The 115,343-nt window shown below is 44.8% G+C and carries 78 protein-coding genes, 1 pseudogene and 5 riboswitches (1 of these 84 running past the window's edge); of the genes and pseudogenes, 38 read left to right on the top strand and 41 right to left on the bottom strand.

What is annotated here, in order from left to right:
- The 8 genes from Q0110_RS07985 to trpS form a co-directional block, all read right to left on the bottom strand.
- A protein-coding gene (locus Q0110_RS07985; RefSeq protein ID WP_297905420.1) for a TonB-dependent receptor crosses the window boundary here: on the bottom strand, window positions 1-2,018 show its 5' portion. It extends 745 nt beyond the left edge of the window; the window shows 2,018 of its 2,763 coding nt (coding positions 1-2,018); the start codon lies at window positions 2,016-2,018; its stop codon lies off the left edge, out of view.
- 68 nt (window positions 2,019-2,086) lie between these two features.
- Window positions 2,087-3,124 (bottom strand): DUF4249 domain-containing protein, encoded by a 1,038-nt coding sequence (locus tag Q0110_RS07980; RefSeq protein WP_297905417.1) that lies wholly within the window; start codon window positions 3,122-3,124, stop codon window positions 2,087-2,089.
- 3 nt (window positions 3,125-3,127) lie between these two features.
- Window positions 3,128-5,791, bottom strand: a complete 2,664-nt coding sequence (locus Q0110_RS07975; RefSeq protein ID WP_297905414.1) for a TonB-dependent receptor — start codon at window positions 5,789-5,791, stop codon at window positions 3,128-3,130.
- A gap of 14 nt (window positions 5,792-5,805) precedes the next feature.
- Window positions 5,806-6,648, bottom strand: coding sequence for a FecR domain-containing protein (locus Q0110_RS07970; RefSeq protein ID WP_297905411.1), 843 nt, complete (start codon window positions 6,646-6,648; stop codon window positions 5,806-5,808).
- 15 nt (window positions 6,649-6,663) lie between these two features.
- Entirely contained in the window at window positions 6,664-6,837 is a 174-nt protein-coding gene (locus Q0110_RS07965) for a hypothetical protein (RefSeq protein WP_297905408.1), read from the bottom strand.
- Between the two features lie 34 nt (window positions 6,838-6,871).
- Complete coding sequence (locus tag Q0110_RS07960) at window positions 6,872-7,690, bottom strand: porin family protein (protein ID WP_297905406.1); 819 nt, start codon at window positions 7,688-7,690, stop codon at window positions 6,872-6,874.
- An 86-nt stretch (window positions 7,691-7,776) separates the two neighbouring features.
- Entirely contained in the window at window positions 7,777-8,289 is a 513-nt protein-coding gene (locus Q0110_RS07955; protein ID WP_297905462.1) for an RNA polymerase sigma-70 factor, read from the bottom strand.
- A 149-nt stretch (window positions 8,290-8,438) separates the two neighbouring features.
- A complete protein-coding gene (trpS, locus tag Q0110_RS07950; RefSeq protein ID WP_297905403.1) occupies window positions 8,439-9,491 on the bottom strand; it encodes a tryptophan--tRNA ligase in 1,053 nt (350 codons plus the stop codon).
- A gap of 283 nt (window positions 9,492-9,774) precedes the next feature.
- Here trpS and Q0110_RS07945 point away from each other — a divergent pair, with 283 nt between their 5' ends.
- Window positions 9,775-10,713, top strand: a complete 939-nt coding sequence (locus tag Q0110_RS07945) for a DMT family transporter (RefSeq protein WP_297905400.1) — start codon at window positions 9,775-9,777, stop codon at window positions 10,711-10,713.
- Window positions 10,714-10,722: 9 nt separating this feature from the next.
- On the opposite strand, the gene Q0110_RS07940 is transcribed toward Q0110_RS07945, so the two are convergent.
- The gene (locus tag Q0110_RS07940) at window positions 10,723-11,718 is read right to left on the bottom strand and encodes a Fic family protein (protein WP_297905459.1); all 996 of its coding nucleotides are present in this window, start codon (window positions 11,716-11,718) and stop codon (window positions 10,723-10,725) included.
- 335 nt (window positions 11,719-12,053) lie between these two features.
- On the opposite strand from Q0110_RS07940, the gene Q0110_RS07935 reads away from it, so the two are divergent.
- Window positions 12,054-12,197: a hypothetical protein gene (locus Q0110_RS07935; RefSeq protein WP_297905397.1), complete on the top strand. Its 144-nt coding sequence runs from the start codon at window positions 12,054-12,056 to the stop codon at window positions 12,195-12,197.
- Window positions 12,198-12,312: 115 nt separating this feature from the next.
- Complete coding sequence (locus Q0110_RS07930; RefSeq protein ID WP_297905394.1) at window positions 12,313-13,467, top strand: DUF4221 domain-containing protein; 1,155 nt, start codon at window positions 12,313-12,315, stop codon at window positions 13,465-13,467.
- 78 nt (window positions 13,468-13,545) lie between these two features.
- On the opposite strand, the pseudogene Q0110_RS07925 reads toward Q0110_RS07930, so the two are convergent.
- Window positions 13,546-13,872, bottom strand: a pseudogene (locus tag Q0110_RS07925) (ATP-binding protein); the annotation flags it as partial.
- Between the two features lie 715 nt (window positions 13,873-14,587).
- On the opposite strand from Q0110_RS07925, the gene Q0110_RS07920 reads away from it, so the two are divergent.
- Window positions 14,588-16,570: a discoidin domain-containing protein gene (locus Q0110_RS07920; RefSeq protein ID WP_297905392.1), complete on the top strand. Its 1,983-nt coding sequence runs from the start codon at window positions 14,588-14,590 to the stop codon at window positions 16,568-16,570.
- A gap of 238 nt (window positions 16,571-16,808) precedes the next feature.
- On the opposite strand, the gene Q0110_RS07915 is transcribed toward Q0110_RS07920, so the two are convergent.
- Window positions 16,809-17,810: a helix-turn-helix domain-containing protein gene (locus tag Q0110_RS07915; RefSeq protein WP_297905389.1), complete on the bottom strand. Its 1,002-nt coding sequence runs from the start codon at window positions 17,808-17,810 to the stop codon at window positions 16,809-16,811.
- A 192-nt stretch (window positions 17,811-18,002) separates the two neighbouring features.
- Between Q0110_RS07915 and Q0110_RS07910 the strand changes: the two genes are divergently transcribed.
- The 13 genes from Q0110_RS07910 (at window position 18,003) to Q0110_RS07850 (ending at window position 36,444) form a co-directional block, all read left to right on the top strand.
- Window positions 18,003-18,221, top strand: coding sequence for an NVEALA domain-containing protein (locus Q0110_RS07910; RefSeq protein ID WP_087342028.1), 219 nt, complete (start codon window positions 18,003-18,005; stop codon window positions 18,219-18,221).
- A gap of 8 nt (window positions 18,222-18,229) precedes the next feature.
- The gene (locus tag Q0110_RS07905) at window positions 18,230-19,279 is read left to right on the top strand and encodes a TolB-like 6-bladed beta-propeller domain-containing protein (protein WP_234078569.1); all 1,050 of its coding nucleotides are present in this window, start codon (window positions 18,230-18,232) and stop codon (window positions 19,277-19,279) included.
- A 12-nt stretch (window positions 19,280-19,291) separates the two neighbouring features.
- Complete coding sequence (locus Q0110_RS07900; protein ID WP_234078571.1) at window positions 19,292-20,146, top strand: DUF1573 domain-containing protein; 855 nt, start codon at window positions 19,292-19,294, stop codon at window positions 20,144-20,146.
- A 206-nt stretch (window positions 20,147-20,352) separates the two neighbouring features.
- Window positions 20,353-20,583: an NVEALA domain-containing protein gene (locus Q0110_RS07895; RefSeq protein ID WP_234078573.1), complete on the top strand. Its 231-nt coding sequence runs from the start codon at window positions 20,353-20,355 to the stop codon at window positions 20,581-20,583.
- Window positions 20,584-20,770: 187 nt separating this feature from the next.
- On the top strand, window positions 20,771-21,823 hold the full coding sequence (locus tag Q0110_RS07890; RefSeq protein WP_122380174.1) for a BF3164 family lipoprotein: 1,053 nt from the start codon (window positions 20,771-20,773) through the stop codon (window positions 21,821-21,823).
- A gap of 95 nt (window positions 21,824-21,918) precedes the next feature.
- Window positions 21,919-22,791, top strand: a complete 873-nt coding sequence (lepB, locus tag Q0110_RS07885) for a signal peptidase I (protein ID WP_297905374.1) — start codon at window positions 21,919-21,921, stop codon at window positions 22,789-22,791.
- Window positions 22,784-24,193, top strand: a complete 1,410-nt coding sequence (locus Q0110_RS07880; protein ID WP_297905371.1) for a transglutaminase domain-containing protein — start codon at window positions 22,784-22,786, stop codon at window positions 24,191-24,193. The genes lepB and Q0110_RS07880 overlap by 8 nt, the downstream gene beginning before the upstream one ends.
- 2 nt (window positions 24,194-24,195) lie before the next feature.
- Complete coding sequence (locus tag Q0110_RS07875) at window positions 24,196-26,004, top strand: O-antigen ligase family protein (RefSeq protein ID WP_297905368.1); 1,809 nt, start codon at window positions 24,196-24,198, stop codon at window positions 26,002-26,004.
- Between the two features lie 100 nt (window positions 26,005-26,104).
- Window positions 26,105-27,172, top strand: a complete 1,068-nt coding sequence (locus Q0110_RS07870; protein ID WP_297905365.1) for an efflux RND transporter periplasmic adaptor subunit — start codon at window positions 26,105-26,107, stop codon at window positions 27,170-27,172.
- A 19-nt stretch (window positions 27,173-27,191) separates the two neighbouring features.
- On the top strand, window positions 27,192-30,335 hold the full coding sequence (locus tag Q0110_RS07865; protein WP_297905362.1) for an efflux RND transporter permease subunit: 3,144 nt from the start codon (window positions 27,192-27,194) through the stop codon (window positions 30,333-30,335).
- Entirely contained in the window at window positions 30,332-31,825 is a 1,494-nt protein-coding gene (locus Q0110_RS07860; protein ID WP_297905359.1) for a TolC family protein, read from the top strand. The genes Q0110_RS07865 and Q0110_RS07860 overlap by 4 nt, the downstream gene beginning before the upstream one ends.
- Window positions 31,815-35,045 carry an efflux RND transporter permease subunit gene (locus Q0110_RS07855; protein ID WP_297905456.1) on the top strand — a complete coding sequence of 1,077 codons (3,231 nt, stop codon included), beginning with the start codon at window positions 31,815-31,817 and terminating at the stop codon, window positions 35,043-35,045. The genes Q0110_RS07860 and Q0110_RS07855 overlap by 11 nt, the downstream gene beginning before the upstream one ends.
- A 52-nt stretch (window positions 35,046-35,097) precedes the next feature.
- Complete coding sequence (locus Q0110_RS07850; protein ID WP_297905356.1) at window positions 35,098-36,444, top strand: family 10 glycosylhydrolase; 1,347 nt, start codon at window positions 35,098-35,100, stop codon at window positions 36,442-36,444.
- Here Q0110_RS07850 and Q0110_RS07845 read toward each other — a convergent pair.
- The gene (locus tag Q0110_RS07845) at window positions 36,437-36,679 is read right to left on the bottom strand and encodes a hypothetical protein (RefSeq protein ID WP_297905353.1); all 243 of its coding nucleotides are present in this window, start codon (window positions 36,677-36,679) and stop codon (window positions 36,437-36,439) included. The two genes, Q0110_RS07850 and Q0110_RS07845, sit on opposite strands and share 8 nt — an antisense overlap.
- A 154-nt stretch (window positions 36,680-36,833) precedes the next feature.
- Here Q0110_RS07845 and Q0110_RS07840 point away from each other — a divergent pair, with 154 nt between their 5' ends.
- A complete protein-coding gene (locus Q0110_RS07840; protein WP_297905350.1) occupies window positions 36,834-37,268 on the top strand; it encodes a DUF6078 family protein in 435 nt (144 codons plus the stop codon).
- 195 nt (window positions 37,269-37,463) lie between these two features.
- Here the strand turns inward: Q0110_RS07840 and Q0110_RS07835 are convergent, their stop codons facing one another.
- A complete protein-coding gene (locus Q0110_RS07835; RefSeq protein WP_297905346.1) occupies window positions 37,464-39,182 on the bottom strand; it encodes an ATP-binding protein in 1,719 nt (572 codons plus the stop codon).
- Window positions 39,183-39,497: 315 nt separating this feature from the next.
- Between Q0110_RS07835 and carB the strand changes: the two genes are divergently transcribed.
- From carB to Q0110_RS07820, 3 genes are all read left to right on the top strand, one after another.
- Window positions 39,498-42,716: a carbamoyl-phosphate synthase (glutamine-hydrolyzing) large subunit gene (gene carB / locus Q0110_RS07830; protein WP_297905343.1), complete on the top strand. Its 3,219-nt coding sequence runs from the start codon at window positions 39,498-39,500 to the stop codon at window positions 42,714-42,716.
- A gap of 76 nt (window positions 42,717-42,792) precedes the next feature.
- Window positions 42,793-44,856 (top strand): transcriptional regulator, encoded by a 2,064-nt coding sequence (locus Q0110_RS07825; RefSeq protein WP_297905340.1) that lies wholly within the window; start codon window positions 42,793-42,795, stop codon window positions 44,854-44,856.
- Window positions 44,857-45,059: 203 nt separating this feature from the next.
- Entirely contained in the window at window positions 45,060-46,436 is a 1,377-nt protein-coding gene (locus tag Q0110_RS07820) for an FAD/NAD(P)-binding oxidoreductase (RefSeq protein ID WP_297905337.1), read from the top strand.
- A 137-nt stretch (window positions 46,437-46,573) separates the two neighbouring features.
- Here the strand turns inward: Q0110_RS07820 and Q0110_RS07815 are convergent, their stop codons facing one another.
- The 8 genes from Q0110_RS07815 to accC all read right to left on the bottom strand — a co-directional run bounded on the left by Q0110_RS07815 (window position 46,574) and on the right by accC (window position 57,454).
- Window positions 46,574-47,692: an ABC transporter substrate-binding protein gene (locus tag Q0110_RS07815; protein WP_297905335.1), complete on the bottom strand. Its 1,119-nt coding sequence runs from the start codon at window positions 47,690-47,692 to the stop codon at window positions 46,574-46,576.
- Window positions 47,692-49,056, bottom strand: a complete 1,365-nt coding sequence (locus tag Q0110_RS07810; RefSeq protein WP_297905332.1) for a DUF5074 domain-containing protein — start codon at window positions 49,054-49,056, stop codon at window positions 47,692-47,694. The genes Q0110_RS07815 and Q0110_RS07810 overlap by 1 nt, the downstream gene beginning before the upstream one ends.
- A 17-nt stretch (window positions 49,057-49,073) precedes the next feature.
- Window positions 49,074-51,080, bottom strand: a complete 2,007-nt coding sequence (locus Q0110_RS07805) for a TonB-dependent receptor (RefSeq protein ID WP_297905329.1) — start codon at window positions 51,078-51,080, stop codon at window positions 49,074-49,076.
- A gap of 37 nt (window positions 51,081-51,117) precedes the next feature.
- A riboswitch (cobalamin riboswitch) is annotated at window positions 51,118-51,321 on the bottom strand.
- Between the two features lie 106 nt (window positions 51,322-51,427).
- A complete protein-coding gene (locus Q0110_RS07800) occupies window positions 51,428-53,110 on the bottom strand; it encodes a putative transporter (protein WP_297905326.1) in 1,683 nt (560 codons plus the stop codon).
- Window positions 53,111-53,244: 134 nt separating this feature from the next.
- Entirely contained in the window at window positions 53,245-53,457 is a 213-nt protein-coding gene (locus tag Q0110_RS07795) for a hypothetical protein (RefSeq protein WP_297905323.1), read from the bottom strand.
- A 61-nt stretch (window positions 53,458-53,518) separates the two neighbouring features.
- Window positions 53,519-53,720: riboswitch (cobalamin riboswitch) on the bottom strand.
- 160 nt (window positions 53,721-53,880) lie between these two features.
- Window positions 53,881-55,413 (bottom strand): acyl-CoA carboxylase subunit beta, encoded by a 1,533-nt coding sequence (locus tag Q0110_RS07790; protein WP_297905321.1) that lies wholly within the window; start codon window positions 55,411-55,413, stop codon window positions 53,881-53,883.
- Window positions 55,406-55,930, bottom strand: coding sequence for an acetyl-CoA carboxylase biotin carboxyl carrier protein subunit (locus Q0110_RS07785; protein ID WP_297905318.1), 525 nt, complete (start codon window positions 55,928-55,930; stop codon window positions 55,406-55,408). Before Q0110_RS07785 ends, Q0110_RS07790 begins: the two co-directional genes overlap by 8 nt.
- Before the next feature lie 12 nt (window positions 55,931-55,942).
- Window positions 55,943-57,454, bottom strand: coding sequence for an acetyl-CoA carboxylase biotin carboxylase subunit (gene accC, locus Q0110_RS07780; protein ID WP_297905453.1), 1,512 nt, complete (start codon window positions 57,452-57,454; stop codon window positions 55,943-55,945).
- 85 nt (window positions 57,455-57,539) lie between these two features.
- A riboswitch (cobalamin riboswitch) is annotated at window positions 57,540-57,741 on the bottom strand.
- 556 nt (window positions 57,742-58,297) lie between these two features.
- Here accC and Q0110_RS07775 point away from each other — a divergent pair.
- From Q0110_RS07775 to Q0110_RS07755, 5 genes are all read left to right on the top strand, one after another.
- Window positions 58,298-59,095 (top strand): TerB family tellurite resistance protein, encoded by a 798-nt coding sequence (locus Q0110_RS07775; RefSeq protein WP_297905450.1) that lies wholly within the window; start codon window positions 58,298-58,300, stop codon window positions 59,093-59,095.
- A gap of 437 nt (window positions 59,096-59,532) precedes the next feature.
- A complete protein-coding gene (locus Q0110_RS07770; RefSeq protein WP_297905315.1) occupies window positions 59,533-62,940 on the top strand; it encodes a SusC/RagA family TonB-linked outer membrane protein in 3,408 nt (1,135 codons plus the stop codon).
- A 33-nt stretch (window positions 62,941-62,973) separates the two neighbouring features.
- The gene (locus Q0110_RS07765) at window positions 62,974-64,581 is read left to right on the top strand and encodes a SusD/RagB family nutrient-binding outer membrane lipoprotein (RefSeq protein ID WP_297905312.1); all 1,608 of its coding nucleotides are present in this window, start codon (window positions 62,974-62,976) and stop codon (window positions 64,579-64,581) included.
- A gap of 196 nt (window positions 64,582-64,777) precedes the next feature.
- Window positions 64,778-64,975, top strand: a riboswitch (cobalamin riboswitch).
- Between the two features lie 112 nt (window positions 64,976-65,087).
- A complete protein-coding gene (locus tag Q0110_RS07760) occupies window positions 65,088-67,151 on the top strand; it encodes a TonB-dependent receptor (protein ID WP_297905309.1) in 2,064 nt (687 codons plus the stop codon).
- A 22-nt stretch (window positions 67,152-67,173) separates the two neighbouring features.
- A complete protein-coding gene (locus Q0110_RS07755) occupies window positions 67,174-68,271 on the top strand; it encodes a sirohydrochlorin cobaltochelatase (RefSeq protein ID WP_297905304.1) in 1,098 nt (365 codons plus the stop codon).
- Window positions 68,272-68,482: 211 nt separating this feature from the next.
- Here Q0110_RS07755 and Q0110_RS07750 read toward each other — a convergent pair whose 3' ends face one another.
- Both Q0110_RS07750 and Q0110_RS07745 read right to left on the bottom strand, forming a co-directional pair.
- Entirely contained in the window at window positions 68,483-69,412 is a 930-nt protein-coding gene (locus Q0110_RS07750; protein WP_297905301.1) for a sirohydrochlorin cobaltochelatase, read from the bottom strand.
- Window positions 69,413-69,452: 40 nt separating this feature from the next.
- A complete protein-coding gene (locus Q0110_RS07745) occupies window positions 69,453-71,636 on the bottom strand; it encodes a TonB-dependent receptor (RefSeq protein WP_297905298.1) in 2,184 nt (727 codons plus the stop codon).
- 48 nt (window positions 71,637-71,684) lie between these two features.
- Window positions 71,685-71,887: riboswitch (cobalamin riboswitch) on the bottom strand.
- A gap of 265 nt (window positions 71,888-72,152) precedes the next feature.
- On the opposite strand from Q0110_RS07745, the gene Q0110_RS07740 reads away from it, so the two are divergent.
- The 4 genes from Q0110_RS07740 to fldA all read left to right on the top strand — a co-directional run bounded on the left by Q0110_RS07740 (window position 72,153) and on the right by fldA (window position 77,168).
- Window positions 72,153-74,360, top strand: coding sequence for an anaerobic ribonucleoside triphosphate reductase (locus Q0110_RS07740; RefSeq protein WP_297905296.1), 2,208 nt, complete (start codon window positions 72,153-72,155; stop codon window positions 74,358-74,360).
- A gap of 27 nt (window positions 74,361-74,387) precedes the next feature.
- Window positions 74,388-74,888 carry an anaerobic ribonucleoside-triphosphate reductase activating protein gene (gene nrdG / locus Q0110_RS07735; RefSeq protein ID WP_297905294.1) on the top strand — a complete coding sequence of 167 codons (501 nt, stop codon included), beginning with the start codon at window positions 74,388-74,390 and terminating at the stop codon, window positions 74,886-74,888.
- A 316-nt stretch (window positions 74,889-75,204) separates the two neighbouring features.
- Window positions 75,205-76,542: a threonine/serine exporter family protein gene (locus Q0110_RS07730; protein WP_297905291.1), complete on the top strand. Its 1,338-nt coding sequence runs from the start codon at window positions 75,205-75,207 to the stop codon at window positions 76,540-76,542.
- A gap of 116 nt (window positions 76,543-76,658) precedes the next feature.
- Window positions 76,659-77,168, top strand: a complete 510-nt coding sequence (gene fldA, locus Q0110_RS07725; RefSeq protein WP_297905288.1) for a flavodoxin FldA — start codon at window positions 76,659-76,661, stop codon at window positions 77,166-77,168.
- 143 nt (window positions 77,169-77,311) lie between these two features.
- Here fldA and Q0110_RS07720 read toward each other — a convergent pair whose 3' ends face one another.
- Genes Q0110_RS07720 through Q0110_RS07705 form a run of 4 tightly spaced genes read right to left on the bottom strand, consistent with a single transcriptional unit; the run spans window position 77,312 to window position 83,130 of the window.
- A complete protein-coding gene (locus tag Q0110_RS07720) occupies window positions 77,312-78,430 on the bottom strand; it encodes a PepSY-associated TM helix domain-containing protein (RefSeq protein ID WP_297905285.1) in 1,119 nt (372 codons plus the stop codon).
- Window positions 78,427-79,257, bottom strand: a complete 831-nt coding sequence (locus tag Q0110_RS07715; RefSeq protein ID WP_297905282.1) for an alpha/beta hydrolase-fold protein — start codon at window positions 79,255-79,257, stop codon at window positions 78,427-78,429. Before Q0110_RS07715 ends, Q0110_RS07720 begins: the two co-directional genes overlap by 4 nt.
- A 9-nt stretch (window positions 79,258-79,266) precedes the next feature.
- Window positions 79,267-80,688, bottom strand: a complete 1,422-nt coding sequence (locus tag Q0110_RS07710) for a DUF4374 domain-containing protein (protein WP_297905280.1) — start codon at window positions 80,686-80,688, stop codon at window positions 79,267-79,269.
- A gap of 60 nt (window positions 80,689-80,748) precedes the next feature.
- Window positions 80,749-83,130: a TonB-dependent receptor gene (locus Q0110_RS07705; protein ID WP_297905278.1), complete on the bottom strand. Its 2,382-nt coding sequence runs from the start codon at window positions 83,128-83,130 to the stop codon at window positions 80,749-80,751.
- A 298-nt stretch (window positions 83,131-83,428) separates the two neighbouring features.
- On the opposite strand from Q0110_RS07705, the gene Q0110_RS07700 reads away from it, so the two are divergent.
- Window positions 83,429-84,421 carry a sugar phosphate isomerase/epimerase gene (locus Q0110_RS07700; RefSeq protein ID WP_297905276.1) on the top strand — a complete coding sequence of 331 codons (993 nt, stop codon included), beginning with the start codon at window positions 83,429-83,431 and terminating at the stop codon, window positions 84,419-84,421.
- A 176-nt stretch (window positions 84,422-84,597) separates the two neighbouring features.
- On the opposite strand, the gene Q0110_RS07695 is transcribed toward Q0110_RS07700, so the two are convergent.
- The 10 genes from Q0110_RS07695 to pflB all read right to left on the bottom strand — a co-directional run bounded on the left by Q0110_RS07695 (window position 84,598) and on the right by pflB (window position 96,145).
- A complete protein-coding gene (locus Q0110_RS07695; RefSeq protein ID WP_297905274.1) occupies window positions 84,598-86,907 on the bottom strand; it encodes a TonB-dependent receptor in 2,310 nt (769 codons plus the stop codon).
- Between the two features lie 184 nt (window positions 86,908-87,091).
- The gene (locus Q0110_RS07690) at window positions 87,092-87,442 is read right to left on the bottom strand and encodes a hypothetical protein (RefSeq protein WP_297905271.1); all 351 of its coding nucleotides are present in this window, start codon (window positions 87,440-87,442) and stop codon (window positions 87,092-87,094) included.
- Between the two features lie 87 nt (window positions 87,443-87,529).
- Window positions 87,530-89,083, bottom strand: coding sequence for an alkyl hydroperoxide reductase subunit F (ahpF, locus tag Q0110_RS07685; RefSeq protein ID WP_297905268.1), 1,554 nt, complete (start codon window positions 89,081-89,083; stop codon window positions 87,530-87,532).
- 112 nt (window positions 89,084-89,195) lie between these two features.
- Window positions 89,196-89,762 carry an alkyl hydroperoxide reductase subunit C gene (gene ahpC, locus Q0110_RS07680; protein WP_297905265.1) on the bottom strand — a complete coding sequence of 189 codons (567 nt, stop codon included), beginning with the start codon at window positions 89,760-89,762 and terminating at the stop codon, window positions 89,196-89,198.
- Window positions 89,763-89,983: 221 nt separating this feature from the next.
- Window positions 89,984-91,264, bottom strand: a complete 1,281-nt coding sequence (gene eno / locus Q0110_RS07675) for a phosphopyruvate hydratase (RefSeq protein WP_297905262.1) — start codon at window positions 91,262-91,264, stop codon at window positions 89,984-89,986.
- A gap of 110 nt (window positions 91,265-91,374) precedes the next feature.
- On the bottom strand, window positions 91,375-91,743 hold the full coding sequence (locus Q0110_RS07670) for a thioesterase family protein (protein ID WP_297905260.1): 369 nt from the start codon (window positions 91,741-91,743) through the stop codon (window positions 91,375-91,377).
- Between the two features lie 35 nt (window positions 91,744-91,778).
- On the bottom strand, window positions 91,779-92,357 hold the full coding sequence (locus tag Q0110_RS07665; protein ID WP_297905257.1) for a Crp/Fnr family transcriptional regulator: 579 nt from the start codon (window positions 92,355-92,357) through the stop codon (window positions 91,779-91,781).
- A gap of 220 nt (window positions 92,358-92,577) precedes the next feature.
- Entirely contained in the window at window positions 92,578-93,063 is a 486-nt protein-coding gene (locus Q0110_RS07660; RefSeq protein WP_297905254.1) for a hypothetical protein, read from the bottom strand.
- Between the two features lie 121 nt (window positions 93,064-93,184).
- Complete coding sequence (gene pflA / locus Q0110_RS07655) at window positions 93,185-93,904, bottom strand: pyruvate formate-lyase-activating protein (protein WP_297905251.1); 720 nt, start codon at window positions 93,902-93,904, stop codon at window positions 93,185-93,187.
- Window positions 93,905-96,145, bottom strand: a complete 2,241-nt coding sequence (gene pflB, locus Q0110_RS07650; protein ID WP_297905248.1) for a formate C-acetyltransferase — start codon at window positions 96,143-96,145, stop codon at window positions 93,905-93,907.
- Window positions 96,146-96,445: 300 nt separating this feature from the next.
- Here pflB and Q0110_RS07645 point away from each other — a divergent pair, with 300 nt between their 5' ends.
- The 7 genes from Q0110_RS07645 (at window position 96,446) to Q0110_RS07615 (ending at window position 107,690) form a co-directional block, all read left to right on the top strand.
- Window positions 96,446-97,297, top strand: coding sequence for a hypothetical protein (locus Q0110_RS07645; protein ID WP_297905245.1), 852 nt, complete (start codon window positions 96,446-96,448; stop codon window positions 97,295-97,297).
- 108 nt (window positions 97,298-97,405) lie between these two features.
- Window positions 97,406-99,742, top strand: a complete 2,337-nt coding sequence (locus Q0110_RS07640) for a GH92 family glycosyl hydrolase (protein WP_297905242.1) — start codon at window positions 97,406-97,408, stop codon at window positions 99,740-99,742.
- Window positions 99,743-100,035: 293 nt separating this feature from the next.
- Complete coding sequence (locus Q0110_RS07635; RefSeq protein ID WP_297905239.1) at window positions 100,036-102,525, top strand: outer membrane beta-barrel family protein; 2,490 nt, start codon at window positions 100,036-100,038, stop codon at window positions 102,523-102,525.
- Between the two features lie 81 nt (window positions 102,526-102,606).
- Window positions 102,607-103,593 carry a GSCFA domain-containing protein gene (locus Q0110_RS07630; protein ID WP_297905236.1) on the top strand — a complete coding sequence of 329 codons (987 nt, stop codon included), beginning with the start codon at window positions 102,607-102,609 and terminating at the stop codon, window positions 103,591-103,593.
- A 4-nt stretch (window positions 103,594-103,597) separates the two neighbouring features.
- Complete coding sequence (locus Q0110_RS07625) at window positions 103,598-106,063, top strand: bifunctional UDP-N-acetylmuramoyl-tripeptide:D-alanyl-D-alanine ligase/alanine racemase (RefSeq protein ID WP_297905233.1); 2,466 nt, start codon at window positions 103,598-103,600, stop codon at window positions 106,061-106,063.
- Between the two features lie 136 nt (window positions 106,064-106,199).
- Window positions 106,200-107,057 carry an SDR family oxidoreductase gene (locus Q0110_RS07620; RefSeq protein ID WP_297905230.1) on the top strand — a complete coding sequence of 286 codons (858 nt, stop codon included), beginning with the start codon at window positions 106,200-106,202 and terminating at the stop codon, window positions 107,055-107,057.
- A 30-nt stretch (window positions 107,058-107,087) separates the two neighbouring features.
- Window positions 107,088-107,690 (top strand): L-threonylcarbamoyladenylate synthase, encoded by a 603-nt coding sequence (locus Q0110_RS07615; RefSeq protein WP_297905227.1) that lies wholly within the window; start codon window positions 107,088-107,090, stop codon window positions 107,688-107,690.
- Here Q0110_RS07615 and Q0110_RS07610 read toward each other — a convergent pair.
- The 4 genes from Q0110_RS07610 to Q0110_RS07595 form a co-directional block, all read right to left on the bottom strand.
- On the bottom strand, window positions 107,669-109,570 hold the full coding sequence (locus Q0110_RS07610; protein WP_297905221.1) for a glycoside hydrolase family 2 TIM barrel-domain containing protein: 1,902 nt from the start codon (window positions 109,568-109,570) through the stop codon (window positions 107,669-107,671). The two genes, Q0110_RS07615 and Q0110_RS07610, sit on opposite strands and share 22 nt — an antisense overlap.
- Window positions 109,571-109,657: 87 nt before the next feature.
- A complete protein-coding gene (locus Q0110_RS07605; protein WP_297905218.1) occupies window positions 109,658-110,302 on the bottom strand; it encodes a hypothetical protein in 645 nt (214 codons plus the stop codon).
- A gap of 115 nt (window positions 110,303-110,417) precedes the next feature.
- Window positions 110,418-112,070: a SusD/RagB family nutrient-binding outer membrane lipoprotein gene (locus Q0110_RS07600; RefSeq protein ID WP_297905216.1), complete on the bottom strand. Its 1,653-nt coding sequence runs from the start codon at window positions 112,068-112,070 to the stop codon at window positions 110,418-110,420.
- Between the two features lie 18 nt (window positions 112,071-112,088).
- Complete coding sequence (locus tag Q0110_RS07595; protein WP_297905213.1) at window positions 112,089-115,124, bottom strand: SusC/RagA family TonB-linked outer membrane protein; 3,036 nt, start codon at window positions 115,122-115,124, stop codon at window positions 112,089-112,091.
- Window positions 115,125-115,343 lie beyond the last annotated feature (219 nt).

Below are 115,343 nucleotides of genomic sequence, written 5' to 3'. Positions count from 1 at the left end.
CGCATGAGACTATAATAGAAACCGGCAGAGACCTGATCGCTGATCAAAGGTTTCAATTTACGGGTAACAGGCATCCACGCATCCGTAGGCAAATTTATATAACTATTGCCCAACAAATGGATATATTGCCCCATACGGGCGTATGAGGCCTTAAAGCTAAGATCGTCACGTAGCAACCATCTTAAGGAAGCGCGAAGCTCCAATAAGGTATACGTCTTCCGCTCTACATTGAACAGGCTGAATCGAAGCCCCGCATTCAAACGCAAGCTAGGCAAAACATTCCAATCATCCTCTCCGAAGACAGCCGCTTCACGGGCCCATAACAAATCATTCGTATATACTTTCCCTATATTGGAAAGCTCCAGTATACCGGAGCCAGTAGCCTTCACCTCATTATACTCCGGACGGAAACGGTGTATCAAGAAATCCCCTCCAAAACGAATCATGTGCGATGTAGAAGGTGTATAATCAAAAGAGGAACGGATACCCATATCCAGGATAGAGGTAAAACTGCTCGTTTCCGAGGAAGAAGAGAGGTAATCATCTTCTCCCTCCGTGCCATAGCTATATTCTTTTGAACTCCGCACATTCGAGCGATACCGAGAGAAGCCCCCGGAAACCCGTCCGAACAAACGGTTATTAAAGACATAAGTCCAGCCTAGGATTCCCATCAAATTACCCCAACGCAGTGAAGAATAAGTACCATCCGTATAACGAGTTTGCTCTTCTTTCGTAGAGAAACTCGTTTCACCTCCTTTTAATACATCGTTCCCGTTATATAAACTGAAAAACATCCGGCTACGATCGCTGAAACGATGATTAAGCTTTAAATTCAAGTCGTGGAAAGCGTAACGAAGATTGATCCGGCTACCATTCTTTTTCTGAACTCTGTTTACGATCGCTATCGCCGGGGCAGAGAGCACATCCAGCCATGAGCGTCTAAGCGCTACTTGAAAGGCCGTGCGATCCTTGATGATAGGGCCTTCCAAGCTCAGGTTGCCGGAGATCAACCCGATCGTGGCGCTTCCATGATACTCTTTCATATTACCCTCCTTGGTATGGACATCTACCACAGACGAGAGCCGCCCGCCATATCTCGCCGGGAATCCCGCCTTAAAAAAATCCATACCGCGGATCGCTTCCGGATTGAAAGCGGAAAATAATCCTCCGACATGATTGATCTGGTACACCGGGTTGCCATCTATCAAAAACAGATTGCCATCTTGATCACCACCACGGACATATAAACCGGCCAGTCCCTCCGTTCCACTGGCTACTCCCGGAGTTAATTGCAAAGTTTTCACGATATCGGACTCGCCAAACAGGGTCGGTGTCGCTTTGATCGTCTTTTGATTAAACTCCATCGCCCCCATCAAGGTGTTATTCACAGACAAACGATTTTGCTCCGAGGCGGTAATCACCACTTCCCCCAGACGAGCGTTCGGACACAACTCGATATCCAATATAGTGTCTCTATCCAACCCCGGAAAATAAAAAGAACACCCCTTATAACCAATATAAGAAACGTGCAAGCGGATATCTCCCGGTGGAAGTGTCAAGCTGAAAAAGCCATAACTATTCGTTGCCGCACCTTTCCGGTCGGCAACCTCATAAACAGAGGCTCCGATCAGAGACTCGGAGGACGCTTGGTCTCTCACAAAGCCACTGATCGTTACCTGTCTCTGTCTACGCTTCAGAATCACGATCTTTCCACTCACCTTATACTCGATCGGATACGGCCCGAACAAACGGGCCAAACAATCCGTCAAAGCCTCATCTTTCACTTGGAAATCGATCTTCGGAAGCTCTTTCAACAAAGAAGACTCATACGAGAAGGTCACACCCACCTGCTTTTCGATCTCCGACAAGACCTCCGGAAACGAGGCCCTCTCCATACGCAACGTAACACGGAGATCATCCCTCGTCTCGGAAGATTGGGCTAAAAGTTCCGGCACAGGCATAAAAATCATCCAGCTCAAAACAGCGATAAGCCATTTATCCATCCACTCTGTCATCATTCTACTTCATTGAATTCACTTATAAGACAAGATCTTCCCAAAATACCCCTATCGAAGAAAAAGGGTTATTACCAAAAAGATCTATATCCGTACCAAGGATCCCAATAGGGAGGTATCGTATCCTTTGGCATCGTGATACGTAATTTGTCCTCTTGATATCCCGCGACAATCCCAAAACCGTTCTCTACGTTCGAGTAGGTATCAGCAGGCTCTATCAGCGCTCCGAAATTCGCGTCGCCGATCGTGATGGAATATCCCCTCATAATCTTCATATACCGATAATAATCCTCGGAGATAGATAACAGACGTACATCATAATGAACCACCTTAGAAAGAGTATCGCTCTCATACGAGTACTCCACCGGAGAAATGGAAACCTCAACCGCATCCGTATTGATCAGATCCTTCCCGGTGAACACCCCCATACAATAGCGCCCATCCATCTGGCTCGTAATAGGGCTGCCACCAAAAGACTGGAAAATCGGATCCTCGTAATTTAAGCTAAAGCCGGAATAATACCAATTGTACCCACCTAAACTCTGGAAAGAGGTGGCTATCCAAGTGCTATCCCCCTTCCGGAATTCCATGAGCTGCTCTACGACCAAGCGATAATAACAATCCAGCTCAAAATCGATTTTAACAGAGAAACGCATATGTTCATCATAGTAAGAAGAGGATCGATAAGACAAGGTATCCACCTCATAAATCCGGGCCTCATGAGGAACATAGGTTTCCCCGGATACCGGTTCATATCCATCAGCCTCTACCTCTACACGCACACGATCTCCTTGTTTCACGAAACAACCGGGCAAGACATACTGCCCCGATAAATTCACGGAATCCCCCGGAACATCATCATTACGCATAAAACCCTGAAACTCATCATTGATATAGACACGTACTTCTGCGCCGGGCAACTCGAAATCGGGTATGCTATCCATAATAAACCAAGTTTTCGATATATGCGCACGTACTTCCTTCCCGGGACTTACCGATGCGTTCAGCACGATCCGGTCTGGCTGATCCTCCAAATCGATCTCCACGTCCCGGACACAAGAGAACATCAATAATCCCAATACTAGCGGAATAAGTAAATATCTTCCCATAAACTAAAATTTATAAGTATAAGAAACCGACGGCATACAATAGAACAATATCGTCTCCTGCAACACCGCTTCATATCGCCGGCCCTCATTTTGGTACACCACGACCTCCGTCATAAAAGGATTCGGCTTCAAATACGTATTGTATATACTTATGTTCCAAATCCCCATCCGTCCTTTCTTTTTATATCGATAAAAATTCACGCCCAGATCCAAACGATGATAAGGAGACAATTGATAATTATTACGGCTACTCAAGCCGGAGTTCATCGGCCTGTATAAATCTACCCCGGCATATCCGTTCTCCTTTTGGTAGGTCGGAGACAGGTATTTATATTCCGGCAAGCTGATATGGTTTCCCGAGGCGAACACCCAAGAGCCTGTCAGCTCCACCTTTCGGGATAATTTACGGGAAACGACAACATTCACCTTATGGCGGTTGTCGAAGCGAAACGGGAAATGTCGCCCTTTATTCACGGAACCATCCGGAAACCAGCGGTCCGACCAAGAAAGCGTATACCCAACCCATCCGGTTGTCTTCCCGGTTGTCTTTTGTGCCATAAACTCCACGCCATAGGTCTTGCCTTTCCCCAAGCCAACCCGGTCTTCCCAACCGGAGAAACGCGTCTCGACCGGCCAATGGTCCTTATAATCGATCAGGTTATTCAACCGTTTATAATACCCCTCAATCGAGAAATCATACATTCGCCTCAAATTATAATAAAGTCCGGCGGTAATCTGATGCGAGCTCATCGGAGGCACTTTTTCCGTCACCGGCACCCAGATATCCGTAGGCTGGTTCACATAAGTATTCGACAATAAATGGACATATTGATTCATCTTGCTGTAGGATACCTTCACCGAAAAATCCGGCCGGAATAAATAACGTGCCGACAGGCGGGGCTGAAAAGAATGGTAGATCTCGTTCTCTACATGAAACAAGGTATACCGTAATCCGGCATTCACCCGCAAGCGATCCGTGAGCCGCATCTCATCCTCGGCAAACAAAGAGAACTCATGGCCTTTTATCAAGGAATAATCATACAAAAGCCTATACGTAGGATCCACCACCGAATCATTCACCCAAGAGCGTTGCTGGCTATTCTCCGGGCGAAAATTATGAAACAAGTAATCCGTGCCCATCCGTATCCGGTGATTCATCGAAGGACTGTAATCCACGGACATACGCACACTCAAGTCTTCCATTTCCGATTTATAACGGCTATCCCGCTTAATCGACCGCAGCCCTTCCTTATTGCCATCGATCTCGTACCCATTCGCCTCTTGCCGGATATGCGAGCGAAAACGGCTGTAGCCCACCATCAGGTTACCAAACAGTTTTTGCCCGAACACGTAGTTCCATCCAGCGGAACCGATCAAGTTTCCCCAACGCCAGAGAAACATATTATCCGAATTCTCATCTTTCTCCTTGCTTCCCTGCCGAAAAGCGTCTTGCCCCATATAAAAGCTAAAATAGGCCCGGCTACGATCCGAGAAAGAGTGGTTCACCTTCGCGTTTATATCAAAAAAATGATACCCGAAACTCTCCTTGGTATCACTGTTCTTATTAACGATCGCCAAGGCTGGCGCCGTTATCAAATCCAGCCATGTACGACGTACCGAGACATTAAACGAGGAGCGGTCCTTAACGATCGGCCCCTCCAGATTCGCCCGCACGGAAAGCAAACCCACGGATATATTCCCGTGATACTCCTGCCGGTTTCCATCATTCATACGTACATCCACAACCGACGAGAGCCTTCCACCGTATTCTGCCGGAAAGCTCCCTTTATAAAACCGGGTATTCTTTATCGCGTCTGGATTGAACGCCGAGAAGAACCCCAACAGATGATTCACATGATAGACCGGATTTCCATCCAGCAGATATAAATTCTCATCGGCCCCACCCCCACGCACATACAAGCCGGTCATCCCCTCGGTACCTACCGCCACACCCGGCAATTGCTGCAAGGTCTTTACCAGATCGGCCTCCCCCAGCAAGGCGGGCATCGATTTCACCCGCTCGGCAGGCATATCAATCACCCCCGTACGGCTACTCAATATCTCGTAGCGAGGCCGGGTCCCCCGAATAACGACCTCACCTAACGAGGCCAACGACCTCAGCGGAAAGTCGATCATCGTATCCCTTTGCAAATCGATCTCTATCTCCATCGCCTTAAAGCCCACGTACGAGGCCCTGAGACAAACCTTTCCAGGCGGAAGTATCAAGCTGTAGAAACCATAATTATTAGACATCGTCCCTCCCCTCGAATTCTTCTCTAAGACCGAAGCCCCCAACAAACTCTCATACGAGGCCGAATCCCTAACGAACCCGCTGATCGTATACTGACGAGGCTGTCGCTTCAAGATGATATATCGCCCCGTAACCCGGTAGATAACCGGCAATGAGGAAAACAAACGCTTCAAGCAGTACGACAAGGACTCATCCCGGGCCGACAGAGAAACCTCGGGCAATTCTTTCAGCAGAGAGGACTCATACGAGAAAAACAATCCGGTTTGCTTCTCAAGCTCCATCAAGACATCCAACAGGGGAACTTGCCGCATATCCAACGTAACCGTCGGCGTAGGTTCCGGCATCTGCGCATACAGACATCCCGCCCAACCGGGAAGCAAAAGAATCCCTATCAGCCATACAACAATAGATCTCATAAAATGATCCGATTTTATTTCTTTGATGTGGAAACCAAACGCACGTCTAATGTCTGATTAACGACCTGCAATATATCCTCCAAGGGCAGGTCGTTAAAAGTAGCGGTCAATTTCACTCCCTCATTCTTTGCTTGGTTCGTAATCTCGACTTGATAATAATCGCTCAAATCCTCGATCACCTTATCCAGCGGTGTCTCCTTAAAACGAAGTTGCCCTGTCCTCCAAGCCAATTTATTCACATCGTCTTCTTCGGTTACCGTTATCTCCTTGTTCTCCGAAGAATACCGCGCCGACATTCCTGCGGTAAGTATCACATTTTCTTTCTCCACTCCGGCGGTAAAAGATACTTTACCGGTAACCACATTGACTTCCGTAACAGTGGGTTTCTCGTCTATCTGAAAACTAGTGCCCAGTACCGTAACTTCTGTTTGGCTCGTTCTCACAGAGAAAGGGCGTGCCTCATTCCTCGTCACTTGGAAAAAGGCCTTTCCATTCATCTCCACGGCACGCCTCTCTTTATCATATCTCTTCGCGTCATACCGGACCCAAGAATCACCGGCCAGAGCGACCAAGGTACTATCCGGAAGGTAAATATCTTTCGTTTGTCCGGGAGCGGTAGTAATCGCCACCCAATCCGGGGCGTTTCTCTCCACCGTAAACCAAGTACCCAACCCAACGAGCATCAGCACGACCGCCGCCGCCCCGAACCAATACCGGCGCAACGAGACCTTCCGGCTAATCGCACGCTCAGAAGCGAACTTCCGCCATGCTTTATCCGCGTCAAGGCTTCCTTCCCGATAGTGTCTCGCTACGAAACGGATGCGTTGTTCTAAATCCTTGTCATACTCGTTGTCCATTCTATTCCTTATTTTTTAGTAAGTCCTTCCGGTTTCATACCACTGGAAACCGACATTCGGGGCCTGCCCTTTCCGCAAAGGAACTCCCACACTCATACTGGGAGAGATCCTAGACGATACGCAAGATGAGACAATCATCATCAATACCGCGAATATAAACACCCACTTTATACAAACCATCGCTTTCATCCTATTTTCTCTTTAATTTCATCCTATTTTCTTTTTAAAATGTGTATCCCAAGGTAAAACTAGCCGTATGATAGTTCAGGCCTATGTTATAAGCATATCCCTTGTATTGCTTATTTATACCCAGATCATAGCCTACCTTAAAAGCGACCCGTTTCACCTCTATACCAGCCTCTATGGTAGCCCCCCAGTCAAAACGAGGCGCCACCGCATATCCTTGACCGGGATTAAACGGGTTCCATGAGATCTCCTTATTGTAAGGCAGCTTTCCTTTTAAAGAATAATCACTTTCCTCATACGTCACCTTTCCTCCCAGGCCAACCGCCAAATAGGGACCGACCGCCAAATGCAGTCGAACATCCTTACTTACCTGCCAATCGAAACGGGCCAAGATCGGTAATTGGATATATTCACGATGTTCCTTCTGGCTACGATACCTTATACCTTCCACATCAAAATCCTTAATTCCATAGGTATCATAATAAAAACCCGTAGAACCATAACCATTACCATAATAGCCATAACCGTATCCCCACAGATTCAAGTAATCACTGGAAACGGGATAGAGAAATATACTCGTACCTTCCCGTCCCCCATATGGGCTCTCACTAGTCCCATAAATCTCACTGTAAGAAGACAGCCCCTTCCCCCGTCGTACATAATACAAACCGGATTGAAGCGAGAACCATCCCGATCCGAATGTATAAGAGACCGCGGCCCCAGCCTTAAAGCCTACCTTAGCCACATCTCCCTTATACTTTGTCACGTTCATACCGGCTTCCGGCGTGATCCTCCATTGAGCCAAAGCCGGGAACACACACGTCATCAACACTACAAATCCTACTAATTTCCTCATATATATTCTCTATACCGTGATGAAATAAATAATCTTTATATCTAAGACAGGGAAAGATGAAAAACCCCCATTCCTCTCTATAAAAATTATCCGAAAAAGAACATATAAATACGGATCGCGGTCTCTCGCAAAGCTTTCAAAGCCTTACTCATCTGGTTTTCGACCGTTTTTACCGACAGATTCAACTCCTCGGCAATCTCTTGGTATTTCAAGCCGTCTCGTTTGGATAACAAGAAAATCTTTTTCCGTTCAGGGGGGAGATGATCAATCGCTTCCCACAGGCGGGCATCACGTTCCGATCGCCGGATATCTTCCTCTTCCGAGGTATCTTCCACATCGGGCAATTGCTCGGTAGCCTCAGCGTTTACGGGTTGCAAGGTAAATGAAAGGGAGCGGTTCCTCACCGCTTGGTACAAATAGGCTTTCAGGTTCCCGATCGTATTACCGGCCCGGTTCTTATCCCATACATCCGCGAAAGCCTGTTGCACGATATCCTCGGCATCTTCTACCTGATCGATATAACGAAGCGCAAATAAGCACAAGGGCTTATATAAACTCTTGAAATGATGTTCAAACTCTTGGGTGGTAATAGCAGCCATACGTTCGTTATCTGTAACTATTCGGCGCAAAGTAACAACCTTTTCTTTTTAACAAATCGCTTTTCAGGTTCTTTATAATGGTTTTAATAAAAAGAAAGCGTTTAAGGAGTTATCCCTAAACGCTTTTTCTTATTTTTAATTAATAAGCATCAATATGAACGGAAACCGATAATCCGGCGTACCTCATTTAAAGTCTTGGAAGCGCTCTCACGGGCTTTCTCCGCCCCCATACGAGCTACCTTATCCAGATATTCCGTATTGGCGGCCATATCCAAGATACGCTCGCGGATCGGCGCGCAGAACTTATTGATATCCTCGGCCAATTGCTTTTTCATATCACCGTAACGGATCTCGCAATTGTTATATTTCTCATTGAAGAAATCATAGGTCTCTTTCTCGGAGACGATTTCCATCATCGTAAACAAATTGGCGATCGGCTCAGGCTTCACGCTATTCGGCTCCGTCGGTCCCGAATCGGATACCGCTTTCATTACCTTTTTCCGGATCGTCTTCTCATCATCCACCAAGTAGATCGCGTTACCTTCGCTCTTACCCATCTTGCCGGAGCCATCCAAGCCCGGTACTTTCACGGACTTATCGCCTAAATGAAACGAGGCCGGTTCCGGGAAGAAATCTACGCCATAGGTAGAATTGAAACGGCGGGCGAAACGGCGGGCCATTTCCATATTCTGCTCCTGATCCTTACCTACAGGAACCTTCAATGCCTTATGGATAATAATATCGGCAGCCATCAAGGTCGGGTAAGTCAACAAACCAGCGCTTACGCTATGTTTATTACCCTCATTAAATATCTCTTTCTCTACATCGCCCTCACATCCTTCCCGGCTGATATGCAATTGCTGGCGGGCCTTATCCTTAAACGACGCCGTACGCATCAACTCGCCGATACCGGCGTTCATATTCAAGTACAGATACAACTCTACCACCTCCGGGACATCACTCTGAACATAAATAGTAGCTTTTTCCGGATCGATGCCACAAGCCAAGTATTCCGAGAGGATCGTCTTTACGCTATTTCGTATATTGTCGGGATGCGGGTGAGTAGTCAACGAATGCCAATCAGCGATAAAGAAGAAGCAATTATACTCATCTTGCATCTGCAAGAAACTCTTCACCGCACCAAAGTAATTGCCTAGATGCAGATTACCCGTTGGCCTGATTCCACTTACTACAGTTTCCATGTCTTGTTATTTTTAGTTTTCAAGTGACGGCAAAGATAGTAATATTCTTACAATATACACACATACGATATGCCACAGTTCCTCCCGGATTCCTCTTATATGCGGCAGGATATATCTTTACGATCCATCCACCATGAGTCGCCGCGTTACCTACTTGGCGGTAGTCTCGTGGCTGGAGGCCTATTTTTTCACATTTTTAGTCAGCGAATTATTAAAATGATAACGCATAAACGTAAAATATTTATCATGAATGTACTACTTTTGCGCGCTAATATTTATAATCATGAACGTAAAAATAAAAGGATATGTCCTAGGGGCTATCGCCGCCGCGACTTATGGTATGAACCCTTTGTTCGCTCTCCCTTTGTATAAGGCCGGCATGAATCCGGATTCAGTGCTGTTTTTCAGGTATTTATTCGCCATCCCGGTGTTGGCCATCATGATCAAGGCGAGAGGCCGGAACTTCAAGTTGAACTCCAAGGAAATAATTCCGTTAATTATCATGGGGTTGTTGGTATCTTTCTCTTCCTTGGCGTTATTCTTGAGCTATAATTATATGGAAGCGGGTATCGCCTCGACTTTGCTGTTTGTCTACCCGATTTTAGTAGCGTTGATCATGGCGTTTGTCTTCAAGGAGAAATTAACGCTGCAAACCGTTTTTTGTATTTTACTGGCATTAGGCGGTATCGGCTTGCTTTATAAAAGCGGCGACGGAACGACACTTAGCTTAACCGGTATCTTGTTGGTCATGGCTTCCGCTCTTTCTTACGCTATTTATATCGTAGGGGCGAATCGTCCGTTGTTGAAGAATATCGCTACGTTGAAACTTACGTTCTACGTCTTGCTTTTCGGGATGACCTTATTTCTTGTCCGCGTGGATTTCGGCAGGAACCTCCTTGTTGTCCATGATTGGTATTTATGGGGTAACCTGATCGCTTTAGCCATATTCCCGACCGCGATCTCTTTTCTTTGTACGACATTGGCGGTTCAATATATCGGTTCAACCCCGACCGCTATTCTCGGTGCCCTGGAGCCGTTGACCGCCGTATTCTTTGGAGTGACTGTCTTCGGTGAATCATTGACGTTGCGATTGTGTTGCGGGATCATCATGATCATCCTTGCCGTCACCCTCATTATCGCGGGAAGCAACGTAACAAGCCATCTAGTCCGTTTCCGAAAGCTTTTCCCAAGGCTTCCGCTTAAGAAAAAGAACGCTAAATAGCCTGTAGCCTCATGATAGTATCACCCAACGTCCCGATTTGTTGCTACCTTCACGTTTTAAGTAACCAGCATCACGAAGTTCTTTGATCTTCTTTTCAATAGAACGGCGGGTAACAGCGAGAGTAGCAGCAATTTCATCAAGAGTGACGTTGGGGTTACATTGGATCTGTTCAATGATTTGTCCCGAATTTATCCCGAACTTATCCCGAATTTTATCCCGAACTTCGCTTTCTTCAGTTTGAATGATCGGAATCCCCTGATGTTCTTTTAGAGTATCCAAGATCTCCTGAAGCATAAAATCTATGAATGGACCGGAATCTGCCGCTACGGAACTGGCTTGTATCGCATCGTAATAGGCTTCTTGATTGGCATAAACCATATTTTCTACAGGTAAGTACTCAAAAAGGGGATGGAGCCGTCCCAAAATAAGTGATTGCCAAAGACGACCTGTACGCCCATTCCCATCACTGAAGGGATGAATAAACTCAAATTCGTAATGGAAGACGCAGCTACGGATGAGTAAATGATCCTTAGCTTGCTTGAGCCATTCAAATAAATCCTCTATAAGTTTTGGCACTCTATCCGCAGGAGGGGCCATGTGAACCAAACCTTTTTCCGAGAATACGCCAACTCCACCGCTACGGAATTTTCCGGCATCATTGGTGAGCGCCATCATCATTGTGCCATGCGCTTTCAGTAAGTCTTTCACGTTGAACGGGTTTAAACCGCTATAAAGTTCATATGTCTTTATGGCGTTCTTTACTTCTTGAATCTGGCGCAAAGAAGCTACTACGGTTTTACCGTCGATGATGTCTTTCACCTCATCTTCCGACAACGTATTACCTTCTATGGCCAACGAGCTGTGAATCGTTCTCACCCGGTTGGCTTTTCGCAATCTCAGCTTGTCGCTTTGTTCCAAACAAATCGCGTATCGCTCAATCTGCGCGGATATTTCCGCAATCAGATTGATGGCATTTGCTGAAACCGTGAATGGTGGTACATACATCATACTCATGAGATTTTCGCAAATATAACGAAAAAGCTTCTCAAGCAACGCTCATTTTATAAAAAGCACATCTTAATAAAAGAAATCAGATTACTTTAGTCATTATTCGATGGCTATTCTACGGGGTTATCGCAAATCTATGATAAATTCGTAAATTCATTTGTTACAATCAATTATTTTTCCTATGTTTGCGATAAACAATATGTATCAAGCCATGATCACCAAGTTCTCAACATGCTTATTGTTCCTTGCTTTGCTCCTGAATAGTTGCCAACGAAGGAACCAACCCGAGATAATAGAGGAGAAGCAGGTTTATCAACCCACCTCTCCCCAATATGAACCGGAATACGATCACCCCTTTATATGCGCTTCACAAAAACAATCAAGAGCAACCGACTGGTCTTCGTTCTTTCTTGGAGAACCCGAACGGGCTATTTATGGGAGTCTTTCAGAAAGGTTCTCCCGCCCAAAAGACCTGATCAAATTCTTAGACGATCCTAAAGTGTTCGAGAGGGATTATGTAATGATCGTGGCAAGACCCTGATTGGATACGATTCACCAAAAATTCTATGTGACAGATAATACAATAAACGAATGAAACTACAACCATTTTCCCTATTCCTATCACTCTTGCTCTTTATCCTCTCTTCTTGTGAGCAAGCAGAGAAAAGTAAGTCTTATCAATTAGTAAGATCCGATCAGACCTTGACTTTCACCTTGGATGATAAGACAAAAAACGTAACCCCTTTCTTATCGTACTATCGTGATAAAAAGGGAAAGGAATATATTGTGTTACAATCTTACTCCATGCAGTCCCGTAGCAACAAATTCTATTTTTATGATAAGGATAGCCAGGAACTAGCGTTCAAGATAGAACCGGAGATCGAGGGTTCGAATGGAGTAGGTCGTATATTAGGATGCTATATACAGGATTGGGACAGCCTATATCTCACCAGCCTGTTCGAACCAGAGATCATACGCATCAATAAGGATTGCCAAATACAAGAAAAAATAAATTATGAGGAAGCAAACGATGGCACGATACTTTACAATAATTGTTTCCTTAGTTTCAGGGCCGCCACCCTGATAGGGAGGGATCTATATATCTATTCAGACCCCAACCGTTTGATAGAGAAAGATTATGTATCCGCTACTATCAATCTCGACACGAAAGAGATCAGAGCATTACCTTTTGTTTATCCGGACTATCCCGGCTCTTCGGTTAAATTGAAACGATACGGGCTAGAGGGTAACTACAGCCGTTCTTTTGATGGGCAGCGGTTTGTATACTCTTTCATTTACGATGAATCTGTCTATGTGGCGAATATCACGCATGACTCCATCCGCAAGGTATCCGTGAAAAGCGAGTATATCGACCAAGTGCAATTGCCAGACGAGCTAACTGCCCAAGCGATCGATTTCTGTCAAAACGCGATGTATGGAGACTTGATATACGATCCTTACCGAGAAGTATTTTACCGGATCGCTTATCCATCCACCACGATCGAGAAAGGGGTAAGAGCTATGGAACTTATAGAATATGGACGAAAGACCTTTTCAATCATAATCCTTGACAAAGAGTTAAACAAGCAAGGAGAGACTCTTTTTCCTGATTACACGTACAATTCAAGACAATTATTAGTTTTGCCCGATGGCCTTTACATATGTAACAGCCATTTCATGAACCCCGATTTCAACGACGATATATTAAGTTTTGTTCGTTTCGATCTAGTTTCTCGATATGACTAGAGATAAAGACACACTGTATACCAGCATATTACAGCAAACACAAACAAGCCTTATTCCAGTAGATTTCCTGATAGATATTCAATAGATAAAGCCAAACATCCATAAAGGGATCATATTGTGGAAAGCATACTCTATGTCATCTTTCACCACATACCCATCTGCCGCTTGTTTAATCTGTTGTCGCGTCTTATTCTTTCCCCCAATCTCAAAGGTTCGGCCATCTATCTCAAAGTCTGAAATCGCGGAAGAAGTAACGAAGCATACGACTCGCATCCAAGATAGAAAAACCGTCTCACGCACGGAACCGATATCCGGTACCTGCTCCGACAACGCATAAGCCAGATTCGTATTATTCAGATAGATTTTCTCTACTTTCTCCAATAATTTCAACACACGACTTCTGTCGAAGTATGCTCTAATTGAGTTCTAAAGGCACGAAATAAGGTCTCCATATCGATTCATGTTTAAAGAACAAATATACAAAATTGCACGATGCGATGTGCAATTTTGTATGAAGATCGCACATCGCATCGTGCAATTGCCTTTATATAGATTGCCCTGTATGTTAACGTCTTTAGTTGACTACTTCGCATCCTATTTATAATGCAGGTGACTGGTTTACAACTTAGCAATAAAAAGGTAGACCATGTTCTATCCTATTGATGAACGAGGTTTATCCGGACAAAAATAATCAACATTGTTTGCACAAATTCATTCAACTCACGATATAAATAGGTGACCTTAGATTGGCAATCCTAAGAGCAATACTGATTTGGCTAAGTTATATATACTGACTTGCCCGACACAGTATATATTACTTAGCCAAGTCAGTACTACTGCCGATAGCAAGCTCATCGCACAAATAAACCATCAAATGAACGTTGAGCTGGAGAATTTACTCTCCCGAAACGATCTTTAGTGAATATCCTTTACCCCGAGCACTCTCTATCACCAAACCCGGAATAGGAGACAAACCCTCATTTTTTGCCTGTCAGCTAAAAGTCAGCTAAAACAATTGGCCATGAAAAGGAATAAACTTATGTTTGTGAAAAATTAAATACGATATGAAACGAGCAATCTATTAAAACACCGTCCTTCGCAAAAAGAACAAATAAAACGAATGAAACTCTTTTGGATCACGCTACTTATATATAGTTTAGTCTCTTGTCATAATTTCAAAGAAGACAGACAACTCTCATTCGCTCTTGAAAGAGCAGGCGAAAACCGCCGTGAATTAGAACAGGTATTGGAACATTACAAAAATGATTCCTTGAAATACCGTGCAGCTTGCTTTCTTATTAAGAATATGCCCGGGCATTATTCTTATTGTGGGAAAATCACCAACACATATAATAAACAGATTGACTCTATAATACTTCAAACACAAAAAGAGGGGCGTTATCATGATACACCTTATCTTGCCAATCGTATTGATAGAACCTCTAAAATCTACGAGAACACCTCATTCCCGATACAAGAAGACATTCGTATAATTACAGCTGATTTTCTTATTCAAAATATCGAGCAGGCTTTCCACCTATGGGAAGATGCCCCTTGGAGCCGACATTTAAATTTTGATGACTTCTGTGAATACCTATTGCCCTACTCTATCGGAACCATGGATGTACTGGAGGATTGGAGGACTGGCATGTATCAACAAATAGATTCTACGACATTAACAGAACTCAACGATTTCAGCTATTCTTCCGATATGCAAAACTCAGCATTTTGGGCTTGTAAGCATATCAATCAGTTTTTAGAGAAGAAATTAGTTCCTGAAAACTCGGTATATTCCATTCCGTTCATAGCAAAAACCTCCACTAGGAGCATGATATCATTCGGCACTTGTAATCAATTCTCGTTAATAGCGTTAGCTATGATGAGAAGCATAGGAATTCCCGTCATGCTAGATTTCACACCACAATGGCCTTTCCGCTCGATGGGGCATTATTGGAATGTACTTTTAGATAATACAGGAAAGAATCTAGCGTTTGGAGGATGCGAGACAAAAACAGATCCGGATATACTGCATAAACCTAGCCAGAAGATGGCCAAAGTGTATAGGCGAACATACGCTATTAATCAAGATCTCGTAAAGCTGAATACAACCGAAGAGGTCGTGCCCGACCTCTTCCGGAATATTTTCATGAAAGATGTTACCACCGAATACATGAAAACTTGTGATATCATGATTCCAACACAAAGAAAACGAAACCATAAACATGCCTACCTAGCCGTTTTCGACAATCAGAAATGGGTACCTATATGTTACGGTACACAAAAAGGAAAAGTTTGTTACTTCAATGAAATAGGAAAAGATATTGCCTATCTCCCACTTTATTATGACAATCAAGGTATTCATCCTATCACAGATCCATTCATACTTGATTCACGAGGTAGAATAAAATATCTACATGCAGATACCAGTAAACGAAAGAAAGTTATATTATCTAGGAAATACTATCTCGCAAAACATATTTTCGATTATGCAAAAACTCTCACCGGAGGACATTTTGAAGCTTCCAATAATCCGGATTTCTCCGATCCTGATACAATACATACGATTTCTCATTGGTTATTGTCCGCAGATTCTTTCGAGATAAAACCTCAAAAAACATATCGCTATTGGCGCTATGTATCAGCAAAAAACAAGGGTTGTAATCTAGCCGAACTCGCTTTCTACTCAGACAAGGAGGAAAAAGAATTAACCGGCACAATCATTGGAACAAATGCCTCGGTTCGTTACGATACTATGCCAATGGATAAATCCAAAGTATTTGACAAAGATATCCTAACTTACTATGAAGCCCCTTCTACGGTTGATTATCCATGGGTAGGCTTGGACTTTAACAAACCGGTATCTATCAATAAGATCATTTATACGCCAAGAAACGACGATAATAACATCTGCGCAAGTGATCTATATGAGCTATTCTATTGGGAATATAACCATTGGATGTCATTAGGCCAACAAAGAGCTATTGAATCAAAGCTAACCTATACAAATGTACCAGACAATGCTCTCTTGTTGTTAAAAGACTTAACCAAAGGGGAAGAAGAACGCATATTCACATATGAAAATGACAAACAAGTTTGGTGGTAATCTTTATTATTCCATGAGAACCATATTAAATTAATTACAACAAGTAAACAATTTCAATCTCATCCATAAACGACTGATAATCAACATATAAAAATATCATTATATTTTCCAAAAAACTCGTACGTGTTTTTACTAAAAGTCGTACGTGTTTCTAAAAATTCACGTACGTGTTTTTTAGAAGACTAAGTCGAGAAGAATATAAACATTCAAAAAAATACACTAACCCACCTTGTAAAACCTACCCACCACACTTCAGCACATAGCCATGCCCCCGAGCACTCTCAATCACCAGATCCGGAATAGGAGACAAATCCTCTTTAAGCCTTTTAGCCGTAGCGGTAAGAGCGTCTTTGGACACACTTCCATCCGGCCAGATTTCTTCTTTCAGCCGATTAGACTCAATGAAATATCCTTTATGTTCTAATAAAATACAAAACAGTTTCAGCCGTTGATTCGCTAACTCTATGCGATGCCCATGATAATGCAATACGCCATGTGTTTCATCGAACAAGATATCTTCTGTTATTTGTATTATCTCTTTAGGTGCTTCTTGTAGCGGTAAGATATTTATCCTTGGTCTTTTCCATGTCAAGACAATCGCGATAACCCAGAGAATAACCATTGCCAGAATCCAAAATATATTTCGCAAAAACACTTCACCTACTATATAAAGGAAAGGAAATTGAACAAACGCTTGTAAAACGATCGTCCGATTCGCTCCAAAAACAATTTCTTTTAATGGTATGAAAGATCGATAAAAGAAAGTATCTGAAGAGCTACATTCCGTCTTGTCTATAAAGGTATAACAAGTTACGGTCTGAGCCGAAATCGCATGTTCATACAAAGATGCACGAAAAGCGCTATCCAGTAAGGTTACTTGAATCGGATTCTCCATGGACAAATAATGTTGGAGGCAAAAATCAGACTTCTCCTGTGAAGACATCCTCCGTGCCACCTCCTTATTATTCTTCATATGTATAATCGTATCGGCAGTCTTGATTGTAATGCTATCTCGTTCCAATTGATTAGCGCCTGAATAGGAAAAACAAAAAGCATCACCTAAATCTTTTATCCGCCTATTTGTATCATCTTGAACTGCCTGCTGAAATAAAGTTTGAGACTCTTCTTGTAATTCATACTTTACATTGTGGTATGATTTATAAAAAGACAACAAGCAAAGCATCGTCATCAGAACAAAGACACTCCACTTCCAATAAAATTTCCAATTTTGCTTTTCCATTATTATTTTTCGTTGAAACTACAAAGATACATTTTCCATCCCTTTCTACGAATAAATTCATTCAACTCGCAAGATGAATAGATGACTATAGGTAGACTAATGGCTTATTTTTCAACTGTCAGCTAAAAGTCATCTAAAAAGATAGGCTATCTAAATACCAAGTCGTACGTTTGTAATAAAATTAGAAACGACATGAAACAAATTACTTTCAAGAAAGCTTTCGCTATCATTTTCATTTGTGCCTTGTGTGCTTCGTATTTTCTTTTGAAAGAAGGAAAACAAAATTTCACAGATCTTACTTTTTCTAATATTGAAGCGCTAGCTTCCGGTGAAAGTGGATCCGGAGCCTGTTTTGGGGCTGGTTCTCTATCATGTAATGGAGGATATTACAAATATATATACAACCGTTAAAATAAAACATGAGCTACTACGTATACATAGTTCTATTAATAGGTAGTCTGGTATCCTGTTCGGAATCCTCACGGCACTTCCCCCGCTACGAGGATTTTCCCGATGAAAAGGCATTAAATGCGCAGGTTATCCACCTAGATACCGCCTTGTTCCGCTATCCATTCCGGATAGCGGTCAAGGATGGTATCGCTATTATCATGGACTTGCACAACGTAGATTATTTCTTCCATGCCTTCTCTTACCCCGAATGGGAATATATGACATCGTTTGGCAAACGAGGCGAGGGACCCGAAGAAATGGTATCGGCAGATTGCTTCCGGTTTATCTCCAAGGATTCTATCTGGACGCTTGATGCGAACAAAATGCGAACAACCCGGTGGAAGATTGAACAAAATATGAACAACATCATCCCCGTAGAAACGATCGATATGGACAAGCGGCTGGTTAGGGCATTGGACTTTTACCCGATGGAATCGGGCTTTTTAGTATCTGACTATCTCGGCGAATATAGACAAAAGTGGACAGACCGAGAAGGGAAATGGATTCACTCCACTAACCAGATCCCAACCGAAAATAATTATGAAGACATCGCACGCCCGGCATTGGCGCAAGCGTGGCGAAGCTTCTTCGACTATAATCCCCCAAAAGGCATCTTGGTCATGGCAACCCAACTAGGAGAGGCATTAGAAATATACAACTTCACAGATACTACACAAACCGTACGATACGGACCTAATGGAGAACCTCAATTCGCAATCTCACGATCGGAGGGAATTCCAACCGGCATCATGGGATTCAGCGATGTCCATATCACAGACCATTTCATTTACGCCGTATTCCATGGTCGTAGCTTCAAAGATATCGAACAAGCCTACCTACGAGGGGAAGAGATGGAGGATGGAGGACGATATATCTATGTATTCGACCTCAAAGGGAACCCCGTCCGGAAATATGTGCTCGACCATGCCATTTACGGTATCGACGTAGATGAGGATACAGGGACGATCCTTGCCACGGATGTAAACAGCAACGATCCGATTCTTTCATTTAAAATATAACGACAAAATATCATGAAATACTTAAATCTAATCATACTATTATTATTCCTTCCAGCTTGCCAAGACAAGAAAAAAGACGAGATCAAGCATTTGGTATCCGAATGGCAAGGAAAAGAGATACGATTTCCGCAAAACATGGTCTTTACACGGTTTGCAACCGATACGGTAGACTTCACCCTGCCAAAATCACCCCACAAGGTGCTGGTTTTCGTGGATTCCATAGGATGTACCAGTTGCAAACTCCAACTGCACCGATGGAAAGAACTGATTCAATACACCGACTCCATTACCCAAGGAACGGTTCCATTCCTGTTTTTCTTCCAGTCCGATGATAAGAAAGAAATACGGTATCTATTGAAAAAAGACAATTTCGACAAACCTATCTGTCTGGATCAATCCGACAAGCTGAACGAACTAAATCATTTCCCGGCCGATGGCAGATTTCAAACCTTCCTATTGGATAAGGACAATAAGGTCGTAGTGATAGGAAATCCTATCCACAACCCGAATATCCGGGAGCTATACCTAAAAGAGATCACCGGAAAACAACCCGCTTCACAAATACAAACCACCGTGAAAGTGGAAGAGGCATCCATACAGCTAGGAACTATCCAAATGGGAGAAAGCAAAGAAGCTGTTTTCCGATTAACAAACACAGGAAACAACCCGTTAGTCATACTAGACGCGGCTACAACTTGCGGCTGTGCCCGCCCATCTTTTGACAAACATCCCGCCAAGTCGGGTGAGACCCTTCAAGTAAGAGCCATCATGACACCGAAAGACAAAGGAGTCTTTGACGAGACGATTACCGTGAAATGCAATACGAATCAACTGATAAAATTAAACATTCGGGGGATGGCTCAATAAATAAAAGAGAAGGGAGAGCTTGCCGGATATATTGGAACGATCACAAGCAAGCCTCCCACCCCACTTTTACTCATGAAGCAGAAAGGAGGTGACACAAAAGTAGTAAATTAAATTGAAAGAGGGATTCGAGAATATCCTTATCTTGCAGAAGAATAGTAAGCAAGAGATTAAATTCTTAAAAACATAAACTATAAAAAAGAAATATCATGAGAAAAAAGATTTTAGGAATAGCCGTAATGGCAGTCGTAGCAGTAGCTGCGGCATGGAACATCAACCAGAGTGAAAACGACATCAAGCTTTCTGACCTAACGCTTGACAATGTGGAGGCATTGGCTAGCGGGGAAGGAGGAAGCGGATATTGCAGTTACTCTGGGGGAGGATGTATTATCAAATATTCCGATGGGACATCCACTTACATACCGGGACGTTGGAACTAAAATTTAATCAAAGGAGGGTGTGCCAAAACGAAAAAAATCACAATGGAATACAGTCGGTAAATCAATGGAATGCAGATGTTTTCTCATTGATTTTTAATTTGTATTTCATAGACTCTAGGTATCTTGAGCAAGAAGAAAATATGTTCAATCCCTTAATTTGGCATGCCCTCCTTAAAAAATCAGTATCATGAAGAAATACATTATCTTACATCTTTCACTCATCCTATTAGGATTCATCGCTTGTACCGATGATCAAAAACAAGATGACAAAAACATAACTTTCCAGAGAAGTGATTTCAAAGTCCGAAAATCACTATCCGGAAAAACTATTGAATTTGACAGTCTTATTTTACGACCTTCACAAATCCAATTATTCGACTCCTTCCTAGTTACTTGCAATCAAGGGGCGGAAAAACAATTCCACATCTTCAACCTCAATACGGCACATAAGGAAGGAGAATGTATTCCTGTAGGACAAGGGCCTAAAGAGATGATGACACCATGTTTCGTCAATCGGAACGATTCCGTAGTCATTTTTGATATGATGACCTCTACGATTTTCACTTACTCTATCCCGGAATTTACCAGTGGAAAAGAACCGGAATACGCCAGCCGTATCTCCCTAGATACAAAACCGCTATGGAGCAATATTCGAAGCTTGGGCAACGGGTTCTTAGGCGTATCCTATCAAGAGACGAGTCCTGGATTCCTTTTTGATCAAACAGGTAAGAAAACGATGGATTTCGGTACTTATCCTAAAACTGAGCAGGAGTATACTCCTGCCGAATTAATCAATGCGTTTCGGGCAGACCTAACCACCAACCGAAAAGAGAAGGTTGCAATCACTCACTACTTCACTGATTTAATTTGCATCTATAACGTGAACGGGACCTTGGAAAAACAATTACGGGGACCGGATCATTTCGCATCTGTTTTCAAAGAATTTAGGGATGGAGACATTATCGGAAGTAAAGCGAGCCCGCAAACTTATAGAGACGCTTTTTATAGCCCTGTAAACGTGGGGAATAGTTTATTTGTTCTTTATAATGGAAAAATGGTGACAGAGCCTAATTACAATATATTATGCAAAGAATTATTTGTAATCGGATGGGACGGTAGCCTTGAATGCCATTACACATTAGACCAAGGAGTCTCCTCCATCGCTGTAGACAATCAAAAACGGAAGATCTATGGTATCAGTGATGATCCGGAATATCATATCGTAGTGTTCGACTATTGATGACTGATATCCAAAGAATTTGGATTTAGGAAATGAGGCATAAACATAAAAGAATGGGAATAGAAAAACGTATATACAAAACAACTATAAATCAGATGTTACGATATCTGACACTTATACTTTATGGGGTATTTGGTATTGGTTGCATATACGCATTCTTCCTCATCTTCTGTTTCAGCACGTTCAAAATCCCTTCCGATTCCATGGAGCCTCAACTCCAAACCGGAGATCAAGTATTAGTAAACAAATGGATAGCCGGACCTAGGCTATTCAATATTTTCGCATCTATGAAAGGGAAGCAGGTAGATATATACAGGGTACCCGGAGCCGGGCAAATCAAACGGAATGATATTCTCGTATTCAACTACCCGCATCCCTATTCATGGGAGCGGATCGAAATGCACATCATGCAATATTATATCAAACGCTGCCTCGGGTTACCGGGAGACTCCATCCGGATCGAACAGGGATTCTACCGAAACAACCATACGAAAGAGCCTTTGGGGAATGTGGAAAGTCAAGCGAACCTATCCAGACAAAAAGCGGATCGGATGCCGGACGGTGTCTACCGTTGTTTCCCTTTTGATTCTACATTCAATTGGAACGTTCATGATTTCGGTCCTCTGTATATTCCCCGAAGAGGTGATAGAATCACCGTGAATCAAACGAATTATAAGCTATACAAACAAATGATCGAGTGGGAATCAAAAGATTCTATATCATGGAAAGAGAATAAGGCTTATAGGGGGAACGAAATCATAGAGCACTATCAATTCCAAAACAACTATTACTTCGTGGCGGGAGATAAAACCGAAAACTCCCGAGACTCGCGATATCTCGGGCTTATACCGGAGGACTTCATCGTGGGTATCGCTTGGAAAGTGTGGAAATCCAAAGATCCTTACACGGGAAAATATAGGAAAGGTCGTTTTTGGAAAAATATCCGTAACAACAAGAGCCATGAATAAAATCATTATATTTATAGTATGCACGATATGCCTGCTTTCTTGCGACCTCCCCTCTAGCCCGGAAGAAAAAAGGCTGGAATATGCCTTGCGGCAAGCCGGCGATAACCGGAAGGAGTTGGAATACGTTATTGAATACTATAAAAAAGACTCCTTGAAAAAAGAAGCCGCTTGTTTTCTTATACGTAACATGATTTATCATTTTGGGTATGACAAACGAGACAAAGTACCGGATATCACATACATATCCGCAGCCTACTTGATCGACAATATCGAGCTGGCTTTCCGGGTATGGCCCAAACCCTGGAATCAAAATGTCAATTTCGACAACTTTTGCAGATACATTCTCCCCTACCGGAGTTTATACGAACGTCCCTCCGGCTTACGAGAGGAAGTAATGAAAACATACCTGCCATCCTTGGATAGTTCGCAGATCACCAACACGTATGACGCGGTAATGATGCTGCAAAAGAAATTGAAAGCAAAAGTAGCCTATCAAGAGACGGTGCCTGCCTATTACCCTACGATGGAAGAAATCCATGAGACCGGACTGGGGCGCTGCGACGGAATGGCCATGTATGGCGTGAATATGATGCGTGCGGTCGGTATCCCTGCCGTACCGGAACACGCCATCTGGACTCGAAGAAACGGTGAACACTATTGGTGCGCCTTTTTAAATGATGATGGAAAATTCTTACCTTTCGCCCCGGAAAATGAGGGGCCGGACTCTTTAATTTATAATCTTACAAGGCCATTTCTAACCCCCGCCAAGATATACAGATACGGATTTGCTCCTTTTGAGCCGGTAATTCTCGAATCATCCGATGAATACCGGACTTTCCTAAAGAACCCTTTATTAACCGCTGTCACGGAGCAATATTTACCTCCTGTCACTGATATACAGACAATTTGCGACTTCCCCGTGAAATCGGAGAAAGCACCTATTTACCTTTGTACCTACAATTATAAAAACTGGCGACCTTTCGCCCTAAGTGAACGGATCGGGAAACAGTGCGCATTTTCCAAGATCGTAGGTGATGACGTATTCATCATCGCAGAGTATGACAAAGACACGCATGGATTCTTACGCTTCATCACATATCCATTTCATGTGAGTGCCAACGGTATTATCACTAAAATAAAACCGGACTCCACTCACTTCGAATCGATCTTCATCAATTCGGATAACGCTCATCAACAAAAAGTCCCCCATACACTCTGTTATTGGGAACAAGAGCAACAATGTTTTAAAACCGGACATTTCCCGATGGATACATTGCCAGAGGGTATCATTATTCGCGACATCCCCAAAGGCAGCTTATTAAAAGGCATGATATCTTGGCCGGGTAAAGCCGCGGAAGATCGTATTTTCTTAATCGACAACGACACGATAAAAAGATATTAAACATGAAAGATCTACCTTTTTTCGGAACATACGCATTATTGGGGGTTCTTTTATTAGGTAGCCCCCTTATAGACTCGGGGCAGCTATTCTCTAGCCTAACAGCGCAGAAAGTCTTTTGGATTCAGCTCATCGCACTTTTCCTCGCTATTACATTCTTATTATCGTTACTTTTTCACAATGGTCGAATCTTCTATGCATGGACTTGGATAGATACCCTGCCAATCGTATGCTTTGTCTGGATCCTCCTAGCCTATCCTTATTCCATAGACCCGGAGCCGGAAAAAATTCTATTTATCGAGCAGGTTATTGTCTTATGGTATGTTTTTAGGTACATAACGCACAGGTTTCCGGTTCTCAATGGATATTATCTATCCATCTTCCTATCCATTGGACTTATTGAAGCGATATGGGGCTTCCGGCAATTACAGGATTGGGAGTATTCGAATCATTCTTTATTCCGTTTAACCGGCTCTTTCTTCAACCCGGGGCCTTATTCCGGATATTTAGCGGTAACGCTACCGATCGCTTTGGGAATCTCGCTGAAACAACCCAAACGGAATATCTTATATTATTTCTCTACGGTATGTGTACTGGCAATAATCATAGTTCTTCCGGCCGGAATGAGCCGGTCAGCATGGATAGCGGCTCTTGGCGCTTGCCTTTGGGTGTACGCTATGTACCGAATGGACTGGAAGCGGATCAAACAAAGAATAAGACAGCATAAAAGGTTTTACATAATAGGTGGTATTCTTGGATGTGTTTTGCTCTCAGGAAGTAGCACATTCCTTTACACCTTAAAAAAAGATTCTGCGGACGGAAGGTTCCTGATGTGGAAGATCACGGCAAAAGCGATACAGAAACAACCGATTACAGGTACCGGCCTAGGTGGGTTCCCTGCCGCTTACGCAGAGACACAAGCGGAATACATGGCTTCGGGAAAGGCTACCGAACAGGAGAAGTGGGTCGCAGGATGTCCGGAATATGCTTTCAACGAATATCTACAGATTGGATTGGAACAGGGAGTCGTAGGGCTGGCTCTATTTACCGCATGGCTGGGACTTCTATTCTATAAAGGAATAAAGAATAAGAGGTATGCTTGTTGCGGGGGATTGATGTCGCTAGCTATATTCGCTTTCTCTTCCTATCCATTACAATTGCCGGAGTTCTGGATCGTATTGATATTCCTAGGGGCAATGAGCGTAACGCCGGACAAGGATGAGATCCATGAGAACCAAGCCGAATCTAATGGCCATAGATGGGGCAAACGCATATTTCTTATGGGAATCGCTATCCTTGGAATAGGTTTGTTCTGGATGCAAAAAGATTATTATAGGGCTTATCAAAAATGGAGCAAGGCGCAAATGTTTTACAAGAATAAAGCTTACGAAGCGGCCTTGGAAGTATATGAACCTTTGTATCCATTATTGAAGCATAAACCGGAATTCCTTTTCGAGGCCGCTCAATGCCTAAACAAGACCGGACGATACGAGAAAGCGAATGAATATCTGGAAAGAGCTGTCTTATTAAGCTCCGATCCCATGCTTTATTACGTAATGGCTAAAAATGAGCAGTGTTTAGGTAAATACCGACAAGCGGAAAAGCACCTGTTACATGCCATTGATATTTTACCGGAACGTATCTATCCGTATTATCTGTTAATGAATCTTTATATGGAACCATCTTATTTTCAACCTGCAAAATTGAAAATGGCGATTGATTCCATATTAACTAAGAAACCCAAAGTGGAAAGTTCCGCTATTAAAGAAATGAAAGAGAAAGCACGAAGTATGTTAAACAACACATCAATATGAATGCAATATCCTTATTTTTATGGCAATTACGACTATATCGTAATAATAAATACTTATATTTGCGAATGACAAATTGTACAAACCGATCAATCTTACGAGTATGAAGTACTATAAATTGTTGACCTTTACACTTTTATTCTGTTTAAGCGCATGCGACGGAGAAAAGAAGGATACAGATGCCACACAGGATTCCGTAGAAACCGTATTGCCGGATGAGGCAAACGAAGTCACGATCATGACCTTGAAGCAAACGGAGTTTAATCATGAATTGATCAGTAATGGTAAATTATCCGCTCGTAAGATGGTGGACTTGCGATTTGAATCGGCAGAGCCGATCGCTCGCATTTACGTGAAGAATGGAGACCGGGTAAGTAAAGGGCAAAAAATAGCGGAACTCTCCACGTTCCGGCTCATGAACAAAACAGCGCAAGCCAAAGACGCCTTGGAGAAAGCGAAACTTGAATTAAAAGATGTATTGATCGGCCAAGGATATATGCTGGAAGACTCAGCGAAAGTCCCGCCGGCGACGCTCAACCTGGCACGAGTAAAAAGTGGATATGATCTGGCGCTCGCCCAATATCAACTTGCGCAATACGAGGAACAGAACGCGACGTTAATAGCACCTTTCGATGGCATTATCGCAAACCTTTTCGCCAAACAAGAGAACGTGGCGTCTACGACGGACGTATTCTGCACCGTCATCGATCCTCATAGCCTGGAGGCCTCTTTCACCGTATTGGAAAGTGAGTTACCGCTCATCCAAAACGGAGATAAAGTGGAAGTGACCCCTTTCACTACCACTAGCCTAAAAACAGAAGGACGTATATCCGAGATCAATCCGGTTGTGGATGAGAACGGGATGGTACAGGTAAAAGCGGCGGTAACCAGCAAGGGTAAATTATTCGAAGGCATGAATGTACGGGTTAGCGTACAACGTTCGCTTGGGAAGCAATTGGTCGTACCTAAAACTGCCGTGGTATTACGTTCCGGAAAACAAGTCATATTTACTTTAGTGGATGAACACGCTTACTGGAACTATGTGCGTACTGGACTGGAAAACGCAGATAGTTACACCCTCTTGGAAGGATTGAAAGAAGGTGATGTCGTGATTACAAGCGGCAATATTAATCTGGCGCATGAGTCACCGGTCAAGGTAATTGAAAATTGAGAATTGAAAATTAGTTGATATGGTTCGTTTCCTGCTACAACGTCCGATAGCGGTATTGATGGCTTTTACGGCTTGCTTTATCGTGGGGTTGGTGACTTATTTCACCATACCGGTATCTTTATTGCCTGATATCGCCATACCTGAGATTACCGTTCAGGTCTCCGGACAAAACACGTCTGCCCGGGAATTGGAAAATACTGTCGTGAAACCGATTCGTTTGCAATTGATGCAAGTGGCAGGATTACGGGATATTCATAGCGAGACTCGTGATGGAGCGGGTATTATTCGTCTCAGCTTTGACTTTGGCACGAACACGGATCTTGCCTTTATAGAAGTCAATGAGAAAATAGACGCTGCCATGAATTACCTGCCCCGCGAAGTGGAACGTCCGCGGGTAGTCAAGGCGAGCGCTACGGACATTCCGGTGTTTTGCCTCAATCTCACACTCAAGACAATTGAGAATGGAGAAATGAAAATTGAAAATTCACAATCCACTTCCCCTAATTCTCAATCTTCAATTCTCCATTCTCAATTAGAAAGCGATGCCGCTTTCCTCGATCTTTGCCAATTTGCGGAAACAGTAATCAAACGAAGGATCGAGCAATTACCGGAAGTCGCAATGGTGGATATCACGGGTATATTAGGACGGCAATTACAGATCGTACCGGATATGAAGCTTTTGGAAATGGCTGATATCACATTAAATGATTTGGAATCGGCCTTGTCTGCCAACAATATTGAGCCGGGAAGCATGACCGTACGGGACGGCTATTATGAGTACAATATCAAATTCTCTACCTTATTACGTACACCGGAAGACGTACAAAACATTTACATCCGGAAAAATGACCGTATCTTCCAGATAAAAGATCTGGCAAAAGTAGCTGTCGTACCGGAAAAAGAGACCGGTTTATCGCTAGCCAACGGGAAAAGAGCCGTTACATTAGCCGTTATCAAGCAAGCGGACGAGAATATGGACAATATGAAAGAGGCGCTCGCCGAGGTGACCGATTATTTTGAGTCTATCTACCCGGATATTGAATTTACGATCACAAGAAACCAGACCGAGTTATTGGATTATACGATTTCCAACCTCAAACAGAACCTATCGTTAGGTTTCCTATTTATCTGCATCGTGGCGATCCTTTTCCTTGGAGACGTAAAAAGCCCTGCGGTAATCGGATTAAGTATGGTGGTCAGTATCGTTATCTGTTTCTTGTTTTTCTACCTTTTCAATATGTCCTTAAATATCATTTCCCTATCCGGCTTGATTCTGGCATTGGGTATGATGATAGACAGTTCCATCATCGTGACCGAGAACATCATGCAATACCGGACGAAAGGAGACAGTCTGGAAGAGGCTTGCATTAAAGGAACCACCGAGGTTATTACGCCTATGCTCAGCTCTACGCTCACTACGATCGCCGTATTCGTACCTTTGGTATTTATGAGTGGTATAGCGGGAGCGATTTTCTTCGATCAGGCGTTTGCCGTTACGGTCGGTTTAATGGTCTCTTATTTCACCGGGATCATGTTACTGCCTGTACTTTACAAATTAGTCTACAGCGTACCGGAGATCAAGCATTCCTTTTTCAACCTGAAAATAAACAATTTGATCAAGGAGCATACGCTGGACCGGTTCTATGACGAAGGTGTTGATTTCATATTCAGGCATAAGAGCACCAGCCTATTGTTCGTAGCCGTCACCATCCCCCTTTGCGCGATCCTATTCTATATGATCCCTAAAAGCCGGATGCCGGAAATCGATCAGAATGAGTTAATCGCACATGTTGAATGGAACGAGAACATTCATATTGATGAAAATAGAAAGAGAGTCACAGAGTTATTTGGCGAGGCCGACCGGTTAGGCGCACAACACACGGCCTATATCGGACAGCAACAATTCCTGCTTAACCGAGACCGGGAATTATCCATCTCGGAGGTAGAACTTTACTTCAAGACGGAAAAGACCGACGCTATCGCTCCTTTACAACAAGAAATCTCCGCTTGGATAAAACGAAATTATCCGGCAGCCGTATTATCGTTCTCTCCACCGGAGACCGTGTTCGAGAAACTGTTCGTGACCGGCGAGGCCGATATCGTAGCCGAGTTCTATGCCCGTAATAAAGAACAAGCCCCGGATGCCCCGACTTTGCAAAAACTAGAGAAAACACTAGCGAGTAAGACCGGTATCGCTCCCGTTGGCGTAGCTTTCGAGAATCAATTAAACATATCCATAGACCATCAGAAACTATTGCTTTATAATATCTCTTACGAAGAGGTCTACCGGGTACTTAAGACGGCCTTCAAGGAAAATGAAGTCGCCACCTTACGCTCCTACCAACAGTATCTACCGATCACGCTCGCCGGAAACGAGCAAACGGTCGACCAGATCTTACAAAAGACCTTAATCCGTACACAACCGGGCGAAAATCAAAAGACGAACTATGTCCCTCTTAGCACGGTAACAAAGATTGCTCCCGGAGAAGACTTGAAGACGCTCACCGCGGGAAAGAACGGAGAATACATTCCTTTCAGCTTCTATCAAGTAGAAAACGCGGAGCAGTTGATGGAAAATATCCGGGAGCTCGTACGCGGCGAATCCAAGGATAAGACAAATTGGGACATCGATTTCTCGGGAAGCTTCTTCTCGAACCGGCAAATGCTGAATGAATTGGTAGTCATCTTATTCATATCCATTCTCTTGATGTATTTTATCCTAGCGGCACAATTCGAGAGTTTCTTGCAACCCTTGATCGTCCTGCTGGAGATACCGATAGACGTAGCCGCCTCCTTACTGGTATTATGGATATGCGGGCATACCTTAAACCTGATGAGCGCGATCGGTATCGTGGTAACTTGCGGTATCATCATAAACGACTCTATCTTGAAACTGGACGCAATCAATGAGCTGCGGAAAGAAGGTGTACCCCTGATGGAAGCGATCCACGAGGCCGGTCGCCGCCGTCTTCGACCGATTATCATGACCTCATTGACAACTATATTCGGTATGGTACCGCTACTATTCACGTTCGATATGGGAAGTGAGTTGCAAAAGCCGCTCTCTATCGCCATGATCTCGGCGATGCTGATCGGTACGGCAGTCAGTTTATTTATCATTCCTTTGATTTACTGGTTTATCTATAGGAGACATGCATTATGAGAAAAAGATACAAAAGGACATTCCTGGCTTTATATGTGTTCTGTTCGTTACTAGCCGGAGAAGTATCGGCCCAATCGCTCGTCCTTTCCCTTGAGAAGACGATCTCATTGGCCGCCGATAGCTCGCTGGAGGCTTTTCGTACGAAAAACCTATTCTTGTCCGGTTACTGGGAGTTCCGTAATTACAAAGCGGAGCGACTGCCCAGTCTTACGTTGAATATCACGCCCGCCGAATACTACCGGGATATCACGAAACGATACGATTCGGAGAAAGATATCGACGAATACCGTAAGCAACAGTCCTTTTACGCGGGAGGAAACTTAAAAATCAAGCAGAACTTCGATATGCTGGGTGGTAGTTTCTTCGTGGACACAGATCTGGGGTATATGCGCTATTTCGGATCGAATACTTACAATCAGTTCACCTCCGTTCCAATCCGTATCGGATATAGCCAAGATTTATTGGGATACAACCCTTTCCGATGGGAGAAAAAGATTGAACCTCTAAAATACGAGAAAGTAAAGAAAGAGTTACTTTACAATATCGAGACTGTCAGCGAGCAAGCCACCACCTACTTTTTCTCTTTAGCCATGGCTCAAGTAGAATATGATATGGCCAAAGAAAATGTAGCCACCACCGATACGTTATACCGTACCGGCCAAGAGCGGCATAAGATCGCGGCTATTAGTCAAGCGGATTTACTGACGCTCAAGCTGGATGCGATCAATGCCCGCAATACCTTGCAAAACGCCGATATAGCCTTGAAACGAGCCATGTTCAGTTTGGCCTCGTATCTGAATTTCGATAAGAATACGGAGATACGGCTCCGGTTGCCGTCACGCCCCCATGATATGAATATTCCGGTAGATCAGGCACTGGCATTAGCCCGGGAGAATAACCCTAAATTCTTGGAAGTACAGCAAGATGTGCTAGAAGCCGAGCAACAAGTGGATAAGACCAAAAAAGAAACCTTATTCAACGCCTCCTTGAATGCCAGTATCGGTTTCAACCAAGTAGCGACCCAATTTAAGGAAGTCTACAAGAATCCGTTACAACAAGACCTAGTATCGATCTCCATCTCTATCCCCCTTATAGACTGGGGAGTACGGAAGGGCAAATACAATATAGCCAAAAGCAATCTGAATGTTACGCAAATATCCGCACGGCAGACAGAAGTCACTTTGGAGGAAGACGTAATCATGACCGTCAGCGATTTCAATGTACAACAAAACCTGATCGCCAGCGCCGAAGAAGCCTTAGACATCGCTATCATGGCCTATAACGAGACCAAGCAACGTTTCATGATCGGCAAAGCGGATATCAATAGCCTTACGCTCTCCTTGAACCGCCAGCAGGAAGCGCAGCGTAATTATATCACGGCCTTGCAAAATTATTGGTTGAGCTATTACAAAATACGCAAGCTCACCTTACATGATTTCGAGACTGGCATCTCATTAGCCAACGAATTTGATTACGAGCATGGGTTCTAAGCCGAACATATCATCCTTTACGATCATCGTCACCTTCCTTTGCGTCGCATTGGCGGGGATCGCTTTCGTGCCTTTATTGCCGATCAAGCTATCTCCCTCCCGCACGTTGCCGAAGTTGAGTATCAGCTATAATATGCCCTCCAACTCAGCAAGGGTTATCGAGATGGAGGTAACCTCCCGGTTGGAGGCGATGCTTGCCCGTATCAAAGGAATCAAAGAGATTTCCTCGACCTCGGGAAACGGATGGGGAAGGATTACCTTGGAACTGGATAAACATACGAATATAGATGCCGCACGTTTCGAGGCCTCAACCATTGTAAGGCAGACGTGGCCGGATCTTCCGGAGGAATTAAGTTATCCGATCTTAGAGATGAGCCGTCCGGACGACAAGGAATCACGCCCGTTCATGAGCTATACCTTGAACGCTTCCGCCACCCCGATATTCATCCAGCGATTCGCCGAGGATCAGATAAAGCCCCGGCTTAGTAGCGTGCAAGGTATTTATCGTATCGACGTGAGCGGAGCGACCCCGATGGAATGGCGCCTGGAATACGATAGCCGCCAACTACGAGACCTGGGGATCACGATAGAGGATATCCAATCGGCAATCAGCCAATATTATAAGAAAGAGTTCCTCGGCACCGCCAATATGGGAAAAGGGAGTGCCGGCAAGGAATGGATTCGTTTGGCGTTGATGCCGGAAAAGACCACGAACGGGTTCGAGCCATCGCATATCACCGTCGCGAACAAAGACGGTAGCTTAATCCGGTTGGATCAATTGATAAAAGTAACCCGGCAGGAAGAGGCTCCGCAAAGCTACTACCGGATCAATGGCTTAAACTCTATCTACCTGTCTATCCGAGCGGAAGAGACGGCCAACCAGTTGCAATTAGCCCAAAAAGTGAAGGAAGAGATGGAGCATATCCGCACTTTGCTTCCTCCCGGTTACGAGATCCACACCAGTTACGACGCTACCGAATTTATCCAAGAAGAATTGGATAAGATCTACGTCCGCACGGGCTTGACCATCTTGATCCTCTTGCTTTTCGTTCTGCTGATCACCCGGAACGTGCGTTATCTGTTCTTGATCATCATCAGTTTAAGTATCAATCTGTGCATAGCCGTTATCCTTTATTATTTATTGGGGCTGGAGATGCAATTGTACTCGTTGGCGGGTATCACGATCTCTCTCAGCTTGGTGATCGATAATACAATCGTGATGACCGACCATATCCGGCACCATCAAGACCGGAAAGCGTTCTTGTCTATCCTGGCGGCAACCTTGACGACTATGGGTGCCCTCGTGATTATCTTCTTCTTGGATGAGAAGATACGGTTGAATTTACAGGATTTCGCCGCTGTCGTGATCATTAATCTGGCCGTATCTTTATTCATCGCATTATTCTTGGTTCCGGCATTGATCGATAAGATGAATTTGCACCGGAAGAAAGTCGCATCTTCTTCCCCTAAAGCCCGGGGGCATTGGAAACAACATCCGGTGGTCCGTCCGGTACGGTCGTTCATACACCGTTTCCCGGTCTATTTCTCTCGGTATTACCGGGCGCAGATCCGTTTCCTTTGCCATTGGAAAAAGCTGGCTTGTGTGATTCTGGTATTGGCTTTCGGGCTGCCGATATTTTTATTGCCGGAGAAGATCGAGCCGGAAGAGAAGGATCTATCCGCAAGAGACTCTTTGTGGATCGCCCGCTACAATGAATTCGCGGCGAAAGATATTTGGAAGGAAACGATAAAGCCTATCGTCGATAAGAGCTTAGGAGGCACCTTGCGCCTGTTTGTCCAAAAGGTGTACGAGGGAAGTTATTTTACCCGGAACGAGGAAACCGTATTAAGTATCAGCGCTTCCATGCCGAACGGTACGACCCTTGATCAAATGAACCACTTGATCAACCGCATGGAGGCTTATCTGAGTACTTACAAGGAAATACGGCAATTCCAGACCAGTATCTACAACGCACGCCAAGCCAGTATTAACGTGTACTTCACCCGCGAGAACGAGCGGAGTGGCTTCCCCTATACCCTGAAAAGCAGGGTGATCAGCAAAGCGCTGGAGCTAGGCGGCGGAAGTTGGGGCGTATGGGGACTTATGGATCAAGGTTTCAGCAATGATGTCCGCGAGAACGCGGGCTCGTTCCGCATCGAGATGTACGGATATAATTATGACGAGCTATACGAATGGGCGGAGAAACTGCGGGAGAAATTGCTTACGTACCGCCGTATCAAGGAGGTATTGATCAATTCCGAGTTTTCTTGGTGGAAGGATGATTATCAGGAATTCTACTTCAACTTGAATAAAGCCCGCATGGCGCAAGCGGATATATTGCCGATCGACTTATTCGCGTCTATCCGGCCCGTTTTCGGTAAAGATATCTACGCCGGTACCATCGTCGTTGACAACGAGACGGAAAAGCTAAAACTTTCTTCCCGCCAATCGAAGGAGTTCGATATATGGAGTATGCAATATGTACCTCAAACCATCCGCGATAAATCCTATAAGCTATCCGAACTCGCTGCCGTCGAGAAAAGCCAGACCCCTCAACAGATAGCGAAAGTAAACCAGCAATACAGGCTTTGCTTGCAATATGAGTATATCGGCGCTTCCTCACAAGGCGAGAAAATCCAGAAAAGGGAACTCAGGGAGTTTAACAAGATCTTGCCTATGGGATATACGGCGAAAGCGGAAAAGAACTATTGGTCATGGGATCAGAAAGACAATAAACAATATGCGCTGTTGTTCTTGATCATCGTTATTATATTCTTCACGACCAGTATCTTGTTTAATTCCTTGAAACAACCGTTGGCGGTCATTTTTGTCATACCGATCTCTTATATCGGGGTATTCCTCACCTTCTATTGGTTCAAGCTGAATTTCGATCAAGGAGGATTCGCCTCCTTCGTTCTATTATGCGGTATCACGGTAAACGCCAGTATCTATATCTTAAACGAATATAACCAAATTCGGGAACGGATACCCGCTATCTCCCCGATCCGTGCTTATCTAAAGGCATGGAACGCCAAGATCACGCCGATATTCCTAACCGTCATATCGACCATACTCGGATTTATCCCGTTCATGCTAGGCACCGATAAAGAAGCCTTTTGGTTCCCGCTCGCCGCCGGAACGATAGGCGGCCTTATCATGTCTATCCTAGGCATCTTCCTCTATTTACCGATATTTACGTTGAAGAAAGAACAGTATTAAACAAGAATACGTATCTTTAACGGGTAAATCGTTAATCAAATTCATTAAACTTATGAGACACATAAATTATTTAGTATTGCTTTTGGTGGCTTGCTGCGTAGGCGCTTGCAGTTCCCCGAGAAATGATACAAAAGATGCTTACCCGATGTTCTGGACCTGGTTGGATTACCGGCCCGGAATGAATTTCGATTCCATCTGTACGATCATGAATGAGGCGGGGATAGACGGTGTCATGCTAAACGCCCCTACTCCGGATGATTACCGGGCCGCTATTCCCATCGCCCAGAAACATGGGATAGAGGTCTACGCTTGGTTATGGACGATGAATCTGGAACATGACCGGGAGGCTATCTTAAAAGAACATCCCGAATGGTTCAGCGTAAACCGTAACGGACAAAGCTTGGCCGATACGACCGCTTACGTGGATTACTACAAATTTATGTGCCCCGCCTTACCCGAGGTACGGGAGTTTATCAAGAAGAAAATAGAGGCTTACTGCGAGGTGGAAGGCTTGAACGGTATCTCTATCGACTACAACCGTTTCGTGGACGTTATCCTGCCGACTACCCTTTGGCCGAAATACGGTATCGTGCAAGACCAAGAATATCCGCAATGGGATTTTGGCTATCACCCGGCTATGATCGAGAAGTTCAAGGCCGCTTACGGATACGATCCAAGGGAACAAGATGATCCCTCGCAAGACGAGAAATGGTTGCAATTCCGCTGTGACCAGATCACCGAGGTAGCCAATATGATCGCCGATGTGGTTCACTCCCATGGAAAGAAAATGGCAGCCTCTCCTTTCCCAACGCCCAAGATGGCTTCCAAAATGGTTCGTCAGGACTGGGGCAAATGGAATCTGGACATTGTCTTCCCCATGGTGTACCATAACTTCTACACGGAAGACATCAGTTTTATCTCAGACTGTATGATAGAGGATGTACGGGATAAGAACCCGAAAACTACGCTTTACTGCGGCTTAATGGTTTCAGACGATATGCAAGCCAGCATGGACGCCGCGCTGAATCATGGAGCGGAAGGAATCTCTATCTTTACCGTATCGGCCTTACGCACTCCGGAAAGCCGTGCGATGTTCAAGGCTTACGCGGATAGCGTCCGTGCGGTCCGTGCCGAGAACAATGGGGTGAACCCGGCTTTATCCAAGAGCACCAAAGTAACGAATCCTTTCGAGAACATGGATATCTTGAACATGATAAACGCAAAGATCAAGGAGCTCACCAATGTACCTATCCCGAATATCGCCGATTACAAACTGGTAAAAGAGCAAGGCGCCACGAAATACTACGAGGTCAAAGAGCTGAACACAGGAAAGACATTCTGCGTAGACTTTTACTTCTACGGAGGTATCCTTTCCGGATGGAATGTAACGGTTAAATAAGTACTTGATAATAGTTATTTTTATGCGGCCTACCTCGTAAATCCGTAAGTAGGCCGCATACGCGAACACCCCTATTCCTGAACGCTGAAGCAAACACACACACCCGAATGGCTTTCCCTTCTTTCGTTATCCCCTCGACAGTCACCGTATATTCTCCCGGCAAATCGGACGTGTAAAAAGGAAGAGTCAAGACCGGTTTACCTCCGGCTTGTACATTCGGCATCCATGAGAGCATCCGTATACCCAGGTTATCCAACAAATATCGAGGCCCAACCAGACAATTAAACCGTAAACACCGTATCTGTCTTCATTTTATATCTACATTTGCGGAAAAACGATCATTTAATCCGGAAAACACCACGATAACAAACTATTTATACATAAACAATATGGAAGAAAAACTTGACAACGCTACAATCCCCAACCAATATACCTTATGCCTAGACCGGCAATGCCCCAAAGCCTCCACATGCCTCAGGCAACTGGCGGAACAAAGCATGCCTGACGAGACGGCCTATTGGCAGATCATCAGCCCGAGACACCTCGCCTCATTGAAGGGAACTTGCCCTTATTACCGCCCGAACAAGAAAGTACGCTACGCCACCGGATTCGTAAACCTATTGGAAAGCTTGCCGCACAAGCAGATGCTCACCGTTATTCCGGTACTCATGAGGCATTTCAGCCGGCGCACTTACTACCGTGTCCGCAAAGGAGAAAGGCCGCTTTCGCCCTCCGAGCAGCAGGTCGTATTGAATGTGCTCAAACGCTGCGGGGTGAAGGAGGCTAAAGATTTCGACGCTTATTTCGAGGAGTACGACTGGTAAACCCAGGAAGAGAGAGGTTTCTGCCACTACCCATGTTACGAACGTGCCTTCACCGTGGCATGAGTGTGCCATCGCAATGGCACGCCTTTGCCATCAAGGAGGCACGAGTGTGCCAACACAGTGGCACAGCCGTGCCAATAGCATGGCTCACCATTGGCACTACAAAGTATTATCCATGAAGCGGTTGAGAAGATATCAAGGTGTCACCTCCCAGCATTTCCATCCCTTGTTGGCACAGATATACACAATGTAGGAACGGACGTGGTAGTGAGGGAACTTCCGGCTCGTATCCGCGGCGTAAGCAAGGACTTGCTCCACATCCTCGGGGCGGGGATCGTTTAGCGCCAGCATGCGCTCTGCCTCTTTCGCCTTAAAATATTTGAATTCCACCAACCGGTCGTCCGTGTAATAATCCGTGCCGGGAATACCGGTCATCTCGAAATCGGAACGGCCCGCCGAATTGTTCTGCTCTATGGCGAACGTATAGTAACTGCTCAGGTAACGGGAACAAAGCTCGAAGAAGGAGCAACGGATGAAATTCTCGTTGATCTTGTCGAACACCTGCGCCGGGAACTGCCCGAGGTATTGCTCGAAATAGTTTTGCACCAAAGGCTCGAAACGACGCTCTTCCGTGAAACGCTCGTAAGTGGGTACATAGCGTTGGGCGTTTCCTTCTATATGATTCATCTCGTTGTAATAATCCATATAGATGCTGCGCATCGTGAGGTTGGGTAACACCATGCGGTAATTATTCCTCAGCGTAGTCATACCCAGATAAAAAAGGCTGACCGGATAGAAGTTCTTGTCGAAGAATTTCCTCTTGTTGAACTTGCTGGACAGATCGGAAACGTTGTAAGACAACTCATCGTCGATCACCAACGCATCCAGCATCTCCTTGGCGTTCTCTCGCGAGAGGGTCAAGCGACGGATCCAACCGATGTCCGTGCGCAGGTTCTCATCCACCAGCTCACTAGGGATCATGCCATCCATCGTGGCGAAGTTCTTAAAGAAATAGGTCAAGATCGTGGAATTGAACAAAGGCTCCGCGCCGGGACGGAAACGATAGCCGTCGTAGTTGTTCACGATCAGTTGCCAAAGCTCCTCAAAAGAGTCCTGCCCCGTGCCGTACTTCCTCAACACGTACCCCAGATAAGCGCTCGCTTCCTCATACGTAAAGCCTAGCATATTCAAGAACCGGGGATGCAAGGTCAGGATCTCCGCTATATTATATCCGCTTGTCAAGTCGTCCATCGTGACGGGAAGAACCCCCGCGCAGAAACACGTGCGGATACTACCTTCGCCGATACCCGCCTTGATCACCTTGAAGAAAGTACGCAGGAAACTATCCTTCGTGGTTACCTGCTCATAGAGCGGATCCTTGTAGGCCGTCAGCAGTTGATTCGTGAAATTATCGTACTCATCAATCAGCACATACACTTTAGGCAGTCCATGTTCGCGGACATATCCCAAGACCTCCTCAAGCATCTGGGAAGCACCATCACGGCTAGAGAACCGAAAATCCTTAAACAAGTCCCGGTTATGCGTTACCATGATCTCCACGGGAGAACGATTCAGATCGTTGAAATTCCGCTCCAACTCTTCCATGTCATCGGCCATCACCATCTTGGAGAAATCATAGCGCACGATCATATAACGATTATGCTCCTCCGTCGGGTGTTCCCCGATCCAAGTCCCGCCGAACAGTTCCTCGAACCGGCCGGCCTTGGTACGGTCGTAGTAACACGCCAAGGTAGAGATAAACAAGCTCTTGCCAAAACGCCGGGGACGGAGGAAAACAGGGGCTTTATACTCTTCCAAACCCGGTATGAAATCGGTCTTGTCCACATAGTAGAAATCACGCTCACGCATCTCTATAAAATCCGCCACCGCATAAGGAATCGTTATTCGTGCCATAAGCTTTCTTTTTTCTGATACAATACTACAAATTTAAGAAAATAACTTGTTCTTTCAAACAAAACCCCTATCTTTGCCGAAATTTTGAAGAGAGAGCAGATGACAAAGAAGGCACATAAGGATAATCCGAAGTTCTATTCCGGTTATATGTCGGAGGTCGAGGCTCTTTTCTCTATTTTACGGGATTATAATTTGGTTATATAAGATGCGTTGGTTATTTTTACTAACGCATTTTTTTTGTGTCCAGAAGTCCGGTGATATAAAAGATGCAATATTCTAAAATCATTATAACAAATAAAAACAACCCAAATTACTATGTCGAAAAGTGATATCAAAAAGGTGATTGTTCTGGGCTCGGGCGCCCTGAAGATCGGACAAGCCGGGGAGTTTGACTACTCCGGCTCGCAAGCGTTAAAGGCTCTGAAAGAAGAAGGGATCAGTACCGTATTGCTAAATCCGAATATCGCGACTATCCAAACATCCGAGGGAGTAGCCGATAAGGTATATTTCTTGCCTATCACTCCTTACTTCGTTGAGGAAGTCATCAAAAAAGAACAACCGGACGGAATCCTATTGGCGTTTGGCGGCCAGACCGCTTTGAACTGCGGTACTCAACTTTACACCAGCGGCACGTTGGCCAAATACGGCGTGAAAGTATTGGGTACATCGGTTGAGGCTATCATGTACACCGAGGACCGTGACCTATTTGTTAAGAAACTGAACGAGATAGAAATCAAGACCCCGATCAGCCAAGCCGTAGAAAGCATGGACGACGCGGTTGCCGCCGCCCACAAGATCGGTTTCCCTGTGATGATCCGCTCCGCTTACGCCCTGGGAGGTATGGGTAGTGGTATCTGCAAGGATGAGGCAGAGCTTCGCACGCTAGCGGAAAGCGCTTTCGCTTACTCATCCCAGATATTGGTCGAGGAATCTTTGAAGGGTTGGAAAGAGATCGAGTTCGAGGTGATCCGCGACAAGAACGACCATTGCTTCACGGTAGTGAGCATGGAGAACGTAGACCCGCTGGGCGTACATACCGGCGAGAGTATCGTGGTAGCTCCGACTTGCTCCTTGACCGAGAAAGAGCTAGATCTATTGAAGGAACTCTCCACCAAGACGATCCGTCATTTAGGTATCGTAGGTGAGTGTAATATCCAATACGCTTTCAATTCCGAGACTTGCGATTACCGCGTGATCGAGGTGAACGCTCGTTTGAGCCGTTCTTCCGCTTTGGCATCCAAGGCGAGCGGTTATCCGTTGGCTTTCGTCGCCGCTAAGTTGGCGCTGGGCTACGGATTGGACGAGATCGGCGAGATGGGAACCCCGAACTCCGCGTACAAAGCGCCGGAGGTAGATTATATGATCGTGAAGATCCCTCGTTGGGACTTGACAAAGTTCGTGGGTGTCAGCCGCCAGATCGGTTCCAGCATGAAATCCGTCGGCGAGATCATGTCGATCGGTAAGAGCTTCGAGGAGATCATGCAGAAGGGTCTTCGTATGATCGGACAAGGCATGCACGGTTTCGTTGGTAACAACGATATCCATTTCGATAACTTGGACGAGGAATTGGCGAACCCTACCGACTTGCGTATCTTCGCCGTGGCGCAAGCCTTGGAACAAGGGTATAGCGTAGACAAGATCCATGAGTTGTCGAAAATCACGCGCTGGTTCTTGGAAGGCTTGAAGAACATCGTGGATTACGCCAATGTATTGAAAGGCTACGACAAGATCGAGGATCTTCCGGAGGATGTATTGAAAGAGGCGAAACGCCTTGGTTTCTCCGACTTCCAGATCGCCCGTTTTGTTGAGAACCCGGAAGGCAATATGGAGAAAGAGAATATCCGCGTACGTAATTTACGTAAGAAAATGGGTATCCTCCCTACCGTGAAACGTATCAACACGATCGCTTCCGAACATCCGGAACTGACCAACTATTTATATATGACTTACGACGGCACGCCGCACGATATCACCTACTATCCGAACGAGAAGAGCGTGATTATCTTGGGTTCCGGAGCTTACCGTATCGGCTCGTCCGTTGAGTTCGACTGGTGTTCGGTGAATGCCGCCCAGACCGCTCGCAAGCTGGGTTATAAATCAATCATGATCAACTATAACCCGGAGACCGTATCTACCGATTACGATATGTGCGACCGTCTTTACTTCGACGAGCTTTCATTTGAGCGTGTGCTCGACGTGATCGATCTGGAATTGCCGAAGGGCGTGATCGTATCCGTGGGTGGACAGATCCCGAACAACTTGGCGATGAAACTGTACCGCCAGAATGTTCCGGTATTGGGTACTTCACCGTTATCGATCGACCGTGCCGAGAATCGTCATAAATTCTCTGCGATGCTGGATTCGCTAGGTATCGACCAACCTCGTTGGGCAGAGCTTACCAGCATGGAGGAGATCGACGCATTTATCGAGAAAGTAGGTTTCCCGATCTTGATCCGTCCGTCTTATGTATTGTCCGGCGCGGCGATGAACGTTTGCCATACGAAGGAGCAGATGATCGAGTTCTTGGATTTGGCCGCTAAGGTTTCCAAGGAATATCCGGTGGTCGTATCCGAGTTCATGCAAGGAACGAAAGAGATCGAGTTCGACGCGGTCGCCATGAATGGCGAGGTGGTTGAATACGCTATCTCCGAGCATATCGAGTTCGCCGGTGTTCACTCCGGTGACGCTACCTTGGTATTCCCGGCTCAGAAGATTTACTTCGAGACAGCCCGCCGTATCAAGAAAGTAAGTAAGATGATCGCTAAAGAATTAAATATCAGCGGTCCGTTCAATATCCAGTTCTTGGCGAAGAATAATTTCGTGAAGGTAATCGAATGTAACTTGCGTGCCTCACGTAGTTTCCCGTTCGTATCTAAGGTATTGAAACGCAACTTTATCGAGACAGCTACACGTATCATGCTGGACGCTCCGTATACGAAACCGGATAAGAGCGCGTTCGATATCGACTGGATCGGCATCAAGGCTTCCCAATTCTCATTCGCCCGTCTGCACAAGGCAGATCCCGTATTAGGCGTAGACATGAGCTCTACCGGTGAGGTGGGTTGTATCGGCGACGATTTCAACGAGGCTCTGCTTTCCGCTATGATCGCTGTAGGCAACAGCATTCCGAAGAAGAACATTCTTGTATCTTCCGGCGCCGCCAAGAGCAAGGTTGACTTATTGGAGCCTTGCCGCATGTTGGATGCCAAGGGTTACACGATCTATGGTACGCACGGAACCGCCAAATTCCTGAACGATAACGGAATCAAGGCTACCGCCGTTTGCTGGCCGGACGAGGAAGGTGATTTGAACATCATGGATATGTTCAGCGATCACGCTTTCGAATTGGTAGTGAATATCCCGAAAGATCATAGCAAGCGCGAGTTGACCAATGGGTACAAGATCCGCCGTGCGGCGATCGACCATAACATTCCATTGATCACGAACGCCCGCCTAGCTAGCGCCTTTATTAACGCATTCTGCAATATGAACGTAGAAGATATACAGATTAAGAGCTGGCAGGAGTACAAGTAATCAAAATTTGATTATATTTGCATGTGTGTAATTAAAGAGACAAGGCTTTGTGCCTTGTCTCTATAGTTTAAAGACCATGTACAGACGGTTGCCTTTTATCATATTATTATTATCTATACTGGCGGTTCCCGCCTTGTGTGCGTCTGTGGTCGCTCCCTCTATCCTCGTACAAAATTATTCCGTAGATGATTACAAGGCTAGTTGCCAAAATTGGGATCTGGCGGTTTCTTACCACGGGATCTTATACGTAGCTAATAATTCCGGCTTGGTTACATTCGACGGGAATACTTGGAGAACATATCCGTTACCGGATAAAACCCCCATCGATAAGGTATCTTTCCGGAACGACACGGTTTATACCCAAGGTAAATCATCGCTGGGCTATTGGTTATACGACGAACTCGGGAACCTGAAATACTATCCGATCGATACACTTCCATCGCACATAAGTTTCGGTAATCCCAAGACGGATTATACGATCCCGAAGGAGATCGAGGAGAAACATCCGACTTCCTTCGCCAGCGCTGGCGGTCTCAATTTCACGGGGACAGCGACATCGGGTATCTATATTACGAACAACGAAGGGGAAATCTTTCAACATCTCAACATCAATAATCAATTGCAAGACAATATCGTGCGCTCTATTTGCGTACAAGACAAGAATTTGATCTGGGTCGCCTTAGACAACGGTATCTCCCAAATAGATATCAACCCTCCTATCGCCATGCTGGGTAAAAGAAGCCGGATCGGTAAGCTGGAAGATGCCGTAAAAGAAGACAACCGCCTCTATATCCAGACAAATACCGGCTATTTCAGCCGGAGCTTGGCGTTTGGCGATAGATTCGCCCCGATAGCCGATGAGCTTGGACGCTCGTATATCCATCCGGATACATCTGGCGATCATTTGTCGGTAAACACTTTATTTAATAATAAAGAGATATTAGGCGTATTTGCCAACGCGGAGAGTATTTACCCGGCGCCAGACGATTTATATTGGCTCACGACCAAGAACGAGGCCGGGCTTTTCCACCGGGAAAACGGTACGGGAACGTTAAAATGCCGGATTCTATTCGATAATTATAACCTGAACCTAGTGACCAGTGGTAAACGGATCATCCCATTGAATGATTCCCTCGATTTGGTATCTGCCATGCAAGGAACCTTACTAATCAATACCCGCCAGTTAATAGAAGGTAGCCTGGGTGGATTGACGATGCCTCGGTTTATGCGCATCGAATACCAAGATCAAGAAGGTATACATTACCTATCTCCGGATACTCAACGAATCAGCCTGCCTCACAATTACCAAGAACTCTCGTTATATATCGGGACTACGGTGTTCACCCCCAACCACCAAATTAGCTATAAGCTGGAAGGTGTATCTGCCGATTGGTCTTCTTGGCAAAAAGATGGCAAAATCACCTTCTTGCAGCTTCCGGAAGGAACCTATGAGTTGCGGGTACGTAAATATGTGACCCGAGGCCCATTTCCTGAGATCACGATGCAAATCACGGTTCGTCCGCCTTGGTACAATACCGTATGGGCCTATTTAATCTATGTAGTCTTGATATGGCTAGCCATTCAAGAAGGGCTTCGGTATCATTTAAGGAACCTGCGAAAAAAAGAGCAAGAAAAACTGGAAACCGAACGACAAGCCGAATTGCAAAGACTTCAACAAATGAAAAGCGAGATGCTGGAAGCGGAGCTGCAAAACAAAAACAATGAACTCACTCTCCAGACTACGGCTTTGGTGAAAAGGAATGAGGCGATCCAGGCTTTATTGGAGGAATTGGATAAGCAGAAAGAAACCTTGGGCGACCGGTATCCCAATAAGTTATATACCCGCCTACGTTCGCTGATGGAATCGACCTTGAACGATCAAGCGGATTGGGTACAGTTCGAGACCTATTTTAATAGTGCCCACCAGAATTTCATGGATCGCCTGCGACAACAATACACGGACATAACAACAGGCGATTTACGTATTTGTTGCCTACTCCGGATGAACCTTTCCACCAAAGAGATCGCATCGTTATTGAACGTATCCGTACGGGCTATCGAGCTAAGAAGATACCGCCTGAGAAAGCGGTTGGCCCTTGACGGGGATACGAATCTCGTTGACTTCCTAATGAACTACTAAAAATATTATCTAGAATATATTATATACATAATAATCTATATAACAAGGTATTATATATACATATATAAGGCATGAGAAAGTCATGTAGTAGTCTTATCCAATAAAAAAATCATTTGCGCAAGTAGTGTAGTAGTCATTTTCATGGCTACCGTAATTTATTATGTTTCCTTTGCCGGTGAATAAAATCTTAAATTCTTTATGACATGATGGAACACGAACTGGAGAAACAATTAGATGCGCTAGAAAAGAAAGGTGTCGATAGACGGCATTTCTTTAAATTACTAGCGGCGACAGGCCTGCTTGCGGGTGCTAATACCGGAAAAGCAAATGCTTTTTCAAGCAACGCAAAAGGAAAAATCGTTATTATTGGTGGAGGAGCCGCAGGTATTAGCATGGCTGCCCGATTAAAACATTGGCTCGATGAACCGGATATCACTCTAATTGACCCCAGTGACCGTCAGTTTTATCAACCAGGATTCACCCTGATCGCCTCAGGTGTGTACCAACCGGAGGATGTCTGGAAAAAACAAGAAGATTGTATACCTAGCGGCATAAAATGGGTAAAAGACTCGGTCACCGCAGTTGACCCTGTATGGAACCAAGTGACTACCAAGAGCAACGGGAAGATCCCATATGATTTCCTTGTACTGACCCCGGGATTACAATGTAATTGGGAAAAAGTAGAAGGCATTACCCATGATACGCTAGGACAAGGAAACGCAAACTCCATTTACGATTTCGAAGGAGCCCAAAAGACATGGAAAGCCATTCAGGAATTCGCGAAAAAAGGAGGAAAAGGTGTCTATACCGATACCTATACAAAGCATAAATGTGGTGGCGCCCCCAAGAAGATATGTCTATTGACCGAGCATTACGCAAGGAAACAGGGAACTCGCGACAAATTGCAATTGAATTATTTTACCGCAGCGAAGGAGCTATACGATATCCCGTATTTCACGCCTCGCTTGCTAGAAATATATGATGAACGTAACATACCTATCAACTTGAACGTGCGTGTGAAAGGTGTAGACACATCCGCAAAACAAGTACATTTTGAGAAGATAGAGACACGAGGGGAAGAAAAAATCGTAACACCGTTCGTAGAGGATTACGATTTCTTGCACTTCACCCCGCCTATGTCCGCTCCGGATTTCGTTCGTGAAGCTGGATTAGGTTGGACCGAAGGAAAGTTGGCCGCAGACGCATGGGTAATGGTGGATAAAGAAACCTTGGTACATAAGAAATACCAGAATATCGTATCCTTAGGGGATGTAGCCGGTATCCCGACCAGTAAAACATCTGCCGCCATCCGTAAACAAGTTCCTATCGCAGCCAAGAACTTGATCGCCTTAATGGAAGGAAAAGAGCCGACCGAGAAATACAACGGTTACGCCGCCTGCCCGATTGTTACGGATTATGGCCACGTGTTGCTTTGTGAGTTTGACTACGAAAAGAAACCAGACATTTCATTCCCTTTCTCGATGATCGATACATCAAAAGAGCAATGGCTTGCTTGGATTTTAAAGGTATATATCCTAAAACCGATGTATTTCTACGGAATGCTTAACGGTTACGCATAATGAAGAAGAAATATCTATGAAACAAAACTCCCTATAATTTCGAATGCCAAACTACAAAGCCCCGGGTTTCAGTTGTACGAAACCGGGGTTTTTGATTTCTGACGGATAAGCTATTCTAACAGAAAGCTTAAAAATAATCAATGCATTTTACTAAAATAACGAGGAGTATATCCGGGAACAAACTCCGGGTGGAAAATCCAGATCAAATCCTTCAATAAATAATCCGGATGCAAAGGGAATTCCTCGTAATAAGGAACAAGCCCGGTATTACAAGTATAAATCCGTTGTTTCTTAAAAGCCTCAAAATTCTCGTAAGGAGTATATTCGGAACGTAAGTCCGCATAGGTCAGCTCGGAAGAGCGATTATATTTAACAATCCAAATATCCGCATGGATCGCTTTATCAAACACGGTCTCAAACGCTAAAGGGGTACTTCCGGCACCCGGCAAATCCTTAAACATATAATCAGCGCCGGCATCCTCGAAAAGATGGGCCATATAGCTTTCTCCGGACGGGACATACCACGAAGAACCGAACTTTTTCTCCGACAAGACGGTAGGACGCTTATCGATATTCGCGGTCAAGTCTTTTAGAGCTAAATAAGCCTGTTCCGTTTCTTTAAATATAGAATCGGCCATTTTTTCCTTTCCGAATAGCATACCATAAAAGCGTATCCATTCCGTACGTCCCAAAGGGAATGCCTCCATATAATCGGCTCCTTCGATAATAGGTATACCTATCTTCTCGACAGGCCCATAACTACTATTTTGAAACGGGGAAGCGATCACTAGTTCTGCGCCAATCTCTATCATTTTCTCTACATTCGGAGAAGTCGCCTCGCCTAAATCAGCGATTCTCCCAGCCCGTATGCCCTCTTGTATGGCAGGAGTATCCATATAGCGGGGCTCGCAAACCCCTATAATCTTATCTGTTTCTCTCAATTGGTCGATAATCGCCGCATGTACAGAGGTATAAACCACGATATCTTTCACCGGGACCTTCACGATCGTCCCTTTGGGTAATCCGGCAGGAACCGATTTTTCCCGGTCTACCAATAAATAACGTTGAAGAAGACGGGTACTGTCCCACGGATCACGTACTTCCACCATCGTATAGGTATCAAAGCGTTGGATCGTGAAACCTTGGGCATATTGAATACTGTCCGAGGAAAGGGCCTCCTCAGAAGAAGTTTGCTTCCCGGATGGCGTACATGCCACCATCCAGAAAGCGAACCCTATAAATATCAATAATCGCATTAGATATTATCTTTTTGAGCGAGAACGACTTTCATTGGATTCAAGCCGGCCTCAGCCTTAAGAATCAATTTACCGTTTGCATCGAAACCATAAACATCTCCATTGTTTGTATAATCAGACTCCGTTACATATATATTACTTCCTGTCGCACACATTTTATAGGGTTTAGCGATAGTCGCATCTTTTGTCCACTCTTGAGCGACACCTGTTTCCGTATTATAGTTAGTAAACGTGATAGTCGTGTTCCAATTTGCGTCATATTGAGAATAGAAGGTGTAAAGAGTACCATCCAAATAAGCCATTTCCGTAGCGTTCGGGCAAGCCTTCAGAACTGATACCTCATCCGTTTTAGAGTCTATACATTGCATCGTATTCAGGATATCTCCATAATTACCCATAGATACAACATACACATTACCCTGTTTGTCTGCCTGCACACTTGTCGGATTTAATACGACTTCCAATTTCTTTGTTTCAACGAATGACGGGATATCTATGACAGAGACAGTCTTATCGTATCCAACTTCCGTATTATAATCCATACCACCCGAATTAGCGACATACAACTTATTATTGGCAACGGCTAATTGCTCCGGATTACGTCCGACTGCCACAGTCGCGTCTACCTCTAAAGAAGCCGTATCCAAACGAGCGACATATCCATTATAATAAGTAACATATACCTTTCCTCCATCAGCCACCATAGCTCGAGGTTGTCCCTCTGTCTTGATTTGTTTAATAGATTTCGCTTTCAAATTTGTTACCTCTATCGTAGACTCTCCATATACCGCAATATACATTTTATCTCCATAAACGATCATATCTTGCGCGGTATCTCCAAGTCCCCGCCCATTCCGTTCCTTAAAATAATCTTGAGTGACCTTACCCGATTCGATATCATACATCGTAAGACTAGCATTATTATTCCCCATGTTTCCCGAGCTTAAAAAATATAACGCAGAAACAGAATCGTCTTCCACATAATCCGTCACAGGTATAGAGGCCCCAGCGGAATCCTCATTACTCTCACTTGCCGTCACTACTAATAAATAACCTAAACTAACCGTGTAAGGCACAGCGAATGTATTAGTGCCAATAGCCACCTCACCAATCTTAGCGTCCTTGGACGTTCCGTCTGAAGAACTATAAATCACATATTTGGTAAATCCATCAGTCAACGTAGGAGCTTCCCAACTTAACGTTCCGCTAATTTTCAAAGCCTCCGGATTTTCATCCGTAAAATTCAAATTAGAGACAACATGACTCTGGTCTACAATAGGATCATCATCGTCGCTACACCCAACAAAGGAGAAAGACATCAACGCACATAAAGCGGAAATGCAAATAAAATTTTTCTTTTTCATTGTTCCAATTATATTTATTAATAAGACAAACATATACTTAACCGCCAAGAACGCCCTGGCATCGGATAATATTGAATCACATCATAATTCACATTTGCCAGATTCAATAATTCACCTTGCAGACGCAGGCCAAAACGACGGAAACGGAAATCCCTGTTCAAGGAAAGGCTTTGCTCGATGTAGGAGTCTATCCTATTCTGGTCTATGTTTTGCGGCAAGGCATAACGATCTCCTACCGCGGTCAATATATAAGAGACATTCACCCACGGATTCTCCAAGGAGACGGAAACCGTTCCGGAATGGCGAGGTGTATAGGGAATCTGATCCTTGTAGTTCTTAGCTTCCGGATCCGTTATATCCACCGCATACTGATAGGAATAGGTAGAAGCTAAAAGCAATTCCATCTTCAATGGTAAAGGGAATTGCGCCGAGAGATTCAGATCAGCCCCTTTAATATTTACCTCCCCCAGATTCATCATCCGCCAGATATACATAGTAGGCAACGCCACGATCTTATCTTTCACGGTATTGTAATACCCGTCGGCAGAGATACTAAAATGCCTCAACCAATCACCACAAGACGCGCTCCATGTTACGCCTACATTATATTGAGAGGTTTCCTCCGGTTTCAAATTGGTATTTCCCATACGGAGATAATACAAATCCGTAAAAGTCGGGACCCGGAAAATATCTTTATAAGAAACCCGTACCCTTAACGTACTCTCCGGGAAAGGCCTCCAAGACAAACTCACCGCCGGCGACAATCGTTTTTTATCCGCAGGTTTCTCACCTTGTTCTACCTTATCCGTAATATAGGTACCCAATAAACTTCCCGTAGCCGTAAAACGGTTATCTTTATATTGCACCGCCAATACCGATTGAGAGGCCATCCGTTTCGGATTAGGGCCATCCACAAAATTATTGTCCAGCGTAGAACGTGTTAAATCCGTTGTTAGCGTCGCCGAGACATTCTTTACCGGAGTATAAAGTAAGCCTACCGAGCCATAATACTCATTCTGCGTATTCCGATCGACCTGTTCCCCTGCCGCATATTTGTCGTTGACATCCAAATAACGGGTAAAAGCATAATTATACTTAGCCATGGCCCGCAATGTAAATTTCTCGCTAAGAATATTCTTGTAACCTGATTGCACGAAGAAATTATTATCCCACAACCGCTCCGAGGTGTTCTTGTTATACAAATTAACAGAACCGGGAAGTCCCCGCTCCGAATCAAAATAGTACGCCTTGAAAGAAAACTCTCCCCCCTTGCCAAAATCACCGAATAGATTACCTTCCAGATGATAAGAACGGATATCACTATTTCTCCGTTTCTCTCTCGTTTCCAAATTCCCATTTATCAACGTATAGGGATATTGGCCATCCGCACGGGTAAAATCACCGTGCAGGGACGCGCTCCAACGTTTTCCTAACTTTTGATCGTAATGCAGCACAGGGTTAAAAAAGCCGAAAGAACCGCCTTTCACCTTAAGATAAGTATTAAAAGATTTATCCTCAAACTTAGGCTTGCCAGTCTGTATGTTCAAGGCTCCCGCCGAGGCATATACCCTTGCCGTTTGGAAAATATCATCCGATTGTCCGATTGATAAAGAAACCATCTCCACGTTATCCAAGGAAAAACGGCTGATATCGACCTGTCCGCTTTGCGCGTCCGTAATCGTTACCCCATCGTAACTGACGGCGGTATGCTTCGCTCCCAAACTACGCACCGAAACCGTTTTCAAGCCTCCGATCCCCCCGTAATCCTGTACCGTAACCCCGGAAAAACGTTTTACCGCCTCGGATAAATCTTGTACTCCCAGACGATCGATTCCCGCCCGGTCCATAATTTGCAAAGGCGTACCTTCACGGGTTACCGAAGGACGTGCCTTCTCCACTACTTCCACCCCGGAAAGCTCATGATAAGCCGTCGTATCGATCTGCTGGCCGGAAACGGCACTCAACGACAATAGCCATACGCTAAAAACGCATAGACATCTTATTATAGGACATAAATCTCGCATAATAATCACTCGGTTTACCAACGCCTTCACCCGAGGCGTCGCATAACAAGATCCTGGCAGGTTTTCTGGCTCGTCCACCCTTTGTCGGCTACCTTCCCACCTATCGACAGGCAGTGGCAACAAGATTTGCCGGGGTTCCAAGGACTCACAGCTACGGGTACAGCTCCGGGCTCGCACCGGATTCCCTTTTACTGATATTACTGGAATCAATAATATCTACACCTTGATCGGTCGCGAAGATACGAGTTTACTTTTTGATTAACAACAAAAGCCCCCGGCGAATCACTTCGGCAGAGGGCTCAGGAGTTTACACTTTTCTAAACATTACTAACAACAAAATATTCATTCTATGTATAAAAAAACAATATCATTAACTGCGCGGTCAGCACTCGTAAAAACATGGTCAGCGGATAAACCGTCGCGTATCCAACCGCCGGGGCATCATTTCCCGCCGTCATATTGGAATAGGCCAGCGCAGGAGGATCGGTCGTACTTCCCGCGATCAATCCCATCAACGTAAAATAATTCAGTTTATAAAAATACCTTCCCACACAACCGATAATCAGCAAAGGCAATAACGTTATTATAAAACCATAGCCAATCCAAGTCACGCCTCCCTTATTGACTATCGTATCGACAAAACCTTCACCCGCGCTTAGCCCCACGCAAGCGAGGAATAACGTGATTCCCAATTCTCTCAATAACAAGTTAGAGCTTTGCGTGGTATAAGTAACCAACTTATAACGATAACCAAACCGGCTTATCAATATCGCCACGATCAACGGACCTCCCGCCAATCCCAATTTCACCGGCTGGGGGATACCCGGGAAACTAATAGGAAGACTTCCCAAGATAATACCCAAGACAATCCCCACGAAAATAGTCACCAAATTAGGTTCGTTCAAGCGTTTCATCGAGTTTCCTAATGTTTCGGCGACTTTCTCCACCGCCAGTTCGCTGCCAACCACCGTCACCCGGTCACCTATCTGTAAAACCAGGTTAGGGGTAGCCACCAGTTCCAATCCCGCACGATTGATACGGGTCACGTTAATTCCATGCAAACGGCGCAACTGTAAAGCCCCTAATTGTTTACCGTTGATTTCCGGCCGGGTTACTAAAATACGGCGGCTGATAAACTGGCTTTCCGCCGGAATCCATTGCTTCCGGTCCATCTGTATCTCTTGGCCGATAAAAGTCTTTATCGCCTCCACATCGTGTTCCGTGGTTACAACAAAGATTTTATCATCCTCATTTAATTCCGTGTTTCCTGCCACGATCTCTATCCGGTTCGTATTGTTACGTAAAATACGGGAAATAACAAATTCCCGGTGTTCCAGCAGCTTAGACAGCTCGCTGACGCTACGGCCAAAAATAGCGGGATTTTTCACCACTAAAGAGATAGGGGTAGCCTCTCCCCCCGATTCCGTATCCGTCTCCTCGTTCAATTGCTCTGTCTCTTTCTCAAAAGAAATACGGAAAACATAGCGGATAAAAATCATCGACAAGATAATACCGATCACACCCAACGGATAGGCGACAGCATATCCCAAAGCGATCGTCTCATCCGTTGCCCCTGTCATATCCGAATAAGCTTGTTGGGCCGCACCCAACCCCGGCGTATTCGTCACCGCTCCAGACAATATACCCACCATCGTAGGTATAGGAATACCCGTAATATAATGTATAACCAAGGCGGTAATCACTCCCAGAAAAACAATGCCGCAAGCAAGCATATTCAACGTGACTCCTCCTTTCCTAAACGAAGAGAAAAATCCGGGACCTACTTGCATACCTACCGAGTAAACAAATAGGATCAATCCAAACTCCCTGAAAAAATGAACAACCGACGGATTCGCCGTAAAGCCGAAATGCCCGAGAAAAATCCCGACAAACAATACCATGGTAATCCCTAAAGAGATACCGAATAGCTTCAGTTTACCAAGCTGGATCCCTAGGGCGATCACAACGGACAACAAAAGGATAGAATGCCCTACCCCTTCTCCCCACAACAACTCATTAATCCATTCCATATTTATTCATGTATATTAAAATTTAAGATAAAAAAGTACCTCTGGCGAATCACTTCGGCAGAGATACACATATTGAACATTTAGTATCCCAGTTTAATCTGGCATCCATTCTAACAACATTTACTAATATATTTTCATTTCTTATGCTGATAATTCTCAGGTATATCAAACGAGTAAAATGTCTCCTTTATATGGAGCAAACAATCCAAACAAATACAATCCGCGTAATGCGAGCGTATAAACCGCTTTTCCGTCTCATCCAAACAGGAAGACAAACTTTTCCCTTCCGGCAAAAAGGTTACCGGCCATTCAAATGTCGCACGACAGCGCGAACATATCCTTTTCATACGTCCTTCTTTTTAAGATATTGCTTATCCTTTCGTACTGTTTTCCTAATCCCTCGAGCAAAAACAGCCTTTAATGAATGGCAGGTCTTCTGACTGACTCCCATCTTGAAGCCTTCCCGGTCGCTAGAACCAGTGGCGATAGTGTTGTTTCAAGATGTTCTTCGGAGCTTCACAGCAGCGGGACTGTCCGGGATTCACACCCGATTCCCTTTTAATCCACATACCCGAATGGTATATGCGGAACCTATTCGGTGACAAAGATAATATGTTTTCCGCATATATCACATCTTCTCGCTTTTTTGTTTGCCTTTATTTTTAATTATCAAAAAAATCCCGGAACAAAAGAGTTGAACCGGGACCTTTCCAGCCCCTAAACTATCCTCCCGACAGGAAGAGGCCTTGTTTTTCCTTAAATAATAATTACTACAAGGGAATATTCCCATGCTTTTTCGGCGGATTACTCTGACTTTTGTTTTTCGCCATTTCCAACGCCTGAATCAACTTAAAACGTGTGTCTCTAGGTTGTATGACCTCATCTATAAATCCTTGCTCGGCTGCCCGGTAAGGATTCGAGAATTTCTCAGTGTATTCGCGAATAGCTTGTTTCTTCTCCTCGTCGTCAGCTTTCCGATATAATATATTCACGGCGCCTTCGGCTCCCATCACCGCGATCTCGGCCATCGGATATGCCAAGTTTATATCGGCACCGGTAGGCTTACTCGACATTACGATATAAGCTCCCCCATAGGCTTTCCGGGTGATCAACGTGATCTTGGGCACCGTAGCCTCCGCGTAAGCGTAAACAATCTTCGCCCCGTGGCGTATAATTCCAGCGTGTTCTTGCGTACAGCCCGGCAAGAAGCCCGGCACATCCTCGAACGTGATCAATGGAATATTGAAACAATCGCAGAAGCGGATGAAACGAGCGGCCTTATCCGACGCGTCGATATCCAGCACCCCCGCTAAAAAGGCAGGTTGGTTCCCTACGATACCCACGGTACGTCCTCCCAAGCGAGCGAATCCCACCACGATATTGCGAGCGAAATGAGGCATAACCTCGAAAAAGTAATGATTATCCATTACCGGCTCTATGATATCCTTGATGTCATAAGGAACATTCGGATCCTCCGGAATCACATGCTGCAACGATTCTTCTACCCGACGCACATCATCCGTACAAGCTACGACCGGAGCGTCTTCCATATTATTAGAAGGCAAGAAACTCAGAAGTTCCCGGATACTCATCAAAGTCTCCTCTTCCGTATCACACATAAAATGAGCGACCCCGCTCTTTCCGCTATGAACCTGCGCCCCGCCCAGTTCTTCCTTATCAATTACCTCGTGAGTCACCGCCTTTACGACATCCGGCCCCGTGATAAACATATGGCTTTGCTCTTTGACCATAAAAATAAAATCGGTCAAAGCCGGGGAATAACAAGCACCTCCCGCACAAGGGCCCAAAATAGCCGATAATTGGGGAACGACTCCCGAAGCCATCGTATTCTGATAAAAGATAGAAGCATAACCAGCCAGGCTACTCACCCCTTCTTGAATCCGGGCACCTCCCGAGTCATTCAAAGCGATGATCGGAGCTCCGTTCTTTAAGGCCAATTGTTGTACTTTCACGATCTTGGCGGCATTCGTGGCGCTCAAGGTTCCACCATACGCGGTAAAATCATAAGCGTAGACAAATACCAAGCGGCCATCGATCTTCCCATAACCACTTACCATTCCATCACCGGGAATCTTATTCTTATCCATCCCGAAATTTGTACACCGGTGCACCACGAATTTATCCAACTCGTTGAAAGTCCCTTTATCCAACAGCATCTCGATTCGTTCACGGGCGGTCATCCGACCGGAAGCATGCTGTTTCTCGATACGGCTCAACCCTCCTCCCAACGAGGCCTCTTTATCCAAAGCCTCAAAATCTTTATATAATTGCTCGTTATTCATATGAATCTTCTTTTAATAGGTCCAAAGTCATAAGCACCTGATTGTTGTCAACGGAATCTCCTTCAGATACCAATATATCTTTTACCACGCATGCCGAACTTACCTTATAGTTACTCTGCATCTTCATCGCTTCGAGTACGACCACGGTATCACCCGCTTCCAAGCGATCTCCTTTCCGCACAGGTATTTTCACGACTTTACCCGGCATCGGAGCGACGATCTTATCATCTTGCTTCTCTTCCGAACTCTTGCGCATACGCAAATATTTCTTTTGGGTATCTACGATATCCACATGATAGGATCGGTAGAACATATTCACGTCATAACTCCGGTGATCTTCTCCGGAGATGATCTCCGCGTTAAATGAGTTCCCATCGTGCAAGACAGAGCAACTGCCGTTCTCTGCCATCACGATATCCACGTCATACGGCTTCCCGTCGATAGAAAGCCGGACTTTATTCCCTTCTTTACTGACCAATGTCACGTCGGCCACACGATTTCCGATATGTATTTCCATCACCCGTATCCATTAAATCCGTAAGACACCTTTTTGTAAACCAAACTCCCGCCAACGGCTGATAGGACGTGTATCTGCCAACTGGGTAGAAGTATTTTCCTCCAAATTCATCAAATAATCCATATAAGCGGCGATCATGGCGATATTCTCGATCTCCTCGTTATTACCGTTAGACCGTTGCAGCATCCGGGCATTCTTAGCGATAAACAATGTATTATATTCCCCTTTCACGAAATCAGGGTTATGCATGATACGTTTTAAATAACTAAGATTCGTCTTCAAGCCCGTGATTTTATACTCGTATAAAACCCGGCGCATACGCTCGATCGCATACGCACGTGTCGTTGCCCACACGATCAATTTTCCGATCATGGGATCATAATAGACCGGGATCTCATACCCCTCGTATACATAGCTATCGATACGTACCCCGATACCATTCGGTTCGGTTAATTGACGGATGATACCCGGAGAAGGCATGAAATTATTTTCCGTATCCTCCGCGCAGATCCGGCATTCGATGGCATGTCCTCGCTGGAAGAGATCTTCTTGGCGAAGATGCAAGACCTCATTATTAGCGATACGGATTTGCTCCTTCACCAAATCTACCCCTACCACCTCTTCCGTGATGGGATGTTCCACTTGTAGCCGGGTATTCATCTCCAAGAAATAAAAACGACGGTCTTTATCCACTAGAAACTCTATTGTTCCCGCACCGGAATAATGAACCGCCTTTGCCGCAGCTACCGCCTTCTCTCCCATTTCTTTACGCAACTCCGCTGTTAAGAACGGAGATGGGCTTTCCTCTACGATCTTCTGGTTACGGCGCTGCACCGAACACTCCCGGTCAAATAGATGGATGACGTTGCCATGGTTATCTCCTAAAATCTGGAATTCTATGTGATGCGGCTCCTCCACGAACTTCTCTATATATACCGTATCATCCCCAAATGAAGACAACGATTCCGAGCGAGCCGTATGATAAGCCTCGGCAACCTCGCCTTTCTCATGTATCAGGCGCATCCCTTTTCCTCCACCTCCCATAGAAGCTTTCAGCATAACAGGGAAACCAATTTCTTCGCAAACCCGAAGCGCTTCTTCCGCGCTCCGTAACGGCTGCTCCGTACCGGGAACCACAGGAACCCCTGCGGCGATCATGCGTTTGCGTGCGGCGATCTTATCTCCCATCGCTTCCATCGTCTCTGCCGACGGGCCGATAAATATCAAACCTTCCCGCTTGCAACGGCGTGCGAAATCCGCGTTCTCCGACAAGAAACCATAACCGGGATGTATGGCATCGGCATGATGCCGTTTAGCGGCGGCAATCAGGTTATCTATATTCAAATAACTATCCTTGGAGGCCGCCGGGCCTATCAAGGCTGCCTCATCCGCATACATTACGTGCCGGGCGGTACGATCGGCCTCCGAATACACGGCAATGGTACGAATCCCCATCTCCTTGCATGAACGCATCACACGGATAGCGATCTCACCCCGGTTCGCGACAAGCACTTTACGGATCATGTCGCCACGAGGACATAAATTCTCCATAAATCATAAACTATTGATTCTTATTCTTTTCGTACTGTTTTCCTAATCCCTCGAGCAAAAACAGCCTTTAATGAATGGCAGGTCTTCTGACTGACTCCCATCTTGAAGCCTTCCCGGTCGCTAGAACCAGTGGCGATAGTGTTGTTTCAAGATGTTCTTCGGAGCTTCACAGCAGCGGGACTGTCCGGGATTCACACCCGATTCCCTTTTAATCCACATACCCGAATGGTATATGCGGAACCTATTCGATGGCAAAGATAATATGTTTTCCGCATATATCACATCTTCTCGCTTTTTTGTTTGTAAACATTCTCGCGCCTACAAAGGAAAAAGGTTACCGGCACCGATAACCTTTTTCCTTATTATCTTACGAGTTGACAAGTGATAAGTGATTTATTTCTCGGAGCTTTATCCCAGCGGCTTAACACAAGCCTAAACGATTTCCCAATGTTCCAGATTCCGCTCCTCTTTACGCCAAGATAATAATTTTTCATGGGCTGGTTCACGCTTAGCCTCTCTTTCTTCAAAAACACGTACGTGAATTTACAAAAACATGTACGTATTTTTTGGAAAACACGTACGTCTTTAGAACCAAACATGTGCGTATTTATAAACAACTATATATCAACGCATTGCTTCTATCTTATAAACGTTCAAACCTCCTCATCCTTTTTTCAATAAAAATCTCTTTTTATCCACACAACTCATAATGGGTACGATAACGGATTACTGATTAAACCATAAAAATAGGTGTTTTTTCATAGTTCTTGCATATATCAGAGAATTTTGCGAATATTGCATAAACAAATGAAGAATATGGGAATCGGGAAATGGATAGGCGGTGTCCTTGGGTTCATGGCATTCGGGCCGCTAGGGGCTTTGGCCGGTATTATATTAGGTTCTTTTTTTGAGGAAGGGACGAACATGGCAGGACAGCCTTTCGGAGGCGGAACCAATTACGACGATGAATATACGCGAAGGGAAACATACGTTGGAGAACGTAACAGCTTTCTTTTCTCAATGTTGGTGATGGCCTCTTACATAATTAGGGCCGACGGGAAAATCATGCACAGCGAGATGGAATACGTGCGTCAATTCCTCCGGAGAAACTTTGGGGAGATAGCCGTCAGCCAAGGTGAGGAAATATTGCTACGGCTTTTTGACCAAGCGAAACGTATGGACCAAGAGAATGCCATGGGGTTCAAAAATACTATCCGGGAGTGTGGAACTCAAATCGCATATAACCTAAGTTATGAGGAACGTTTGCAATTGCTGGCTTTCCTCGCTGAGATCGCCAAGAGCGATGGAAGTGTTTGCGCTGCCGAGATCAACGCGTTAAAAGAGGTGGCCATCGCCATGGGAATGTCTGAGAGAGAGGTGGAGTCTATGTTAAATCTACAGGGAAACTCCTTGGACGAAGCCTATAAAGTATTAGAGATAGAACCCACGGCCACAGACGAAGAAGTTCGTGCCGCTTACCGCCGCATGGCAGTTAAACACCATCCGGATAAAGTCGCTAATCTAGGAGAGGATATTCGCAAAGCCGCCAATGAGAAACTTCAAAAGATCAATGAGGCAAAAGAGCGTATTTATAAATCACGAAATATGAAATAAACCACCACAATTTCTATCTTATTCCCCACATTCAAGAATTATCTATCCCCCATGGAAGGCATAGATATGAAGACTTGCGCAATAAAAAGTATATTTTCGGTACCACAAAAACTATAAATCATTTTCCTTTTTTTGACTAAGTACCTCAAGTACAAAAGTGCTTTTAACGCCGCAAATATATAAATTATTTATTAAAAACAATTACTTTTAATAAAAATAGCATATCGTTTACTTGAAATATACCTAAAATACCATCCTTTTTGGACATTTATCGGAGAATAAAGCTGTATTAACGAGTATAAGTACTTGAGTTCTTGAGGAACTAAAGCCAAAAGAAAAGATATGGCAGCTAAGCGGGATATCGCAAACGCACGTATTAACAAAAGGAGACTTTATTCTAAGTTGTCTCACTTATTACCAATTTAAACGTTATATGTATGCTTAAAAGAATTAACCGCGTAAGTTTGCTCCTTCTCACAGGAACATTAGCTTTCTCATTAAACGCTCAAGCGAACTTAACGCCAGAAGAACCCCAAATGAACAACTCCCAACAAAACGGGAGAGTCACAGGTATTGTTGAAGACGATTTTGGCCTTGTCGCCGGAGCATCCGTAGTAGTGAAAGGCACTACGAATGGAACAATCACCGACATGGATGGTAAATTTACCTTAGAAGGGGTGAAAGACGGAGACATCATCCAAATTTCTTTCATCGGATACTCAAGCCAAGAGCTCAAGTACACCGGAGAATCCTCGCTTAAGATCAAATTGATCGAAGACTCCCAAAAACTCGATGAAGTAGTAGTAACCGCCATGGGAATCAAAAAAGATGCCAAGAAACTAGGTTATGCCGTAAGTACGATCGAGGCCAGCGATCTGGTAAAAACCGGAACTCCCGACTTTGCCACTTCTTTATACGGTAAAGCCTCCGGTGTACGTATCAACGCGGCTCCCGGTGGAGGTACATCATCTGTATCTATCTCTGTACGCGGTTTGTCTTCTATCTCCGGATCTACGCAACCATTGATTGTCATGGACGGTGTGCCTATCCACAATGGCGACGCGAACAATAAGGATTATTGGAGCCAACAGCGGGTCGAATCCAACGGCTTGGTAGATATCAATCCGGCAGATATCGAAAACATATCCATTTTGAAGGGCGCCGCCGCTTCCGCTCTATATGGTTCGGAAGCAGCCAATGGTGTTGTGATGATTACCACGAAAAGCGGTAAAGGCGCTACCGGTTTAGGCATAGACTTCAGCGCGAATGTCAGTTTCGATAAAATCGCCTATATGCCAAATATCCAGAAGGAATACGGCCCAGGATTCGATAATGCCATGCGCTATTCAAACGGTAACGAGTATGAGCAACAAACGGGTTTCCAGAACACACGTACCGACCGGAGCGGCAACCAAGTTATCACCCCTCGCAGGACAGGTTACTCGTGGGGAAGCAAATATGACTATACGACCCAATTATACAACTGGGATGGCACTTCGCACGCATACGCGCCTATCGACCATAATCAGTGGGACGATCTTTTTCAAACCGGTGTAAATCAAACTTACAACCTAGCTATCACCAGCGGTACGGAAAAAGGCAATACACGTTTTTCGTATACTTTCACAGATATCACGCCCACCCAGTTAAACTCGCATAACAACAAACACAACTTCTCGTTGACGGGAACCCAAAACATCTTAAAAGGATTGAAACTGGATTATTCGGTCAATTATATGCGCCAATATGTGAAAAACCGTACCTATCGTATCGATCAGTTGATGAGTAGTTACAACGGTATGTTTAACGGTTACGATGATATCGCCTCCCTGAAAAACAGGATCGTCACCAGCCAAGGTTATATGAACAGAGCTTATACCTCCGAGTACGCGGCTACATTCCAAGACGAAGCTTGGGAATATGACCCCTATTTCACTTATATCGGCGAACGTTATCTATGGAATCTTTTCGGTAAGGAACAATATGAGAATAACAACCGTTTTATCGCCAGTGTATCACCGAGCTGGGAAATTATTCCGGGGTTATCCGTCAGAGGCCGTTTGTCTACCGACCTGACATTCGACGAAGAGGAGAACAAGAACCATACGGAATATCCCAATGCCTTAGCGACAGCCAACAACTACACAGGCAGTTATTCGTTACGGAATGATAAATACGAGATATACTACGGTGATATCATGTTGATGTTCGACCGTACCTTCGCGGAAAAATACAACGTGACGGTCAATGCCGGCTGGTCTGGCCGCCAGGAACGAGAAATGATGACATCCGTCGCTACCCGCGGAGGGTTAAGCGTAGAGAATTGGTTCCATCTGGCAGCCTCGGCGCTGTCGCCCGCTACTCCCAGCATGACAAAAATGTCGTTGTTGAAAACCGCTTATTTCGCCACCGCCTCTTTTGGCTACGACAGTTGGGCTTACCTGGAAGGAACCGTACGCCAGGAAAAGACTTCCACTTTGGCTCCGGGCAACAATTCCTTTTTCTATCCGTCCGTCAACGGTAGCATAATCTATACCTCCTTGCTGAAAGAGAAATGCCCCGATTGGTATGATTACGGAAAAGTCCGCGTCAGTTACGGTATTGTTGGTAATGCCCCGATCGTTTATAAGGCAACAACAGGTTATAAGCAGGGAGCTGCCGACAGCTACCTATACAACCAGATCACTTTGGAAGAATTGGGTAACAACAATCTCAGGCCGGAAAAGAAATATGAATTTGAGGTAGGATGGGAAAACAAGTTCCTGCAGAACCGGCTAGGTTTTGAGATGTCTTATTACAACAACAAAATCAAGGATCAAATCCTGAACACATCCACGGCAGCCTCTTCAGGAGGTACTTCTATCTGGATGAACGTAGGTGAATTGAAAAACCAAGGTTTGGAAATGTCGATTTACGGCACGCCTATCCAGAATAAAGACTGGACCTGGGATATCCGCGTGAACTGGGCCTGGAACCGCAACGAGGTAACCAAACTGGCGGAAGGTGTCTCCAGGCTTGAGCATACGACCATCGATAACGGCGCGGCCGTATTGGAATCGCACATAGGCGAAGCAATGGGCGATTGGTATGTATATGGAACCGTAAAAGACGAGAATGGGAATAAGGTTGTCGATAATTACGGGTTGTATAAAGTAGATTACTCCGAGCGCATAAAAGTAGGCAACGCCATGCCGAAACTAGTCGGAGGTCTAAGTACCTCCGTCTCTTACAAGAATTGGTACCTAGATGCCACTGTAGATTTCCGTATAGGGGGCGACGTAATGAACAAACCTTACCAATACATGTCCGAACTAGGTACGCTGGAACATACATTGCAAGGACGCGACGCTGCCCACGGCGGCTTAAGCTGGTACGCAGATGGCAACGATCTGTCCGATCCCTCCAAACGCCATCTGATCGCTCAAGAGGCCGGTTCGTCCGTAAACGGATGTACGGTATACGATAATGGCGTAATCCTATCCGGCGTGAAAGAAGACGGCAGCCCGAACGATATCATAGCGACAGCCGGCGAGACCGTCTACAACACATACGGTTGGGGATATAGCGGCAACATCACCTATGAGAACGCAATCCAGAAAAACACCTATTTCAAACTACGGGAACTTAGTGTGGGCTATAGCCTGCCGAAACGTCTGGTATCTAAATTCGGTTGCAAGAACCTGATGGTTTCCATTTACGGACGTAACCTGTTCTACTTCTACAAGAGCTTGAAAGAGATGGATCCGGAATCCACGGACGGAACCAACTGGATCAACCAGTCTTTCATCTCAGGATCTACAGCGACAGCCCGTACGTTCGGATTCTCAGTGCGTACCAGTTTTTAATCGATTGTATAGAATTATAAAAGAATACAGAATATGAAAAAAATATATATACTCGCAGCGGGATGCTTGTCTTTTTTGTTTACACTCTCCTGCAATGACGAAAAATTCTCGAGTCAATATCAAAATCCCGAACAAGCCCAGTCGGTAACATGCCCTGCGGTCATGGTTGGTCTCTGGCAGGCTTGCAATACTTGGATGAACCCGGTATATTACAGATATTATGTATCTTCCACAACTTCCGGCCTTTTTTCCGGAGTGATCGGGCACACGAACAGCAAGGATCGTTTCGCAGGTGCCGGACAAGGTTATTTCAACGAAAGATGGAAGAGTTTTTATACTACGCTCACCCAATACCGCCTGCTGGAAGAGACGTACAACAACCTAGAGGAAACGGCCAAGGGAGATAACCTTATTTTCCTACATATCGGACGTACCGTCATGGAAGAACAACTATATGAAGTATTGTCTTTGTGGGGAGGCCTGCCCTTCTCGGAGGCCGGATATCTTTGGTCTACAGGAGACATCGCTTCCTCGAAACCTAAATATGATTCAGAGGTCGATTTATATAATATGATATTAAAGGACCTGGATGAGACAAACACCTATCTGGCCAACAATCTTTCTTTAAGCTCTTCCGCGGCCACATACATGAATGCCGAGGATTATGTATGTAAAGGAGATATATCCATGTGGCAGAAATATGTCAACTCACTCCGCTTACGTGTCGCCACGCATCTTGCCTCCAACGGCAACCTGGTTTCGGAGGCTCGCGATGCTATCCGGACAATGCTGAGCAACCCTGCCACCTACCCGATGGTAGACACGAACAAGGAGAATACGACTGTAGCACAAAGCGATGATGCTTTCAATTTTGACAAAGACATGCAAAACGCTATCGAGAACGCGAGCTACAACCGTATGTCCGGTTTTATGCAACGTGCGCTTAACGCCAACACAAAGAATCCAGACCCTCGTTTAGAAGTGCTATATGACGCAAATTGGGACAATGAATACATCGGTTTGGACCCGACAGAGAAGCTATCCGACCAAGAAGCGAATAAATCAATCAGCACTCATGGTACAGCTACATATTACGCGGCATTAGACACATCGACATTCACCCGTAATCCCGGTTTCCCCGGTATCTGGATGACAGCGGCGGAGGTCGCTTTTATGAAAGCGGAAGCATATGCCAATAACTGGGCCAGCGGCAACGCTAAAGCCGAATATATCAATGGCATCAAACTCTCGACAGAATTCTATTTCGACCTCAATGCTACCGGAACCTACCGTGCCCCGTTACCTGCGCCAGATAACTCGGCCGTTGAAGCCTACGCCGAATCGCAATGGGACGCGGGCAACCCGCAAAAATCTATCCTGACACAACGCTGGATTCATCATGGAGCGATACAGGAATTGGAAGCATGGAACGTTGTTCGCCGTACAGGATATCCTGAGCTTTATTTCAAAAGAGATCCTCAATCGACAGAGACGAAGCTACCATTGAATCGCCTGGAATATCCTTCCGATGAAAAGAATTACAATAAGGAGAACCTAGACTTACAACTGAACGGAGCGGAAGACTCCTGGTACACCACTTTACCTTGGATGAAAAGCTCATGGTATACGGTAATCGAGTAGAACTGGGGCTTATAAAATAGGATACCGCTACTATTAATGATAAGCGGCAAGCATAAAGGAGTTATATCACTACTCAAAATGTATCGAACCCCGAAAGTGTCATTTTACTTTCGGGGTTCTATTATGGAATATAAGTACACAAGAACAAATACAACATTTTTTCAGCATATATTATCTAATATTAAAAAAAACTCATACCTTTGCCCTTGATTTTAGTAATCAAGCTATCACATAGTTTGGTGAGAGGGAATCCGGTGTAAATCCGGAGCTGTTCCTGCAGCTGTAATCCTCGTCGAATTGGTTAGAAGTTCAAAAGCCACTGTCCCTGAGTCGGGATGGGAAGGTTTCTAGCCAGAGGAGAGCCAGAATACCTGCTAAAATCTTATAATAACATCAAGCTTTCAGGATAAGAGCACGTGTCATACAAGAAACAATTCAGTTTATTTTTTGAGACATTACTATAATAGAGGCTTGCTGTTTTATTTTGTAAACAAATAAAACACTATATGAGGCTTTTAGCATCCGCTATTTTAGCTGTGTGCGTACAATTCGTATGCGCGCAGAGCATATTGAAAGATTCGAAGGAACTTTCCGTGCTATTGAACGAGGTCGTGGTTACCGGTACGGGTACCGAGCACTATCTGAAAGACGCTCCCGTACAAACAGAGGTAATCACCGGGAAAGCCCTTGACAGCTATCAAGGACGCAGTATGCAAGATATCCTGGAAGGGCTAAACGCTTCCATTACTTTCAATCCCAGTGATATGGGTAGCGGTATTCAGATGAACGGCTTGGGCAACGATTATATCTTGATCCTTATCAACGGTAAGCGGATAAACGGAGATACCGGCGGCCAAAATGATTTAAGTATTATCAATCCCGCGAATATAGAACGTATCGAGATCGTAAAAGGCGCCGCTTCCTCTCTTTATGGTTCGGACGCTATCGCCGGTGTTATCAATATCATCACGAAAAAGAACCGAGACAAAGTAAGTGTATCGAATACGACTCGCATCGGTTCGTATGGAGACATATTGGAAAGCCTACAAATTGGTTTCGGACATAAAAAATTAAACTCTACCACCTCCCTCAGTACGACCCACACGGATGGTTGGCGAAACACGACTCAGGAATGGGACCATCATGAGGTTATGGACGGGTCTGTTACACGGACCGTGAACCGGTCTACGAACTTCACGCTGAGAGAGAACTTAACGTATAAAGTGAACGACCGGCTTAGCCTTTCGGCTGATGGTTCTTTTTATCAGAAATGGAACTATCGTCCGCACGGCGCGTTCAAATATTATACGTACGACCAGTTCTACCGGAATTTCGACGTGGCCGGAGGAGCCAAATATGCGCTGGGTGGACAGGATTTTCTTTCGGTAGACCTAACTTACGGTAACTATAGCTATTTCTACGATTATCATCATAAAGACGTAACGAACTTCTTCGATTCGGAGACAGGCTTACGTATCACCCGTTATCCGGGAGAACATATTCTGGAAACTTCCCAGCAGCGTTTTCTAGGACAGGCAAAAAGCGTATTCCATCTCGGCGAAAGCAACATCTTAAGCGCCGGACTCGAATATCAGTATGATCATCTAAAATCGCCCCGGCGCATCGAGAATGGAAAAGCCTCTGTTTTTACGGCTTCTGCCTATGCGCAAGACGAATGGAACCTGACGGATCAGTTGAATGTGACAGTAGGAGGACGCCTCGTGGTACATCAGGAGTTCGGGGCTACGTTTACCCCCAAAATTTCCGCGATGTATAAGCTTGGAGATTTTAACCTTCGCGCCACATATTCAAATGGGTTCAAGGCTCCTACCTTAAAGGAATTACACGATGATTATATCACGCAGATCGGTGGCGGTCCGTGGAAGCATTATTATGGTAATAAGGATTTAAAACCACAAAAGTCTAACTACTATTCGGCAAGCGTGGAATATCACACCTCTAACCTGCAAATCACGGTGACGGGATTTTACAACCGTATCAAAAATATGATCGCCTTGACAGAGATCCCGACTAGCGCCGAAGACAGATTGGACGAGATAGAGGCCAGTATGCAACATAAGAATTTATCAAAAGCCCGTTCTTTTGGAGGTGATATATCTCTGACCTACCAGATCTTATCATCCCTGGCGATTGGTGGAGGCTATAGCTACACGGATGCCAAGGCACAATATACAGACGACCCGGATGATCCGAACTATATGCTCTATACCCCGATCAACGGAACCTCGTTCCATAACGCCAACTGGAAACTGGCATGGAATCACGCCTGGAAAAAATATAAGTTGGATGTCACTTTGTTCGGTCGGTACCAATCCACTCGTTTTTACATCACGGATGGTAATGGAAAAAGCTATCAGCTATGGAGGTTGAATACTCGTCATAATGTACTGAAAAAGAAAAAATGGAACCTGGATCTAAATGTCGGTATCGATAATATCTTCGATTATGTAGACCGTACCCCATTCGGACGTCATCGTGGAACCACATCTCCCGGACGGACTTGGTATGCTTCCGTTATCGTGAAATTTCAAAATAAACACAAACTATAAACAATCTTAAAAGTTAAAAGAGATGAACAAATTCAAGTACCTTTTGCTGGCGGCAAGTATATTTGCCTCAAGCGCAGTTTTTACCTCCTGTGATGATGGAGACGATGACAATACCGCAAACCCGGCGGAAGAAGTCGTAAAGGCTAGTAAGAAACATGATACGGCGATCTTGTTGTGTACATTCGGCAGTACCTTCAAGGAATCTATCAAGACATACGACGCCACGCTGGCCGATTACCAAAACGCATTTCCCGATGCGGACATTTACCTGTCATTTACCTCTCGTACTTGCGTCAACCGCGTAGAAGCCGAAACAGGTATCGCACGTTACCAACCGGATCTTTGGTTACAGGCTTTAGGAAACGCCGGCTACAAGAAGGTAGCGGTACAATCCTTACATATCATTCCGGGCGAGGAATACCTAAGCTTGATGAACACAGACGTGAAAAAGAAATTCATGATCGAGTCTTTCCCGAGTGTTCAAGTCGTAAAAAGCCCTTGTTTGGTATACGATGATAATGATGTGGCAACTGTAGCAAACATCTTGTATAATCAATACAAAACGAAATTAGCGGACAACAAGCATATCCTTTTATTAATGGGACATGGTAACCCGGATAAGAACTACAATGCCAACACGAAATACACGGAGACAGAAGAAGCTATGCAAGCCTTGGCTCCTAACAAGAATGTATTCGTTGGTACCGTCGATTATGGAGATATGTTGTTCTGGCCGGAGGAAGGTGAGCCGAATCCGGAATGCGTATATTCCAAACTTACCAAATACTGCGAGGATCACAACTTAAAACCGGAAGAGATTACGATTTCCTTAGCTCCATTCATGTCTATCGCCGGAGACCACGCACACAACGACCTTTGGGGTATTGAGGATGGTGACGATTTCAGTGCGGCTACTCCTAACGCTGACGCTTGCTGGAGACTAAAGCTTTTGAAGATGGGCTTCAACATCGATACGGAAGAGAGCCATAACGGAAGCTTAGAGAATTGTAAGATCGTAGGTTTAGGCGATTACGACGCTATCCGTCAGATCTGGGTTGACCACCTAAAGGCATTATACAATGACGCGACAGCTTGGGAAACCGGAGAAGACTACCAATAAAAGAATTGAAAAATAGGAATTGAGGGAGGAGGCAAAACTCAATTTTAGCGAAAATGAACTTTTAATCTGAAACTTGACTTCTCCCCCACCGATAATAAAAAGAGCCGTATCAACCTCTATTTTGAGAATGATACGGCTCTTTTAAATCTATCTGTTACCAATAATATGCTGAAGGATTCCTTCTTTTATTCCCCCTTCATTTTCTCATTATTCAGTGTGAATATAATTTCTTCCGATCAAAAACTGTCGCCCGTTTATATTTCATGGCAAAACGAATGTGATCGATAAATAAAGACCGGATCGCCGGATTCTCTCCTAAAGGTTTTAAATAAATATCCACATCGAAACCCTGCTGACGTAATCCCTTTTGCCAAAAATCTGCGACCGTATTTTCTGTACCTCGGATCAATACGAACATAAAAGGAATCAATTGTACATGCTCATGACCGGCCCGGCGCATTTGTTCACCGACCTCCTCGATCGTAGGGAAACCTTCACGAGTCCCAGTATAATAGTCTTCCAGCCCCTTGGTCTGGAACATATAGCCCAATTTAGCATAAGCCGAGTTACTGGCATGGTAAGTCCCGTGCGCCACCAATAATTTAGCCCCATTTTTTGTTACCCCGGAAGGCGATGACACCGCTTTCATTACCGCCTCATAATCGGTATCATCATATAATAAAGGATTACCTACACGCAAATCCTTAAACAAGCCTTTCCGCTGTTCTGCCTCTTTACGGATCGCTTCCATCTCCACGCCTTCGATAATGATAGTTGGTTGGATAATCACATGGGTAAATCCTTGATCACGCAACTCAACCAAAGCATCTGCCGGCAATTGGACCCAGACACCTTGCGCTCTCAACCGGCTTACCACGCTACGGGCGCTATAAGCCTGCCGGACTTCCACATCCGGAAACGCCTCTTTGACACACCTGTTCATCACGTCAAGCACTTGGGTACGAGCTTCCGGGTAAGCGCTCCCGAAATGCACCATCAAAATCGCTAACTTATCTCCCTTTTCCATGCTCTCCCGGATATCGGAAGCATAAAACTCCCGCCCGGGTTTCGCCCATGACAAGCAGGCGAACCCAAACAAGAGAAAACAAACAAACATGGACCGTAAAAATCCTCTATACATTATTATATTAGTTGATAGTTGACATGTGCCAATTGACGGTTTACTGTTTGAAACGGACAAGAAGACTGACGTAATAGGTACGTCCCGGAGTCAATGTCGCATAGTTGTAATTAAACGGACGGTCATCTACATAATTAAAAAGGTTCTCGATACCGACTCCCGGTTCCAACTGAAAATCGCCGGCCTTAAAAGTATGGCTCGTATTAAGGTTCCATAAAGAATATTTCGGAGCATATCCATAAGAAGCAGAGTAACGTTCTCCTTGGATACGCCCGTTAAAATTCACGTTCAGCTTATACTTATTCCAAGTATGAGACCAAGTAGCCGCTACCGTACCGCTATGCTTTACGGTCTTATCCAAAGGTTCGTCTTCATATACGTTCTTTCCATCCATGAAGCTATAACCACCGTTCAAGGTAAAACCTGCTCCCAGATAACTATTGAAGGTTACATTAATACCCTTGATCTCCGCTTTATCGATATTCGCACGCATCTGGATCTCATCGTAATCCGTACCATGAGCGGCGTTATAAGCATCCCGCTCTGCCATATCCAACATCTTATAGTTAATCATACTGCGTACGTTATTCATAAAAGCGGATACCGACAAAGAGAAATATTTCATCGTATACTCGGCGCTCAACGTGAAGTTATCGCTCTTCTCCGGGTCTAGATCCGGGTTACCGATCGTAAGGCGAGTCGCACCGGAAGCTTTCTTCTCCGATTCCGTATACAGCTCTTTCAATTCAGGCGTGCGGAAACCGGCAGCATACGATCCGCGGAAATTAAAACCGCCGACTTTATACAACAAGGCCACATTAGGAGTCGCATAGCTCTTAAAATTCTCATGGTAAATATAGCGCAACCCTGCGTATGCCTGGAAATGCTCATTGATATTGATCTCGTCCTGGGCATAAAGGGCAGTCGTATACATACTCTTACCCGCTATGTTGTCCGTCTCGCTACTCAGCAATTCTTTTATGAACTCTGCGCCCGCCGAAAGCTTATTATATTTACCTAAACGAAAAATCCCTTTGACATTCAAGTTATGGTAGTGAATCCGCTTGGTCATATCACTCTCCCCATTTTTCTTTCCATCAAAGAAGTCTTTATATGTACTATGATTGTCTGACAGATAATCCGCGTTCAAGTAAGAGTTCTTGTTAATCATGTACTGGGCACCCGCACCATAAGTAAACGTCTCTTTTCTCAAATCATAGTTAGTCGTATTCACTTTATCCATCGGCATCGGACGATCGCTGGAGCGCCCGAAGAAAGTACCCCGGAGATAGAAAGACAAACGATCCGTAGCATCGTACGTGAAACGTTGATTGATCACGTTTCGGTGGAATCCTTCGGAAGCTTGCTTATTGGTAAGGACCAACTCGCCTTTACTCTCCGTATAGGGATTTAACTGCCATCCGTCAGCCCGTTGATATTGGTAAGAAGTATACGAGCCAAATTTACCCACATTCACGTCTGCGTTGACCGATTGCAGAAACTGATTCTTGCTACCATAACGGCTATTACTCGTTACATTCACCTTATTACGGGAATCATCCGTGATGATATTGATAACACCGGCGATCGCATCACTACCATACAAAGCGGAAGCGGCCCCATTCAGGATCTCTACCCGTTTTACGTTAGACATATCGATACGGGAATAGGTATCATCACCGGCCAGACGTTTACCATTTTCCAAGATAACGACGTATTTCTCCGTCAAACCATTCATATTCATTGTTGCTCCTTGCCCGTTTTCCATGAATACGATACTCGGATTTAACTTTGTCATCGCATCTTGGAAATTGGTCACACTCGCCTCTTTCAAATCCTTTCCCGTAAGCACTTTCACCGGGATAGGGGAATTACTCATACGGCGATGTGAACCGGTACCAGTCACTACAACTTGATCGATATTCACATATTTCTCTTTCAATTTAATAACAACATCTTTCTCCGAGTGATCCGTTTGATACACACCTTGCTCATAACCCAGGAAAGTCACGCGAATACGATGGTTACCGTCTGGAAGATCCAGTTCAAATTCTCCATCCGCATCCGTAGTGGTTCCATTCAAAGAACCCGAAACCCGGATATTCGCACCTGAGATCGGATCATTACTTTCATCCACAACCTTACCCTCTAAACGTACCTGCGCAAGCGATACGTTTATCGCACAACCTACAGCTAAAGCTGCGCATAAACACTTTCTTTTCATAAATGATTTGTTATTATGTATATCCCGCTTTCCTGACCCCGAGAAAAACAGAAATAAAAAACGTCTGGCAGGTTTCCTGACTTACCTCATTAGAAAACGACCTTCCCGTCTCTTGCGGACAGTGGTATGAGAAATGCTTCCTAATTATTGAAGGCTTACAGTAGCGGGCACTGCTCCGGATTCACACCGGATTCCCTCTTTATGACTAAACCGGATGGTTTCACGTCATCACCAAAACGGGGGCAAAAGTATAAATTATTTTATTATATAAAAAATATATTCCGGCTTATGTTCCTTGAAAAACATTACAAACAGAATCTCATAACACATTCTTATTATACCAAAAGGGAATAAAAAATTCAAATCCCTATTGTAAAGTTTTCTTAAAAATTTTACAACACGCTATAAACAAGACTATTAACATTATTTAATTAGCAAAAAGTTTTCCAAAAAGAAAATCATATAGAGTTATGAGATACCTTTGCACACGTAATTAATCACAAATTAATCGACTTCATGATACAGACAGTTGTTAAACGGGACGGGCGTATCGTTGGTTTCAACGAAGAGAAAATAGTGACTGCTATCCGTAAAGCTATGTTGCATACAGATAAAGGAGAAGATATGCAACTGATTCGTCAGATTACAGACCATATCTCATTCAAGGGAGAATCTCAAATGACCGTAGAGGCTATCCAGGATGCCGTAGAATTGGAACTGATGAATAGTAGCCGGAAGGATGTAGCGCAAAAATACATCGCTTACCGAAATCAGCGAAGTATAGCTCGTAAAGCGAAAACACGGGATATGTTCTTGGAAATTATCAATATAAAATCCAATGATATCACTCGCGAGAACGCAAATATGAACGCCGATACACCTGCCGGAATGATGATGAAATTCTCCAGCGAGACCACCAAGCCGTTTGTCGATGATTATTTATTGAGCGAGGAGGTCAAGGAAGCTGTATCCAACAACTATCTCCATATTCATGATAAAGATTATTATCCGACTAAAAGCTTGACATGCGTACAACACCCGTTGGATCGCATACTGAAATACGGTTTTTCCGCAGGTCATGGCGAATCTCGTCCGGCCAAACGAATCGAAACCGCAAGCATCCTTGGCTGTATCTCCTTGGAAACCGCGCAGAACGAGATGCATGGCGGACAGGCAATACCTGCGTTCGACTTCTATTTAGCTCCTTACGTACGTAATAGTTTTATCGAGGAAATCAAGACCCTAGAGGATTTATACGGACAAGATTTCTCGCACTTATACAATAAGCCGATCGATGATTACCTAACACAAACATTAGACGGACTAAGTGGTGACAAACGCATCATACAGCATGCCGTCAACCGTACGGTAAGCCGTGTGCATCAATCCATGGAGGCCTTTATCCATAATATGAATACGATTCATTCCCGCGGGGGCAATCAAGTGGTATTCAGCTCTATCAATTATGGTACCGATACCTCGGCAGAAGGCCGTTGCATTATCCGGGAGTTACTAAAAAGTACCTATAGAGGTGTTGGTAACGGTGAGACAGCCATCTTCCCGATCCAGATATGGAAAAAGAAACGGGGCGTAAGCTATCTGCCGGAAGACCGTAATTACGATCTCTATCAATTAGCCTGCAAGGTTACCGCCCGTCGCTTCTTCCCGAATTTCTTGAATCTCGACGCTACTTTCAACCAAAGCGAAGACTGGAAAGCAGACGATCCTCTGCGCTATGTCCATGAGGTAGCGACCATGGGATGCCGTACTCGTGTATTTGAGAATCGTTTCGGACCGAAAACTTCTATCGGACGCGGTAACATCTCTTTCTCAACTATTAATATCGTACGGTTGGCCATCGAGTGTATGCAGATAGCGAATAAGGAAGAACGCATTGCCTTATTTTTCGCAAAGCTGGATCATATGCTGGAACTTACGGCCCGTCAGTTGCATGAGCGTATGGAGTTCCAGAAAACAGCTTACGCAAAACAATTTCCGTTACTAATGTCTTCCCTGTGGCTTGGGGCAGAGAAGTTGAGGCCCAACGACTCAATTGCCTCTGTCATCAACCAGGGTACTCTGGGTATCGGTTTTATCGGATTGGCTGAATGTTTGGTAGCCCTTACCGGCAAGCATCATGGCGAAGACGAGGATTCGCAAGCCTTAGGTATAAGGATCGTTACATATATCCGGGATCGAGCCAATCAATTCTCGGAGCAATACCAACACAATTACAGTGTATTGGCAACTCCGGCAGAAGGATTGTCCGGTAAATTCACGGGGAAAGATCGTAAGAAATTCGGATCGCTTCCGGGTATCACAGACCGGGATTATTATACAAACTCCAATCACGTTCCGGTATATTATAAATGCAGCGCCCGCCATAAAGCGGAGATAGAAGCTCCTTATCATGACTTGACTCGCGGTGGACATATCTTCTACGTTGAGATAGACGGCGACGCTACACATAATCCTGAAGCGATCATGCGTGTCGTGGACATGATGGATAAATACAACATCGGATATGGTTCCGTGAACCATAACCGTAACCGTTGCTTGGATTGTGGCTACGAAAACTCCACTCCTAACCTAGAAACCTGCCCGAAATGTGGCAGCAAGCATTTAGATAAGTTACAACGTATTACCGGCTATCTGGTAGGAACCACCGATCGCTGGAACAACGCCAAACTATCTGAGTTGAACGATCGTGTCACCCATAACTAACTGTCAATTGTCAACTATCAACCAATTATGTTGTCGATTATAGATATCATCGAAGATACTACCGTAGACGGTCCGGGATTCCGGACCGCCATTTACGCCGCAGGTTGCCCGAACAAATGCCCGGGTTGCCATAATCCTGAATCATGGGACATCAACAAAGGCAAGAAAGTAGCAACGGAAGAAATCGTGGAGAGAGTGTTGGCCGACGAATTCGCCAACGTTACCTTCAGCGGTGGAGATCCTATGTTCCAGCCGGAAGGTTTCACCGAGGTCGCTAAAGCCATCAAGGAAAAAAGTCAGAAAACGATCTGGTGCTATACGGGATATAAATTCGAGGACTTGATAAAAAATCCGGCACAAGCCGCCCTATTATCCTATATAGACGTATTAGTGGACGGCCGCTACAAACAAGCCCTCCGGGATGAGAGCCTGTTATTTCGCGGGAGTAGTAATCAACGTCTGATCGACGTACAAGCCTCATTGCGGAAAAAAGAGGTGGTAAAATATAAGTATAATCCTTTTATTTAGAGCTAGTCACTGGCCATAGCAGTCAAAGAATGGCGAGAATACCCTATTTAGTTTTATCCCTAGGCAGAGAATGATTTCAGAAGATAAATAAAAATTGACATAAAAAATCCATACCTTTGCCCCCTGAATCGACTCCGCATACTCATTCCGAGATGTGGATAAACGGGAAATCCGGTAAGAATCCGGAGAAGAATCCCGCCATAATAAAATCCCTTGAATATTCTAATACTATTTTCACCACAGGCCTGGTGAACTAGGAATATATTATACCCTTTTCTCGCAGGTTAGGATATAGAGACTATATAAGTATAAAAAAATGATGACAGACAAGGAAGTATTGTTATTACGGCGTAAATTGGATCTTTTGCTCCGTACAGGAAAATTGTTGATGGAAAGTGCCGCTGATACGAACCGTATTGAGCGTAACATGAAACGGGTAGCCGCCTTTATGGGTATTCCGGAGGAAAAGTTACACCTCGATATCCGTTGGACCATGATCATGGTAAACGTGAGCGATGAGCGAAACTCATTTTCCAAATTCCAAAAGTGCGAGAAACATGGCATTAACATGACAACGATCTCACAAATCAGCGAGCTTTCATGGCGGGCGATCGAGCAAGATTATTCCTTGGACAAGTACGAGGAAGAGCTAGATAAGATCGCTTGCCAACCCAGGAACTATACCCCTTACATCGTAGCGATCGGAGCCGGATTCGCTTGTGGTGGTTTCTGCAAGTTGTTTGGAGGAGACTGGATCGCTTTCTTACTCACCTCTATCTGTGCCTTTATCGGTTTCAGGGTACGTGCCCGTTGTTTGGAAGCTGGTCTCAACGCCTATATGGGAATTGCTCTTGCCGCTTTTATTTGCACGTGCCTAGCGTATGCCTCATCTTTCCTGGGAATATCCGATACTCCGTACCTGCCGTTACTGGCTTGCGCCTTATTCATCGTACCGGGTGTACCTTTAATTAATTTTGTAGACGATATGATCGATAACCATCTGCTGGTCGGTATTACCCGCGCGACGAACACGGTAATGATAGTGGCGGCGATGACCTTCGGTATAGCATTCGCCTTACGCCTGCTTGTCATGAATGACGTATCAATCGACCATAAGTTCAGCGAATTAAGCATGGTTCCACATGATCCGTATTATGTGTATGCGATAGCTGCCGCCATTTCAGCCATCGGCTTCTCGATGATATTCAATATCCAGCGCCGTTTATTATGGGTAGTCGCTTTAGGTGGTATTATCGCCGTATGTATCCGGAACTTCGTGAACTTCGAGTTGGGTTATGGCCCCGTGATCGGCTCGTTTATGGGAAGTTTCGTGGTCAGCCTGATCGCCGTGAAAGCGGTTCATTGGTTTCATGTACCAAACCATGTATTAACGATTCCCTCTGTTATCCCGATGATTCCGGGTGTATTGATGTATCGCTCGCTATTAGGCTTTATCAACCTCCACGGTGTGATCGGCGAAGTTACAAACGCTTTTTCCAACGGTATCAATTCCGCCCTTATCATCCTCTGTATCTCTTTAGGCGTAGCCGTCCCCAATATTTTCGCCCGTCGCTATATCGCCAAAGACCGCCAACGTTATTTGCAAGAAGAGTTGGAGAAACGCAGGCAAAGAGGTAAGTTCATCGAATGGTAACAGACTTTTGATCATTCGTGGGTATTCTCGCCTCCAAAATACATATTTGTAGGTATTGCCAGGACTGATAAGATATCGGATATTTGCCTTCGTTAAAACTATAAAAACTAATAGAAATGAAGACTATAGGAATATTCTACGGATCGTCTACAGGAACGACGGAAGGGATCGCAAAACGTATCGCGGAAAAATTAGGTGTGGAAGATAAAGACATTCACGACGTATCTAGCGCCTCCCCTACCGATGTAACACCTTACGAGGTATTGCTATTGGGTTGTTCCACTTGGGGTGCCGGAGATTTGCAAGATGATTGGGATAGTTATCTCGGAAAACTGAAAGATGTAGATTTAAACGGAAAAATCGTCGCGTTATTCGGTTGTGGAGACTCAGCCTCTTTTAGTGACACATTCTGCGACGCAATCGGCACGATCTATTCCGGTCTGCAAAATACAGGATGCAAATTCGTTGGCGCGGTAGATGCCTCTGGATATTCTTTCGACAGTTCCACTGCTTGTGTAGACGGAACGTTCGTAGGTCTTCCTTTGGATGAGATGAATGAGGATGACCAAACAGAAGGACGGATCGATCAATGGCTGGCATCCATAAAGAAAGAAGGAGTTGAATAAGCTTTTACATAACTGTTTTTATGTCTTAATATTGTAACGTTTACGTATTCAACTAAATTTGGTTTAGATTTATGAAGAGGTATGTTTGGCTTGCATACCTCTTTTTCTTTTTTACCTGAAATAAACCTTGAATCTAACTCCGGTTATTTTAGTTTCCTGATCTTTTTCTTTATCCAAAAATAATAACCGGTTATCACGAAGACAGCTCCCAACAAAGATACCAAGCAGGTTAATACACGAGTAGTCATTCCTCCCCACGAGCCTATATGCACGGAATAAATCCATCCTCTTATTTTTCCAGACTTCGGAAGATCGCTATACAGTTGGGTTTCCAGAATCTCACCCGTAGCAGGATCGAAAGAGTAACGATCGCTTCCTCTTGTATTTCCGTAGTTGGCCGTAGAAACCGTGGCAGAGCCATCCTGGATCGTAATCGACTTAAAATCCGGATAATGGTTTTCCAAAGTAGACAATACCTTCGCCCATTGCGCGTAATCCGTTTTTTTCTTCTCCGTTTTTCTTTTTTCCGCATCTTTCGGTGCAGGGGAAGCCGGAGCATGACGTGCCTGGGGCTGGTTCGTGCTAACACCGAAGACATTATAAAAGGCATTCCTGTACCAACCGAACGACCATGTCAACCCGGTCAACGCTAAGACAAGCAGAAGCAAAGCCGCATAGAATCCTCCCGATACATGCAAATCATAGAAAAAGCGGAACCAACCCGCCCTCGTCTTCACCTTCAACCGGTTTCTCAATGCCTTTTTAGAGCGGGGATACCAAATAACGATTCCGCTAACAATAATAATCGCCAAGGCTAAAGTCGCATAGCCGACAACCGATTTTCCCCAAGAAAAGCTCCCATCCCGCTTATACTCGTCAAGCAACCAACGATGAAGGCGCATTACCTTCAAGAAAAAGCCTTGCCCGTCATCCATCCCGGTCACCTCCCCGGTATAAGGGTCGATGAAACCAGCCGCTTTTTTCCCCGGCAATACGAGTTGATACGTCCTCCCGGGATCAGACGATACCCGGATTCCTTTTATTTGGACCGATTCGGGCAACTGCCGGCGAGCCGATTCTATCAGGGTAGCAGGCGAAAGGGGTTCACCTTTTACTTCCTTTACAAAATAACGTGAAGGATAGCACAACTCCAATATCTCTGTCTCAAAGACAAGAATCGATCCGGTCAGGCAGATAATCGCTATAATAATGCCAAAAGGTATCGATAACCATAAATGTACTTTCGCAAAGAATTTTTTCATTTTCCGAATAATTGTTTAATCCCGTCATATATACCCGGAATCGCTACCGTTCCGTGATTCTCGTCGGGAAATGATTTACTAAAGAAACGCAGGTTCTCTGCCTGTGGCAAAACCTCCGAAAGAAAACAACTCACTTTGTCAAGATGAATATCTACCCGGTCTGTCCTTTTCTTGGAGGCGACACCGACATACAGGCTTTTCCCTTTGAAATCACGGCCCTCGATCCATCTTTTCGCCTCCCGGACCAGCCGTCCCTGATCCCACCATAAACTCGGATCAACCGCAAGGTAGGTATCGAATAACTCCGTATGACGAAGAAACGTATCCAAGGTGAAAAGCCCCGCGTACGAATGGCCGATAAGCATATTCCATCCGCTCGTACGATAAGTACTGTCGATAACAGCCCGAAGCTCTTCCGTAAGGAACTTACAAAAAGCCTCGCTTCCTCCTCCCTGCGGAACCGCTCCTACGGCAATCTTTCCATCCCTTCCCGCGGCGGAGGCAGTAGGAGTAAAATCCCGTGTCCGATCCGTATTCAACACCCCTACGATAATACAGGGAGATAGATATTTACCTTTACCGGATGCCAATGTTTTCCTTATGCCTACCAGCGAATGAAAAAAAGAATCCCCATCCAGCAAATAAACAACCGGATAACGCCGTATCGTATCCGCGTCATAAAGTTCCGGCAAATGTATCCAATAACTCCGCTCTTCCTGTAACGTAGCGGAATACAGGCTCCGTTCCTTCCCTATACAAATATCCTCCTGGCTCCGCAAAGTCAGCGGAAGCAGGAGGAATATTAAAAGAATGTGAGTCCGACTCATGCTTAATTATTACTCTTGAGCGGCAGTCAACTTACCTACACCACTGATTTGCTCGGATTCAACCGTAATACCCTTGGTAGCGGTAGCCGTTTTCGGATCGATACGGTAAATAGCCGGTTGGCTTCCGTCTGTAGTTGTCACAGGCATATAGGCGATACCATCCTCAGAGTACGGAGTATTTCCAAAGCCTGAGACAATATCAGCGGAAGGCATACCTGTCACGTAAGTAAGGCTCTTGTCCTCTCCTTTATAAATAGCCAATTCTTTTGCGGCGAAACCTTTCTCTGTCAAAGGTCTGTCATACATCAACAGCAAGAAGTAATCCTCCGTTATATGCCAACAGCGCAAGAAGGCCTTACCTCCTGTCTGGGCCTCCAAGTTACAATAATAATCCGGGTCAAACTCTTCCGCGTCAGCCTTGATACGGACTACACCGGCCGGCAACGTGGTTTTCTGCACTTCTGCCGTCATGGTTTTAGAGTAGCTAGGAGAGAACACATAAATATCGCCGTTGTCAGCCGCCCAAATTGTCTGGTAATATTGAGACCTATTACGTCCACAAGCATAACTGATCTTATCCGTCTTTATCAATTTCGGGTTCTCGAATTTCTCGTCCGCATAAATAGCGATCCAAGCCTCGTTTGGATACTGCGTCCATTGCAACTCCCCTTTTTCATAAGCGCCACTGCCGCTTCCTCCAGACTCTGTCTTTACCAATTCCGGATATTTAACGTATTTACCTCCCTCAGCCTTCACGCCGTATTTGCTCAATCCCATCGGAATGGCAGCGGAATAGATCTGCCCGTTCGCTTGGAGAATACCCGCTAGCGTAACAAACTCGCCATTCCCCAGATAATTCTCAGACAAGATCGAATTGGTATTTGTCGTAAACGTCTCCTTCGCTACATCCAGGTAAGAAAGCAGGAAACCTTTAGGCAAATAGCCGTTCTCATCCGCGTATTCCTCGCCCAGATCTCCGGTAGAAGACGTAATGATGTAATCCCCGTAAATACCGTAAGAAGTAAATCGCTTGATCTCGTAAGTATTATCACGCTCTTTAACTTTACCCTCCGAATTCAACACATATGAAGATGTCACGCCTGCATTTCCCTGATTATAGACCAAACGGTATAAATATTGATCTTTATAAAAGATCCATTGCGTACCGCTCTCGGTAGTCAATCCGTTGTTCTTCGCGGAGACAGAGCCTTCACCCAACGTGTCTGCCGTCAGCAAGTAATTAGCATCGTCTACAGAAGCGGCGATCACATAGCTAGAGACAGCCTCGGTCGTTGTCGAGCCGCCGCCAGTACCGTTATCATTCCCATCGCCTCCGTTATCTGGAGTGGGATCATCTTCGCTACAAGAAGTAAATACACCTCCCATCAATAGGGCAGCGACAAGACCTGTCATTAAAAAATTCTTTTTCATGTTGTTTAAATGTATTATGTTTTGAATTAATTATTGATAAATAAAAGATAGTCGTATAAATTAATTTCCGAAATAAACTCTCACCTTTCCGTAGAAAGCCCTACCAGCCTTCTGCAAACTGAAGTTGTCGTATAATTTCTCATTCGTGAAATTCCTGCACTCGAAAGAAATATTGTAGCGTCCGTTCCGTATCCCATAGGAAAACGTCAGGTTATGCGAGAATTGGGTCGGCACCACGAACTCAGATTCACTGCCTACCGCCTCCGAGTACAACGGGAAACTATGCATATATAAATTATCGTAAGTGACACTGAGCGTATTCCCCTTCTTCCACAAGTCGCGCCAATAAAACGTCACGTCCGAGTTGGCGAACTGATAAGGTAGATTCGGCATACGTGCGCCATACGTCAAGCTCTCTTGGTTCGTCCCGCTAGTAACCGTCTTCACGTTATCCCGCACGTTCATTTGCGTAAAGTTACCACCTACGCTTACCCAGTCCGCGAAACCATAACGAACCGAGACATTATACCCCTTGGTCTCTACCCGTCCATGGTTCACATAGGTAGCGCCATATTTACCACCACTTAAATCCGATATATTCCGTTGGATATAATCTTTCGTATTCCGGTAGACCAAACCACCTTCCACGTATACGGAATGTCTCCCGAACGTCTCGTTATAGCTTAAATTCAAATTCACGTTATCGCTGTTCTCCGGCCTCAAGGAGATATCTCCGGTCTCAAGGTCTTCGTCACCGAACATTTCCTCGTTGGTCGGCAGGCGATAGGCCTTCTCGTAAGACAACTTCGCTTGCAGGCTTTTCAAGATAAAATAAGTTCCCGCCGCTCCATATCCCATGGCGCTCACCGAATTGGTAGTACGTATATAGTCGTCTTGAGCCGTGGATGTAGCGACCGGACCGGCGATAAACTGGTTGTAATATTTACCGAACACAGACACATTCCAATGCTCTGTCGGCATCAAGCGATATGAAAGGCCACTGATATTTTTACGGGTTTCTTTCGGAATCGCGTTCGCTTCCGAGTCTTCATTCAAAAGAGACTTATTCGAGCGGCGAAATGCGTTGACCACATGGTTAAACGTGAATGTATGTGCTTTTCCTATACGATAATTGGCCGTCAAAGTCCCGTTCCAGTTATTATTATCCGAGCGGGTATTCTGGTAAGATTGCTCTCCGGGCATCCGGAGTTTACGCATATCACCACGCCAGTTATACTCATAAGAAGAGGTATCCACGTTATTGGTCATATTCTTATTATAGTTTGCCGTCAATACCACGTCCAAGCCTTTGACGAAGAGATCCCGCTTACGGTAATCCAACGATGGCATGACAGAGTATCCCTTACGGTACTTACCGCCAAATACCACTTCCTGCCGCACACCGGTCTGTATATCCTTATACATATGCGAATAGGTAAAACCAAGCATTAAACGATCTGCCCATTTTTTATCCACGACACCGATTTTACCGATAACGGCCTCGTTGTGATACGTATCGTGGAAACGTTTCACATGCTCGATTTTTTTCTTATTGATCGCCCCGGTCGTAAAGTCTTTCACCGGAGTATCCACATAATAATTATTATCCGAATAATTCTGGAATACGTTGATCTCATACGTAAACCCGTTCTGGAAAGTCTGTCCGAAGTTCACGTAAGATTTATGCGTATTGAAGGAACCATACGAATAAGAAGCGTCCAAGAACCATCTTTTCTGGTTTTTCTTGGTAACGATATTGATAACTCCCCCGATAGCGTCTGTTCCGAAGCCCACCGGAACCACTCCTTTATAAACCTCTATACGCTCGGCATAATTCACCGGGATATTATTCAGGCCAAAAGAACTGCCTACCCCTTCTTGCGGAACCCCGTCTATAAAGATCTTGATATGCTTGCCACTAAAGCCATCCATCATCAACTGCATATCCGAACCGACTCCCCCGGATTCCCGGATCTTCATTCCGGGCGCTTGAGCCAAAGCCTCGCTTAAGTTCTGGGTCGAGTTTTGCAAGGCTTTCGTATCGAGAGCCACCGCGTTAAACGCCGAACGCTTAAGGCGGGTCACACCATTGGAAACCACCACCACCTCGTCTAACTCCTCAACCTGAGGACTGATTACCACGTTCATTTTTGTCCGTTCCCCCCGTACCAATCTTACAGGTTTCTCCACGGTTTTATAGCCGACAGCCGATACTACCAACGTATATTCTCCCGCAGGAGCCTGGAGATGATAGATACCTTCCTCATTAGTAGTTCCCCCATAATTCGTGCCTTTCAAATAAACGGTCGCGAAATCCACGGTCGTTTTTTCCGTAGACAAAACTTTGCCCGATATCATTGTCTTATGTTGAGAAAAAACGGAGAAGGAAATAAGTAACATCAAAAAGGAGAGGAAAAGACCTCTGATTTTTTTCATCATCATTTAATTTATTATGTTATTTAAAGCACTGCAAAGTTACGACAGTAGATCCCCCCTCCACAATACCTAAAAAGGAGTAAAATCTCTTCGCGAATCTTCGGTATAGCTATACGAAACAATCACCTCTTTCAGGTAATCGGAGCGATAGGTGATACGGGGATGTCTACAAAATTGAGTTATGTCAATTTTTAAATCTATTTAAACCCAGTCACAAGTTTTTGACATACATTTTCTTAACAAACTCCAAAAAGGTTAACTATATTTGCGAGATACAGATGTTTAATTTTAATTCTTTATCACCATGACAGACAGAAGAACATTTTTGAGAAACATTTCCTTACTTACTTTAGGGGGCATCGCCAGCCAAAAAGTAATGTCCTCAAATCCCACCAGATCCATCCCCGTCACGGACGCGGTATCCTCGGCAACCGCCAAGAAAAAAATAGGATTGCAAACCTATTCTCTCGGACAAGAGTTACTACAAGATATGCCTAACGGATTGAACCGGTTGGCAAAAGCAGGGTACACCGATTTAGAGATTTTCGGATACAGGGAAGACACCGGTAAATTCGGCGATTATAATCCTAAAAACACGACATTCATCGCCTCCAAGGATTATAAGAAAATGGTAGACGATGCCGGTTTAAGAATCAGCAGCTCCCACCTTACCCCTTCCGTTCGCGAGTATACGAAAGAAAACATGCCTAAATTCGATGAGTTCTGGAAAAAGGCGACCGATATCCATGCGGAGTTAGGCGTTAGCTGCATGGTGCAACCCAGCTTACCCCGTATCGAGAACGAGGACGACGCAAAAATCGTATCGGAGATCTTTAACCGGGCCGGAGAGATCACCCAAAAAGCAGGGATCAAATGGGGCTACCATAATCACAGCAATGAATTTAAACGGGTATTGAAAGCCGGCGAGAAACCGGAAGAGAAACCCAATCCTTGGGCTCCCCCAAAAGGAACATATATCGAAGAGTTATTCCTGAAAAATACCGACCCGGATAAGGTTATGTTCGAGTTGGATGTATATTGGGCCGTTATGGGACAACAAGATCCCGTGGAATGGATGACAAATTATCCGGATCGTTTCAAATTATTACATATCAAGGATCGCTGGATCATCGGTGATTCCGGTATGATGAATTTCCCGAATATATTCAAGAAAGCTTACGAGATCGGTATTATCGGTTATTACGTAGAATTGGAAGGAGACAAGAAAGGCCGGACCCAATTCGAGGGTGTAGAAAAGAGTGCCGCTTATTTGCAAGCCGCCTCGTTCGTTAAATAAAACATCACGGTTTATCTCATAAAAAAGACAGTGTTTCCGCAGAGTGATCATACTCCTGGAAACACTGTCTTTTTGTTTATATTTTACCTTCAAAAAAACACGTACATCTTTTTCGAGAAACACGTACATGTCTTCCCAAAAACATGTACATGTTTTTTAAGAAAGATATTCCCCTGTCAAAAACTCATTTTCACCCCAGCGAAATAACTTCTCGGGCTAGCCGGACCGTAGATATAAGAGGAATCCCGGTTCTTCCCTTGGTCAAAGTCTGATTGGTAAGCGTTGAACAGATTCTGTACGCCCCCATTTACTTCCAGTTTCAATTCCTTATAAAGCGGGAATTCATATGCCAGCTTGATATTCATATCGAAGAAATCCGGAGTCTCCACCGCCTTATCAAAGGGTATATAACCCGCCAAGTGCTGTACCAACATACTTCCTGTATAAGTACCCGAAAGGGAAGCCGTGAAACGTTTGACGGGCGTAAGGGTAGCTGTAAAATAGCCATAGATATCCGGAGTACGGAACATCCTTGTCTCGGCCGGAACATTCTCGTCATTACTCCATTTCTCGGCCTCTTTATAACGGCTTCGTTGGAATGTAGCGCCCGCTTGCAAGGATAGCCACGAGGTTAACACCGATTTCCCCTCCAAGGTCAATCCCATCACCTTCGCCCCAGAACCGTTACGGCGTTCCTTTATCAGATTACCTTGCTCATCTTTCCCGATATCTTCCAAGACAAATACATCGCTCAAGTTGGTGTAAAAACCTTCCACCAGGAAATTCAACTGAATACCATTCTTAAAACGATGGTAAAAATCTACCGAAGCGCTCAAGCTCCGCGATTTCTCCTCAGACAAATCCTCCGCACGCTGGAGCATCGAGACTTCGCCTCCGACCGCCGAGATATGCATATCCTCATCGAAGGCTTGCGGGGCACGAAAGCCGCTGGAATAACTAGCCCGAATATTGATGTCTTCTGTCGGGTTAAAACGGATATTCGCACGAGGACTGAATATCACATGATCTACCATATTGTGTTTGTCCAAACGACCGCCGATCAAGAAACTCCATCGCTTATTTTTCCATTCATTCTGTAAAAAAGCGCTCTCGACATGTACCTTCTGGTTCGTAAAGCGATTATATCCGATCATCTCATCCTTCAAATGATCAAAGCTATATTCCAATCCCGCCGTCAGATCCGAAGGCATAAACAAGAACTTATCAAAGCTATAAGCGTATTGCGTACCAGCCATAACCGTCAGGTCTGTGGTCTTGCCGTAAGCGTTCGGGTCTTGGTTCGTCCCGTAATAACTATCCCGGGCCGTATTCTGGGCTGATGTGAAAATGCTCCATTTATGTTTGTAATCCTTGGAGAAAAGATCAAACTTCAAGCCACCTCCATCGATCGAATGTTCCAACTGTTCGGCGATATCCGCTTCATGAGGCGGACGGTCCAAGTTATTTCCTCCCCTGCGGTATTCATTCATATGATGATACTCGAACGTCAACTTACTATAAGTACTCGTTTTCAAATACGAACGGAAACCAACTGTTTGATTTTCCAACTTAGGCAATTCGGTGAATCCATCCCCGTCATAGTCAAAGTCGGAACGATGACGGTTCTGGCCGAAAAGATATAAGCCGGCCTTCCCGTTTTCCGATACCAAAGAAGCATTCAAGGTCGTATTATTATCGAACGTGGAAGTACCGCCGATCGAGGTCAGCGTATGCGTCAATTCCCCCGAGTTTCTCAAAGGCTCTTTCGTGATGATATTTATTGTCCCGGCGATAGCAGACGAACCGAATAACGCTGATCCGCCTCCCCGCATCACCTCTACCCGCTCGATCATATTCGCCGGTATTTGCTCTAATCCATATACACCGGATAAAGCGCTGAATATCGGGCGCGAATCGATCAATATCTGGGTATAAGGTCCGTCTAATCCATTGATCCGGACTTGCTGGAAACCGCAATTCTGGCAATTAGTCTCCACACGTACCCCCGGTTGGAAGTTAAGGCCCTGCGCCAAATTCACCGCATTTGTCGTAGTAAAGGCCTTCGCGTCCAAGACATTCACCAAAGTCGGCGCCAACCGCCGGGAAGTCTCCGCACGGTTCGCCGATACCACCACGCCATCCAAAGCGATCTGGTCCTCTTCCATTTCCACGTTAATCTCCAAGGTCTTCCCTTTCTTCAAGGTCACCTCTTTAGAGATCGCTTTATATCCAAGCGCTTTATATTCTAGCGTAAATTTACCTTCAGGCAGATTCTTCAGGAAATAATGTCCCGAGTTGTCGGTGGTAGTACCTATCGTAGTACCCTTTACCAACACGTTGATAAAAGGAAGGTGCTCCCCCGTGTTCTTATCCAACACATGGCCAAAAATATTTGCGTCCGAGTCGTTCAGACAGTCCTCTCCCGTGGCCTGAGCTACCGTTAGGGCACAGCACAGGCATAGTATAAAGATGAAAAATTTATTCATTTTAATTTATTCTGATAAGTAATACAATGTTATTTATCCCAAAGGACAAGCATAACCCAGTTGTAGAGACGCGGCGTGCCGCGTCTCATCCCCTCAAAATAGTAACTCAGAATACTATCAGACAGTGCTGAGACGCGGCACGCCGCGTCTCTACAACCGGATAAAATGATTAGCTTATTATGTATCAGAATACGGGAGGAGCCCGGAGCGTACGTTTCCCCCGGAAGGGAACGATATAGTCCGGATAAACCGGAGCGAAAGACAAACTACGGATAAAGGCATAAAAAGCGACCAACAGGATAGCGACAAAAGCCGTACCCGTTATTTGCAAGACAGATAATTGATGGAGCAACTGGAATTGGGCGTAACCATGCTCGTGGTCCGGACGGCCATCATCCGTTTTATGATAAGGGTGGGAATGGACGATTGTTACCCCGTTTATTATATGAACGTGGGTAAACGCGATAAGACATCCCAAATAGGCAATGAACAGCGTAGGGAGTAATATCCTCAGATATTTTCTTAATCCATCCATCTCTTTTTCTCTCAATCGCAAATATACGAATATTAACCGATAAAAGAGATACGCTGTTCAAGAATTACCTATTTGCAGGTACTCTCCTCAGCCAAGTACACCACGAACCCGGTCTTCAAAAGCAGAAAGGGCAGCCTTGGCTCCTTCTCCCATAGAAATGATGATTTGCTTGAACGGCACGGTAGAAACATCGCCCGCCGCATAAATACCCGGTACATTCGTCCGGCAATGCGTATCGATCACGATCTCACCGAGGCGGTTTGTCTCGACCACCTCTTTAAAAACACCGCTATTAGCGGCCAAGCCGATTTGAACAAAAATACCGTCCAAGTTTATGACACGCTCTTCCTTGGTCTTACGATCTTTTATACGGATACCGGTTACCTTCTCTCCGTTCCCGATCACCTCTGTCGTTTGCGAACTGACAAAAATCTCGACATTGGGTAAGCTCTTCGCTTTCTCCCGCAAGACTTGATCAGCCTTCAACTCATCCATAAACTCCAGAACGGTCACTTTCGAGCAGATTCCCGCCAAATCAATAGCCGCCTCGATACCGGAATTTCCTCCACCAACCACGGCAACTTGTTTTCCCTTATAAAACGGACCGTCGCAATGCGGACAAAAAGCCACCCCGTGCCCGATATACTCAGCCTCACCCGGTACATTCAATTTACGCCAACTCGCACCCGTAGCGACAATGACCGCCGGAGCCTTGAATACCTCGCCGCCCGCCGTAGATAAAACTTTCTCGTTCCCTTCTACCGCCAGCTTCTCTATCCGGCGATGCTCCAATAAATCTATCGCATATTGACGCATATGCAGACGCAGATTATCAGCCAATTGGCTTCCTGTTGTCTCCGGGACGGAAATCAGGTTCTCTATCGCAACCGTCTCCTTCACCTGCCCGCCGATACGCTCTGCCACGACAGCTACATTCAGGCCCTTCCGGGCAGAATAAATAGCGGCGGAAGCACCAGCCGGCCCACCGCCAACCACAACCACATCGTATCGCTTTTCCGTCTTCTCCGTCAAGTTCTCATCAATTCCATACTGAGCCTCCAGTTTCGATAATAACTCACCGAATTCCCCGCGCCCTACATGGATAAGTTTTCCATCCGCGAAAACAGAGGGTACTCCTTGTATCTTCAAGGCCTCAACTTCCGCCTGGTTGATAGCACCATCTACCATCTCATGATGGATACGAGGATTCAGGGTCGTCATGGCGTTTAACGCCTGTACCACATCCGGGCAGTTCGTACAGGTCAAAGAGACATAGGTTGTCAAATGTATCGGGCCGTTCAAGGCCTTGACACGGTTACAAATGCTCTCGTCCGGAAAATTCTTGCCTTTTCCGTCCGCATTCAAGATCGCCAGAAGCAAGGAAGTAAACTCATGTCCATTCGGTATTCCACGGAACTTAATCCCCGTTTTCTCCCCATTCTTTAATAAGATGAATTCCAACCCGTCCCCTTCTGATACTTGCATGGATATTTTATCCGAACAGGAGGTTACATCCCCTAATAAATCCAACAATTCCTGTCGGCTTTCATGCATAGAGGAAACAGATATATCCAAAGTATAATTTGCGCTTAACCCGGCAAAAATACCTTTTAATTGTTCTTTTAATGCTGATTCTAACACGATCTATAATCTCAATTTAAGAATTTAAAATTAAAATAGAGAATTGATAAATCCGTAATAGGCATCTCCTGCCTATTACATTCAATACTCAATTCTCTATTCCCCTATTTATTTAGATTTTCCCTACCAAGTCTATACTCGGTTTCAAGGTAGCCTCGCCCTTTTTCCATTTAGCGGGACAAACCTCGCCATCATGTGAGGCTACAAACTGGGCGGCCTCTACCTTACGGAGCAACTCGGAAGCGTCACGACCGATATTGTTGTCATGAATCTCGGCAACCTTGATCTTTCCTTCCGGATTTACCAAGAAAGTACCGCGGTATGCCATACCCTCTTCCTCGATCATCACGCCAAACGCACGGCATAGCGCACCTGTGGGATCTGCCAACATCGGATATTGAATCTTACGAATTGTCTCGGAAGCGTCGTGCCAAGCCTTATGCACGAAATGAGAGTCTGTACTTACAGAATAAACTTCTACTCCCATAGACTTGAACTGTTCATACTTCTCTGCCATATCGACCAATTCCGTCGGACAAACAAACGTAAAATCGGCCGGATAGAAGAAAAAGATAGCCCACTTGCCCAAGACATCCTCATTGGATACAGTCTTGAAATTACCATTCTGAAAAGCTTGTACTTTAAACTCCGGAAGTTGAGAATTAATAATCGGTTCCATACTTGTTCTTATTTTTTTAATGAATACTATTTGTTTTTATTTCCAACACAAAAATATAACATATTTTCCTATTAAAGCAATTTTTTTAATCGATATATTTTATGAGGTTATAGATAATATTTTATCAACAAATAAAAAGGACCTCTCCTCACGGAGAAGCCCTTCAATATCTTGGGTTTTGGCTTACTACATAATTAGCGATTATAATTTACTTTCTATACTTAATTGATTCTTTTGTATCCGTATACGGCACGATCTCCCAATTCCTCCTCGATACGAAGAAGCTGGTTATATTTAGCCATACGGTCCGAACGGCTCAACGATCCGGTCTTGATCTGTCCGCTATTCGTAGCGACAGCGATATCAGCGATCGTAGCGTCTTCCGTCTCACCGGAACGGTGTGAGGTAACGGTTGTATATCCATGACGGTGAGCCATCTCGATAGCGTTCAACGTCTCTGTCAGAGAACCGATCTGATTTACCTTGATTAAGATTGAGTTACCGCAACCTTCTTTAATACCTCTGGATAAGAACTCCACATTTGTCACGAACAAGTCATCGCCTACCAATTGGCAACGGTTGCCGATACGATCCGTCAATTTCTTCCAGCCTTCCCAGTCATTCTCACTCATACCATCCTCGATAGAGTCGATCGGATATTCGTTGATCAGTTTTTCCAGATAATCCACTTGTTCGTCGGAAGTACGTTTCACGCCTTTTTCTCCTTCAAACTTCGTGTAATCATAGATTCCATCTTTATAGAACTCGGAAGAAGCGCAATCCATACCGATCATCACATCCTTACCCGGCTCATAACCGGCGGCCTTGATAGCGGCGATAATTGAGTTCAAAGCATCTTCCGTACCTTCCAGATTCGGAGCGAAACCACCCTCATCACCCACAGCGGTACTTAACCCGCGGTCGTGCAATACCTTTTTCAACGCATGGAATACCTCAGCGCCCATACGTAAGCCCTCCTTGAAAGAAGCCGCTCCTACCGGACGGATCATAAATTCCTGGAAAGCGATCGGGGCATCGCTGTGTGAGCCGCCATTGATAATATTCATCATCGGAACAGGCATCACGTAAGTGTTGGTTCCACCAATATATCTATACAAAGGAATATCCAGATAATTCGCGGCAGCTTTCGCTACAGCCAAAGAAACGCCAAGGATAGCGTTCGCTCCTAATTTCGATTTAGTTTTCGTACCGTCCAAAGCCAACATCGCATGATCAATACCTATCTGATCCAAAGCAGACATCCCTTTCAACGCCGGAGCGATAATCGTGTTGATATTCTCGACTGCCTTCAACACGCCTTTACCCCCATAACGTTGCTTGTCGCCATCGCGCAACTCCAAGGCTTCATTCTCGCCAGTTGACGCACCGGAAGGAACAGACGCACGGCCCATAACGCCGGACTCCAATAAAATATCAACCTCGACTGTCGGGTTACCTCTTGAATCTAGGATCTCACGTCCTGTAATCTTTTCTATTTTCATTGCTTCTACGTTTTTTAAACTGACGCAAATGTAAAAGGATTACTTGAATCGTAAAATCACTACAAATTGCTATTTTCCACCCTCATAATACCTGAATGTAGGTAGAGGCATCATAGTTTCGACATGAATTTTTGCCGGTCTACGATATAGCGGACATGTTTTCCCTCACCTATCACGCCTTTCGAATCGCTCGCCACCAGCGAGAAAGTCAGCTTACGTCCATCTACCTCTTCCAATACCGCGGTAGCCGTAAACGTCTCACCCATACCAGAAGGTCTCGTATGTGTAAGCTGTAACATGGCGCCTACCGTCGTAGATCCATCGGGAAGTTCGGGCGCAACGGCACGCATCGCCGCGTTTTCCATCAAGGCAGCCATGGCTGGCGTAGCTAATACCTCTAAATCCCCAGAACCTACAGTCTTTGCTAAATTTTCCACCCGAACGGTGTCTTTACTCGTAAAAGTCAATCCTTTTTCCATTTTACCATCTAAGTTTATAATTATAATTCAATCGTTCACAAAACTCCCGCCCGTACCCGGCTCAAAGATTCCGGGGTCATCAATAAATACGAGGCGATATGATTCACAGAAGCACGTTTCGCCACTTCCGGATATTCTTGCTGAAAGCGCAGATAACGTTTTCTCGCCGACTCAAAACGCCAAGAGTCCGCTTTCTTTTGTGAAAGCATCAAGGCGCATTCTAATATTTTCCGATACAATCTATTAATCGCCAAAGATGTTTTCAATAGATCATCAAGCCCGACAAAAGAGATCCGGTGATAAACCGTTGGCTCCAACGCCTCGATTAACAAATGTGTCGGTTCTCTCCGGAATGTGCTCGTTATACAAATAACGATATTTCCCTCACATGAGAAATGCTCGGTAATATCACGTTTATTCTTATAATAAAACTGGCGTAATAATCCCGATTCAACATAATATAAATATTTCGCTATTTGCCCGTTATTCAATACTAATTCTCCTTTCGCGGCCTTGCTCGATTCTATGATCGACGCCAAAGAATCCAAATCTTCTTCGGACAACGGATAAAAGCGTTTAGATATCATTCCGGCTATTTCTCGTGGTGTTTTCATATCTTTTATCATTTTCTGATATATATCATTTTTTATCTCCTTACAAAAATAGATATTTGTCGCATATTACAAAACAAACACATATTAAATAGTCAAGGTTAGTCTAGGCAAAAAATTATTACTATCGTTTAAAAGTTAATCGGATCTGATTGTTTTCCCCGATTAACTGGTTGCATAATCACAAGGCTTGATCGAGAGACCAGGCCTTGTTACGTACCTATTAAAAACGATCGGGACCAGGCCCGAATCTATCTTCCGGACCTCGCGGCCCCTTCGGACGATTCTTTTCCATATATTCCTGAAATAGTTCATACTGGTTATCCGATAAGATAGATTTCAAGCTATCTCGTTGAGCTTCCATCAGAGCATCCATCTCCTTCTTCCGTTTCTCATCATTTTGCCTTCTGGCTTGCTCATCTTTCCTACGCATCTCATCCATTTGCTTTCGGAAGGAAGTTTCCCAATCCTCTATTTTCCGGCGCTGTTCGTCTGTCAAGGACAAAACATCTACCAAGTCTTCATGGATAAAAGAAGGAGGAGGCCCCAGAGGTGGCCTTTGCCTGTCTTGTCGGGGAGCAAAAGGCGGTGGAGGACAGCAACACGAACAACCACAATGTGATCTTCTTTGAGGTTTCTCATTTCCGGACGCGCAAACAGGTAGTCCCAAGGCCAACAGAGCCAATACCAACATTTTTTTATTTACCATATATTCACTTTTTATTTACAAATGTAATCGGGGCCCTCTAAATATAAAAAAGAAATATATGAAGACGGAAAATTCCTCATCCAACCCCCAAAAACAGGGGATAAACATTTATCATGTATGTTTACAGACAGTAACGGGAGAATATGGCCTTCGCATTATCTAAACGTTCTTTCGACAACGGCTCTACCCCCTTCAACCGATAATCGAGCCCCAATTGCTCGTATTTAAAAGTACCCATCGTATGATAAGGCAATAACTCCACTTTTCGAACCACCTTATAGCGACTGACATACCGGGCTATCGTCTCCAGCCACTCATCATTATCCGTATATCCGGAGACGATAACGTGACGAATCCAAGTATCTATACCCCGTCTTTCCAGTTCATCCAGGAATAAAAGCGTATTATCCAGTTTGACCCCTGTCAGTTGCAGATGTAAATCAGGGTTTAAGGTTTTGATGTCTAACAATACTAAATCCACATAATCCAAGACCTCCAAAGCTTTCGAGGTATATATGTGGCCCGATGTATCCAAAGCCGTATGAAGCCCCTGCTCACGGCATAACCGGAAAAACACTCTCAGGAATTCCGGTTGCGACAAAGGTTCTCCACCGGTAACGGTCACACCTCCACGGGCGATAAAATTTTTATACCGCAACACTTCTGCCAACAACTCATCGGGAGCCATCTGGTATTTCGCCTCCCCTTTCAGGTTCCAAGTATCCGGATTATGGCAATACAAACAACGCAACGGGCAGCCTTGCATAAAAACGACAAAGCGAATTCCGGGACCATCTACGGTCCCGAAACTCTCTAATGAATGAATCCTGCCTTTTACCACTTATAGTGAATGGTTAATCGTTCTTGAAATAACATCTAACTGTTGTTCGCGAGTCAACTTCACGAAATTCACGGCATATCCGGATACGCGGATCGTAAGCTGCGGATATTTCTCGGGGTGTTCCATCGCGTCGATCAACAATTCCTTATCGAAGACATTAACATTTAGATGTTGGCCTCCATCCGGAGTAAAATAGCCATCCAATAAACCAACCAAATTACTGATCTGCACATCACGCTCTTTTCCTAGAGTAGCCGGTGAAACGGCGAATGTATAAGAGATACCGTCGTGCGCATGCTGGAACGGAAGTTTCGCCACAGAAGCCAACGCCGCGACAGCCCCCTTCGTGTCGCGACCGTTCATCGGGTTCGCGCCCGGGGCGAAAGGAGTTCCACCGACACGGCCATCCGGTGTCGTTCCGGTCTTCTTTCCATACACCACGTTGGAGGTGATCGTAAGAATCGACTGAGTCGGTTTTGCGTGGCGATACGTCTCATGCTGACGCAAATATTCCATGAACTTCTCGGTGATCTCCACGGCGATACTATCCGTACGATCATCGTTATTACCGAAAGGAACATACTCGCCCTCACGCTCAAAATCAACCGCCAGGCCACGCTCGTCACGGATCACGCGAACTTTCGTGTCGCGGATGGCGGCCAAAGAATCGGCTACGATAGAAAGCCCCGCGATACCAGTCGCACGGATACGCTCCACATCCCCATCGTGAAGCGACATCTCGAACGCCTCATACGCATACTTATCATGCATATAATGGATTATCTTCAGGGCGTTCACATACACCTTCGCCAACCAACGCATCATTTGCTCATATTTAGCCATCACCTCGTCGTATTCCAGATACTCGCCGCGAATCGGCTCGAACATCGGGGCCACCTGTACACCGCTACGTTCGTCGCGACCTCCGTTGATCGCATACAATAAACACTTCGCCAAGTTCGCACGGGCACCGAAGAACTGCATTTGCTTACCGATCTTCATCGGGGAAACACAGCAAGCGATACCATAATCATCCCCATAATCCGGACGCATCAAATCGTCATTCTCATATTGGATAGCCGACGTTTCGATAGAAACCTTGGCACAGAAACGTTTCCAGTTCTCAGGAGCGTTCTTGAACCACAGAACCGTCAGGTTAGGTTCCGGAGCCGGACCAAGATTGTATAATGTATGAAGATAACGATAAGAAGTCTTCGTTACCAAAGAACGTCCATCCACGCCTTGTCCACCTAAAGACTCCGTTACCCAAACCGGGTCGCCGGAGAACAAATCATTGTATTCCGGAGTACGCAAAAAACGGACGATACGCAATTTGATGATCAATTGGTCTATCAACTCTTGCGCCTCTTCCTCCGTCAGCTTACCCTCACGAATGTCTTTCTCAATGTAAATATCCAAGAATGTGGAGGTACGCCCGATAGACATCGCCGCGCCATCCTGATCCTTTACCGCCGCCAAATAAGCAAAATACAAGAACTGTACCGCCTCACGAGCGTTTTGCGCTGGACGGGTCACATCGAAGCCATAGCTAGCGCACATCTTCTCAAACGCTTTCAAAGCCTTGATCTGCTCCGAAATCTCCTCACGCCTTTGAATAATCTCTTCCGTGATTTCCTGGATATCCAGACGCTTCAAGAAGCGTTTTTTCTCCTCGATCAAGATCGCTGTTCCATATAAAGCGACACGACGGTAGTCACCGATAATACGTCCTCTGCCATACGCATCGGGCAAGCCGGTTATAATAGCTGAGCGACGAGCCGCGATCATCTCTTCCGTGTACGCGGAGAAAACGCCCTCGTTATGCGTCTTACGGTATTTAGTGAAGATCTCTTTCGTCATCGGATCCAGATGGTAACCATAGGCCTCCAGGCTGTTCTCTACCATACGGATACCGCCTTTCGGGAAAATACCTCGTTTCAGCGGGGCATCGGTTTGCAAACCGACGATGACCTCATTCTCCTTATCAATATAACCCGGCCCATACACATCGATCCCCTGAGGTAATTTAGTCTCGGCATCATAAACTCCCTTTTCTCTCTCTACCTTAAACATCTCGGTCAGCTTGTTCCAGACCTTGCGGGTCTTCTCGGAAGAAGCGACTAGAAAAGAATCATCCCCCTCATAAGGCGTATAATTACTTTGGATAAAATCTCTTACGTTGATCTCTTTCTTCCAGGTCTCCCCCTTGAAGTGATTCCAATACTCATTCTCGAATTTCATAAACAATCTTATTCTAAATACCACATTTTTACCGATACAAAGGTAGAACTTTTCTCCTCATACTCCTGTAACATTGACGATATCACCCTTCAAAATCCCCACATGTAGGTACAACAAGCCGCGACCTGTCAAGGTATTATCCCCCGCAACTACCTAAAAATCGGGATTATCCTAGGAGCCTTTTACCTAATCATGGGGATTTGATATTTTTTCGGGAAGAAGGAACTTTGTAACACGAAATATATCGGTTGATATATAATTTATTGTTACTTTTACTCCATAACTTAATACAGGCTCTATATGAAACTAAATTCACCCTGGACGGGTATCTTGTCTTTCCTGATCGTGCTATTCACGATGCCGCTCGGACATGCCGCCATGATCTTGATGGAGAAAATACTCGGACATGATTTACTATACACCGCCGCCGTCCTTTTGGGAGGCGTGGGTGTCGTATTGTTGCTAACCGGGATCTTCTCCAAAAAGGAGGTTTCCGCTACCTTTGGAGGATTATTCGGGGGATTGCTCATTTGGACCGGATGGATCGAGTTCGGTTATGTGTATTTCGCCAATCGTTTCGGGGTACAACCTTTAATCGAGAACGGAGAGGTGGTCACGAAACCTGAATACCTGATCATGCCCTCGTCTATCGGTTTTTGGGCGATTATCATGTTGTTTTATATTTTCAGCATAAGGTCTAATTGTAGCTTCTTTAATTGGATACAACGTAGGATCCGTTACGGAGACGAACAGCGACCGTTTCAACCGGTTGTCCGAAATGCCGCCATGACCACATTCATGGAACTTAACATCTTACTGTGGACTTGTTACATGGTCTTATTGTTCGCCTACGATACCGAATTCCTTGGAGACCGCCATCCGGTAACGGCATTTATCGCTTTCGGGGCATTGGCATGGTCTATCTATTTATTCACTCGCCTACTTAAAATCAAAAAATTGGCTTATGCTATCCGATACGCAATCCCGACCGTCATTATTTTCTGGACTTTTGTAGAAATCATGGGACGGTGGGATTTGCTGAAAGAGATATGGGTAGAGCCCTCTCATTATTGGGTGGAAATGACAGCGATGAGCCTCGCCTTTATCGGATTATTCATATTCTTATTTTTCAAACGAGATCACAAACAATAAAACTCAAACTGTTATACTTAATTTGATCTAAACATATAAAAGGTTACCTTTGGCATCTTCAAAGATAGCTTTTTATGTTTCATTCTTTTTCTAAATAGTTTATACGACATGATAAATTTTAAGAAATCTATGTGTTGCCTCTTTCTGGCAGCCAGCTCAACAGTAGCGATCGCACAGATCAACGTGGTCGATCTTGTAAACCCGATCATCGGGACGAATGGGATGGGGCATACATTCCCGGGGGCTTGTGTGCCTTTCGGATTGGTACAGCTCAGCCCGGATACGGACACCATACCTCATAACGTAGACGGGAAATATCAACCGCGATCCTACGAGTATTGCGCCGGTTACCAGCACAAAGACAGCAGTATCGTAGGTTTCAGCCATACCCATTTCAGCGGTACCGGCCATTCCGACCTTGGGGATATCTTGATTATGCCTACTACCGGGGTATTGAAATTAAACCCCGGGACAGCCACGAATCCTGATAGCGGTTACCGTTCTCGTTTCTCGCACGACACAGAGATATCCCGCCCCGGATATTATGAGGTTACGCTTGCCGATTATGGCGTAAAGGCCCAGTTGACCACCACACAACGGGTCGGCATCCATAAATATACATATCCTACAGACAGTGAGAACCAACGTATTATCCTTGATATGATCCATGGAATCTACAATTACGACGGTAAAGTCCTTTGGACCAATATTCGTGTCGAGAACGATACGCTGGTAACCGGCTACCGTATTACCAATGGCTGGGCACGTACCAACTATACTTATTTCGCTATGTCTTTTTCCAAGCCGATCATTCATTACGGCTGCGAGGAGAAAGCCAAAATTAATTATCGGGGTGGTTACGCTAAGTTCAACATGAAAGAGAACTTCCCGGATATCGGAGGACGCAAGATCGTCGCATATTTTGATTTCGATCCGAAAACATCTGACGAGCTGGAAGTTAAAGTAGCTCTTTCCGGAGTTAGCACTGAGGGGGCTTTAAAAAATCTCCGTGCCGAGGCTTCTGGAGCCAATTTCGATCAACTAGCCGCCCAAGCTTCCGAGACTTGGAATAAAGCGCTTTCCGTCATCGACGCAGAGGGAAGCGACGATCAATTAGCCATGCTTTACACCTCGTTGTATCACACGATGATCAATCCTTGCGTATACACAGACGTTGACGGCCAATACCGCGGATTAGACCATAACATCCATCGGGCAGACGGGTTCACCAATTATACAGTATTCTCCGTATGGGATACGTATCGTGCCTTGCATCCCTTATTCAATATCATCAACCGGCAAGTCAACACGGATATCGCCAAATCCATGTTGAAGCATTGCGAGCAAAGCGTTCACCATGCCTTGCCGATCTGGAGCCATATGGCGAACGAGAACTGGTGTATGATCGGTTATCATTCCGTCTCAGTCTTAGCGGACGCTATCGCAAAAGGACTACCGATCGATAAAGACGCAGCGTTGAAAGCGATGGTCAGCAGCTCCACGATCCCTTATTATGAAGGGACTAAAGAATTTATGGAATTAGGATATGTCCCCTTTGATCGTAACGGCAGCGCAGGTTCCTTGACTCTGGAGTATGCTTACGATGATTGGACAATCTATAACACGGCCTTATTAGCGGGAAATCGCTCCGTAGCCGAAACCTATAAGAAACGAGCTTCTAATTACGCAAATGTATTCGATCCCGCGATCGGATATGCTCGTCCCCGCTATACGAACGGTAAGTTTAAAGAGGATTTCAGTTTGCTAAGCACACACGGTGAAGGATTTATCGAAGGTAATGCATTGAACTATTCATTCTATGTCCCCCAAGATGTCAATGGCATGATTAAATTGATGGGAGGCGAAGAAACATTCATATCCAAAATGGATTCCTTATTCACGATGCATCTTCCGGACGAGTTCTTCGCCAAGACTGAAGACGTAACAAAAGAAGGATTATTAGGTGGTTACGTACATGGTAATGAACCCAGCCATCACATCCCATTCTTATACACATGGACCAGCCAACCTTGGAAAACCCAATACTGGCAACGTGAGATCATGAACAAGATGTATCGCAACAATATCGACGGACTTTGCGGAAATGACGATTGCGGCCAGATGTCCGCTTGGTATATCCTCTCTGCCATGGGATTCTATCCGGTTTGCCCGGGTACAGACCAATATGTATTAGGCGCTCCCTACCTTCCTTATATGAAGGTTCATTTGGAGAATGGCAAGACCTTCGAGGTAAAAGCCGACAAAGTCAGCGACAAGAATCGTTACGTTAAAGCGGTAAAACTAAACGGGAAACCGTATACCAAAGGATACATCACGCAAGATGATATCATGAATGGTGGAATACTAACATTCGAGATGACTTCCAAACCTAATAAAAAACGCTTGTTCAATGGAGAGGATCGTCCTTATTCACTTACAGATTAAGCGATTCCTATTCAAAAAGAGACAAGATATATCGGAAATATAAACCGATGATACCTTCTCGCTATGGTAGTCGCCCGTTCCTTTTCCCGGAATGAGCGGCTATCATAACGGAAGTCACTTTTCCCCTCTCGGACCGGTTTCCTCATTTGCCCCCTTCCGGACAATCCCAAGACATCTCCTTTTTTCCAGACGAACAGATTTTATTTAATTTTTAATGTCTTTCAAATAAACCTTTTTGAAAAATATCAGTCAAATAGATCGTTTTGTAAAATGTAAAAGTCAGATTTTGGAAGATGATGAAGAAAAAGATGGGCCTATTCTTGACCGGAATGCTTTTATGTTTAGCCCCGGATATGAAAGGAAATGAAACAGTTGGAGAAATAAAGGGTATTGTAATAGACGGAGAATTAGGAGGACCACTCGAATTTGTAACCATACAGGTTAAAGCGAAAGGTTCGGATAAAGTATTACAAGGAACCGTTACCGGAAGTAATGGAAACTACAGTATCGCAGGATTAAAGAAAGGAGAATATGTAGTTACCTATACCTACATTGGCTATGCGGAAATTTCCAAAAATATAACAATCCGCAACAATGACCAAACTCTCAACCTTGGAGAACTAACAATGACTGAAGATGCCAACCAACTGAGCGAAGTGGAGGTTGTTGCCAAAAAGCCTCAGATGCGGTTTGAGCTCGACAGGAAAGTATTTGACGCAACACAGGATATAGCTTCGGAAGGAGGTTCCGTGAGCGACCTTCTTGCCAATATCCCGTCTATCGAGGTAGACAACGAAGGTTCTATTTCTTTGCGCGGTAATTCCAGCGTAACTGTCTGGATCAATGGAAAAGCTTCAGGACTGACCGCGGATAACCAAGCGGATATCCTAGAAATGATGCCAGCCGAAGATATCAAGCAGGTGGAGGTTATCACCAATCCTTCTGCCAAATACAGCCCGGAAGGAACTGCCGGTATCATCAATATCATATTGAAAGACGACCGTAAACCCGGTTATTATGGTAGCGTGAAAGTGGGAGCTGATACGGACGGTGGATATCAGGCCAGCGGAAATATCAATTATAGCAGTAGTAAAGTCGACGCTTATGCCAATCTAAACTACCGCAACCGTGAAATGAAAGGAGGCGGTATCACCAGTCGTGAAAATACGGCAGATAATAGCTTTCTGGATCAAACAAATAGCTCCAAACGACAACATAACAATTGGTTCGGGCGTTTCGGAGCGACTTGGCATATCACTAAAAACGATGATCTGGCTTTCAACATGACAGGAATGAGCGGAGGAGGAGACAATGACGAATCTATACATTACATATCTACAGATCGCCAAAAGAATACGGTCTATACCAGCGACCGTACGAACAATGGAGATTCGGACATGAAAATGTATAACTTAGAGCTCAACTATCTCCATAAATTCTCGGAGAATAGTAATATAGACCTGACTGTCAGCAATAATCAATGGAAAAATGACGGACTAAATATCTTTCAGCAATCAACCCATTACACAGATACAAACATCGCTGACAAACAAGAGTACCAAACCCAAGAAAACAATATCAAAAATAAAAACTGGGAAATACAGGCCGATTATACAAATACAATACCCAATGTGGGTCGTATAGAGGCCGGTTATAAAGGTACGTTCCAGCGGGAGTCTAGCCCTGTGGATACATATTCCGGAACGACCGCTAGCGACATAGAGCAAGATCAAGCTCTCTACAATCGCTTCTTATACAACCAGGATGTACACGCCTTGTATATGACTTACGGAGGTAAATGGAACAACCTAAGTTACCAAGCCGGCCTACGCGGAGAATATTGGAAGGTAGACACACGTTCGCTGGATTTCGACCAAGAGTTTAACGGCAAATTATCGGAAAAATTTGAGAAAGATTATTTCAAGTTGTTCCCTAGCGCTTTTATTTCTTATGCGCTTCCTAAAAACAACGAACTTCAAGTGAATTATACGCGTCGCCTACGACGTCCTTGGGGAGGACAGCTAAACTCTTTCCGTAATATTTCCGATGCCTCCAACATTTCTTTTGGTAATCCGGAGCTAACTCCCGAATACTCCCACTCTTTCGAGTTGAATTATATCAAGACCTGGGAATCCGGGCACACGTTGTCTCTTTCCGGATATTATCGTTCGACCGACGACGTAATCCAACGTATTCGTTTCCTCGACACGACAGACGACGTGATGTATACGACCAGCGAGAACGTCGCTCGCCAGCAGAACAGCGGTTTGGAAATTGTCGGCAAAAATAAGCTATTCAACATCCTTAACCTGACAACGACCGTAAACCTTTATTACTCTAAGCTGGATGGTTTCAGTTATCTGCCTGAAGGCGCGGAAACTCCCGTCACCGGCGAAGAAGACGAGAGCTTCAACTGGAACATACGTACGATCGCTAATGTAAGCCTGCCTTGGGGAGTATCGCTTCAGGGAATGGGTAGTTATAACTCCAAGCGCTTGATGGCTCAAGGATATCGCGAGCCAAACTATTCGGTAGACCTCGGACTACGCAAATCATTCTTAAAGGATAAGCTCACACTAAATATTAACGCACGCGACCTATTGGATTCCAGAAAGTTCCGCACGGTCACCTCTGGTGATGGCTTCTGGCAAGATTCGGAGAACTGGCGCGGTGGCAGAAGAATAGGTTTTACCTTGACCTATAATTTTGGAAATATGAATAAAAGGAAAGACAAGAATAAAGGTGGCGAAAGAGAATCGGATATGTATGACGCGGACTTTTGACACGTTTTACCGGAAACAGCCAAACCCATCTCTTTATTTGCATTTCCATAAACATATATCTACTTTTGCGAAAAAGTAAATATGGAATTTTATACCCGGATAATGTTACCGAAAGCACGATTCTTGTTCTCATATGAGGACAAGATCGTGATGATAGGTTCTTGTTTCGCCGAGAATATCGGAAAGAAGCTGGAAGAGAACAAATTTATAGTAGATATAAATCCTTTCGGAACCTTATACAACCCGGCCTCTGTAGCGGAAGGATTGCGGATGTTGCTACGTCTGGAGCGTTTTACCTCCGGCGATTTATTTCAGCATGAGGGCGTATACCATAGTTTTGCCCATCACAGCCGTTTTTCGGCTACATCGGAAGAAGAATGCCTAAAGCATATAAACAACCGCCTGTCCCAATCCTCTGCTTTTCTCAGGAAAGCGACCCGCTTAGTAATCACGCTGGGAACCGCTTATGTATATCGCCTTAAAAAAAACGGGCAAATCGTATCGAATTGCCATAAGTTACCGGAGAAGATGTTCGACCGGCAACGGTTATCCGTACAAGAAATCATAGAGGACTGGCAACCTTTGCTTCTTGCCCTTTGGGAGCAAAACCCCGCCTTGAAGATCTTATTTACCGTAAGCCCTATCCGTCATTGGAAAGACGGGGCACATGAGAACCAACTCAGCAAAGCTACCCTATTACTAGCCACGGATACTTTACAGAAAAACTATCCCGACCAGATCGCTTACTTCCCCGCTTACGAGATACTTATGGACGAGCTTCGAGATTATCGCTTTTACGCAGACGATATGCTACATCCTTCTCCATTGAGCATCGATTATATTTGGCAACGTTTTACTGAAAATTTCTTATCCGCTAATTCTTTAACGATTCTTAAAGAATGGGGTGATATTCAAAAAGCTATAAATCATAAGCCCTTTCAACCGGAGAGTGAAGCCTATAGGCGTTTTATACTTCAAACTTTGTTAAAGATGGAACGAATTAACGAGAAAATTCCTTCCTTTGATATCCGAAAAGAGATCGAAACAATAAAGTCTAAACTAAAATAAAAGAATGGAATACGCAATTAAAGAAATAGCAAGAATTATCAGTGCTAAAACAAACCAATTGCTAGATGATACGGTCAGTTTATTGTTGACTGACAGCCGTCGTCTCTCCTTCCCGGAAAAAAGCCTTTTTTTCGCCTTGAAAACCAAGACGAATGACGGACATAAATATATACAAGAACTTTATAACCTTCGTGTACGCAATTTCGTGGTAAGCGATATGTTGCCGGAGTTCGAGGATATGAAAGAAGCGAACTTCCTTGTGGTAAAAGATACGTTACGAGCTTTACAGAAACTAGCGGCTCACCACAGGAAACAATTCAATATTCCCGTGATCGGCATCACCGGCAGCAACGGAAAGACGATTGTAAAGGAATTCCTCTATCAATTATTGCACAATGAGTTCAATATCGTACGTTCGCCCCGAAGCTACAATTCCCAGCTAGGAGTTCCCCTCTCGGTATGGCAGATGAACGAGAAAAATACGCTAGGAATCTTTGAGGCCGGTATCTCGCAACCGGACGAGATGGAACGCCTGCAACCGATTATCGCACCGACAATCGGTATTATCACGAATATCGGGGAAGCTCATCAGGAGAATTTTCTCTCCTCCAACCAAAAATGTATGGAGAAGCTGACACTTTTCAATGATTGCGAGGCCATTATTTATGATGGAGACGATTTGTTTATCGCCAATTGTATCGAATCGGCCTGTCTTTCCCATAAAGCGATCGCATGGAGCCGAACGGATTCAGAGGCCCCCTTATTTATCGAGTCGATCGAGAAAAAGGAGCTAGAGACAATCATTCATTGTACCTTGCTGGGGTTCAACCAAGTTGTCACCATCCCATTCACAGACGACGCTTCTATTGAGAACGTAATCCATTGTATGGCTGTCATGCTTTACCTGAAGCCGACCAGCGTAAACGATGTATCGAAATTCTTGCGCCTTGAGCCGGTAGCTATGCGACTGGACGTAAAGCAAGGCATCAACAATTGCCTGTTAATAAACGATACTTATAATTCGGATATCAATTCCTTGGACATCGCCCTTGATTTCCAACAAAGTCGCCGGGTGGGTAAAAAATTAAAAAGTACTTTAATCCTCTCCGATATCCTCCAATCGGGAACCTTGCCTAAGTCTTTATATAAAAAGGTCGCCGATTTAGTCCGTCGCAAGAAGATAGACCGTATCATCGGTATTGGCCGTGACTTAAAGGAATATGCTTCCGTCTTCGAGATCGAGAAAGAATTTTATACGACAACCGAGGAATTTATCAAGTCTCCTTCCTTCAAGAGATTCAAGGATGAACTGATCTTGATCAAAGGTTCACGGCATTTCCACTTCGAGCAAATATCCGAGCTTCTGGAAAAGAAAGTACATGAGACAATCCTGGAGGTAAACTTGGATGCGATCGTACATAACTTCAACTATTACCGTTCTAAGTTAAAACCGGATACCAAGATGGTTTGCATGGTAAAAGCCTTTGGTTATGGAGCCGGTTCTTATGAATTAGCGAAAACCCTTCAAGAACATCGTTGTGACTATCTGGCCGTAGCGGTAGCCGATGAGGGAGCCGGACTGCGCAAAGAGGGTATCTCGATCCCTATTATCGTCATGAATCCGGAATTCAGTAGTTTCAATGTCTTGTTCGAGTATCATCTGGAACCGGAAGTCTATAGTTTCCGCTTACTGGATGCCATGATCCGGGAGACCGAGCGCAGAGGTATCACCTCTTACCCTATCCACATTAAGATTGATACCGGCATGCACCGCCTAGGGTTCCAACCGGAGGATATCCCTTCGATCTGCGAGCGCTTAAAAGCGCAAACCGGGGTTACCGTCCGTTCAGTCTTTTCGCATTTAGCCGGAAGCGATTCATACATTTTCGATGATTTTACTCATCAGCAATTGGATAAATTTACCCAAGCGGCCCAAGAACTAGAAAAGGGATTAGAGTATAAGGTAATCAAACACATCCTAAACTCCGCAGGAATCGAGCGCTTCGCCGCCTATCAAATGGACATGGTACGCCTAGGTATCGGCCTATACGGGGTGAGCGCATCCGGGCAAAAAGGATTGCGGAATGTCAGTACCTTGAAGACAACGATCTTACAAATACAAAACGTGCCCGCAGGAGATTCCATCGGCTACAGCCGCATGAGTTACGTGAATCGTGATTCTCGGATCGCTATTATCCCGATCGGGTATGCCGACGGACTAGATCGTCATTTCAGCAACGGAGGGGGAGAAGTCTTGATCAATGGACAACGCTGCCCGATTATCGGCAACATCTGTATGGATGCTTGCATGATTGATGTTACCGATATCCACGCGCAAGAAGGCGACACGGTCATTATCTTTGGCGATGAACTACCGGTTAGCGAGCTTTCGGATAAACTGAAAACAATCCCTTATGAGATATTAACCTCTATCTCACCCCGGGTGAAAAGGGTTTATTTCCGAGAATAATAAGTAATCGCCAACAAAGAACGGCTTCACCTTGTTCTTTATGTAAAAGTACATATTCAAATGTCTGATTATGATATTCGTTTGTGTATGTTGCACATTTTGTGTATTTTTGTGCCGTAATTAATAAAAATAAGGTATGAGTCATAATTTATTGAAAGGCAAGAAAGGCATTATCTTCGGTGCGCTGAACGATATGTCTATCGCCTGGAAAGTGGCAGAAAGAGCCGTGGAAGAAGGTGCGACTATCACGTTAAGCAATACACCTATCGCCGTCCGAATGGGGCAGGTAGATGCTTTGGCTGAGAAATTAAACGCACAGGTAATCCCGGCAGACGCAACCAGCGTAGAGGATCTGGAGACCGTATTCGCAAAATCAGTAGAAATATTAGGTGGTAAAATAGATTTCGTTTTACATTCTATTGGTATGAGCCCGAACGTTCGTAAGAAACGTACGTACGATGACTTGGATTATGGAATGTTGGAAAAGACGTTGGATATCTCCGCTATCTCCTTCCACAAGATGCTACAGGTCGCTAAGAAACAAGACGCTATCGCCGAGAATGGTTCCGTGGTGGCATTGAGTTATGTGGCCGCCCAGCGTACATTCTTCGGATACAATGATATGGCAGACGCTAAGAGTCTATTGGAATCTATAGCCCGTAGCTTCGGTTACATCTATGGACGCGAGAAAGGGGTTCGTATCAACACGATCTCCCAGTCTCCGACAATGACAACTGCCGGCAGTGGCGTGAAAGGTATGGAGCACTTGATGGACTTCTCTAACAAGATGAGCCCACTAGGTAACGCTAACGCTGATGAATGCGCCGATTATTGTGTAATGATGTTCTCTGATTTCACCCGTAAGGTTACGATGCAGAATCTATTCCATGATGGTGGTTTCTCAAGTATGGGCATGAGCCTCCGTGCCATGAACCAGTATAGCAAAGGATTAGAGGAATATACGGATGAAAACGGACATATCATCTACGGCTAAAGTCATAGAGAATTGATAGTTGACACTGCTATGTTAGTAAAAATCTATCCGGAAAATCCGAATCAAAAAGAAATAGACAAGGTCGTCAAAGTCCTGCAGGACGGCGGCCTTGTCGTTTATCCTACCGACACGGTATACGCGATCGGTTGTGATGCGTTAAACGTACGTGCGGTAGAGAAGATATGCCAGATGAAAGGGGTCAATCCACAGAAAAGCAATTTGTCTATCATTTGTTACGACTTGTCTAATCTAAGCGAATATGCCAAAGTCAGTAACGCCGCTTTCAAGCTGATGAAAAAACACCTTCCCGGTCCTTTTACCTTTATCTTGCCGACCAGCAGCGAGCTTCCAAAGATATACAAGAACCGGAAAGAAGTGGGAATCCGTGTCCCGGACAATAATATCACCCGTACGCTAGTACAAGTCTTGGGAAATCCAATCCTAACCATGTCCATCCGTGACGAGGACGAGGTGATCGAATATACGACAGATCCGGAATTGATACATGAGAAATACAAGAATCAAGTGGATATCGTAATCGACGGCGGTTTCGGGGGGCTGGAAGCTTCCACGGTCGTAGACTGCACGACGGATAATTTCGAGATCGTACGTCAGGGCAAAGGAGAATTATAACTATCCACCACGATTTGTATTCGCTCTTCCGGCAAGTCGGAGGAGAAATCCAAGTTTATCTCTTGCCGGTCGCCCGGCATCAAAGTAATATAGTTATCAGAATAATGTACCGGCAAGATCCGTTTACCTGTCTCCTTATCAAAAACCTTGATACGGTTGAAGAATGAGATTCGTGAATCAGCCTTCATGCGCACCGTAGCCATGAAATTCGATCCTTCCTTCCTGATCTCAGTCTTAATCTCAGGTCTCGATCTCGGAAGGCGGGATAAACTGGTATAATCTTTCGGCTCGGTTGTCAACCAATAAATATTAGGTACATCCGAGTTCAAGGCCAACCGCAAGAAATAAACACCTTTTATCCCTTCCGGAATCGGGATATCCAATATTTCCTGTACCGTATTCGCTTTTGCGCTCGCTTTCGTCTCTTTCTCCCAAAGCATTTTCCCTTCCAGGTCATAGATACGAGCGACAAGAGATAAATCCGCATGATCCTCCAAAGTCGTATTCAGCAATCCCGCTTTACGAGTTACCGGATTATAATAGGCATGTAATGGCTCGCAACCTTTCCGAGTCCCGTACAAGGAAGCATTTACATCAAGAGTCCAATCATACATCTGCCCTCGCAAAGAAGTCCACGGATTCTGGGTTTTCCAAATCAAGATACCTGTATACCAATCCCACATATGCGATGCCCAGCCTTCCATAAAACTACGATATTGGTCATAGTTCACGATTTGGGCATATTTACAATAGGTATCAATATCCTTTACCTCCCCATAACGTTCCAAATGATCGCCATAGCCCAAATCCTTATGGTACCGCCACGTATAATTGCGGGTAAAACCTTTCCTCGGGAAATTGGCTAAATCTTGTTCCGTCATCATCTCTCGCATACTCTCAACTTCCGGAGATCCAACAGATCCGGCTTCCGGGTTAAATGGATGTGAACGGAAGGTAAAGAACCACTCCGGCTCTTGTATTCCGTATGGGCCATCACCATTATCTCCCAGATAGTTCCGGGTAAATAACGTATCTGTCGAGAAACTCACGAAAAGACGTTCCGGATCTAACCGAGGAAATACCTCCTTCTTCAAGCATTGATCTATATCTTTTGCTAAAGGCCATTCATTTGCCCCACACCAGAAACAAAGACTTGGATGGTTGCGGATCATTTTTACCTGGTCCTCTACGGAGGCGATAAATAAATCATGATTATCGGGATATTCCCAACGACGTTCCCGGGAATCCAGCTTGGTCGGATCTTCCCAAGCGCCATTACAATCACCACTCCCCCACAAGTCTTGAAAAACCAAGATACCGAACTCGTCACAAGCATTATAGAATTCCGGCCGTTCCACCAGTGCACCTCCCCATACGCGGATCATACGTAAGTTCATTTCCGCATGGAAACGTACCTCATCCCGATAACGTTCCGGCGAGAGACGAAGCAACCAATCGGAATTAATATAATTACCGCCCGTGATGTATATCTTTTGCCCGTTCACGAAGAAACGGCGACCACCATTATCCGGGCATTTATCGGAAGTAATCTCCCGGATACCATAACGCAAGCATTCCCGGTCGCTTACTTGGTCTTCTATCACGAAAGAAAGGTTCATATCATATAGAGGCTGCTCACCGATACCGTTAGGCCACCATAAACGGGGATTTTTTATCGGTAACGGATCTAAGGAAACCGTCTTCTTCTCATAAGGAGATAAAATGACCGACTGAGTCTGGCGGGTTCCGTTCGTCTCGCAAACCAATAGCCCTTTCAAAGAAGAGTCTCCGGTATTCTCTAGCTCAACAGAGGTATTCACAAAAGCCTTCTCCTGTGTCTTCGCTTCCGGGTCACGTACCCCGGGAACCTTAGTCACCACATAGGGAGAAGAGAGGCATACCGGCCCGGTTGTCGTAATAGAGACCTCATCCCAAATACCCGTATTTCGGTCACGTACCGGCTGTATTCAATCCCAACCCGGCGTATACTGCATCGTATTATTACGAGCAATCTGTCCATCACCACCTTGCCCGCCATTTGGATTTCCAACGTGTGTAGGAGGATAGACCAATACCGCTAATACATTCGGGGCATCCACACGGAGAAATGGGGTTATATTAAAAGTTTTCCTCAAGAACATGCCTTCATGCGTATTCCGATTGATCCTCTTACCATTCAAAAAGATTTCTGCCTTATAATTGATCCCGCGGAAATTCAACCAGACATTACGCCCCTCAGGTAGACCACTGATATCAAACTGGCGTACAAACCAATAGGTATAGAAATCATTACCTACTTCATAGATATCGGGAATCAAGTTATTATTTAACCCAAACTCTGGAACCGGATACAAATCATTCTCCAAGAGCGTGGTCAATACCGTACCCGGTACACGAGCCGGCAACCATCCCGCTTTTTCCAAAGGAACGGCACTCAAGCGATTTCCATCCACCTTTACCTCATCCGCTTTCCGGGCATACCACCCCGAATGAACCAAAGTTTTCTCACCCGGTTCCGGGATTTCTAACATAGCTTGTCCTTGCGCAGATACCGGGCTGAACCAGCAAACCAGACAAAGCCAACAAAATACATAAATACATCTGTTCATCATATTAATCTTAGATTTATCCTTCTAAAATACTACAAAATTCAAAAAGGGCCTCTTCACAAATCTGAAGAAGCCCTTTCATTACATATTATTTAACAATAAAATCTATTAATGCCGATTAGAAGTTTCCAACGCCAGCTCTATCCCACCATACATGTGTACCACCTTTATCACCGGAGATCGCACCTGTGTTCTCTTGGTTCAATAGCTCAATACCTTTTTGATACTCCTCGGTATTAGTATTATCCTCATTATCAGAATACAACAGACGGCGAACCTGCTCGTTTGTATCGATGTCGCCATTACTCTTGTTTACACGGTTCGGGAATAACTTTGGATAACCCGTACGACGGAATTCTGCCCAAGCCTCGCAAGACAACGGGAAGTTCGCAATCCATTTCTGCGTGATGATACGTTGCAGTTTCTTCTCGTTAGTCGCACTCTCATCCCACTTAACGGTAATATCATTCTGAGCCTCGATACTGTTCCGACTATCAACCGGATCAACGAAATCCTTCTGAGTAGTCGTACCATTGATATAAGCATCAATCTCAGCGTCCGAGATTGAGTTTACACCAGCCAAGTTCCCTTTATAGGCAAGCTGGTTCTTGATAGAGACACGAATACCTTGCTCGTACAGCTCTTTCGCAGTTCCTCCCATGTTACTCCAGCCACGCAACGCACCTTCCGCACGCAAGAAATAACCTTCAGCCGCCATCATAACCGGTAAAGCCGTCGTATAAGAGCAAACGATCTTCGAGAAGTTACCCCACTGATTGGGTTTAGCCGGTAGGTCACAACCACCACGGATACCCAGATATTGAGTACCGGAAGCGATCGTCGTCCCATCCTCACACTCTACGTCTGCTTGGTTCATCGTTATATACAGAGGTAAGCGAGGATCTTGGAATCCCTCCAATATCGTGGTCAGGTTAGCGTTCATACCGCTATCTCCCCACTCAAACATACGAGTTTGCTCATTACTCAAGCTTTTGTTGATCAATACATCCTGCTTCAACATAGCACCTTTAGCGGCCTCTTCCGCTTTTTGTTTGGCCAAAGTCGGGTCGGCTTTCACAATACGCATGGCTGCACGTAGCTTTAATTGATTAGCCACTTGAATCCACATATCCAAATCGCCGTTACACCAATAGTCGAACGACTGTCTTTCTTCCAACGAGGATTTGGGATTCTGGAAATCTTGAAGTGCCTTATCCAGCAAATCGAAAATAGAGTTATAAATGCTTTGTTGTGTGTCATAAGAGAATGAAGCGCCATTGGTCGGATCCTCGATACAAGAGGTATAAGCCACCGGACCATAAACATCGGTCAACATCTGGATCGCATACGCCTGGACAACACGCATTATACCAGCGTAGTCTGTCAGCCCTTGCTCATCGCAAGAGGCGATCAAGCGGCGCGTATTATTGAAAATGTGCAAATATACATTTTCATACATACCTCCACAGAAACTACGGTTCAACGCATAGTCCACATTACCGGAACCGTTGAAGTTATGCGGTGTCATAAAATAACCGCTAAACAAATCTACGTTCAAGCTAAAACAATATTGGAACAGGTTTTGCTGCGGAGCATACACATAAGACAATGGCTCCTTAAACTGCGCCGAGAAAGGAAGAGTATTCGGATCTACCTCATACTGGTCCGTATTTAATGTCTCAAAATCATCCGTACAGCTCACGGTTGTTAATCCTGTGCCCAAAACTAAAGCTGATACAGCCGCATATTTTAGAATTCTATTTAGTTTCATAAGTAATACCTCTAAGATTTAGAAATTAAGTTTTAAGTTCAAACCAAAGCTACGAGTTGTCGGCAACGCGAACATATCGATACCTTGCCAGCCATTACCCGTTCCAGCAGCCACATCCGGATCCATCGGAGCATCCTTATAGAAGAAGAATAGGTTACGCCCAATGATAGAGGCAGTCAGGTTCTTACCTGCGCCAAACAAGTTACGGAAGGTATAACCGAAAGATAATTCACGCAAACGAACATTGGTTGCGTCGTATACATACTGAGAAGTCAGGATGTTGGAGTTATAGCTTGTACCTCCGGTAGTCGAATAATACAGTTCCGGATCGAATTGTACTCCGTCAACCTCAACAAAACCAACCTCACGCGCTTTGCCTGAACGCTCGGAAACACCCCAGCCATCCATCGTAGCCTCCGTCAACGACAATACCTTACCGCCAACCTTGGCATCGATCAAGAAAGACAAAGTGAAATCTTTGTAATGGAATGTATTGGTCCAACCCATGTTCACTCTGGCATTCATATCACCCGCATAAACAAGATCTTTATTATCGGAGCCGGCCAATACCGGAGCGCCGGTGTCAGATATGATAGGTTTTCCGTTCTCGTCACGTTGCAAGTCACGTACATACAGGTCTCCGAAATGTCCACCCTCTTTCAAGAGCACCTTAGCTCCTGTACAATAGCTTGTCAGGTTCCATTCGGCAAGCTCGTCTGCCAACTCAATGATCTTATTATTATTGTAAGAGAAGTTAAAGTTCGTACTCCAACTGAAGTTGTCCGTAAACTGGTTATACCAACCTAAACTAACCTCGAATCCTTGGTTTTGTACATTACCGGCATTGATATAGCGTGTCTTCAAACCTGTTTCCCACGGAGCAGAGATATTGAAGTACTGGTTCTTTGTATTTGTCTTATAATAAGTCACGTTCACGTTCAAACGATTCCGGAAGAATGTACCGTCAAAACCAACCTCTAAAGAATTTGTCTTCTCTGGTTTCAAAGTACGGAACGAAGATGATTCCGGAGGAGTCAAAGCTCCTTGGTCGCCCAATGTATAACGCTCGTTAGTTACTCCGATAGGAACGTCGTTACCTACAATTGAATAAGATGCACGCAACTTGAATAAATCCACGTTCTCACCGAAGTCGATAAACTTATCCAACAACGCACTCGCGCCAACAGACGGATAGAAGAATGATACCCCATCCGTAAACGCCAATGTTGAAGACCAGTCGTTACGAGCACTTACATCGATAAACAAGCCTTCTTTATAGCCGAACTGGGCTGTAGCGAACACTGAGTTCAAGCGTTTCTCGGCCAAAGTCATCGTAGTCTCCAATTTATAATAGTTGGCCGGAGAGAAGATATTAGGATAGTAAGCACCACTTGTAATTACACCTGCGTCGTTAACCGAGAATTCAGAGTCACCCCAACCGATCACTTCCAAAGAAGAGCTTTTAGTCTTCTGGTAACTACCACCCGCTGTTATCGACAAAGAATAAGTATCATCCCAAGTCTTATTATACTGGGCCAGCAAGTCTCCATAAGTCTGCTCGCTATTCACGCGAGTATCCTTCATTGTACCCAATAAGTTTCGACCGGCCGTACTAGAGGCGTACTCGTTCAAATACCATTTCTCGTCACCGCGCTCATAACGTAAACGACCTGTAACAGAAAGTCCCTCCATGATGTCATACTTAACGCTACCTCCAAACTCATAACGGTTACGGTAAGAGACCGGCTTCTGGCGGTTCAACATCCAATACGGGTTAGCGAACTGCTCCTGAGCGGTATTCGTCCAGTTATGTACATTTATATTTCTTGTACCATCATATACCTCATAATTGTTCTTGTAATATCCCCAATCCTCGCCTCTAGGGAACAAGTAAGCGCCCAAAGTCGGGTTACCAACGTAACCGGCGGTTGGCTGATTCTCTATATGCTGGTTGTTGTAACGAGCAGATACGTCTACATGTAATTTAGTCCATAGGTTAAAACCAACCTTCGCCAATAAGTTATGGCTCATATATGTATTCTCCGGAACGATACCGTTGGAAGAAACATTCGCATAAGAAAAATAAGATGAGATATTATCATTTCCACCAGCCAACGAGATAGAGTTGTTTGTCGTATAACCAAGATTGTAATACTCTTTAGCATAGTTAGGAGAAGAAGAAGCAAGCTTATCACCCCAGCTAAACGTACCTTGGTTGCTTACGCCATAAGAATTCTGGAACTTCGGCAATACCATCGGAGTCTCCACGGTCGTATTACTGGACACATTGATAGCGACCTTTCCCGATTGAGCAGACTTCGTCGTAATCATAATCGCACCATTGGCAGCTACCGCACCATACAAGGCCGCAGCGGAAGCACCTTTCAACAAGGTGATCTGAGCGATATCATCCGGGTTGATCGTAGACATGGCATCACCACCGTCGCGACCACCGCCATAAGAACCATCAATCTGAGAATCGGATACATTCATCATCATAGGAACACCATCCACAACGATCAATGGCTGGTTACTACCACTGATGGATTTATTTCCACGGAACAAGATCTTGGAAGATCCACCGGCACCCGTGGAGTTAGGGGTAATCTGCAAACCTGCGCTCTTTCCCTGCAAAGAGTTGATCATATTAACGTTTTTGATCTCATTCAAGTCTTTACCACCCACGGTTTGTGCCGAGTAGGTCAATGTCTTGGACTCGCGCTTGATACCCATCGCTGTTACGACAACCTCATCTAGCGCTTCTGCGTCAGAAACCATCACGACATCAATTTTCGAACGGCCATTAACAGGTTCTTCTACAGTTTTCATACTTAAATAAGAGAATACCAAAATAGAGTTCGCATCGGCCTCCAAGGTATATTTTCCATCAAAATCAGTAATGGTACCCACTGTCGTACCTTTTACCAATACATTCACACCTGTTAGTGGCTCATTCAAGTCTTTGTCTATAACGACACCACTAATCGTTAATTTCTGCGCATATCCCGTAATACACAGAAAAAACGCCAATAATAAGATAAATGACTTTCTCATGAAAAATCGTTTTTTGATTTAAGTGATTCTACATTTGTGTTTTCTTAATTTCCATACTTAATCCAGAGGGAATGGAGTCTCCTCGCTTCTTCTTTAGTGCATAGGCATTTTTTCTTTTTGTTTAAAGTTATTATTATGTTCATACTTATATTTCCTTCTATTTAAAATTAAACGGTTTTATTTTAAATAATAATAGTAACATAGTATCATTAGAACTAA

Source organism: uncultured Parabacteroides sp., from assembly GCF_947855115.1.
GTDB lineage: Bacteria > Bacteroidota > Bacteroidia > Bacteroidales > Tannerellaceae > Parabacteroides.
Note: the sequence above shows the minus strand (reverse complement) of the source record. Positions and strands in the feature narration are given on the sequence as shown.

Bases quoted from the DNA above. Each gene is read 5' to 3' on its own strand.
- Q0110_RS07980 (WP_297905417.1), bottom strand. From the start codon at position 3,124: ATGGGAAGATATTTACTTATTCCGCTAGTATTGGGATTATTGATGTTC.
- Q0110_RS07975 (WP_297905414.1), bottom strand. From the start codon at position 5,791: ATGAGATCTATTGTTGTATGGCTGATAGGGATTCTTTTGCTTCCCGGT.
- Q0110_RS07970 (WP_297905411.1), bottom strand. From the start codon at position 6,648: ATGGACAACGAGTATGACAAGGATTTAGAACAACGCATCCGTTTCGTA.
- Q0110_RS07965 (WP_297905408.1), bottom strand. From the start codon at position 6,837: ATGAAAGCGATGGTTTGTATAAAGTGGGTGTTTATATTCGCGGTATTG.
- Q0110_RS07960 (WP_297905406.1), bottom strand. From the start codon at position 7,690: ATGAGGAAATTAGTAGGATTTGTAGTGTTGATGACGTGTGTGTTCCCG.
- Q0110_RS07955 (WP_297905462.1), bottom strand. From the start codon at position 8,289: ATGGCTGCTATTACCACCCAAGAGTTTGAACATCATTTCAAGAGTTTA.
- trpS (WP_297905403.1), bottom strand. From the start codon at position 9,491: ATGGAAACTGTAGTAAGTGGAATCAGGCCAACGGGTAATCTGCATCTA.
- Q0110_RS07945 (WP_297905400.1), top strand. From the start codon at position 9,775: ATGAACGTAAAAATAAAAGGATATGTCCTAGGGGCTATCGCCGCCGCG.
- Q0110_RS07940 (WP_297905459.1), bottom strand. From the start codon at position 11,718: ATGTATGTACCACCATTCACGGTTTCAGCAAATGCCATCAATCTGATT.
- Q0110_RS07935 (WP_297905397.1), top strand. From the start codon at position 12,054: ATGAACCGGAATACGATCACCCCTTTATATGCGCTTCACAAAAACAAT.
- Q0110_RS07930 (WP_297905394.1), top strand. From the start codon at position 12,313: ATGAAACTACAACCATTTTCCCTATTCCTATCACTCTTGCTCTTTATC.
- Q0110_RS07920 (WP_297905392.1), top strand. From the start codon at position 14,588: ATGAAACTCTTTTGGATCACGCTACTTATATATAGTTTAGTCTCTTGT.
- Q0110_RS07915 (WP_297905389.1), bottom strand. From the start codon at position 17,810: ATGGAAAAGCAAAATTGGAAATTTTATTGGAAGTGGAGTGTCTTTGTT.
- Q0110_RS07910 (WP_087342028.1), top strand. From the start codon at position 18,003: ATGAAACAAATTACTTTCAAGAAAGCTTTCGCTATCATTTTCATTTGT.
- Q0110_RS07905 (WP_234078569.1), top strand. From the start codon at position 18,230: ATGAGCTACTACGTATACATAGTTCTATTAATAGGTAGTCTGGTATCC.
- Q0110_RS07900 (WP_234078571.1), top strand. From the start codon at position 19,292: ATGAAATACTTAAATCTAATCATACTATTATTATTCCTTCCAGCTTGC.
- Q0110_RS07895 (WP_234078573.1), top strand. From the start codon at position 20,353: ATGAGAAAAAAGATTTTAGGAATAGCCGTAATGGCAGTCGTAGCAGTA.
- Q0110_RS07890 (WP_122380174.1), top strand. From the start codon at position 20,771: ATGAAGAAATACATTATCTTACATCTTTCACTCATCCTATTAGGATTC.
- lepB (WP_297905374.1), top strand. From the start codon at position 21,919: ATGTTACGATATCTGACACTTATACTTTATGGGGTATTTGGTATTGGT.
- Q0110_RS07880 (WP_297905371.1), top strand. From the start codon at position 22,784: ATGAATAAAATCATTATATTTATAGTATGCACGATATGCCTGCTTTCT.
- Q0110_RS07875 (WP_297905368.1), top strand. From the start codon at position 24,196: ATGAAAGATCTACCTTTTTTCGGAACATACGCATTATTGGGGGTTCTT.
- Q0110_RS07870 (WP_297905365.1), top strand. From the start codon at position 26,105: ATGAAGTACTATAAATTGTTGACCTTTACACTTTTATTCTGTTTAAGC.
- Q0110_RS07865 (WP_297905362.1), top strand. From the start codon at position 27,192: ATGGTTCGTTTCCTGCTACAACGTCCGATAGCGGTATTGATGGCTTTT.
- Q0110_RS07860 (WP_297905359.1), top strand. From the start codon at position 30,332: ATGAGAAAAAGATACAAAAGGACATTCCTGGCTTTATATGTGTTCTGT.
- Q0110_RS07855 (WP_297905456.1), top strand. From the start codon at position 31,815: ATGGGTTCTAAGCCGAACATATCATCCTTTACGATCATCGTCACCTTC.
- Q0110_RS07850 (WP_297905356.1), top strand. From the start codon at position 35,098: ATGAGACACATAAATTATTTAGTATTGCTTTTGGTGGCTTGCTGCGTA.
- Q0110_RS07845 (WP_297905353.1), bottom strand. From the start codon at position 36,679: ATGCTCTCATGGATGCCGAATGTACAAGCCGGAGGTAAACCGGTCTTG.
- Q0110_RS07840 (WP_297905350.1), top strand. From the start codon at position 36,834: ATGGAAGAAAAACTTGACAACGCTACAATCCCCAACCAATATACCTTA.
- Q0110_RS07835 (WP_297905346.1), bottom strand. From the start codon at position 39,182: ATGGCACGAATAACGATTCCTTATGCGGTGGCGGATTTTATAGAGATG.
- carB (WP_297905343.1), top strand. From the start codon at position 39,498: ATGTCGAAAAGTGATATCAAAAAGGTGATTGTTCTGGGCTCGGGCGCC.
- Q0110_RS07825 (WP_297905340.1), top strand. From the start codon at position 42,793: ATGTACAGACGGTTGCCTTTTATCATATTATTATTATCTATACTGGCG.
- Q0110_RS07820 (WP_297905337.1), top strand. From the start codon at position 45,060: ATGATGGAACACGAACTGGAGAAACAATTAGATGCGCTAGAAAAGAAA.
- Q0110_RS07815 (WP_297905335.1), bottom strand. From the start codon at position 47,692: ATGCGATTATTGATATTTATAGGGTTCGCTTTCTGGATGGTGGCATGT.
- Q0110_RS07810 (WP_297905332.1), bottom strand. From the start codon at position 49,056: ATGAAAAAGAAAAATTTTATTTGCATTTCCGCTTTATGTGCGTTGATG.
- Q0110_RS07805 (WP_297905329.1), bottom strand. From the start codon at position 51,080: ATGCGAGATTTATGTCCTATAATAAGATGTCTATGCGTTTTTAGCGTA.
- Q0110_RS07800 (WP_297905326.1), bottom strand. From the start codon at position 53,110: ATGGAATGGATTAATGAGTTGTTGTGGGGAGAAGGGGTAGGGCATTCT.
- Q0110_RS07795 (WP_297905323.1), bottom strand. From the start codon at position 53,457: ATGAAAAGGATATGTTCGCGCTGTCGTGCGACATTTGAATGGCCGGTA.
- Q0110_RS07790 (WP_297905321.1), bottom strand. From the start codon at position 55,413: ATGAATAACGAGCAATTATATAAAGATTTTGAGGCTTTGGATAAAGAG.
- Q0110_RS07785 (WP_297905318.1), bottom strand. From the start codon at position 55,930: ATGGAAATACATATCGGAAATCGTGTGGCCGACGTGACATTGGTCAGT.
- accC (WP_297905453.1), bottom strand. From the start codon at position 57,454: ATGATCCGTAAAGTGCTTGTCGCGAACCGGGGTGAGATCGCTATCCGT.
- Q0110_RS07775 (WP_297905450.1), top strand. From the start codon at position 58,298: ATGGGAATCGGGAAATGGATAGGCGGTGTCCTTGGGTTCATGGCATTC.
- Q0110_RS07770 (WP_297905315.1), top strand. From the start codon at position 59,533: ATGCTTAAAAGAATTAACCGCGTAAGTTTGCTCCTTCTCACAGGAACA.
- Q0110_RS07765 (WP_297905312.1), top strand. From the start codon at position 62,974: ATGAAAAAAATATATATACTCGCAGCGGGATGCTTGTCTTTTTTGTTT.
- Q0110_RS07760 (WP_297905309.1), top strand. From the start codon at position 65,088: ATGAGGCTTTTAGCATCCGCTATTTTAGCTGTGTGCGTACAATTCGTA.
- Q0110_RS07755 (WP_297905304.1), top strand. From the start codon at position 67,174: ATGAACAAATTCAAGTACCTTTTGCTGGCGGCAAGTATATTTGCCTCA.
- Q0110_RS07750 (WP_297905301.1), bottom strand. From the start codon at position 69,412: ATGTATAGAGGATTTTTACGGTCCATGTTTGTTTGTTTTCTCTTGTTT.
- Q0110_RS07745 (WP_297905298.1), bottom strand. From the start codon at position 71,636: ATGAAAAGAAAGTGTTTATGCGCAGCTTTAGCTGTAGGTTGTGCGATA.
- Q0110_RS07740 (WP_297905296.1), top strand. From the start codon at position 72,153: ATGATACAGACAGTTGTTAAACGGGACGGGCGTATCGTTGGTTTCAAC.
- nrdG (WP_297905294.1), top strand. From the start codon at position 74,388: ATGTTGTCGATTATAGATATCATCGAAGATACTACCGTAGACGGTCCG.
- Q0110_RS07730 (WP_297905291.1), top strand. From the start codon at position 75,205: ATGATGACAGACAAGGAAGTATTGTTATTACGGCGTAAATTGGATCTT.
- fldA (WP_297905288.1), top strand. From the start codon at position 76,659: ATGAAGACTATAGGAATATTCTACGGATCGTCTACAGGAACGACGGAA.
- Q0110_RS07720 (WP_297905285.1), bottom strand. From the start codon at position 78,430: ATGAAAAAATTCTTTGCGAAAGTACATTTATGGTTATCGATACCTTTT.
- Q0110_RS07715 (WP_297905282.1), bottom strand. From the start codon at position 79,257: ATGAGTCGGACTCACATTCTTTTAATATTCCTCCTGCTTCCGCTGACT.
- Q0110_RS07710 (WP_297905280.1), bottom strand. From the start codon at position 80,688: ATGAAAAAGAATTTTTTAATGACAGGTCTTGTCGCTGCCCTATTGATG.
- Q0110_RS07705 (WP_297905278.1), bottom strand. From the start codon at position 83,130: ATGATGATGAAAAAAATCAGAGGTCTTTTCCTCTCCTTTTTGATGTTA.
- Q0110_RS07700 (WP_297905276.1), top strand. From the start codon at position 83,429: ATGACAGACAGAAGAACATTTTTGAGAAACATTTCCTTACTTACTTTA.
- Q0110_RS07695 (WP_297905274.1), bottom strand. From the start codon at position 86,907: ATGAATAAATTTTTCATCTTTATACTATGCCTGTGCTGTGCCCTAACG.
- Q0110_RS07690 (WP_297905271.1), bottom strand. From the start codon at position 87,442: ATGGATGGATTAAGAAAATATCTGAGGATATTACTCCCTACGCTGTTC.
- ahpC (WP_297905265.1), bottom strand. From the start codon at position 89,762: ATGGAACCGATTATTAATTCTCAACTTCCGGAGTTTAAAGTACAAGCT.
- eno (WP_297905262.1), bottom strand. From the start codon at position 91,264: ATGAAAATAGAAAAGATTACAGGACGTGAGATCCTAGATTCAAGAGGT.
- Q0110_RS07670 (WP_297905260.1), bottom strand. From the start codon at position 91,743: ATGGAAAAAGGATTGACTTTTACGAGTAAAGACACCGTTCGGGTGGAA.
- Q0110_RS07665 (WP_297905257.1), bottom strand. From the start codon at position 92,357: ATGAAAACACCACGAGAAATAGCCGGAATGATATCTAAACGCTTTTAT.
- Q0110_RS07660 (WP_297905254.1), bottom strand. From the start codon at position 93,063: ATGGTAAATAAAAAAATGTTGGTATTGGCTCTGTTGGCCTTGGGACTA.
- pflB (WP_297905248.1), bottom strand. From the start codon at position 96,145: ATGAAATTCGAGAATGAGTATTGGAATCACTTCAAGGGGGAGACCTGG.
- Q0110_RS07645 (WP_297905245.1), top strand. From the start codon at position 96,446: ATGAAACTAAATTCACCCTGGACGGGTATCTTGTCTTTCCTGATCGTG.
- Q0110_RS07640 (WP_297905242.1), top strand. From the start codon at position 97,406: ATGATAAATTTTAAGAAATCTATGTGTTGCCTCTTTCTGGCAGCCAGC.
- Q0110_RS07635 (WP_297905239.1), top strand. From the start codon at position 100,036: ATGATGAAGAAAAAGATGGGCCTATTCTTGACCGGAATGCTTTTATGT.
- Q0110_RS07630 (WP_297905236.1), top strand. From the start codon at position 102,607: ATGGAATTTTATACCCGGATAATGTTACCGAAAGCACGATTCTTGTTC.
- Q0110_RS07625 (WP_297905233.1), top strand. From the start codon at position 103,598: ATGGAATACGCAATTAAAGAAATAGCAAGAATTATCAGTGCTAAAACA.
- Q0110_RS07620 (WP_297905230.1), top strand. From the start codon at position 106,200: ATGAGTCATAATTTATTGAAAGGCAAGAAAGGCATTATCTTCGGTGCG.
- Q0110_RS07615 (WP_297905227.1), top strand. From the start codon at position 107,088: ATGTTAGTAAAAATCTATCCGGAAAATCCGAATCAAAAAGAAATAGAC.
- Q0110_RS07605 (WP_297905218.1), bottom strand. From the start codon at position 110,302: ATGATGAACAGATGTATTTATGTATTTTGTTGGCTTTGTCTGGTTTGC.
- Q0110_RS07600 (WP_297905216.1), bottom strand. From the start codon at position 112,070: ATGAAACTAAATAGAATTCTAAAATATGCGGCTGTATCAGCTTTAGTT.
- Q0110_RS07595 (WP_297905213.1), bottom strand. From the start codon at position 115,124: ATGAGAAAGTCATTTATCTTATTATTGGCGTTTTTTCTGTGTATTACG.